At 56.5% G+C, this 114,767-nt stretch carries 104 protein-coding genes, 1 other RNA gene and 1 pseudogene (1 of these 106 running past the window's edge); 40 read left to right on the forward strand and 66 right to left on the reverse strand.

Features of this window, described 5'->3' with window-relative positions:
* Window positions 1-5: 5 nt before the first annotated feature.
* Window positions 6-755, reverse strand: coding sequence for a DUF1013 domain-containing protein (locus AC5EFR_RS11575; protein WP_493575965.1), 750 nt, complete (start codon window positions 753-755; stop codon window positions 6-8).
* A gap of 287 nt (window positions 756-1,042) precedes the next feature.
* Here AC5EFR_RS11575 and AC5EFR_RS11580 point away from each other — a divergent pair, with 287 nt between their 5' ends.
* Together AC5EFR_RS11580 and AC5EFR_RS11585 are read left to right on the forward strand one after the other, a co-directional pair.
* Window positions 1,043-1,693: a ribonuclease T2 family protein gene (locus tag AC5EFR_RS11580; RefSeq protein WP_493575966.1), complete on the forward strand. Its 651-nt coding sequence runs from the start codon at window positions 1,043-1,045 to the stop codon at window positions 1,691-1,693.
* Between the two features lie 9 nt (window positions 1,694-1,702).
* The gene (locus tag AC5EFR_RS11585) at window positions 1,703-2,008 is read left to right on the forward strand and encodes a DUF1294 domain-containing protein (protein ID WP_493575967.1); all 306 of its coding nucleotides are present in this window, start codon (window positions 1,703-1,705) and stop codon (window positions 2,006-2,008) included.
* 4 nt (window positions 2,009-2,012) lie between these two features.
* On the opposite strand, the gene AC5EFR_RS11590 is transcribed toward AC5EFR_RS11585, so the two are convergent.
* Window positions 2,013-2,696 (reverse strand): Crp/Fnr family transcriptional regulator, encoded by a 684-nt coding sequence (locus tag AC5EFR_RS11590; RefSeq protein WP_493575968.1) that lies wholly within the window; start codon window positions 2,694-2,696, stop codon window positions 2,013-2,015.
* Between the two features lie 197 nt (window positions 2,697-2,893).
* On the reverse strand, window positions 2,894-3,571 hold the full coding sequence (locus AC5EFR_RS11595) for a methyltransferase family protein (protein WP_493575969.1): 678 nt from the start codon (window positions 3,569-3,571) through the stop codon (window positions 2,894-2,896).
* 308 nt (window positions 3,572-3,879) lie between these two features.
* Between AC5EFR_RS11595 and AC5EFR_RS11600 the strand changes: the two genes are divergently transcribed.
* The gene (locus AC5EFR_RS11600; RefSeq protein ID WP_493575970.1) at window positions 3,880-4,407 is read left to right on the forward strand and encodes a TetR/AcrR family transcriptional regulator; all 528 of its coding nucleotides are present in this window, start codon (window positions 3,880-3,882) and stop codon (window positions 4,405-4,407) included.
* Here the strand turns inward: AC5EFR_RS11600 and AC5EFR_RS11605 are convergent.
* Window positions 4,395-5,063, reverse strand: a complete 669-nt coding sequence (locus AC5EFR_RS11605; RefSeq protein ID WP_493575971.1) for a sulfotransferase family 2 domain-containing protein — start codon at window positions 5,061-5,063, stop codon at window positions 4,395-4,397. The two genes, AC5EFR_RS11600 and AC5EFR_RS11605, sit on opposite strands and share 13 nt — an antisense overlap.
* 66 nt (window positions 5,064-5,129) lie before the next feature.
* On the opposite strand from AC5EFR_RS11605, the gene AC5EFR_RS11610 reads away from it, so the two are divergent.
* A complete protein-coding gene (locus tag AC5EFR_RS11610) occupies window positions 5,130-6,752 on the forward strand; it encodes an AMP-binding protein (protein ID WP_493575972.1) in 1,623 nt (540 codons plus the stop codon).
* A gap of 125 nt (window positions 6,753-6,877) precedes the next feature.
* Here AC5EFR_RS11610 and AC5EFR_RS11615 read toward each other — a convergent pair whose 3' ends face one another.
* The 5 genes from AC5EFR_RS11615 to AC5EFR_RS11635 all read right to left on the reverse strand — a co-directional run bounded on the left by AC5EFR_RS11615 (window position 6,878) and on the right by AC5EFR_RS11635 (window position 12,576).
* Entirely contained in the window at window positions 6,878-7,693 is an 816-nt protein-coding gene (locus tag AC5EFR_RS11615) for a hypothetical protein (RefSeq protein WP_493575973.1), read from the reverse strand.
* A gap of 581 nt (window positions 7,694-8,274) precedes the next feature.
* Entirely contained in the window at window positions 8,275-8,535 is a 261-nt protein-coding gene (locus AC5EFR_RS11620) for a hypothetical protein (RefSeq protein WP_493575974.1), read from the reverse strand.
* Window positions 8,536-8,571: 36 nt separating this feature from the next.
* The gene (locus AC5EFR_RS11625; RefSeq protein ID WP_493575975.1) at window positions 8,572-9,066 is read right to left on the reverse strand and encodes a hypothetical protein; all 495 of its coding nucleotides are present in this window, start codon (window positions 9,064-9,066) and stop codon (window positions 8,572-8,574) included.
* 241 nt (window positions 9,067-9,307) lie between these two features.
* On the reverse strand, window positions 9,308-11,440 hold the full coding sequence (locus AC5EFR_RS11630; RefSeq protein ID WP_493575976.1) for a hypothetical protein: 2,133 nt from the start codon (window positions 11,438-11,440) through the stop codon (window positions 9,308-9,310).
* Complete coding sequence (locus AC5EFR_RS11635; protein ID WP_493575977.1) at window positions 11,437-12,576, reverse strand: phosphatase PAP2 family protein; 1,140 nt, start codon at window positions 12,574-12,576, stop codon at window positions 11,437-11,439. The genes AC5EFR_RS11630 and AC5EFR_RS11635 overlap by 4 nt, the downstream gene beginning before the upstream one ends.
* A 231-nt stretch (window positions 12,577-12,807) precedes the next feature.
* Here AC5EFR_RS11635 and AC5EFR_RS11640 point away from each other — a divergent pair, with 231 nt between their 5' ends.
* The 3 genes from AC5EFR_RS11640 (at window position 12,808) to AC5EFR_RS11650 (ending at window position 18,857) form a co-directional block, all read left to right on the forward strand.
* Window positions 12,808-14,406 (forward strand): AfsR/SARP family transcriptional regulator, encoded by a 1,599-nt coding sequence (locus tag AC5EFR_RS11640; RefSeq protein ID WP_493575978.1) that lies wholly within the window; start codon window positions 12,808-12,810, stop codon window positions 14,404-14,406.
* Window positions 14,407-14,557: 151 nt separating this feature from the next.
* Complete coding sequence (locus AC5EFR_RS11645) at window positions 14,558-15,802, forward strand: efflux RND transporter periplasmic adaptor subunit (RefSeq protein WP_493575979.1); 1,245 nt, start codon at window positions 14,558-14,560, stop codon at window positions 15,800-15,802.
* A gap of 4 nt (window positions 15,803-15,806) precedes the next feature.
* Window positions 15,807-18,857, forward strand: coding sequence for an efflux RND transporter permease subunit (locus tag AC5EFR_RS11650; RefSeq protein WP_493575980.1), 3,051 nt, complete (start codon window positions 15,807-15,809; stop codon window positions 18,855-18,857).
* A gap of 61 nt (window positions 18,858-18,918) precedes the next feature.
* Here AC5EFR_RS11650 and gltS read toward each other — a convergent pair whose 3' ends face one another.
* Together gltS and katG are read right to left on the reverse strand one after the other, a co-directional pair.
* On the reverse strand, window positions 18,919-20,130 hold the full coding sequence (gltS, locus tag AC5EFR_RS11655) for a sodium/glutamate symporter (RefSeq protein WP_493575981.1): 1,212 nt from the start codon (window positions 20,128-20,130) through the stop codon (window positions 18,919-18,921).
* Window positions 20,131-20,248: 118 nt separating this feature from the next.
* Window positions 20,249-22,426, reverse strand: a complete 2,178-nt coding sequence (katG, locus tag AC5EFR_RS11660) for a catalase/peroxidase HPI (protein ID WP_493575982.1) — start codon at window positions 22,424-22,426, stop codon at window positions 20,249-20,251.
* Between the two features lie 106 nt (window positions 22,427-22,532).
* Between katG and AC5EFR_RS11665 the strand changes: the two genes are divergently transcribed.
* From AC5EFR_RS11665 to AC5EFR_RS11680, 4 genes are all read left to right on the forward strand, one after another.
* Entirely contained in the window at window positions 22,533-23,423 is an 891-nt protein-coding gene (locus AC5EFR_RS11665) for a hydrogen peroxide-inducible genes activator (RefSeq protein ID WP_493575983.1), read from the forward strand.
* Window positions 23,424-23,500: 77 nt separating this feature from the next.
* On the forward strand, window positions 23,501-24,418 hold the full coding sequence (gene pcaQ / locus AC5EFR_RS11670) for a pca operon transcription factor PcaQ (protein ID WP_493575984.1): 918 nt from the start codon (window positions 23,501-23,503) through the stop codon (window positions 24,416-24,418).
* A 164-nt stretch (window positions 24,419-24,582) separates the two neighbouring features.
* Window positions 24,583-24,927, forward strand: a complete 345-nt coding sequence (locus AC5EFR_RS11675) for a hypothetical protein (RefSeq protein WP_493575985.1) — start codon at window positions 24,583-24,585, stop codon at window positions 24,925-24,927.
* Window positions 24,928-25,004: 77 nt separating this feature from the next.
* Window positions 25,005-25,706: a DUF1045 domain-containing protein gene (locus AC5EFR_RS11680; RefSeq protein ID WP_493575986.1), complete on the forward strand. Its 702-nt coding sequence runs from the start codon at window positions 25,005-25,007 to the stop codon at window positions 25,704-25,706.
* Here the strand turns inward: AC5EFR_RS11680 and AC5EFR_RS11685 are convergent.
* The 12 genes from AC5EFR_RS11685 to AC5EFR_RS11740 form a co-directional block, all read right to left on the reverse strand.
* The gene (locus tag AC5EFR_RS11685) at window positions 25,698-26,234 is read right to left on the reverse strand and encodes a hypothetical protein (RefSeq protein WP_493575987.1); all 537 of its coding nucleotides are present in this window, start codon (window positions 26,232-26,234) and stop codon (window positions 25,698-25,700) included. The two genes, AC5EFR_RS11680 and AC5EFR_RS11685, sit on opposite strands and share 9 nt — an antisense overlap.
* A 199-nt stretch (window positions 26,235-26,433) precedes the next feature.
* Window positions 26,434-27,504, reverse strand: coding sequence for a DUF1513 domain-containing protein (locus AC5EFR_RS11690; protein ID WP_493575988.1), 1,071 nt, complete (start codon window positions 27,502-27,504; stop codon window positions 26,434-26,436).
* A 1-nt stretch (window position 27,505) separates the two neighbouring features.
* The gene (locus AC5EFR_RS11695) at window positions 27,506-28,534 is read right to left on the reverse strand and encodes an imelysin family protein (protein WP_493575989.1); all 1,029 of its coding nucleotides are present in this window, start codon (window positions 28,532-28,534) and stop codon (window positions 27,506-27,508) included.
* Complete coding sequence (locus tag AC5EFR_RS11700; RefSeq protein ID WP_493576076.1) at window positions 28,534-30,084, reverse strand: di-heme oxidoreductase family protein; 1,551 nt, start codon at window positions 30,082-30,084, stop codon at window positions 28,534-28,536. Before AC5EFR_RS11700 ends, AC5EFR_RS11695 begins: the two co-directional genes overlap by 1 nt.
* 78 nt (window positions 30,085-30,162) lie before the next feature.
* A complete protein-coding gene (locus AC5EFR_RS11705) occupies window positions 30,163-31,425 on the reverse strand; it encodes an imelysin family protein (RefSeq protein WP_493575990.1) in 1,263 nt (420 codons plus the stop codon).
* Between the two features lie 227 nt (window positions 31,426-31,652).
* Window positions 31,653-32,798 (reverse strand): iron-containing alcohol dehydrogenase, encoded by a 1,146-nt coding sequence (locus tag AC5EFR_RS11710; protein ID WP_493575991.1) that lies wholly within the window; start codon window positions 32,796-32,798, stop codon window positions 31,653-31,655.
* On the reverse strand, window positions 32,795-34,177 hold the full coding sequence (locus AC5EFR_RS11715; protein ID WP_493575992.1) for an aldehyde dehydrogenase family protein: 1,383 nt from the start codon (window positions 34,175-34,177) through the stop codon (window positions 32,795-32,797). Before AC5EFR_RS11715 ends, AC5EFR_RS11710 begins: the two co-directional genes overlap by 4 nt.
* A gap of 95 nt (window positions 34,178-34,272) precedes the next feature.
* Window positions 34,273-35,634, reverse strand: coding sequence for a glutamine synthetase family protein (locus AC5EFR_RS11720; RefSeq protein ID WP_493575993.1), 1,362 nt, complete (start codon window positions 35,632-35,634; stop codon window positions 34,273-34,275).
* A gap of 60 nt (window positions 35,635-35,694) precedes the next feature.
* Entirely contained in the window at window positions 35,695-36,729 is a 1,035-nt protein-coding gene (locus tag AC5EFR_RS11725; RefSeq protein WP_299924476.1) for a TRAP transporter substrate-binding protein, read from the reverse strand.
* A 65-nt stretch (window positions 36,730-36,794) separates the two neighbouring features.
* Entirely contained in the window at window positions 36,795-38,120 is a 1,326-nt protein-coding gene (locus AC5EFR_RS11730; RefSeq protein ID WP_493575994.1) for a TRAP transporter large permease, read from the reverse strand.
* On the reverse strand, window positions 38,110-38,628 hold the full coding sequence (locus AC5EFR_RS11735) for a TRAP transporter small permease subunit (RefSeq protein ID WP_493575995.1): 519 nt from the start codon (window positions 38,626-38,628) through the stop codon (window positions 38,110-38,112). Before AC5EFR_RS11735 ends, AC5EFR_RS11730 begins: the two co-directional genes overlap by 11 nt.
* A complete protein-coding gene (locus tag AC5EFR_RS11740) occupies window positions 38,625-39,392 on the reverse strand; it encodes an N-formylglutamate amidohydrolase (protein ID WP_493575996.1) in 768 nt (255 codons plus the stop codon). The genes AC5EFR_RS11735 and AC5EFR_RS11740 overlap by 4 nt, the downstream gene beginning before the upstream one ends.
* A gap of 73 nt (window positions 39,393-39,465) precedes the next feature.
* On the opposite strand from AC5EFR_RS11740, the gene AC5EFR_RS11745 reads away from it, so the two are divergent.
* Window positions 39,466-40,347 carry a MurR/RpiR family transcriptional regulator gene (locus tag AC5EFR_RS11745; RefSeq protein ID WP_493575997.1) on the forward strand — a complete coding sequence of 294 codons (882 nt, stop codon included), beginning with the start codon at window positions 39,466-39,468 and terminating at the stop codon, window positions 40,345-40,347.
* Window positions 40,348-40,371: 24 nt separating this feature from the next.
* Window positions 40,372-41,004, forward strand: a complete 633-nt coding sequence (locus AC5EFR_RS11750; protein WP_493575998.1) for a transglycosylase domain-containing protein — start codon at window positions 40,372-40,374, stop codon at window positions 41,002-41,004.
* An 8-nt stretch (window positions 41,005-41,012) separates the two neighbouring features.
* Here AC5EFR_RS11750 and AC5EFR_RS11755 read toward each other — a convergent pair whose 3' ends face one another.
* The 19 genes from AC5EFR_RS11755 to thiD all read right to left on the reverse strand — a co-directional run bounded on the left by AC5EFR_RS11755 (window position 41,013) and on the right by thiD (window position 59,352).
* Window positions 41,013-41,249: an Lrp/AsnC ligand binding domain-containing protein gene (locus AC5EFR_RS11755; RefSeq protein WP_299924458.1), complete on the reverse strand. Its 237-nt coding sequence runs from the start codon at window positions 41,247-41,249 to the stop codon at window positions 41,013-41,015.
* Window positions 41,250-41,259: 10 nt separating this feature from the next.
* Window positions 41,260-42,456, reverse strand: a complete 1,197-nt coding sequence (gene kynU / locus AC5EFR_RS11760) for a kynureninase (protein WP_493575999.1) — start codon at window positions 42,454-42,456, stop codon at window positions 41,260-41,262.
* 45 nt (window positions 42,457-42,501) lie between these two features.
* The gene (gene lepB / locus AC5EFR_RS11765) at window positions 42,502-43,164 is read right to left on the reverse strand and encodes a signal peptidase I (RefSeq protein ID WP_493576000.1); all 663 of its coding nucleotides are present in this window, start codon (window positions 43,162-43,164) and stop codon (window positions 42,502-42,504) included.
* A gap of 4 nt (window positions 43,165-43,168) precedes the next feature.
* A complete protein-coding gene (locus AC5EFR_RS11770; protein WP_299937462.1) occupies window positions 43,169-43,570 on the reverse strand; it encodes a RidA family protein in 402 nt (133 codons plus the stop codon).
* Window positions 43,567-43,974 carry an acyl-CoA thioesterase gene (locus tag AC5EFR_RS11775; RefSeq protein ID WP_493576001.1) on the reverse strand — a complete coding sequence of 136 codons (408 nt, stop codon included), beginning with the start codon at window positions 43,972-43,974 and terminating at the stop codon, window positions 43,567-43,569. Before AC5EFR_RS11775 ends, AC5EFR_RS11770 begins: the two co-directional genes overlap by 4 nt.
* 2 nt (window positions 43,975-43,976) lie before the next feature.
* The gene (locus tag AC5EFR_RS11780; protein ID WP_493576002.1) at window positions 43,977-44,666 is read right to left on the reverse strand and encodes an ABC transporter ATP-binding protein; all 690 of its coding nucleotides are present in this window, start codon (window positions 44,664-44,666) and stop codon (window positions 43,977-43,979) included.
* Complete coding sequence (locus tag AC5EFR_RS11785; protein WP_493576003.1) at window positions 44,663-45,412, reverse strand: ABC transporter ATP-binding protein; 750 nt, start codon at window positions 45,410-45,412, stop codon at window positions 44,663-44,665. The genes AC5EFR_RS11780 and AC5EFR_RS11785 overlap by 4 nt, the downstream gene beginning before the upstream one ends.
* On the reverse strand, window positions 45,405-46,388 hold the full coding sequence (locus AC5EFR_RS11790; protein ID WP_493576077.1) for a branched-chain amino acid ABC transporter permease: 984 nt from the start codon (window positions 46,386-46,388) through the stop codon (window positions 45,405-45,407). Before AC5EFR_RS11790 ends, AC5EFR_RS11785 begins: the two co-directional genes overlap by 8 nt.
* A gap of 8 nt (window positions 46,389-46,396) precedes the next feature.
* Window positions 46,397-47,317, reverse strand: coding sequence for a branched-chain amino acid ABC transporter permease (locus AC5EFR_RS11795; protein ID WP_493576004.1), 921 nt, complete (start codon window positions 47,315-47,317; stop codon window positions 46,397-46,399).
* Between the two features lie 54 nt (window positions 47,318-47,371).
* The gene (locus AC5EFR_RS11800; RefSeq protein ID WP_493576005.1) at window positions 47,372-48,508 is read right to left on the reverse strand and encodes an ABC transporter substrate-binding protein; all 1,137 of its coding nucleotides are present in this window, start codon (window positions 48,506-48,508) and stop codon (window positions 47,372-47,374) included.
* A 145-nt stretch (window positions 48,509-48,653) separates the two neighbouring features.
* The gene (locus AC5EFR_RS11805) at window positions 48,654-50,270 is read right to left on the reverse strand and encodes an AMP-binding protein (RefSeq protein WP_493576006.1); all 1,617 of its coding nucleotides are present in this window, start codon (window positions 50,268-50,270) and stop codon (window positions 48,654-48,656) included.
* Window positions 50,271-50,278: 8 nt separating this feature from the next.
* Window positions 50,279-51,109: a tryptophan 2,3-dioxygenase gene (gene kynA / locus AC5EFR_RS11810; RefSeq protein ID WP_493576007.1), complete on the reverse strand. Its 831-nt coding sequence runs from the start codon at window positions 51,107-51,109 to the stop codon at window positions 50,279-50,281.
* Entirely contained in the window at window positions 51,106-52,263 is a 1,158-nt protein-coding gene (locus AC5EFR_RS11815; RefSeq protein WP_493576008.1) for an acyl-CoA dehydrogenase family protein, read from the reverse strand. The genes kynA and AC5EFR_RS11815 overlap by 4 nt, the downstream gene beginning before the upstream one ends.
* Window positions 52,263-53,063, reverse strand: a complete 801-nt coding sequence (locus tag AC5EFR_RS11820) for an enoyl-CoA hydratase family protein (protein WP_493576009.1) — start codon at window positions 53,061-53,063, stop codon at window positions 52,263-52,265. The genes AC5EFR_RS11815 and AC5EFR_RS11820 overlap by 1 nt, the downstream gene beginning before the upstream one ends.
* On the reverse strand, window positions 53,063-53,539 hold the full coding sequence (locus AC5EFR_RS11825) for a MarR family winged helix-turn-helix transcriptional regulator (RefSeq protein ID WP_493576010.1): 477 nt from the start codon (window positions 53,537-53,539) through the stop codon (window positions 53,063-53,065). The genes AC5EFR_RS11820 and AC5EFR_RS11825 overlap by 1 nt, the downstream gene beginning before the upstream one ends.
* A complete protein-coding gene (locus AC5EFR_RS11830; protein WP_493576011.1) occupies window positions 53,536-54,294 on the reverse strand; it encodes an SDR family NAD(P)-dependent oxidoreductase in 759 nt (252 codons plus the stop codon). The genes AC5EFR_RS11825 and AC5EFR_RS11830 overlap by 4 nt, the downstream gene beginning before the upstream one ends.
* A complete protein-coding gene (locus AC5EFR_RS11835; RefSeq protein WP_493576012.1) occupies window positions 54,291-56,585 on the reverse strand; it encodes a bifunctional salicylyl-CoA 5-hydroxylase/oxidoreductase in 2,295 nt (764 codons plus the stop codon). Before AC5EFR_RS11835 ends, AC5EFR_RS11830 begins: the two co-directional genes overlap by 4 nt.
* Window positions 56,586-57,153: 568 nt before the next feature.
* Complete coding sequence (locus tag AC5EFR_RS11840) at window positions 57,154-58,485, reverse strand: MFS transporter (protein WP_493576013.1); 1,332 nt, start codon at window positions 58,483-58,485, stop codon at window positions 57,154-57,156.
* A gap of 72 nt (window positions 58,486-58,557) precedes the next feature.
* Window positions 58,558-59,352, reverse strand: coding sequence for a bifunctional hydroxymethylpyrimidine kinase/phosphomethylpyrimidine kinase (gene thiD / locus AC5EFR_RS11845; protein WP_493576014.1), 795 nt, complete (start codon window positions 59,350-59,352; stop codon window positions 58,558-58,560).
* Between the two features lie 127 nt (window positions 59,353-59,479).
* Here thiD and AC5EFR_RS11850 point away from each other — a divergent pair, with 127 nt between their 5' ends.
* Entirely contained in the window at window positions 59,480-60,511 is a 1,032-nt protein-coding gene (locus tag AC5EFR_RS11850; protein ID WP_493576015.1) for a hypothetical protein, read from the forward strand.
* A gap of 52 nt (window positions 60,512-60,563) precedes the next feature.
* On the opposite strand, the gene AC5EFR_RS11855 is transcribed toward AC5EFR_RS11850, so the two are convergent.
* The 6 genes from AC5EFR_RS11855 to AC5EFR_RS11880 form a co-directional block, all read right to left on the reverse strand.
* On the reverse strand, window positions 60,564-61,862 hold the full coding sequence (locus tag AC5EFR_RS11855; protein ID WP_493576016.1) for an SPOR domain-containing protein: 1,299 nt from the start codon (window positions 61,860-61,862) through the stop codon (window positions 60,564-60,566).
* 67 nt (window positions 61,863-61,929) lie between these two features.
* Window positions 61,930-62,562, reverse strand: a complete 633-nt coding sequence (gene upp, locus AC5EFR_RS11860) for a uracil phosphoribosyltransferase (RefSeq protein WP_299924399.1) — start codon at window positions 62,560-62,562, stop codon at window positions 61,930-61,932.
* On the reverse strand, window positions 62,559-63,566 hold the full coding sequence (locus AC5EFR_RS11865; protein WP_493576017.1) for an adenosine deaminase: 1,008 nt from the start codon (window positions 63,564-63,566) through the stop codon (window positions 62,559-62,561). The genes upp and AC5EFR_RS11865 overlap by 4 nt, the downstream gene beginning before the upstream one ends.
* Window positions 63,563-64,765: a phosphopentomutase gene (locus tag AC5EFR_RS11870; protein ID WP_493576018.1), complete on the reverse strand. Its 1,203-nt coding sequence runs from the start codon at window positions 64,763-64,765 to the stop codon at window positions 63,563-63,565. The genes AC5EFR_RS11865 and AC5EFR_RS11870 overlap by 4 nt, the downstream gene beginning before the upstream one ends.
* Window positions 64,762-66,054 carry a thymidine phosphorylase gene (locus AC5EFR_RS11875; RefSeq protein WP_493576019.1) on the reverse strand — a complete coding sequence of 431 codons (1,293 nt, stop codon included), beginning with the start codon at window positions 66,052-66,054 and terminating at the stop codon, window positions 64,762-64,764. Before AC5EFR_RS11875 ends, AC5EFR_RS11870 begins: the two co-directional genes overlap by 4 nt.
* On the reverse strand, window positions 66,054-66,473 hold the full coding sequence (locus tag AC5EFR_RS11880) for a cytidine deaminase (protein WP_299937519.1): 420 nt from the start codon (window positions 66,471-66,473) through the stop codon (window positions 66,054-66,056). Before AC5EFR_RS11880 ends, AC5EFR_RS11875 begins: the two co-directional genes overlap by 1 nt.
* A 189-nt stretch (window positions 66,474-66,662) precedes the next feature.
* Between AC5EFR_RS11880 and AC5EFR_RS11885 the strand changes: the two genes are divergently transcribed.
* On the forward strand, window positions 66,663-68,942 hold the full coding sequence (locus tag AC5EFR_RS11885) for an NADP-dependent malic enzyme (RefSeq protein WP_493576020.1): 2,280 nt from the start codon (window positions 66,663-66,665) through the stop codon (window positions 68,940-68,942).
* On the opposite strand, the gene AC5EFR_RS11890 is transcribed toward AC5EFR_RS11885, so the two are convergent.
* Window positions 68,939-69,877 (reverse strand): hypothetical protein, encoded by a 939-nt coding sequence (locus AC5EFR_RS11890; protein WP_493576021.1) that lies wholly within the window; start codon window positions 69,875-69,877, stop codon window positions 68,939-68,941. The two genes, AC5EFR_RS11885 and AC5EFR_RS11890, sit on opposite strands and share 4 nt — an antisense overlap.
* 308 nt (window positions 69,878-70,185) lie before the next feature.
* On the opposite strand from AC5EFR_RS11890, the gene prpE reads away from it, so the two are divergent.
* From prpE to AC5EFR_RS11925, 7 genes are all read left to right on the forward strand, one after another.
* Window positions 70,186-72,078, forward strand: a complete 1,893-nt coding sequence (gene prpE, locus AC5EFR_RS11895) for a propionate-CoA ligase PrpE (protein ID WP_493576078.1) — start codon at window positions 70,186-70,188, stop codon at window positions 72,076-72,078.
* A gap of 883 nt (window positions 72,079-72,961) precedes the next feature.
* A complete protein-coding gene (locus AC5EFR_RS11900; protein WP_493576022.1) occupies window positions 72,962-73,780 on the forward strand; it encodes an amino acid ABC transporter permease in 819 nt (272 codons plus the stop codon).
* On the forward strand, window positions 73,780-74,508 hold the full coding sequence (locus AC5EFR_RS11905; RefSeq protein ID WP_493576023.1) for an amino acid ABC transporter ATP-binding protein: 729 nt from the start codon (window positions 73,780-73,782) through the stop codon (window positions 74,506-74,508). The genes AC5EFR_RS11900 and AC5EFR_RS11905 overlap by 1 nt, the downstream gene beginning before the upstream one ends.
* A 28-nt stretch (window positions 74,509-74,536) precedes the next feature.
* On the forward strand, window positions 74,537-74,941 hold the full coding sequence (locus AC5EFR_RS11910) for a rhodanese-like domain-containing protein (RefSeq protein WP_493576024.1): 405 nt from the start codon (window positions 74,537-74,539) through the stop codon (window positions 74,939-74,941).
* Window positions 74,942-75,094: 153 nt separating this feature from the next.
* A complete protein-coding gene (locus AC5EFR_RS11915; protein WP_493576025.1) occupies window positions 75,095-77,323 on the forward strand; it encodes a trypsin-like peptidase domain-containing protein in 2,229 nt (742 codons plus the stop codon).
* Window positions 77,324-77,369: 46 nt separating this feature from the next.
* On the forward strand, window positions 77,370-79,793 hold the full coding sequence (locus AC5EFR_RS11920; protein WP_493576026.1) for a DUF4384 domain-containing protein: 2,424 nt from the start codon (window positions 77,370-77,372) through the stop codon (window positions 79,791-79,793).
* 14 nt (window positions 79,794-79,807) lie between these two features.
* Window positions 79,808-80,617: an OmpA family protein gene (locus tag AC5EFR_RS11925; protein ID WP_493576027.1), complete on the forward strand. Its 810-nt coding sequence runs from the start codon at window positions 79,808-79,810 to the stop codon at window positions 80,615-80,617.
* 86 nt (window positions 80,618-80,703) lie between these two features.
* On the opposite strand, the gene AC5EFR_RS11930 is transcribed toward AC5EFR_RS11925, so the two are convergent.
* Together AC5EFR_RS11930 and nudC are read right to left on the reverse strand one after the other, a co-directional pair.
* Window positions 80,704-81,165, reverse strand: a complete 462-nt coding sequence (locus AC5EFR_RS11930; protein WP_493576028.1) for an SRPBCC family protein — start codon at window positions 81,163-81,165, stop codon at window positions 80,704-80,706.
* A 66-nt stretch (window positions 81,166-81,231) separates the two neighbouring features.
* Window positions 81,232-82,200 carry an NAD(+) diphosphatase gene (gene nudC / locus AC5EFR_RS11935; protein ID WP_493576079.1) on the reverse strand — a complete coding sequence of 323 codons (969 nt, stop codon included), beginning with the start codon at window positions 82,198-82,200 and terminating at the stop codon, window positions 81,232-81,234.
* Window positions 82,201-82,394: 194 nt separating this feature from the next.
* Here nudC and AC5EFR_RS11940 point away from each other — a divergent pair, with 194 nt between their 5' ends.
* The 3 genes from AC5EFR_RS11940 (at window position 82,395) to AC5EFR_RS11950 (ending at window position 85,523) form a co-directional block, all read left to right on the forward strand.
* Entirely contained in the window at window positions 82,395-84,368 is a 1,974-nt protein-coding gene (locus tag AC5EFR_RS11940) for a bifunctional 2',3'-cyclic-nucleotide 2'-phosphodiesterase/3'-nucleotidase (protein ID WP_493576029.1), read from the forward strand.
* Window positions 84,369-84,549: 181 nt separating this feature from the next.
* Complete coding sequence (locus AC5EFR_RS11945; RefSeq protein ID WP_493576030.1) at window positions 84,550-84,888, forward strand: hypothetical protein; 339 nt, start codon at window positions 84,550-84,552, stop codon at window positions 84,886-84,888.
* Entirely contained in the window at window positions 84,885-85,523 is a 639-nt protein-coding gene (locus AC5EFR_RS11950) for an HAD family hydrolase (RefSeq protein WP_493576031.1), read from the forward strand. The genes AC5EFR_RS11945 and AC5EFR_RS11950 overlap by 4 nt, the downstream gene beginning before the upstream one ends.
* 6 nt (window positions 85,524-85,529) lie before the next feature.
* Here the strand turns inward: AC5EFR_RS11950 and AC5EFR_RS11955 are convergent, their stop codons facing one another.
* Both AC5EFR_RS11955 and AC5EFR_RS11960 read right to left on the reverse strand, forming a co-directional pair.
* The gene (locus tag AC5EFR_RS11955) at window positions 85,530-86,663 is read right to left on the reverse strand and encodes an ATP-binding protein (RefSeq protein ID WP_493576032.1); all 1,134 of its coding nucleotides are present in this window, start codon (window positions 86,661-86,663) and stop codon (window positions 85,530-85,532) included.
* A gap of 111 nt (window positions 86,664-86,774) precedes the next feature.
* The gene (locus tag AC5EFR_RS11960) at window positions 86,775-87,881 is read right to left on the reverse strand and encodes a THUMP domain-containing class I SAM-dependent RNA methyltransferase (protein ID WP_493576033.1); all 1,107 of its coding nucleotides are present in this window, start codon (window positions 87,879-87,881) and stop codon (window positions 86,775-86,777) included.
* Between the two features lie 114 nt (window positions 87,882-87,995).
* On the opposite strand from AC5EFR_RS11960, the gene ffs reads away from it, so the two are divergent.
* Window positions 87,996-88,095, forward strand: an RNA gene (gene ffs / locus AC5EFR_RS11965) — signal recognition particle sRNA small type.
* 63 nt (window positions 88,096-88,158) lie between these two features.
* Here the strand turns inward: ffs and AC5EFR_RS11970 are convergent.
* From AC5EFR_RS11970 to AC5EFR_RS11980, 3 genes are all read right to left on the reverse strand, one after another.
* Window positions 88,159-88,725 carry a protein-tyrosine phosphatase family protein gene (locus AC5EFR_RS11970; RefSeq protein WP_493576034.1) on the reverse strand — a complete coding sequence of 189 codons (567 nt, stop codon included), beginning with the start codon at window positions 88,723-88,725 and terminating at the stop codon, window positions 88,159-88,161.
* Complete coding sequence (gene ypfJ, locus AC5EFR_RS11975; RefSeq protein ID WP_493576035.1) at window positions 88,691-89,536, reverse strand: KPN_02809 family neutral zinc metallopeptidase; 846 nt, start codon at window positions 89,534-89,536, stop codon at window positions 88,691-88,693. The genes AC5EFR_RS11970 and ypfJ overlap by 35 nt, the downstream gene beginning before the upstream one ends.
* 107 nt (window positions 89,537-89,643) lie before the next feature.
* Window positions 89,644-91,185: an ankyrin repeat domain-containing protein gene (locus tag AC5EFR_RS11980; RefSeq protein ID WP_493576036.1), complete on the reverse strand. Its 1,542-nt coding sequence runs from the start codon at window positions 91,183-91,185 to the stop codon at window positions 89,644-89,646.
* Between the two features lie 260 nt (window positions 91,186-91,445).
* On the opposite strand from AC5EFR_RS11980, the gene AC5EFR_RS11985 reads away from it, so the two are divergent.
* The 4 genes from AC5EFR_RS11985 to recR all read left to right on the forward strand — a co-directional run bounded on the left by AC5EFR_RS11985 (window position 91,446) and on the right by recR (window position 95,360).
* Window positions 91,446-93,203, forward strand: coding sequence for a DNA polymerase III subunit gamma/tau (locus tag AC5EFR_RS11985; RefSeq protein ID WP_493576037.1), 1,758 nt, complete (start codon window positions 91,446-91,448; stop codon window positions 93,201-93,203).
* Between the two features lie 155 nt (window positions 93,204-93,358).
* A complete protein-coding gene (locus AC5EFR_RS11990; protein WP_299920826.1) occupies window positions 93,359-93,703 on the forward strand; it encodes a YbaB/EbfC family nucleoid-associated protein in 345 nt (114 codons plus the stop codon).
* Window positions 93,703-94,767 carry a TraB/GumN family protein gene (locus tag AC5EFR_RS11995; RefSeq protein WP_493576038.1) on the forward strand — a complete coding sequence of 355 codons (1,065 nt, stop codon included), beginning with the start codon at window positions 93,703-93,705 and terminating at the stop codon, window positions 94,765-94,767. The genes AC5EFR_RS11990 and AC5EFR_RS11995 overlap by 1 nt, the downstream gene beginning before the upstream one ends.
* Entirely contained in the window at window positions 94,764-95,360 is a 597-nt protein-coding gene (gene recR / locus AC5EFR_RS12000) for a recombination mediator RecR (RefSeq protein ID WP_493576039.1), read from the forward strand. The genes AC5EFR_RS11995 and recR overlap by 4 nt, the downstream gene beginning before the upstream one ends.
* A gap of 94 nt (window positions 95,361-95,454) precedes the next feature.
* On the opposite strand, the gene AC5EFR_RS12005 is transcribed toward recR, so the two are convergent.
* The 3 genes from AC5EFR_RS12005 to AC5EFR_RS12015 all read right to left on the reverse strand — a co-directional run bounded on the left by AC5EFR_RS12005 (window position 95,455) and on the right by AC5EFR_RS12015 (window position 97,912).
* Entirely contained in the window at window positions 95,455-96,264 is an 810-nt protein-coding gene (locus tag AC5EFR_RS12005; RefSeq protein ID WP_493576040.1) for an N-acyl homoserine lactonase family protein, read from the reverse strand.
* Complete coding sequence (locus AC5EFR_RS12010; protein ID WP_493576041.1) at window positions 96,261-96,542, reverse strand: putative quinol monooxygenase; 282 nt, start codon at window positions 96,540-96,542, stop codon at window positions 96,261-96,263. The genes AC5EFR_RS12005 and AC5EFR_RS12010 overlap by 4 nt, the downstream gene beginning before the upstream one ends.
* A 1,151-nt stretch (window positions 96,543-97,693) precedes the next feature.
* Window positions 97,694-97,912 (reverse strand): hypothetical protein, encoded by a 219-nt coding sequence (locus tag AC5EFR_RS12015; RefSeq protein WP_493576042.1) that lies wholly within the window; start codon window positions 97,910-97,912, stop codon window positions 97,694-97,696.
* Window positions 97,913-98,130: 218 nt separating this feature from the next.
* On the opposite strand from AC5EFR_RS12015, the gene AC5EFR_RS12020 reads away from it, so the two are divergent.
* From AC5EFR_RS12020 to AC5EFR_RS12035, 4 genes are all read left to right on the forward strand, one after another.
* Entirely contained in the window at window positions 98,131-99,222 is a 1,092-nt protein-coding gene (locus AC5EFR_RS12020; RefSeq protein ID WP_493576043.1) for an isocitrate/isopropylmalate dehydrogenase family protein, read from the forward strand.
* The gene (locus AC5EFR_RS12025; protein WP_493576044.1) at window positions 99,219-100,244 is read left to right on the forward strand and encodes a Gfo/Idh/MocA family protein; all 1,026 of its coding nucleotides are present in this window, start codon (window positions 99,219-99,221) and stop codon (window positions 100,242-100,244) included. Before AC5EFR_RS12020 ends, AC5EFR_RS12025 begins: the two co-directional genes overlap by 4 nt.
* A gap of 9 nt (window positions 100,245-100,253) precedes the next feature.
* Window positions 100,254-100,931, forward strand: coding sequence for a GntR family transcriptional regulator (locus AC5EFR_RS12030; protein ID WP_493576045.1), 678 nt, complete (start codon window positions 100,254-100,256; stop codon window positions 100,929-100,931).
* 191 nt (window positions 100,932-101,122) lie between these two features.
* The gene (locus AC5EFR_RS12035) at window positions 101,123-101,878 is read left to right on the forward strand and encodes a hypothetical protein (RefSeq protein WP_493576046.1); all 756 of its coding nucleotides are present in this window, start codon (window positions 101,123-101,125) and stop codon (window positions 101,876-101,878) included.
* Here the strand turns inward: AC5EFR_RS12035 and AC5EFR_RS12040 are convergent.
* From AC5EFR_RS12040 to AC5EFR_RS12060, 5 genes are read right to left on the reverse strand one after another with little or no spacing between them, the layout of a single operon-like run.
* Window positions 101,863-103,416 carry a polyamine aminopropyltransferase gene (locus AC5EFR_RS12040; protein ID WP_493576047.1) on the reverse strand — a complete coding sequence of 518 codons (1,554 nt, stop codon included), beginning with the start codon at window positions 103,414-103,416 and terminating at the stop codon, window positions 101,863-101,865. The two genes, AC5EFR_RS12035 and AC5EFR_RS12040, sit on opposite strands and share 16 nt — an antisense overlap.
* Window positions 103,413-103,637: a DUF350 domain-containing protein gene (locus AC5EFR_RS12045; RefSeq protein ID WP_299920855.1), complete on the reverse strand. Its 225-nt coding sequence runs from the start codon at window positions 103,635-103,637 to the stop codon at window positions 103,413-103,415. Before AC5EFR_RS12045 ends, AC5EFR_RS12040 begins: the two co-directional genes overlap by 4 nt.
* Window positions 103,638-103,647: 10 nt before the next feature.
* The gene (locus tag AC5EFR_RS12050) at window positions 103,648-103,821 is read right to left on the reverse strand and encodes a hypothetical protein (RefSeq protein ID WP_493576048.1); all 174 of its coding nucleotides are present in this window, start codon (window positions 103,819-103,821) and stop codon (window positions 103,648-103,650) included.
* 9 nt (window positions 103,822-103,830) lie between these two features.
* Entirely contained in the window at window positions 103,831-105,120 is a 1,290-nt protein-coding gene (locus tag AC5EFR_RS12055; RefSeq protein WP_493576049.1) for a DUF4178 domain-containing protein, read from the reverse strand.
* A complete protein-coding gene (locus tag AC5EFR_RS12060; RefSeq protein WP_493576050.1) occupies window positions 105,117-105,668 on the reverse strand; it encodes a DUF4178 domain-containing protein in 552 nt (183 codons plus the stop codon). Before AC5EFR_RS12060 ends, AC5EFR_RS12055 begins: the two co-directional genes overlap by 4 nt.
* Window positions 105,669-105,971: 303 nt before the next feature.
* Between AC5EFR_RS12060 and AC5EFR_RS12065 the strand changes: the two genes are divergently transcribed.
* The 4 genes and pseudogenes from AC5EFR_RS12065 to AC5EFR_RS12080 all read left to right on the forward strand — a co-directional run.
* Complete coding sequence (locus AC5EFR_RS12065; protein WP_493576051.1) at window positions 105,972-107,363, forward strand: bifunctional enoyl-CoA hydratase/phosphate acetyltransferase; 1,392 nt, start codon at window positions 105,972-105,974, stop codon at window positions 107,361-107,363.
* Window positions 107,360-108,529 (forward strand): acetate/propionate family kinase, encoded by a 1,170-nt coding sequence (locus AC5EFR_RS12070; protein ID WP_493576052.1) that lies wholly within the window; start codon window positions 107,360-107,362, stop codon window positions 108,527-108,529. The genes AC5EFR_RS12065 and AC5EFR_RS12070 overlap by 4 nt, the downstream gene beginning before the upstream one ends.
* A 119-nt stretch (window positions 108,530-108,648) precedes the next feature.
* The gene (locus tag AC5EFR_RS12075) at window positions 108,649-109,431 is read left to right on the forward strand and encodes a substrate-binding periplasmic protein (protein WP_493576053.1); all 783 of its coding nucleotides are present in this window, start codon (window positions 108,649-108,651) and stop codon (window positions 109,429-109,431) included.
* A 793-nt stretch (window positions 109,432-110,224) separates the two neighbouring features.
* Window positions 110,225-111,367 (forward strand): annotated as a pseudogene (locus AC5EFR_RS12080) (methyl-accepting chemotaxis protein); the annotation flags it as partial.
* Window positions 111,368-111,395: 28 nt separating this feature from the next.
* On the opposite strand, the gene AC5EFR_RS12085 reads toward AC5EFR_RS12080, so the two are convergent.
* Window positions 111,396-112,208: a fatty acid desaturase gene (locus AC5EFR_RS12085; RefSeq protein ID WP_493576054.1), complete on the reverse strand. Its 813-nt coding sequence runs from the start codon at window positions 112,206-112,208 to the stop codon at window positions 111,396-111,398.
* Window positions 112,209-112,427: 219 nt separating this feature from the next.
* Between AC5EFR_RS12085 and AC5EFR_RS12090 the strand changes: the two genes are divergently transcribed.
* The gene (locus tag AC5EFR_RS12090) at window positions 112,428-113,291 is read left to right on the forward strand and encodes a helix-turn-helix domain-containing protein (RefSeq protein WP_493576055.1); all 864 of its coding nucleotides are present in this window, start codon (window positions 112,428-112,430) and stop codon (window positions 113,289-113,291) included.
* Between the two features lie 63 nt (window positions 113,292-113,354).
* Here the strand turns inward: AC5EFR_RS12090 and AC5EFR_RS12095 are convergent, their stop codons facing one another.
* On the reverse strand, window positions 113,355-114,404 hold the full coding sequence (locus AC5EFR_RS12095) for an aldo/keto reductase (protein ID WP_493576056.1): 1,050 nt from the start codon (window positions 114,402-114,404) through the stop codon (window positions 113,355-113,357).
* A gap of 116 nt (window positions 114,405-114,520) precedes the next feature.
* On the opposite strand from AC5EFR_RS12095, the gene AC5EFR_RS12100 reads away from it, so the two are divergent.
* Window positions 114,521-114,767: the beginning of an ImuA family protein gene (locus tag AC5EFR_RS12100; RefSeq protein WP_493576057.1), read on the forward strand. It continues 380 nt past the right edge of the window; only the first 247 of its 627 coding nucleotides appear in the window; its start codon is at window positions 114,521-114,523; its stop codon lies off the right edge, out of view.

Genomic DNA, 114,767 nt, shown 5'->3' on the forward strand with positions numbered 1-114,767 from the left:
CGGTCTTAGTCCTTTTCGTCTTCCTCAGCGTCATCATCCCCACCAGGGAGGTTAAAGAAGCTGTCAGCGTCCGAATAATCGGCATCGCTTTTCTCTTCTTCATCACGAGTGTCAGAGAGACTAAAGCTTTCCAGCCCTTCCATCGACGACGGCAGACGGGGTTCTGTTTCCATCTCAAGGCTTTGCTCGGTTGAAACCAGTTTGCGGCGCTCATCGTCGCTCATCACTGTGCCCGTGGCCTTAGCAGCCTTGGCAACGGCGGCGTCCAGTTCGGTCTGTCGGCAAAGCCCAAGCGCAACCGGGTCAATCGGCTGCATGTTCTGGATGTTCCAGTGGGTGCGTTCGCGGATCGATTGGATCGTCGGTTTGGTTGTACCAACCAGTTTCGAAATCTGACCGTCGCTTAGCTCGGGGTGGAATTTCACCAACCAAAGGATCGCATTCGGACGGTCCTGACGCTTGGACAGCGGTGTGTAACGCGGGCCACGGCGCTTTTCTTCGTCATGAGCGGCCGGGTTAAACTTGATCTTCATTTTATAAAGCGGGTCTTTTTCCGCCTTGTCGATTTGCGCCTGCTCAATTTGGTTGTTGGCGATCGGATCGAACCCTTTGACGCCAACTGCGACATCGCCATCTGCGATGCCCTGAATTTCAAGCTCGTGGAAGCCGGTGAAATCCGCAACCTGCTTAAAGGTCAGCGTGGTGTTATCCACCAACCAAACCGCAGTCGCCTTGGGGTGCAGCAGCTTTGCCATATTATAAACTCCTTGCGAAATTTGGTCCCGAAATAGCTATTTGCCCCGCCCGAGGCTTGGGCCTTGGGCGGCCCCGGAGGCCGGGGCGGGTTACCGTTGTAGGGAAACTTGCAGCGTATATAGTGCGCGATCCGCCTATATGGAAGCGAAAATGCGTTAACTTGCCAGTGTGGGGACGATCCCGGCTTAGCTTTCCCCCCAACAGAGCATGGACCTGCGCTTCTGCCTGCTCTACCACAAGGTAGAACATCAACCGCCTCAGACGCATAGGGCCGTGGAGTAACGTTATGAAAAATCTAAAAACCTGCCTTGTGTTGGCAGCTCTCGGGGTCTCTCTGGCCTCCGGGGCCTTGGCCAAGGGCGATAAATCGGGCGAATTTGATTACTATGTTTTGGCTCTGAGCTGGTCCCCCAATTGGTGCGAAATCGAAGGCGATTCCAAGCGCTCGGAACAATGTGAAACCCGTCACGATTACGGTTGGGTTCTCCATGGTTTGTGGCCACAATTCCATCGCGGCTGGCCAAGCTTTTGCCCAACGGTCGAACGCCCGCCATCGCGGGGCATGACATCTGAAATGGTTGATATCATGGGCACATCTGGCCTCGCGTGGCATCAATGGAAAAAACACGGCACCTGTTCCGGCCTATCGGCCCGCGCCTATTACGATCTTTCACGCGACGCCTATGAAAGCGTGACGCGCCCCCAAATCTTTCGCAAACTTGACAAAAGCGTCAAACTGCCCGCCTCGGTTGTTGAAGAAGCCTTCTTGAAAGCCAATCCTGATTGGAGCGCCGACAACCTGACCATCACCTGCCGCGATGGTTTCATCTCAGAAGCACGTCTTTGCCTGTCCAAGGATCTACAACCGGTGCCCTGTGGACGCGATGTGATCAAAGATTGCAAACTCAAAGACGCCCTCTTCGAACCAGTGCGCTAAAAGATCGGTATGAGCACCACCGCACTGGCCTTGTGGTTCGCAACCAACGTCGCGGCGTTTGCATGTTTCTATTTTGACAAACGCCGCGCCGTCTCGGGCGGTTGGCGCATTCCGGAAAAAACGCTACTGGGCCTCGCTCTTTTGGGGGGGAGTCTCGGGGCGAAACTTGCCCAACACCGGTTTCGGCATAAAACGCGCAAGCAACCTTTTGCCGCCATCTTGAACCTAATTGTGGTGATCCAAGTGTGTCTTGTTGTTGCTTGGACCCAGCCAAGCCTACGCGACCACATCAAGCAAGCGCTGACCGGCCTTTAGGTCGTCACGCAGCAATGTCTTCAGACAGGGCGCGCAGGGCCGAGATATCCTCGATCCGAACGTTGCGATATTCGCTTGAAACGCCCACCTGCTTGAGACGGCCAAAAGCGCGTGACAAGCTTTCCGGCTTCATTCCTAACTTGCCCGCCAGAATGGTTTTCTCAAAGGGAAGTTCAAGTTCAACAAGCCCCGTCTCTTGAGTTTGAAGCCGCATCAAAAACTTTGTAAGTCGTTGAGTTCCTGTCTGAACTTTCAACTGCTCAATTTGCTCCATCATGCCATTCATATGATGGGAGGAGGCATCCAGAACCGCATCTTGAATCGCCGCCTTTGCGTTCGAACAGCTACAGATCGCTGTCAGATCCAAGTGGAGAACAGTGCATGCGCTCACAGCTTCGGCAGAGGTCTGAGAGATACCATTCTGCAAGGCTGCGACCTCATCAAAGCTTTCCCCGGCTTCCAAAGTTGCCAATAGAGCTTCGTCACCCGAGGGCGAGTTCCGGTATAGTTTGATCCAGCCGTCCAGCACCAATTTCAACGTCACGGCCTGCTCTCCCTGAAGACAAACTGTAGCACCGCGGTCATAGCTGCGCGGTTGCGCCTTGGCCAAAAGGCACTTGCGGACATGCGCCGGCAAGCGGCCAAACAACGGCCCTTTTGCCAAGACCTTAGTCATCTGCGGTGTCATTAATATGCCTCCCTTAGGTCTCTTATCCCTACGTCAGGCAGGCCGTCGTACAAGTTGACATGGATCAACGTTTTCGAAAAGAATCGAAAACAGCCTCACCGCTAACAGCGCATAAAACCCTCAAAATCGCACAATTTTGGCCTTCCCATATGTCTCCAAACCTCTCCCTGTCTAGCCTGCAAATCCTAGGTTGATTGCTAGTACAGGTAGGGAATGAACTTGGCCGTTTTGTCGGAATACGCTTTGAATTCCGCGCCATAGCGCTCCAAAAGATAGGCGTCCAGCGCGGGAATATGATAGAAAACGAAGCCCACTGTCATCAACACCGGGACCACAAACGCCACAACAGAATGGGTCAACAAGGCCCAGCCCGAAAACATCACCGTGTCGCCAAAATAGTTGATGTGCATCGAGTGTGAAAACAATCCCAAGGTGTACGCCCGCCCTTTGGATGCCGGAATTTTCTTCCACGTCCAACGTTGGAGTTCGGACCAGGTGTTGAGCCAAGACCCGAGGAGAATCAAAACAACGGCAAGACCGTCGACCGCTCCAAAGGGGATGGAAAACCCACTCACCGCCCCGCCGCCCAAGAGGGTGAAGCCAATTTCGAAGACAGCCATAAAGGCGGATAGACCCAAAACTTCGGACCATGCAACATTCCGTTTTAGCAATATAAACAATGTGATCAGGTGCCGGGCGAAATACAACGCTGCCACCAAGACCAAGATCTGAGCGCGTTTGGGGTCACTCAACGCGACGCCGCCAAATGCGATCCAAGCGCAAACCGCGACAATGGTTCCGTGCAAGAGGGCAAAGCTGAGCTTCGGGCCAATTGACAACGCGTGGTCACGCGACACACCACCGGATTGTGACATTTCAATTCTCCTTATACGAGTATTACAACCAACACCCACAGGGTGATCAGGCTCAAAATCAATGCCCTGGCCCCAATGGGCACAGCGCGGTTTAAAGGTTCGAAATAGGCGGGCGAAAACTGCCCCTCCGCCGCCTGTGCAACTGTCGTCAACCGGGCGCCGATCTTGATCACCCCCACCAATCGGTGGCCAGACTTACAGCCAAACAAAAATGCCACCTTTTTAGTCCACTCGGTCGAAAACAATTGCCGTATGGACTTTCCCGTATGACTCTGTCAATTCCTTTTTTGGACCACTTGGACGAAATAATGCCGAAAATCATTGATCACGATGCCTACAAACAAGAATTGGCAGGCCGTGCCGCCGTTCTTTTTGCTGAACAGGGCTATTCAGGGCTTGGGATGCGCAAGATTGCCGAGGCGCTTGGCCTGTCGAAAAGCGCGCTTTATCACTATTTTCCGTCTAAAAAGGAGCTGTTCCTTGCTTGCACGGCTGTCGCAACGGCCCCGCAGGAAACACCTGCGCCAACCGGGGCTCCATGCGATCAGTTGATGGCCATAGCAACGGATATGCGCACGGGGTTTGCCAGTGAAATGGCGCTTGTTTTCGACTTTATCCGTGGCATGTCCCCAGCTGACGTCGCCAAAGATCCAGCAATGAAACAGGCCATGTCAAACTACCAAACCACAATCCAAAACATCACCGGCGCCGAGGTCGCGGATGAAATCCTAGCGCTTTTGATTGGCGCGCTCATGCTTGATCTGTTTAGTGGCGGCTCATGGTCAGAGGAAGCCATACGCGCCCGTTTTGATCGGGTTTTGGCTCAGAATTCATAGCCAAACCGCGCGATGTCTTCGGCACATAGCCGCCCCAAAAGGTCGCGCAGTTCGCTATCGTAATACCGTCGGTAGTCGCCGCGTTCCGAGCGATTTTCATGCGGCATGTCCGGGCAAAACCCCAAATGCTCGACAAGTGGCTCGATATCCTGATCGAGATGTTCAAGCCGCAAAAACGCCCCCCGCTCAACCCCATCCACCGTGCGCATATAGCGCCCGTAAGGCCAAGCGATCAGCGTCGACTTCGTCAATCTATGATGCAGAAAATCACGAAATTCCAATTGCTTAGCAATCTGAACTGCTGGGTGATCAAAACCTTGCCCCCGAAGCCAATGATAATAGCTCACCACCCGATCCCACGGATTACGCACCAGCGTGAAACAGAACATCGCGCTAATCGTGTCCACATCAAACGCCCCGTCGATATCGCTTAGGTTCGAGTGTTTCCAAATCCGCCCTTTGGCGTTTAGCGCGTCGGCCCGTGCCCGGCGTTTGCGGGCCTTGGGCGTGTCGCCAATCAAAACGTCGTCGCGATGCGCCCGCGCCTCAAGCGCCAACGCCATCGAGGTCCCCCCGGTTTTGGGGATATGAACAAAGATAAACCGACGGCCGGGCGAAATAATCATACCGTAGTGTAACGTCCTACCGCGCGACACGGAATCCCCTTTTCACGCGTTGCCTGCCTGCGCATAGTGCCGCTACGAAACAGAGGGAGGATCATCATGGGCTGGATGCGTGACGAAACCGGGCTAGAGAAAAATGCCGCAAACTATGTGCCGCTAACGCCGCTTTCCTTTTTGAAGCGCGCCGCCACGATTTGGCCCGATCACCTTGCCGTCGTTTACGGCCCGCATCGCAAGACCTATGCCGACTACATCACCCGCGTCACCCGCCTGGCGTCGGGATTGGCGAAACTTGGCGTTAAACCCGGCGATGTGGTTGCCACGGTCCTTCCCAATATCCCGGCCCAGGCCGAGGCGCATTTTGGTGTACCCGCCTGTGGCGCGGTTTTGAATGCGATCAACACGCGGCTTGATGTCGACACAATCACCTACATCCTTGATCACGGCGAGGCGAAAGTGGTGCTGTGTGATCCGCAATTTTTGCCGGTTGTCGCCGAAGCGATCGAGCAAATGGCCACAACCCCGCCACAGATTATCGAGGTTGCCGACGACATCGCCGGGGTGCATGCCCATGGTCATTACATGGAATACGAAGAGCTGTTGGCCTCTGGTGATCCTGATTTTGACTGGATCATGCCCGAGGATGAATGGGAAAGCCTCGCGCTTAACTACACCTCCGGCACCACCGGGCGGCCCAAGGGTGTGGTGTACCACCATCGCGGGGCCTATCTAAACGCCATGGGTCAGGTGCTAAGCTGGCGCATGACCTTGCACCCGATTTACCTGACAATTGTACCGCTGTTTCACTGTAACGGCTGGTGTCACACATGGATGATGCCCGCCTTGGGCGGTACGGTTGTGTGCTGTCGCGACATCACCGCCAAGGCGATCTTTGACGCCATCGCCGACGAAGGGGTGACCCATTTTGGCGGCGCGCCGATTGTCTTGAACATGCTGGTCAATGAACCAGAGGCCCAACGCCCCGTCGATCACGTTGTCGAGGTCTTTACCGCCGGAGCCCCCCCTGCTCCGGCCACGCTCGCCAAGATCGAGCCGATGGGGTTCAATGTCACACAGGTTTATGGATTGACCGAAGTCTATGGCCCGGCGACCGAATGCACCTGGAATGCCCGTTGGGATGATCTTGAGGGCGATGAACGCGCCGCGATCAAGGCTCGACAGGGCGTTGCCATGCCCTTTATCGAAGAGGTTCGGGTCACCGACGAGGCGATGGATGATATTGACCGCGATGGTCTGGCCAAGGGCGAAATTATGTTTCGCGGCAATGGGGTTATGAAAGGGTATCTCAAAAACCAGCGTGCCACGGATGAGGCATTTTCCGGCGGCTACTTCCATTCTGGCGACATCGCGGTTCACCACCCCGATAGCTATGTGCAAATCGCCGACCGCGCCAAAGACATCATCATTTCAGGGGGTGAGAACATCTCTTCGGTCGAGGTTGAGGCCTGTTTGATGAACCACGAGGCGGTTTTGCTCTGTGCGGTTGTTGCCAAGCCGGACGAAAAATGGGGCGAGGTGCCTTGCGCCTTTATTGAACTGAAAGATGGTCACGACTGTTCACAAGCAGAGATCATCAGCTTTGCCAAAGAGCGGCTTGCCGGCTTCAAAACGCCCAAAGCGGTGATTTTCCAGGAGCTACCCAAAACATCTACGGGCAAGATCCAAAAGTTCGAGCTTCGCAGTTTTGCGAAAACTCTATAAAAAAAACGCCGGGTAGAGGTAGAACCTCACCCGGCGTCGCGTCATATAAATAATGCCTAACATGGCGTCTCACACAACACACTCACACATAGTGAACATGTTGATTTTTTGAGATTCTTGCAAGTTCATTTTCCTTCATCTTTGATGAATTGACGATTGCGAAAAACCAGATCCTGTTTCTTCAAACCTCCTAGTTTGACGCGTGCGGACTTCCAAATATCGGCATTGGCACGAACCGAAATGCCAAATAGCGCGGCGCCATCTTTTACGCGGCCACCCTCTGCCAAAAGGCGCACCAATAGTTTCTCCCGTTCATTGAGGTCTGATCGCTCCCAATCTGGAACAGATTTTGCAAGATTTTGTTTTTTCAATATAAAAATTATTCGATAACCATTTTTCTCGCCGGAAGAATGTTCTAATTGAACTTCTTTGGCGACAAAAGGCTGCCAATTGTGAACCTCGTCGGACAATGGCAAACACGCTACTGCTGCCAGCTTTTTTGGCAAACAGGGGGTCCATTGCCTTGGAAGCTCCAAGAGGTCGCCGGGTGTCGCGCGCACGACACCAAGATCTGATAGGTTTGACGCCGCTTCATTAAGCGAAGAAACGACATAGTTCAGGTCAACAACGATACATGGGTCCGCCATATGTTCAACAATTGAGGGGATCGGCCAATTGTCTGAACGAGCGACAAAAACCTCCCGGCCTGCCGTCCACACTTTGCTCACATCTGGCAAAACCTCTGACAGGCGTTCAATAACCTGCGCACTTTCGCGGGCTTGTTGCGCATCCAAGTATAGGTTGAGCGCGGTCCAACCTGTGTCATCCTGATCGACCACCGCCACAACGCTATCAACAAGACCTTGAGGTTCAAGCCACGACCAAAATGACGTCTCTTGTAGTTTTTTCTGTGGTAAAAACCGGCTCAACGCATAGGGCATGTAGGGAAAATTTTGCGCTTCGATTTGGTTCCACGGGTCACTTGACGCGAATTGGGTCAAAAATGTTTCAACCTCTTGGGGCGAAAAACCGTGAATAAGCGGGCTTTGCCACTCGTTTTGGATCTGAGTGGGGATGATAATTTCCGCCCCCTTGAGGGCGCGTCTTGAAATCAAGGCTTTGGACGCACCGCAATAGTCACACAAAGATCGCAAAGCGGTGTCCCAGCCCGTCGGGTCCAAAACTGTGCGCGACAGTGCTGTCACCAAGTCCGCAGCCACGCCATCTTTCATATAGTCTGCCTTAAAATATTGTCTTGTTAAGAAATAGTGGCAACTAACACGCGCGGAGTAAAGGATGCAGAGAGTTATAGCATCCTCAATGACGTCCTCGTTGGTTAGAAAGTGCACGCCCGTCTCTGACTGAAAAACTTGGACAAAGAAGACAGACGGGCGTGCATTGGGGTGCACTCTAAACTCGCGGAAACAAAATCGCACTCAGCCGCTTTAATTTGCCCAACACCAATACCGGGCTCACCCCAATTCCACTTGAACGGACCGCGATCCAGTCCGCCAATTCCACATTAGTTATTGGCGAAACTGTTCATCGCAATCGCGTCTTCATCAGGATCACATCCCGCGCAATCGCGTTCAAAACCGGACATAGATACGTCGTTTCTCCGCTCGAAATTATCGAATGAGACACACAAATCCATCTGATCTGTGGCCCAACTCGGGTCGGGTGTCGTTGGCGGAGAGCTTTTGGCCTCATCACCGCGAATAACGCGCAGTACAGGCTTGTTCAGCAAACCCTTTGCACCGACAACTTTGAGCTTGTCGCTCATGTTTCCCACTCCTTCACTTTCAGTGCGCCCTGTCAATCAGCGCCCATGTTGCTGACTCAACCGCTGCGCCGTGTGGGCGCAAACAGGCAAGCCATCACAAACCGGTTGATACCCATAACGTTCCGAATACGAATGCCGCCGGACAGTTCCATCTGCCTTGTTGGATTCGATAATCCGGTATCCACACACCAATTCATTGGTGACCCTGTAGGTGTTACCCCGTTCTAGCCACCCGCCGTAAAACGCGGCCCCCGAGGGGTCGCGCATGATGATCTCCACAAAGCCGGATTGCTGCATCTCAAACATGATATCCATAACCGAGGCGTCTTGCAAAGACGGGTCCCCGGCGCGCAACCACTGCGATGACAATTTCGCGCCGATCAAGCTACTGACCGGGTAGGCAAATTCCGACATAACGACGCCGAGAACCAAGGAAACCTCTTCGTCTTTCTCAAAGTCCCGAATATCCGCACCGTATTGCGCGTAGAGTCTAAGAAAGCTGAAGCATTCCGGCATGATCCAATCCCCCATGATCCACTTCCCGGTTTCGCTCGGTCTGTTACTCAGTGTCGTTCGGTGTCGTCGCTCGGGGTCGTTCGCGGCCAGTCGCGGCGTGGTTGTATCATAACAGGCGGGGGGCATCGGATGGTCAATCCTGGGTCAATTTCCGGTCAAATTTCGGTAGAAATTGAAAATTTTTCGCTGCTAACCTTGATCTTGGGCCGTCGGTCAAACGGCCCAAGACACCGAGTCCCGTCCAATTCTATCGGGGCTATCGCAACGCTTCTCTTAAAATGCCATTGCGAACCCGACCGGCACCGACGCGTGCCGGGTCGAGCCCTGTGCCCTTTGACGCCAAACCCAACGCATAGCTTCGCAAATCCAGGCTCGGCGTTGTCCCACATGCTCCGGCCAGCCCGTCTAATATCGCATCCGCCAATTTGCGCGACAGGTTGGCGGTGGCGGCGCTGGTTCCGTTGGCAAGACGCACGGCCCCCGATCCCGTCCCTGCTGCCAACATTGAGCGGCGCGTATCCGACAACTCAACCTCCATCGCAACCAATGGCCCGGTCGGGTCCGAACCAACGGCAGCCGTTCCGGCCCCGGCGGACGAATAGGTCGCCAAGGCCTGAGAGGTTGGGCCGCGCACCGCCGCCGCGACCAAGACCCCCGCCGCGCAGGCATTGCTGCTCATGGTATTGCGCCGCTTGATTGGATCCCCGTCAACGGCCAATGCCTCATCCAAACGCCCGTTTTCCAGACGCCGCTGATGGCTTGCGTGATCCAGATAGGCCTGCCGACCGCGGGCAGGAAACCCGGCCAAACTATCCCCGCGCTCAACCCAAAGCATCAGCCGCTCCTGATCACAAAGGGCCACCCCGTGTTTGGGTGCGAACACCAGACGCCAACGTCCCGCCGGCGCCACAAGGGCATCCGGATCGTCATCTGCCGTTGGACGAATGGCCAATGTAACCCGTGTCCGCGCCTTGCCTGACAGGCCATTTGGCAGCGCGTATTCGGGCATGTCGCGCTGCACATAAATCCTTGCGATGGCGGCGCTTGGGTCGGCCATATCCTGCAACTCACCATCCTCAGAAAGGGGCGCAGGTGGAGAGGCATAGCCAGTGGTCGATGGCGGCACAACTTCGAATTCAAACGGCAACTCAGGATGATCGCCCTCAAGCCAGAACTGAACAAAACTGGGGGCTTTGTCATCCGGCTGTAGGCACAAGAACATCTCCTGCCCTTGGGCAATTTCGCTTGGGCTCAACTCGGCGTGGCAATCGGCCTGAAACGCGTTTCCGGCGGAAACGGTGATCGCTGCGAATTCGCTGCGCTCCAGCCTGAGTTGAAAATCCGCATCCAAAAGCCCCTGCCCGTCATGGCGGCCGCTGTGGTCGCCAAAACTATAGGTCAGCAAAACCTCATGTGGCACCTCTGCATAGATCTGACGCGCCGCGTACCAAATCCAATTCATCGCCGATTTCACATAGATTTCATGCATGAAGCCATTCGTCTGCGCGACCAATTGCGGCGGCAGCTCGACTGCGAGAAGACGGTGACGCGGTGCCTTGGGATCATCCATATCGCGCCCCGCGGCGATATCCAGCATCATGCCACCGTGACAATAGGATTGCGCCAGAGGCCTGTTGCCCGCTGTCCATGACGCCCCCGCAGGATTGGCAATTTCGGAATACACCGCAGCATCGCTGTCCAAGTCTTTGCCAATTCGGCCCAGAAACCCGTCGATCTCGGAACCTGACATCTGCCGTCCAATCACCACGTCATTTGCCGATGTGCCGGTTCCGCCGCGCCCCTGCAACCAAACCGCGTCCAACCGACTAAGGGTTGGCCCTTGACGAAACCGGGCATGGGCGAAGGGGATGGCATGGTCGATGATCGCTGTCACCACCAATGGCCCGCCCTCCGAATGGGGCCCCTCGGACTTTGCGCCCCCCCCCAAGAGGCGGGGGTGCAAGCCGGTCGTGGTTGTACTTTGACCGCCCGCAACCCCCTTGGCTTTGTCACCCAATGCGCTTCCCACAATCGCTGTCGCATCGCGCACATCTAGATAGGCTTGCAAGGCCGCTGGCAAATCAAAGCTGGGGCAATCGGCTTTTTCAAAAACAATGAGCTCATTTGGACCGGTGTCATACCCGTCCGCTCCGGCGTTTTGATCCACATAGAGCCAATGCGCCAAGTCGTGATCAGAAACCTGATACTGTGATTGGCCGTCAAAGAAGCCCTGCAAGTCGGTCAGCGATTTCGCCCCACTGAGGCCCGGATTGGTGTAGATAATGCGCGGGCGCCAGCCATCTCCTGCGCCCTTCGCTTGTGTTTGCGCCAACCAATCCCCCATCGGATCGGCCTGCGTTGATGGCAGGGATGTCCAGGTTAGGGTCATACCCCGGCCCCCGCCTGTGCTGGTGCCTCAACGGCCCATTCCTCGGCCGCTTTGTTCCACAACCACGCCAAAGACGGACAGCAAGGGACATTAAACGCCGCTCCCGGATGCACATAGGCCCCGTCTTGACCGGTATCTTGCGCTCCGGCTTGTGTATTGAACGTGGCCAGGCTGAAATCAGGCGTATCCCCCCCAGTTTCCGGGTCCCACGGGCTTTCGAACCGCAACCCCCGCATCGTCGCAGCGCCGGTGGAGCGCCCGACCATATAGTGGCCCAATGCGGTCCCAAGGCTGGCTCCGGCAAAGGTATCAATCGGGTAATGCACCCCGGCCACGGTCCGGTTTACACCAACACGGGCGGCCTGCATCTGCATTTGACCGCGACGGGACACACGCCCGCTTAGCCCTTGGGCGGCATCCATATGGTCAACGATCCCCGCCAGCACTTCGGACATAGCAAACGCCTCGGTCGCATGGCCGCTGGGAAAGGCACTATGGGCAGGCGTGGTGATCATCGGCTGCATTTGCGACGAAAGCTCAAACGGACGGCGGACATTCATCACCGCCTTAAAGCGTTTTTCAATTTCGATCACCGCGCCAACCGCTACAAACAAGAACTCGATGGTCCATTTGTGCCGCTGGGGATGAAGAGAAATCGTCTGGCCGATGACCGACATGATTTCCCCAACCTGCGCATAGATTTCGGACGCCCGATCTAGGCGTAAATCGGCATAGGCGGCAATAAAATCGAGTTGCTTGTGAAACTCGCCCATATGCGGGCGTTTTACACCTGCAATTAAACCACCAGTTGCACGATCAGACACAGAAAGCTCTTCTGCCCCCAATTCAAATTTGATTTCAGAAAATAATTCGGACTGAATTGCGGAAATACGCACTCCTGTTTCCATAAAGGCCAAATGGTCCAGGGAATTGAATGGCAAATGATCTGGAACGATTGCAGGAGGCTCGTAGTGCCCGACAATTCCGTCGCGTGCCCCAATCAATGACCCAGAAGCCGCGGCCGAAACCGCCTCTGTTGTCAAGGACTTACCTCCCCCACCGGAACTTGCCATCGAGGCCATGCTCGCCATAGAAGCCATAGATGCCATGCTGGCCATCGACGCCATACTTGCCATTGTGTATGAATTCGTTCCCATTGATCAAATCTCCCTTTTTCCCAAGCATGACCAACCCCGATTTATTGTTTTAGGGTGATCCGTTTAAAAGGATCGGGCCGGAGTAGGGTTTGGGTCAAGCTGTGACGAGATTACCCCTGCGGTTTTGACCGATTTTTGACGGGCGCTAGGCAGAGTTGCTTTCCTTTGCTAGGGTCAATATTGAAACGATTAAATGGTTTGAAACGCCCCATGCGCACCCCGCAGGCACCTTTGGCAAAAGCGCAATTGTTCGGCTCCTTTGAGGTCCGGGCGATGGACGGGCGTGATCTTACCCCGCGCAAAAGCGCCAAGGCACAAGGTTTGCTGGGACTGCTGTTGTTGGCCCCGAATATGTCGCGCTCCAAAGAGTATCTGATCGACAAATTATGGAGCGATCGGCAGCCTGTGCAGGGTGGGCGTAGCCTCAAAAACGAAATCTACACGATCCGGCGCCACTTCGGCGATCTGCGCGAGTTGATACAAACAGAGCATAACACCGTCAGCCTCAAACCCGGAGCGTTTTTGCGCGATATTGATGCTCCTGATTTTCGCCCACCACAGGGCGCGACGCTGTTGGAAAGCAGTTCCATCCGCGACCCGGAATTTGTCGACTGGCTCGAAACGGAACGACGCGCGAGTGAAAAGCTAAACGAGCGTAAACCGGCCCCTATTCTTGTCATTGACGCGCCACGCGACGCCGCCCAATTTCACAATGACGCCGTCACAAGCGCCTTTGGCCAAACGCTTGCCGATTGGTGTGCCATCCGGATTGTCACCGCAGATGACGATGACCCGGACTTCAACATCGACCAAGAAACCTCCTCTGGGTTCTGGCTCCGCAGTTCGTCCGCAAATGGCGCGTCGCAGGTGGCCACAAACCTGCGCATGTCGCGCAGCTCTGACAAACGCCTTTTGTGGAACCGAAGCGAATTGCTTCCTGTGGATCCCACCGATTTGTTACAAACGCCCCAGATGCACCGCTTGGTCAATACCAGCGTCGATCGCACCGTGTTCAACCCAAGCGCCCCTGATCGCAACTCCTCGGAATTGCGTTACTTGGAACGTGGCACCTTGGGGGCGATCCGACTAATTTTTCGGAACCAAAACAAAGACCTGGAACTTGCGCGCCACCAATTGGCCGTCAACCACGAGGCGCAACCAAGCGGGGTTTTCCTAGCATGGTCGGCGTATATCCTTGCGTTTTTCAAAGGCGAGCGCATGGTGGCCCAAGAGGCATTGCGCGATGAAGCAGAGGATTTAGCCCGCCGCGCCTTAGAGCTTGATCCCTATAACTCCATGGTTCTGGCACTGACCTCTTACATTCACACCTATCTGTTGGATGATCCGGCCTATGGGTTGGACCTCTCGGCGCGGGCGATTGAGGCCAATCGCTCCAATCCACTGGCATGGAGCTTCCGCTCGGCGGCTCTTTATACGCTTGGGCAATTGCCCGAAGCGATGACCGCCGCCAATTTCGCCCGGAGCATTTCCGGCGACGGCCCCTATCGTTATGCCGTCGAAACTTTCTATTGCATCGCTGCCGCCAAATCCCATCGGATTGACGACGCCATCCGCGCCGGTGAGGCGTCTTTCCGGCTCAAACCTGATTTCCGCGCTCCGCTTCGCTATTTAACCCTGCTCTATGCCTACAAGGGGGAGACCAAGAAGCTTGACCGTTTGGTCACCCACATGCGCAAGGATGAACCGGACTATTCGCTTACCAAACTGATCCACAACAACAATTACCCCTCTGAAATTCTTCGCAGCACCCGTGTTGCCAATGAATTGATTGCCGCTGACGGAAATTGAGTTAACGTTCAAATCTGCGGCCTCTGCAGATCGCGATGCTGACCGTTGGTAGCTGCTAATATGCGTCTAAGCGGACCGTGTTTTATAGGTTTTTACATCGACTGAGAATCATGCCACCCTGACGTGGCATTCAACGGATAGGGTAAACGTGATGAAAACGCTGGTATTATCGGCAGTTTTGGCTGGGATCTTAGGAATGGGAACGACTCCGGTCATAGCTCAGGACACAGCCCGGCCAGCAAAGGTCTTTACCGTCGCGCAAACCGAAGCGGCACTTCGTCGGCAATATTCCGGCGTTGTTTTCCCATCCCAAGAGGTTGCGTTGTCGTTTCGCGTTTCTGGCCGGGTGATTGAATTGCCGGTTCGCGGCGCAACCCAGGTTAGCAAGGGCGACATGATTGCCAAGCTTGATCCGCGGGATTTCGAAGCAAATATTGCCCAATTGGAGAGCCAAGTCGATCAGGCTCGCGCGCAACTGGACGCCCTGCGCACAGGTGCACGAGACGAAGAAATTGCCGCCCTCGAGGCCGCTGTTTCGGCTGCACAGGCTCAAGTAGATCAAGCGCGCGACCAGGCCGAGCGAACCCGGCAGTTGGCTGAAAAGGGCATTGCCGCCAAAGCGAAACTGGATCAGGACGAAGCCACCTTACGGGTCGCCGAAGCCGACCTGCGCGCTCAGCAAGAGCAACTGTTGATTGGTCAATCTGGTGGCCGCGCTGAGGACATTGATGCCGCCGAAGCCGCCTTGCGCGGTCTCGAATCTCAGTTGTCGACTGCGACAAGCAATCTTGACGATGCAACGCTTACCGCGCCTTTTGATGGAATTATTGCACGGCGTGAAATTGATAACTTTTCCAATGTGCAGGCCGGTCAAAACGTGGTTTTGCTTCAGGCCCTTTCGGTCATCAATCTTGCCTTTGATGTTCCAGGAGCCGATGTCATCGCATATTCCAAACACGGTGACCCGGTGTTGAAAGTCACCTTTGACAACCTGCCCGGTCCGGTTCTTGATGCTGATCTTGTTGAGTTTTCAACCCAGGCGGATGCCGCCACCCAAACCTACCGCGCCCGCGTCGCTGTTGAGGTGCCCAAAGATTTGCTTATTCTTCCCGGCATGGTCGGTCAGATTGACGTTGTCCTTCAAGGCGACGACAGCCTGATCATCAAGGCTCCCGTCACCTCTGTTGCCGCGATGCCCGATGGTTCGGCCTTTGTTTGGGTGATGGACCCGGATGCCAAAACCGTTTCCAAACGAGACGTCACCCTAGGTCGGGCGAGCGGTGACATGGTTGAAATCAGCTCTGGTCTTGACGAAGGTGAGATCATCGTCACCGCAGGTTTGAACAAATTGCAGGACGGGATGAGTATCCGCCCCATCACAAAGACTGGGGGCTAAGAATATGGATCTCGCACGTTTTGCGATTGAAAAACGCCTGATTTCGGCGATTTGTACGCTGTTGATTTTGCTGGCGGGCTATTTTGCCTATTCCAATCTACCGCGCTTTGAAGACCCCGAATTTATCATTCGTCAGGCGCAAATCATCACGCCTTATCCCGGTGCCAGCGCCGAAGAAGTCACCGATGAAGTCACCGAAATCATCGAGGATGCTTTGCAACAATTGCAGGGCGTCAAAGAGGTCCGCTCGGTCTCCTCTCCCGGTCTTAGCAATGTCACCGTTGAATTTACCATTCAGTCCATCCCCGATTACGCGGCGCTTTATCAACGCTTTGCCCAAATGCGGGCCAAAATTGATGACGTTCAGGGCCAATTGCCGCCCAATGCGCTTGAAACGCAGGTCTATGACGATTTCGGCGATGTTTATGCGCTCTATTTTGCCGTTCTCGGCGAAGGGTACACAATGCCCGACCTGCAAGCCTATGCCGAGGAATTGCAGCGCGAGTTGGTCACAGTCAAAGGCGTGTCCAAGGTTGTCCTGAACGGCGTTCAGGATGAAGTGATTTATGTTGAATTCGCCCCGGCGCGCCTTGTCGAATTGGGACTGTCTCCCAATGCCATTGGACAAGTGCTTGAGGGACAAAACCTTGTTGCCCCTGCCGGGTCGATCAAGGCCGGGTCTCGTCGCATCACCATCCGCCCCGAAACCGCAATTGATTCCGTAGATGCAATTGGCAATCTGGTCATCACAAATGCGCAAACCGGCTCGTCGTTCCGCCTCAAAGATATCGCCAGCGTTTCGCGCGGGCTAGTTGATCCGGCGAAATCTTTGCTGTTTCGCGACGGTCGCCCGGCGGTTGGGATCGGTATTTCAAACACCATCGGCGGCAATGTTGTCAACATGGGTGAGGCGGTCAAAGCCCGCATGGATGCCCTGATAAAAAACCGCCCCATCGGCATTGAAGTCCTTGCGATTTCCGATCAATCGGACACCGTCAAAGCGTCGGTCAATGACTTTGTCATGAACGTTGTTGTGGCGCTTGTCATTGTTGTTGGCACCCTGCTTTTGTTCATGGGGCTGCGCTCGGGCATCTTGATGGGCGGCATTTTGTTGGTCACCGTCGCCGGAACCTTGTTTGGCATGTACCTGTATGGCTTGGATATGCAGCGCATTTCGCTTGGCGCGCTGATCATTGCGCTTGGGATGTTGGTCGACAATGCCATTGTGGTGGTCGAAGGAACGCTGGTCCGCGTGCAGCGCGGTGAAAACGCCCGCGACGCCTCAATTGCGGTGGTCAATCAAACCAAATGGCCGCTTTTGGGCGGGACGGTTGTCGGCTTTCTCGCCTTTTCACCCGTCGGATTTTCACCGGACAATACCGGTGAATATGCCGGTAGCCTGTTTTGGACCATTTCCATCGCCTTGTTGTTTTCCTGGCTGATTGCAATCTGGCTGACTCCCTATTTCTGCACTTTGCTTTTGAAACCTTCCGAGGCTGCTGTAGAAGAAAAAGAAAACGCGGTCCTGCGTTGGTATCGCGGTGTATTGGCCAAGGCGATCAAGGTTCGCTACGTCACAATTGCCATCGTCGTGGCCATGTTTGCGTCGGCCTTGGCAAGCTTTAGCCTCGTGCCTCCCGGCTTCTTTCCCTCTTCGACACGGGCACAGTTTGTGATCGACTACACCCTCCCGGAAGGCAGCGACATTTCGCAAACCCAAAGCGACTTGTTAGAAATTGAAGCTCATGTTCAAGGGCTTGAAGGGGTGACAAGCACCAACCTGATGGTTGGCAGTGGCCACACGCGCTTTATGCTGATCTATGAAAGCGCCGACAGCAATCCCGGCTATGGGCAGATCCTTGTTGATGTCGAAGACTTCAAACAAATCGACCCGTTACGCGGCCCTTTGCAGGATTGGATCGACACGGCGTATCCCGATGCCAATGCCAAGGTATGGCGCTTTGTGCTTGGCCCCGGCGGCGGGTCCAAGATCGAAACCCGGTTCTTTGGTCCCGAAGCCGCGGTTTTGCGCGATCTGGCAGCCCAAGCCAAGGTTATCTTTACGGATGCTGGTGCTGTGGCCATCAAGGATGACTGGCGTGAACAGGTTCAGGTCATTCGCCCCGTCATCAACACCGAAAACGCCCGCCGCCTCAGTCTGACCCAAGGGGAAATCTCCAGCGCGATCTATTCACATTTCAACGGTACCAACATTGGCGTCTACCGCGAAAGCGACAAGCTGGTGAACATAACCATGCGCCCGTTTGAAGCCGACCGGAACGACATCTCGATGCTAAACGAGGTGCAGATTTATAGCCAAGCCATCGGCGGCTATATCCCGATCACTCAGGTTGTCGATGATTTTGAACTGGTCTTTGAGGCCGGAAATCTGCGCAAGATTGACCGTCAATTGGCAATCACCGCACAGGCCGACAATGCGCCGGATGTTCTCTCGGGGGATTTGTTTGAACAGGTACGCGGCCCGGTCGAGGCTATCCCCCTTCCCCCCGGCTATTCGATGGTTTGGAAAGGCGAGTTTGGCAACAGCACCGAAGCCAACGCCGGCCTCGCGTCGACCATGCCCTTGGGGTTTGGCGCGATGATCCTTGTGGTTCTGTTCCTGTTCAACGCCATCCGCCAGCCGTTGATCATCTGGCTCACGGTGCCTTTGGCGCTCATCGGGGTTATCTGGGGCCTTGCCGCAACGCAAACGCCACTCGAATTCATGGCCATCTTGGGCATCCTGTCTCTGACCGGAATGTTAATCAAAAATGCCATTGTTCTGATTGACGAAACCGACAGTCAAATCGCCGATGGCAAGGCGCGCAAACAAGCGATCATCGACGCCTCGGTTAGCCGCGTGCGACCCGTGTCGCTTGGGGTTTTGACAACGGTGTTGGGGGTTGTCCCGCTGATCTGGGATCCGTTTTTTCAATCCCTTGCGGTTGTGATCATCTTCGGTCTTAGCTTTGCGACCATCCTCACCCTGATCGTGGTGCCGACGCTTTATGCGGTGTTCTTCAAGGTCCGCAACGATGAGGTCGCGACCGGTTAACCCACCCCATCGACCGAAACAAAACGCCCCGTTGTCCAACCGGATTGCGGGGCGTTTTGCGCTATAGGCTAACAAAATACTGGATCATAAAGGCATTGGCCAAATCGACGAAAAACGCCGAGACCAACGGCAAAATGATAAAGGCCAACGGAGCCGCGCCGTAGCGTTTGGTGACCGATGACATATTGGCGATAGCGGTTGGTGTCGCGCCAAGCGCAAAACCGGCGAACCCGGCGCTAAGCACCGCCGCTTGGTAAGTGCGACCGATGGATACGAAGACCACCAACAGGATAAAAACGACGGTCATTGCCACTTGCATCGCCAAAACCCCCGCCACTGGCCCCCCCAGCTCGGCCAAAGTCCAAAGCTGCATGCTCATCAACGACATGGCAAGGAACACCGACAGGCAGAAATCAGACACCACCGCCAAGGCGCGGCTGCCTGCTGGCCAAGTGAGGTTGGGCATCAGATAGGGGATGGTGTTCGACATGAGTATCCCGACCAAAAGGCAGGGCACAAAAAGCGGCAATTGCACGCCCGCCTCTTGGATGAAGATATGGGCAATAAACCCAAAAAAGATAGCCACATGCACCCCAAGCATGGCGCGCATCAATCCGATATGGGTGACCTCTTCGAGGGTATCGTCATCCTCTTCGTCGAATTCCAAACCAACAATCGGGTCCGCATCATCGCGACCATGTAGATCGTTTTTGTCGATCAACCGTTTGGCAATGGGTCCACCGATCAGTGCCGCCAGAACAAGACCCAGCGTCGCGGCGGCGATTCCCATCTCTTCGGCGGCTTCAAACCCAGTCATGGTTTCGATCTGTGGGCCCCAAGCGATGGCGGTGCCATGTCCGCCAATCAACGAGGCCGAGCCAAGCAAAACCGACACGGGGCGCGGTAAATCAAACAGGGTCACGCCGATCAAGCCGACCAGATTTTGCAAGACCATAAACCCAATGGTCAACCCCAACAGCAAAACCAACAACCGCCCGCCACGCAACAGATCGGCAAAGCGTGCATTCAATCCAATGGTGGCGAAAAACGCCACCAACAGATAATCACGCACCGCCAGATCAAAGACCAATTCCCGCCCGGCAAAGGCGTAGATCGCCCAGCTGCCAAGCGCCACGGCGATGCCACCCGACACCGGTTCCGGGATGTTGAAATCGCGTAAGAAAGCAACGCTTCGGGTTAGGAACGCCCCAAGGAAAAACACCACAATCCCAATGGTAACGGCGACAAACGCCGGAACTTCGATCACACCCATTTTGGTCTCCTACGCAGGTTGCACATAGAGTGCCACGCTTGGGATCGGGCCGCCACCCAAACGTAAAACCGGCGCCTAGGGTCAAGCGCCGGTTTTCAGTTTCTTGTTGCCTTTTGGCTTAGCTTAGATCGAAACGATCCGCGTCCATAACCTTGGTCCAAGCCGCGACAAAATCGGTAACAAATTTGCCTTGATTATCCGCCTGAGCATAAACCTCGGACAATGCCCGCAGTTGCGAATTTGAGCCAAACACAAGGTCAACCCGTGTCGCCGTCCAACGCAAGTCGCCCGCTGTGGATTTGCCTTCATAGACGCCTTCACCAGCATCGGACCAATTGGTGCCCATATCCAGAAGGTTGACGAAGAAGTCAGTGCTCAAGGCACCAACCCGATCGGTCAGGACACCATGGGCGCTATTGCCATGATTGGCCCCCAGAACCCGCAGCCCACCGACCAAAACCGTCATTTCCGGCGCTGTCAGGGTCAAGAGCTGCGCCTTGTCGATCAACAGTTCTTCGGGGGAAATGCTATAGGCTTGGCGTTGGTAGTTGCGGAACCCATCCGCCGCCGGTTCCAACATGGCCACGCTGTCCACATCGGTTTGCTCTTGGCTGGCATCACCGCGCCCAAGCGTCACCGGAACACGCACATCATGCCCTGCCGCATTGGCGGCCTGTTCGACACCTGCCGCGCCGCCAATCACAATCAGATCTGCCAAGGAAACCGGCTTGCCAAATCCGGCCTGCACGCTTTCCAAAACGTCCAAAACCCGTGCAAGTTCTTCTGGCTCATTGGCCTCCCAGCGGTTCATCGGCTCAAGACGAACACGCGCGCCATTGGCCCCGCCGCGCATATCCGACCCACGATAAGTCGAAGCCGAGGCCCACGCGGTTTTGACCAAATCAGCCACCGACAAACCCGCCTCAAGAACCGCCGCCTTAAGTGCCGCAACATCCGCATCGCTCAGATCCGTCTGCGACGCAGGTACCGGATCTTGCCAGATCAGCTCCTCGCTCGGGGCCTCTTTGCCAAGGTAACGCGCACGCGGCCCCATATCACGATGGGTCAATTTGAACCACGCGCGGGCAAAGGCATCGGCGAATTCTTCGGGATTCTCATGGAAACGGCGTGAAATCGGGCCATAGATCGGGTCCATACGCATCGCCATGTCGGCGGTGGTCATCATGGTTTTGACCTTCTGGCTGGCATCATGCGCCGCCGGGGCCATGTGTTCCTCTGGAACGCCAACCGGCTCCCAAATCCACGCGCCAGCCGGGCTTTTGGTTAGGTTCCAATCATAGCCAAACAGCAAGTCAAAGTAGCCGTTATCCCATTGGGTTGGGTTCGCCGTCCACGCGCCTTCGATGCCGCTGGTGGTGGTATCACCCCCCTTGCCGCTGCCATGCGCATTGCGCCAGCCAAGGCCCATTTCCTCAATCCCCGCGGCCTCTGGCTCGGGCCCGACCAAAGCCGGATCACCGGCCCCATGCGCCTTGCCAAAGGTATGGCCACCGGCCACAAGCGCCACGGTTTCTTCGTCATTCATCGCCATGCGCGCAAATGTCTCGCGAATATCACGACCTGACGCCAAGATGTCAGGCTGACCGTCCGGCCCTTCTGGGTTCACATAGATGAGGCCCATTTGCACCGCCGCCAATGGGTTTTCGAGATCACGCTCGCCGGAATACCGGCTGTTAGGGTTGTCATCACCGGCCAGCCATTCGGTCTCAGCGCCCCAATAGACATCTTCTTCGGGTTCCCACACATCGGCGCGACCGCCTGCAAAGCCAAAGGTCGTGCCCCCCATGCTTTCGATCGCGCAGTTGCCCGCCAAAATCATCAAATCCGCCCAGGAAATCGCATTGCCGTATTTCTGTTTGATCGGCCAAAGCAGACGGCGCGCCTTGTCCAGATTGCCGTTGTCAGGCCATGAATTCAGCGGCGCAAACCGCTGTTGCCCGGTTCCGGCCCCACCGCGCCCATCGGCGGTGCGATAGGTGCCGGCACTGTGCCACGCCATGCGGATAAACAAGCCGCCGTAGTGGCCGTAATCGGCTGGCCACCAGTCCTGACTATCGGTCATCAACGCCACAAGATCGGCCTTGAGAGCATCGAGATCAAGCGCCTTAAACGCCTCGGCATAGTCAAAATCCGCATCCATCGGATCGGATTTGTTGGTATTCTGGTTCAGGATGCGCAGGTTAAGCTGATTGGGCCACCAATCCTTGTTTGAGCGCATGCTGGCATTGGTTGCACCATGGGCAACCGGGCATTTTCCGACGCTGTTTCCGTCCATTTGATCTCTCCTTGGCAGGTGTATTCCTGTGGCTATGAAAGGAGCCTAGATCGGAAGTTCAATAAAAAGAAATTGCAATTTCACATCGAGTCGATAACTAAAAGCTATGAGTCACATCACCTTGAAACAACTCCGCTATTTTCAGGCCCTCGCCCATCACGGCCATTTTGGTCAGGCGGCGGATGCTTGCGCCATTTCTCAGCCCGCGCTCTCGGTGCAAATCAAAGAGCTAGAGCATCGCCTTGGCGGCCCGCTGTTCGAACGGGAACCGCGCCGGGTGCATTTGACCCATTTGGGGGCCGAATTGTTGGATCGTGCGCGCGACATCCTCAAATCGGTGGATGATCTTGAAAACCTCGCCCGCGCTGCCCAAACCCAATTGCAAGGGCGCTTGCGGATTGGGATCATCCCGACAATCGCGCCCTATTTGCTTCCGTCCATCCTAACCGATCTGACTGCGGCCTACCCACAGGCCGATATTCATATCCGCGAAACAATGACCCCAACCCTGATCCAAGAGCTTTCGGATGGGGTGATTGACACCGCCATTCTTGCCTTGCCGATCTCAGAACCATGGCTATCCGAACATCCGCTTTTCGAGGAAAACTTTGTTCTGGTGCGCCCGATGGCCGAGGCCGGAAACCCTGTGCCTGACCCGTCTGATTTGCAAAAAATGCGGTTGTTGCTGCTCGAAGAGGGTCATTGTTTTCGCGATCAGGCCCTGTCTTTTTGCCATATTCCCGCCACCGCCCGCGCCAAAACGCTTGATGGGACCACGCTATCGACCTTGGTGCGGATGGTGGATGCCGGGTTTGGGGTGACGTTGATCCCGCAAATGGCCATTGCCTCGGAAACCCAATCGGCCAAGGTTTCGGTCGCCCATTTTCAAGACCCACAGCCGAGCCGCACCATCGGGATGATCTGGCGTAAAAATAGCCCGCTTACCTCCCATTTCGAAACCATGGCCGCTCTGATCCAAACCGCCACGCGCCCCTAACGGCCCTTGCAATAGCGACCCATCTCGGCAAGAAAACTGATAGGTTTACCCAAACTCTTGCCGAAACAGGTATCCAAATGGACCGTCGCATCAAGATCAGGCATATCCAAAGCTTTGTCGAAATTGCCCGTGAGGGAAGTTTGAGACGCGCCGCGGAAAAGCTGTTCCTCACCCAGCCGGCCATTTCCAAAACCCTCAAAGAGCTTGAGGACATCTTGGACACCCCCTTGATGCTGCGCAATCGCTCTGGCATTTCGCTCACCCAACAGGGCGAGGTGTTCTTGCATTTCGCCCAAATGTCCTTGGCCAGTCTGCAACAAGGGCTTCAGGGCATCGAACAGATCGGCAAAGACGCCACCCAACAGATCCGCGTCGGCAGCCTTCCTAGTGTCGCCGCCTCGCTCATGCCCTCGGTCGTCGAAGAGTTTAGCAAACTTGCCCCCCGCGCGACCCTTTCGATGGTGGACGGGCCGCATCACTATTTGGTCGACCGCCTGCGCCTTGGTGACCTTGACCTTGTCATCGGTCGTTTGGGGGCCCCTGACACCATGCAAGGCATAAGCTTTACCCAGCTTTACACCGAACATGTCGAATTTGTTGTGCGCGCTGGCCACCCCTTGGCCAAGGCCCCCGATCTACAGCGTCTTGGCGATTGGCAGGTGCTTTTCCCGCCCGTCGGGTCGGCGATCCGCCCTTTGGTGGAACGGTTTCTGATTGCCCATGGTGTTGGCGATTTTCCCGACCGGATCGAAACCGTCTCCGGGGCCTTTGGCCGGGTGTATACCCGCAATACCGACGCAGTTTGGATCATTTCCAGCGGCGTTGTTGCCCGTGAAATGGCCGATGGCCTTCTCGTGAAACTGCCCTTTGACACAAGCCTAACCCAAGGGCCGGTTGGGCTCATGGCCCGTCCCGAGGCAACCGACACACCGGTCGCACAATTGTTCCGTCTCGCCATGCGCAACGTATTGGAAAACCAACACATCAGCCCCTAGTCGGGACATTTCCGACGGGGGGCAAAAGCACTTGAAACCGTTTGGGGACTTTGGCTTTGCCCCAAGACTCAAAGGAGACACCCATGCCGGTCTGCGACCTCCCCCTTCCGCGTCGATGCGCCCCAAGTCGATGCGCCCTAAGTCTCGCCTTAGGGCTCCTCCTGATGATAAGCGCCTCCTTGGCAACGGCTCAAACCCCGCCGACATTGTCGGCTGAGAACGGTCACATTACCCTGTCAGGGTCCGAACTGTTGACCAATAGCTGTTGGCGCACCTCTGGCCTGCACGCCGGGGCTCCGGCTGGGCAAGTTGTCCCAGAGAACGCTCAGGCGGTGCATCTGGCCCTAACCAACACGGGCGGCAATATCTGCGCAATGGTGGTGACGCAGGCCCCCTATTCGCTCACCCTGAGCCAAGACGAAAGCCGCCCGTTTGTGATTTTCTATCGCAGTGTCATTGGCCCAAAGGACAGCGTCACAAGCACCATCCTGACACTCCCAGAGGGCTAACTATCCCTTGGTTGCTTGGCATTTTTCTGTCACATGGCTCTGCCATAACCGGCGGAGACGCCAAAGGGGACACAGCTATGTCTGAATACACACGTTTTGCAGTCTACTATGTGCCGCCATTGGGGCCACTGGCTGACTTCGGCGCGCGCTGGCTTGGTTGGGATATAGACACCGGCACTTCCGTCGCTCACTTCGACATCCCCAACCTTGACGACCTCACTCAAACACCGCGCAAATACGGGTTTCATGGCACTTTGAAACCACCCTTTCGCCTTGCTGATGGCCTGTGTTTGGATGATCTCAAGGAGGCCGTCGCGGATTTGGCCGCCTCTCAACCCGCCGTCCAGATTGACGGGCTTCGTCCCGCAAGACTTGGGCGGTTCTGGGCTTTGGTCCCCGTTGGTGACACCGCAGACCTCGCCCATCTCGCCGCACGCTTTGTTCAGGACTTGGATAGGTTTCGCGCCCCGTCAACACCGGCCGAGCTTGAGCGTCGCCGAAAAGCCAGTCTCACGCCAGAACAAGACGCCCATTTGCAAAAATGGGGCTATCCCTATGTGCTCGACCAGTTCAAATTTCATCTGACCTTGACTGGGAAATTGTCAAAACCCCAATCCCGCTTGGCCGAGGAGGCCCTGAACAGCAGCTTGCCGACCTTGCCCAAACCCTATCCGATCACCCAGATCGCCTTGGTCGCAGAGCGCAGCGATGGTCAGTTTGAAACCCTGCATCGCTACGATCTAACCGGCCAAAACAACGGCGCAAAAGGCTCAGTTTAACCGCCAAGTCATCGACTTTTTGGCACCACCCGGTTTGGAACTCTCCGCGCTCAACTGCGCCGACGTGTCTGGCTGCACCGCCAACAAACGCGCCAGCTGCCCCAAACTCTCCAACAGCGCGCCGGTGTCATTGCCTTCACAGAGCAGCAAAGCATTGGCGTGGCTCACACTTCTGCGCCCTTCACGACAGGCGGTCAAACTGCCCATCAAAAGCCGCTCATCATCACAGAGGTAACGCGAACAATTGGCGCAATCGGGATTGGTAAAGTGAAACCCAGATTGACGGGCACTGCGCAGCGCGTCAACGACCGCAACAATGCCGTGGAAAACTTCGCCCGCGTTGCGATGGGCAAAACTGGCCCGCACCACACTCAAGCCCTGCGTCCATCCCTGACTTGCCGGATTGGCAAAGGTCCGAAACACCAAACGCATCGCCTTGAGAACATCCCTGTCATCCGCGTCCAGACCTGCGTCACTGACCCGGATATAGGCTTGGCCCCGCCCATTGGGGGATCTTCCAATACTCATTTGTCGTTCGTCCTAAATGTGAACATGCCCGTCCCTTCGTTTTCGGAAAGGCGGCGTGGCCCCGCATTTTGCGCGATGCTCGCTTGCCACACAGGCCTTTCCGAAAGCTCGTTGTTTCGAAGTGGCTGGTGCATGGCACTGGCTCTGTCAGATGCATTTCTGACAAAAACAATTGGGCATTGCAAGTTTGATTTTTGGTTTAGCTGGAAATCGCTACCAGATGGTTGTCAAAGGCAAGATCATCGCTCTGGCCTATGCGCGTTTCATCGCGAAAAAGCCCGCCCTGCCCCGTCGTTGTCACAAGGTAACCGGCACGCGACGCGACGCCGCAAACATCGGGTCGGAGAACCCGTGCAACCGGTTCCAAACTATCCGCATCCAACTCAACCACCATACCACCGCGCGGCGATGTCACGGCAATATCTGTGCCATCTCGGGCAAAACGGACGCTTCCGACATAGGCGTGCATGTCGCGCCATGTCTCGTTTTCCGGCGCAATAACAAGACCCTGACCTGTCCCATACGTTCCGACAAGCGGTGGGGTTGTGTGCATATCGCTTTGCCATTGCATCCCAAATGCGACCCGCCCGTCGGCGCGGACATCCAAATGACGGATGGAATTGCGGCGCAAGGCGACCGGCGGCTCAGCCACATCCAAAATCGTCCCATCCAGCCCAATCAGGCTTAGATTTGGGCGCATTGTCGGAATGTTTAGCTTGGTCCGGCCACTATCGGGGTGGGTGTCGATGCCGCCATTGGCGACAATCAAAGCCTGTCCATCCGGCATAAGCGAAAGCTCATGCGGGCCAACCCCGCCCGAGTCAAATTCGCCAATACGGCGATAGCTGCGCACCGCATCCCAAACGCCAATCACACCGCGTCCGGCCTCAAAATCGTTTTCCGATGTGAACAACACCGACCCATCGGCGCTAAATGCCCCATGTCCGTAAAAATGCCGCCCCTCAGGGGCCTGCATTTGGGCGCTGATCGCTCCGCTTCGGCAATCAATCACCAGCGCATAGGTGCCGGGACGCCGCGCAAATCCAACGGCTTCGGGCCGGGTAGGATGCGCCGCGGCGGCGTGCCCTCGGCTTGGCAAAGGCAAGCGAAACAGCTCGCCCAAGTGATCGGACAGCCCGACCAAAACAAAATCACCCGACGAGGTTTTTGCGGCGGTCACAAACCCCGGCGAGCCGACATCGGCCCAGCTTGGGGCCGGTAACACACTGGCCGAGACCAGACCGGCCAAAAATCCGCGCCGGCTGGTCATATCAATCCCCGTCGAGCGCGTTAAACCCGGTCCCCACCCCAAGGGCAGGCCCAAGTTCGGCCAACATCAAATCCCGAGTTTCCGCGATTTGGATTTGCAAGATTTCAACGCGCAAGCGCCCTTGAATGTCGCTCACACTCGCAAAAACCGGGTCGTTCAGCGCGTCGATCAAAACTTGCACCTGATCATAGGCGGCCCCGATCCGTGTGCGCAGCGCCGGGTTCACCTGCGCCAAGATCATCGCCAACTCCTGCGTGCCCTCAACCGACATCTCGACCTGTCGCAAGGACCGCTCCGAGCGCCGCAGTTCGGACCGTTTCGGGCGTGGACGATCAAAGGTTCCCAAAGGGCGGCCAAGCCGCGTGTCGATGGTGAACTGCAACCCCGTTGTTGCCGCTTTGAACAACTCCTGAACGGATTCGGCCGGGGTATGATACACCCGCCCCGCGCCCGGATTGGTAAGCTCATCCCCGAAATCTTCCTGCCAATCCGCCGCGATAGCTTGGGCATTGGCGGCGATATCCGTGGCAACGGCAGCAATCACCGCGCACCGTCGCGCGTCCGTTCCGGCATCCATAACCGTTTGGTCAAAAAGCAAAAACTCCATGGCATAAAGTCCGCGACCGGCGATTGACACCTCGCGAAATGCCGCTTCGCTCAAATCGGCATCCGATTGCAACAGCCCGGTCAACACCTTGGGGGTTTTGCCACGCCCATCGGGCCAAAACGCCAGCGCAAAGGCCCGGTCATCGTGTTCGGTAGGTCCAAATCGCAGATGGCTGATCGCGGTCCAATCATCCATGGCCTGATGAAATCCGGCCTCTAACCCCGCCTGCGCAGTGGTGCAATCATCCTGTGCCGTCTCGGCCAACGCGGTGGCGGATTGGGCAAAGGCTTGGGTTCTCGGCAGGATATGTTCGCTCACCGATTGCGCGATCAAAGGCGTCACCACCTCTGGCCCCGGCCCATCGGCCCACACCGGGTGCGCCCCCAGAACAGCAGTCAAAACAAAAGGAAGGATGCGGTTCATCACAGGCTCTCCAGAAAAGCGATTAGCGCGGCGCGGTCCGGGCTAGGCATCTCGGCAAAAGCGTCGCGCGCGGCCTGACCTTCTCCGCCATGCCACAAGACAGCCTCTAACAGGCTCCGCGCCCGCCCGTCATGTAGAAAATAGCTATGTCCACTGACTTGTTTGGTCAACCCGATCCCCCAAAGCGGCGGCGTGCGCCATTCGCGCCCATTGGCCACCGCTTCGGGTCGGTTATCCGCCAAACCGTCGCCCATGTCGTGCAAAAGCATATCCGTATAGGGCCAGATAAGCTGAAAACTCTGCTCGGGGCGATCCTCAAGGCGATGGGTGACAAATTTCGGGTGGTGACAGACCGGGCACCCCGCCGCGTAAAACATCTCTTTGCCGCGCAACACCTCTGGGTCATTCACATTCCGCCGCGCCGGAACGGCGAGGTTGCGACTGTAAAACGTGACCAAATCCATGCCGGTCTGATCAACTTCAAACCCGTCCCTTTCCGCATCCTCGCCATGCGGGGCATTGCGGCACTCAGATTGTGCGACGGTGCAGTCGCCGCTTTCGGCCGGAAACAGCGGTGTGGAAATTCCGATATCACCCGAAAACGCCGCCGCCGATTGTTCGTGAACCGTGGGCATCCCGGCCTTGAGGCCAAATCGCCCCAACATCGGTTGATCAAACTCGCGCGACCACACCACATTGGGCCGCCCCGAAATCCCGTCGCCATCCGCGTCACCGGGATCGGCTAGGTCAAGAATATCCGCCGCCGGAATCGCCTCTAACAAGCCTAGCCCAATCATCTGTGGGGCCACGCGCGGGCTAAACATCGCCTCCTCACCAAAGGCACCATATCCCGGATCGGCCGCAACATAGGTTGGCTTGCGCAGGGTCACCGTGTCATCGGCCAGAAAGGCCACGATCTCTTCATAATGGATCTCAAGACGGTATTCCGCCATCAACCCGCCCACGGTCGCATCCTGCAATTGTCCGCCGTAGTTCGGATGCGGCTGCGTGGCGTGATAGCCTTCAATCGCGGGTGCCTCGCCCCCGGGAACCGACACACGCAAAAACATCGAAATCGCGTTGTCATCATTGTCTTCGGGTGGATGACCGCGCCCATCTTTGACATGGCACCTCTGGCACGCGCGCGCATTGTAAAACGGCCCCAACCCATCGGAGGCCTTGGTCGAGGACGGCGAGGAAACCCAGATTTTTTCAAACAAAGCATCGCCCAAACGGAAATCCATCTGGCGATCAAATGCCATATTGGCCGAAGGTTGCGAAAACGCATCGCGATTGCGCCTAACCCGCGCCGTCGCCTTACCTGCGCTGCGCTCTTCAAACCTCTCGGCCTGACTGAAATCAGAGGCAAGTGCCGTCACCGCTGCTATGCGTTTGGCCTCGCTCTCACTGCGCGCAACCACCGCCAAATGTGGGTCACGCGCCAAAACACCCCCATCACCAGCAGGCTCTCCAGCCACTTGAGCGCTTGTCGCAAAAACAAAAAGACCCGCAGCAAGGGTGCGCGGGAAAACATCGGGGATACCTGTCATCGACTTCATTCCAATATCCATTTTGGCGCTGTGCTAAATGGGAGTTGCCGGGGGTCCCCCCCCCGGCACCGGTGTTATTTATTCAAAAACAGCATCCGGATCATCAAGGCTGTCCGAGCCTTCAAAGGCGATGTTGTCAAGGCCAAGAACGGTCACGGCCCGTTCGATGGATTTGGTTTGATCAACCAGACCGTTGACACCGCCCATGATCAAGGCTTCGCCCTTTTCATTGCCCGCTTCGAGCATCTGGTCATAGGCAAACCCGCCATCGGCGGCGGCCTTGAGATCGCCAAGCGCGGCCATGGTGACCGCAAGCTTGCCGGTCAATTCCTTGTCCAGATCGGCATCCGCCGCGGCCACCAAAGACGACAAAGATGCGCCCGAAATCTTGGTGCCATCTACCCGCGTGTAGCTACCGAGATAGACGTTTTGGATGCCTTGACCATCGTAGAAATGGCTGTTGTGGGTGTTGTCGGAAAAACAATCATGCTCTTCTTCTGGATCATTAAGCATCAGGCCAAGGCGCATGCGCTCACCGGCTTGCTCACCATAGGAAAGCGACCCCATGCCCGTCAGGATGGTCACAATCCCGCGGCCTTCATCGGCCAAAACCTCGCCGCGCGCCGCGCCACCCTCGGCCCATTGAGCAACCATCCATTCCAAATCGGACACCAACAAATCGGTTGCGGCCTGCAAATACTGACCACGACGGTCACAATGGCCACCGGTGCAATCGTCACCCGATGCATAATCCGTTGCCGGACGTGCGCCCGCCCCGGCCCCGTGACCGTTCAGGTCCTGACCCCAAAGCAGGAATTCGATGGCGTGGTAGCCGGTCGCCACATTGGCCTCAACGCCATCAGCTTCGTGCAATGTCTCGGCCAACAATTCAGGCGTGATGGTCGAGGCATCAACCTCGGTGCCCGCGATGCTAAACGTTGGGTTTGCGATGATGTTCAGAACCGCCAACTCGTTGTCATCGGTCGGGCCACCATAGGAGGCATCGACATAGTCAATCAAACCCTCGTCGAGCGGCCACGCGTTTACCTTGCCTTCCCAATCGTCGACGATGGCATTGCCGAAACGATAAACTTCGGTCTGCTGATAAGGCGCGCGCGATGCCAACCAAGCCTCTTTGGCGGCGGCCAGATTTGCGTCTGTTGGCTCGGCGATCAGGGTCGCAACAGCCGCCTGAAGCGCCTGCGCGGTGCTGAGGCTATCGGCATATTTGGCTTCGGCGATATTGGCATAGTTGACCAAAACATCGGCCTTGGTGTCTGCAATCGCTGCGGTGCCCAAAAGGCCCGCCAAAACAGTGGTTGCGATACGCGCGTTGTTCATAAGATGTCCGTCCCTGGAAAATCTGAGAATGTCTGATCTGCATCAGCCAAACCCCCGATTTTCGGTGGCTTGACCTGTTGAGCGGCAACCTGAGTGATTTAGTCAAATATGTCAACCCGAGTATTTTAATCGGAATTAAAACACCCTTCTATTGATGAAAATCCGGTTAACAAAAAAGGGGCGTGCAACACCGCTGCACGCCCCCGATTCGGTTTTGTATCAATATGTTAGATGCAAGCTTCAAACAGCGCTTTTAGGTTGACAGCTGTCAACTCTACCGGGTTGCCACCACAGGACGGATCCTCTAGCGCCATGGCCACAAGGTCGTCCATCCGCTCGGATGTGACGCCCATATCCGATAGCTTGCGAGGAATCTCAAAGCTGTCGTTGAACTCCTGCACAAAGGCGCGGAATCCGTCGTAACCACCATCAAGTCCAAGGTAGCCGGCGGCCCGATCAAATCGGTCGCGAATGACCGGTTCATTCAGGTCTAGGACCGCTGGCATACAGACCGCATTGGTGGTGCCGTGGTGGGTGTTGAACACCGCGCCAATCGGGTGGCTCATGGCATGAATCGCACCAAGCCCCTTTTGGAACGCCGTCGCGCCCATCGCCGCCGCGCTCATCATATTGGCGCGCGCGTCAATGTCGGTTCCATCCGCATAGGCCCGCGGAAGGTTGTCGATCACCAGACGCATCCCCTCAAGGGCAATGCCCTGGCTCATCGGGTGATAATGCGGGCTGGAAAACGCCTCAACGCAATGGGCAAAGGCATCTAGCCCGGTGCCCGCCGTGATGAATTTCGGCATGCCAACGGTCAGTTCCGGGTCACAAATCACCACACTGGGGAGCACTTTTGGATGGAAAATGATCTTTTTCACATGGGTCTGCGAATTGGTGATGACGCTGGCGCGCCCGACTTCTGATCCGGTGCCCGCCGTCGTTGGCACGGCCACAATCGGGGCAATCGCATCGGCGTCGGCGCGGGTCCACCAATCGCCCACATCTTCGAAATCCCAGATCGGACGGGTTTGCCCGGCCATAAAGGCAACCATTTTGCCAAGATCCAAACCCGAGCCACCACCAAAGGCAATCACACCGTCATGGCCACCGGCTTTATAGGCGGCAACACCTGCATCCAGATTGATCTCACTCGGGTTGGGATCCACTTCGGAAAACAGCCCGCGCCCAAGGCCCGCCGCCTCCATAATGTCGAGCGTGGCGGCGGTGATCGGCAACCCAGCCAATCCTTTGTCGGTCACCAAAAGCGGCTTTTTCATTCCGGCGGCGGCACAGGCTTCGGGCAGTTCCTTGATCCGACCCGGACCAAATTTCATCGCGGTCGGATAGGACCAGTTTCCAACAAGGCTCATGATGTCACCTTTTTCAGATGGTAAGATTTCGGACGTGTGAGGTTGTGGAACCCAATTTGAGACAAGCCACCGCCCCGCCCGGTGTTTTTGCAGCCGGTCCAGCACAGGCCCGGATCAAGGTAATCGGCGCGGTTCATAAACACGGTGCCGGTTTCGATCTGATCGCCAATGTGCGCCGCCCGGTCGATATCCTGTGTCCACAGGCTTGCGGTTAGGCCAAACTCGCTGTCATTCATCAGCGCAATGGCCTCTTCATCCGACGACACTTTCATAATCCCGACAACCGGGCCAAAGCTCTCGTCGCGCATCACCCGCATGTCGTGGGTGACATTGGTGAGGATTTGCGGCGTCAGATAGGCACCACCATCATCTTCGGCAAAGCTTTCGATATGCGGCGTCGCGCCATCGGCCACGGCCTCAGAAATTTGCATCCGGACCTCGGCAGCAAACCGTTCATTGGCCATCGGCCCAATCGTTGTCGCGCCGTCCAAAGGATTGCCAAGCTTGTAGCCCGTCACAATCGCCACGGCCTTGTCGACAAAGGCGTCGAAAAGGCTCTCATGGACGTAAATCCGTTCGATCCCACAACAGCATTGCCCGGAATTGAACATCGCCCCGTCAATCAACGTATCGACCGCCGCATCAAGATCGGCGTCTTCCATGACGTAACCCGGATCCTTGCCGCCAAGCTCGGTTCCGACACCGGTAAAGGTGCCCGCTGCGGCGCGTTCCATCGCCTGACCACCGCCCACCGATCCGGTGAAATTGACAAAATCAAAGGCATTTCCTGCGATCAAATCCGAGGTCACATCGTGGCCCAAAAACAGATTGGCAAACACATCCTTGGGCACCCCCGCCGAATGGAACGCCGCCGCCATGCGTTCGCCCACCAAAAGCGTCTGGGTGGCGTGTTTCAACGCCACCACGTTGCCCGCGATCAACGCCGGGGCAACCGTGTTAATCGCTGTCATATATGGGTAATTCCACGGCGCAACGACGAAAACCACCCCATGCGGCACCCGCTTGATGTAGCGTTTAAACGTCTCATCCTCACCAACGGAAATATCCGCCAAAGACTCCGCCGCGATGTCGGCCATATGGCTGGCGCGCTCATTAAAACCGCCAAATTCACCGCCATATCGCACCGGGCGCCCCATCATATGGGCAAGCTCTGGCACGATCTCATCATTCATCGCCCCGACGGCCGCAACACCCGCCATGACAAGCTCAACCCGCTCGGCCAAGGGCCGTGCCGCCCAAGCGGCCTGCGCTGCGCGCAACCGTGCGACCTCGGCCTGCGCCGCTTGCAAAGACAACACATCGCGTTCCGCAAAAACCGACCCGTCAATCGGCGAAATGCACTTCAACGTCTGGCCCATCGCCAAACCTCCATCCTGCTAAACCAGACCTCTGGTTTCTTCTTTCAAAAAATGTCCCGGAGAGCGCGAGAGGCTGGCCTCTCGCTCCCCAACCGTTAAACGCGCTCAAACCCGCGGGCAATTTCCCAATCGGTCACAACACGATCAAACTCTTCGATCTCGACCTCGGCGGCGCGGGCGTAATGTGTCACCACATCCTCACCAAAGGCCGCGCTGAGCATGTCTGAGTTCAACAGGGCTTCGCGCGCTTGGCGCAGGTTGACCGGGATCATACCCGTATCCCCGGAATAGGCATCGCCGACCGTTGGCGCGTCCAATTCCAGCCCCTCTTCGATCCCGGCAATCCCCGCCGCCAAGAGCGCCGCCATGGCGAGATAAGGGTTAATATCCGACCCACCAATCCGGCATTCCATCCGCACGGCCTTGGTGCAATCCCCACACAAACGGAAGCCCGCCGTGCGATTATCGACCGACCAAATGATCCGCGTCGGCGCGAACGTTCCCTTCATGAAGCGTTTATAGCTGTTGATATAGGGGGCAAGGAAGTATGTGTAATCGCTGGCATATTTCAACATGCCCGCCACATAGTTCTTCATCAAGGCGCTCATCCCCAGCTTGTCACTTGGGTCATAAAAGGCATTCTGCCCGTCTTTCCAAAGCGACTGATGCACATGAGACGACGAGCCAACCTTGTCATGGCTCCACTTGGGGAGGAAACTTGCGGCGTGCCCCTGTTGCCAGGCGATCTCTTTGATCGCGTGTTTGGCAATGGTGTGATACTCGGCCGTGTCCATCGCAGCGGCGTATTTGATGTTCAACTCTTCCTGACCGGCCTCGGCTTCCCCTTTGGAATTCTCGATCGGAATACCGGCGTTCCACAGATGGTTGCGCACCGGGCGCATGACGTGTTCTTCCTTGGTGGTCTGAAAGATGTGGTAATCTTCGTTGTAGCCGGAAATCGGTTCAAGATCACGGAAACCGGATTTGCGGATTTCGTCCAAGCTCTTCTCAAACAAAAAGAATTCCAGCTCAGTCGCCATCATCGGCGTCAGGCCCATATGTTCGAGCCGCTGAACCTGTTTCTTCAAAATGGCGCGCGGCGAATGGGGGACGTCTTCGTGCGTGTGGTGGTCAAGCACATCACAGATCACCATGACCGTCCCATCAAGCCACGGCACCGGGCGCAGCGTGGCAAGGTCGGGTTTCATGACATAATCGCCATAGCCGCTTTCCCAGCTGGTCGAGGCAAAGCCTTCGGGCGTCGCCATCTCAAGATCAGTGGCGAGCAGATAGTTGCAGCAATGGGTTTCTTCATAAGCTCCGGCAACAAAATGCCCGGCATGGAACCGCTTGCCCATCAGGCGGCCCTGCATGTCGACAAGACACACAAGAACGGTATCAACCGACCCGTCCGCAACCTGTTGCTTCAACGTCTCGAAGCTCAAAACCTGACTCATATCCGTGATCCCAATCCTTGATGTGCTGCGCCCCAAAGGCTTGAGGCGCAGCAGAGTTATTTAGCCGTAGCGGTAAGGCCGTCCAGCCTTTTGCATGTCAGCGTTATACTTTTTGATGATCTCGACAACCTTGGCCTTGGTTGGGCTTTCGGCGGCGATTTCGTCCCAGAATTCCATGGCCGCGCTTTCAACGGTGGCCCATTCTTCGTCTGGAATTGTGGTCAGCTCCATCTTGGTGCCATCAACACGCAAGGAGGCTTCGCCGCCCCAATACCACCACTGGCGATAGTAATGCGATTGATCACAGCAGACCCGGAACAGGGTCTGAAGGTCTTCTGGCAGCTCGTTCCAGCGGTCTTGGTTGGCAAAGAACGATCCGGCCCATGCGCCCGAAATGTTGTTGGTGAGGAAGTAGTTGGTCACATCGGCCCAACCAACGGTGTAGTCTTCGGTGATGCCCGACCAGGCAATGCCGTCAAGCTCGCCGGTTTGAACTGCGACTTCGATGTCTTCCCACGGCAAGGTCACAGGAACCACACCGAATTGGGTTAGGAAACGACCCGCCGTTGGGAAGGTGAAGATGCGCTTGCCCTTCAGATCAGCGAGCGAGTTGATTGGATCTTTGGTGGCGAAATGGCACGGATCCCAGGCACCCGCTGAGATATGTTTGACGCCAACTTTGGAATACTCTTCATCCCAGATTTCGTTCAGGCCGTATTGGTTGAACAGCACCGGCACATCGAGAGAATAGCGCGACGCGAACGGGAAATAGCCCCCGAAAACAGTGACATCGGTGGGCGAGGCCATCGAGTCATCATCTGATTGTACCGCATCAATGGTGCCGCGCTGCATAGCGCGGAACAGCTCACCGGTTGGGACAAGCTGATCAGCAAAGAACAGCTCGATCTGCATACGGTCGCCAGCGATCTTGTTGAACATATCAATGGCGGGTTTCACCACATGTTCGGCCAACGCCGGGCCAGCATAGGTTTGCATACGCCATTTGATCGTGCTTTGCGCCAGCGCGGGTGTGGCCAGCGGCGCAGCGGCCAAACCGGCCCCTGCGGTGGTGATAAACTTACGTCTTGTCGTCATGGTCGTTCCTCCTAGTGGGGTTTGTGAACGCCCGTTTGCCGGGTCTTTTTAGTGACTTTTCGGTGTTAGTTTCCGTAAACATATTGCGGCAGCCAAAGCGCGATCTGTGGAAAGACCATGACCAGCGTCAGCGCAAAGGTCATCACCAGCACGAAAGGCAGGATCGAGCCATAGATATCACGCAGGGTGATTTCCGGCGGGGCCATGGCGCGCATCAAAAACAGGTTATAGCCAAAGGGCGGCGTCATATAGGCAATTTGCGTGGTGATCGTATAAAGCACGCCGTACCAGATCAGATCAAAGCCAAGCGCTTTGACCAGTGGCACGTATAGAGGCGCAACGATGACCAGCATGGCCGTGTCATCAAGAAACGTGCCCATGATGATAAAGCTCAGCTGCATCAAAACCAGCACCATCCACGGGTCAAGGTCGAGCTGTTCGGTGAACAGGTCCTTGATCGCGTTGACCGCGCCCAGCCCATCAAACACCGCGCCAAAGGCCAGCGCCGCAAGGATGATCCACATGAACATGCAGGAAATGCCAAGGGTCATTTTCACAGAGGTTTCAAAGACTTCCCGCGTCATCCGCCCCTTGAGCACCGCCGCCAAAAACGCTGTGATCGCGCCAATGGCGGAACTTTCGACAAGCGATGTCCAGCCATTCACAAAGGGCACCATCATCGTCGCAAAGATCATCACCGGCAACAGACCGGCGCGCAAAAGCGCCAGTTTTTCGGCCCGCGGCATGGCGCGTTCTTCGGCGCTCAGCGCCGGGCCAAGCGATGGGTTCAGGCGACAGCGCACCACGATATAGAGAATGAACAAGGCCGCCATCATCAGGCCCGGAACCACCCCGGCAAGCCAGAGCTGCCCCACCGGTTGGCGGGCAATCATCGCGTAGAGAACCAGAACGACAGAGGGCGGCACAAGGATACCGAGGCTTGATCCGGCCTGAACCACCCCCGTGACCATTTTCTTGTCATAGTTACGCTTGAGCAGTTCCGGCAAGGCAATCGTCGCCCCAATCGCCATGCCCGCCACCGACAGGCCGTTCATCGCGGAAATCATCACCATCAACCCAATGGTGCCAATCGCAAGCCCGCCGGGCAAACCGCCCATCCAGACATGGAACATCTTATAAAGATCATCAGCAATCTTGGATTCCGACAGGACATATCCCATGAAAATGAACATCGGCAGGGTCAAAAGCGGATACCATTTCATCAGCTTCATCGCGCTTGAAAACGCAATATCATAGCCGCCGCGATCACCCCAAAGCACCAGCGCTGCAATCACCGCGACAAAGCCAATCGCGCCAAAGACACGCTGACCGGTCAGAAGCATCGCCATCATTGTAGCGAACATGAAGATCGCGATCATTTCATATGACATGCGGAATTTCCTCTCCGCGCAGGCGCAGAATATCTTTGGCAAGTTCAGAAAGGGCCTGAAGAAGCATGAGCACTATACCGGTGCACATGATCACTTTGATCGGCCAGAGATAGGGGCGCCATGCGGTTGGGCTCCGCTCGCCACCGTATTGGAAACTATACATGGTGCTGTCGATCCCCCCCCAAAGCAGAACGCAAAGGTAGAAGAGCAGGAACATCACTGTAACGATATCTACAGCGGCCTTGCGCCTATTTGACCAGCCGCCATAAAGCAGGTCCATCCGCACGTTTGATCCCATCTGGATCGAATAGGGACCACCCAATATATAGTAGGCGACCATGGCAAATTGCGCCATTTCCAACGTCCAGAGCGACGGGTTGAAGAAGGTTTTGGAGATCGAAGACCACAGCAGAATCGCCATCATCACGAAGATGCCATACATGGCCACCCGACCAACCCGGTAATTGATCCGGTCAACCACACGAATAAATCTGTGCAGCACGCTCATGACGTCAGCTCCTTTTTGGCGGCGATCAGGGTTGCGGCCAAGTGATCGCCCATGGCTTGGGCCTTGGCGGGCGTGTCGATCAGATCATTGCGCACCTCAATCATCACATTGAGCAAACCGCGCGCTTCGCCATGTTTTTGCAAACTGTAGGTCACGCCGTCAGTGGCGGAATAGGGTTCATCCAGCGCGGCTTTCATCCGGCCGCGCTCTTGTTCTTGGGCCAGACAAGCACGGGCCATTCGGTCATCACTATGGCTTAGGAAGCCTAGCTCCGTCACGCGAGGTAAATCATTGTAAACAGGGGTGAAACTATGAATCGTCACAAGGATGACGTCGCCCCCGGAGGCATCCAGAACACGGCTAACCGCATCATGAAACGGTGTGTGGATTTGGTCAAACCGCGACTGGCGGCACGCCTCGCTTAGGTCCTTGTTGCCCGGCACATCGTAGATTTCGCTCCGGACGGGAATGCAATCGGGGGCCTCAAGTGGGCGGTTGCAATCATAGACCAGCCGCGAAATTTCGCCCGCAACCAACGGTGAATTCAATCGCATGCTCAGGCGCTTGGCCATGTCCAAAGCGCCGATGTCCCACGCGGCATGAGACAGTTTTGCCGCCGCACTTAGGCCAAGACCATCTGCGTGGGGTGGAATAAAACTTGAGGCATGTTCGCAAACGAGCACAAAGCCGCCCTGCCCCGGTTCTGCGTAAACCGCGGCGGCAGGCCAGCCCCAAGTATCTATATGTTGTTCAATTCGCGCCATCGTGTAATGATCACTACAGCAGCCCCCCTGCTGTCAAGACAATTATGTAGCATTCTCTACACGCGGCGAGCCTATGAATAAAAATCCGTCAAAATCCGAGGACCAGCGGCTGGTGTTGGACAGAATCCGAGACAAGCAATCAGAACTCACGGCGGCCGAGCGCCGATTAACCGCCGTCTTGATGGATGATTCTTTGGTGGCGGGGATGCAATCAATCACCAAATTGGCCGAAGCCGCCGAAGTGTCGACCCCCACAGTGATCCGATTGGCGCGCAAGTTGGGGTTCGAAGGGTTCCCAGATTTTCAGGCCGCGATCCGCGAAGAAATCGCCGCGCGGATGAAAGAACCTCTGGCCAAGCTCGACGCGCCTTCGACCACAGACAACAAGGACCACATCGTTAGCCGGTTCGCCATGGCGGTGTCGCATAACATCAACGCCACAATTGACCGGCTAGACCCGGCAGAGTTTGACCTTGTGGCGCGGCTTTTGGCCGATCCAAGCCGGACGCTTTATGTGCTTGGCGGGCGGATCACCCGATCCAATGCCCATTACTTTTTCAACCATCTGCAAATCATCCGCCCCGGCGTGAGCTTGCTCGACAGCTCGCCTTCGGTTTGGCCGCAATCCTTGTTGGATATGGACGAGCGCGCCACCTTGATCGTGTTCGATATCCGGCGCTATGAAAAAGAGTTGGAACGGCTTGCCAGTCTGGTGGTTGGACAAGGCGCGAATATCATTTTGTTCACCGATCAATGGGGCAGCCCCATTGAAAAATACGCCAAACACACGTTCCGAACGCTTGTCGAAGTGCCCTCAAGCTGGGACAGCACGCTGGCGATCAATTTCCTGATCGAGGCCTTGGTGGCGGAAATTCAGACCCTGCATTCAAGCACCGACAGGATTGCCGCGCTCGAAGAGATGATTGGCGAAAGTCGGATTTTCAGAAGCAACTGAGGCCGGATTCTCGTGCTAAAACGGGTGGCTATATCAACCCTGATTGTCTTGATCTTAGTTGTTCTCTTTGTGTTTATCGCCTTTCGGGCGTTTGTCCCCACAAGCTTGACTTCGGAGTTGCGACGTCGCTTCGACAGCGCGGTAATCCACCTACCTGAATTGCCGGAACACGTGCCTCTCGCCTTTGGCACTGCCATTGATCCGGATTTCTATGAAACCCCTCGCTTGACCTCGCCGATCACCAAATATTTGGTCACATTGTACGCAAGGCAAGAAGCGCCGGGTCGCCGCATGTCCCCGACCGGACAAATCGCCCTTGGCTTGGCTTTTGCAGCCGAGTTTTCACACGATGAACTAATGCTCTGGCTTGTTTCAAAAGCTTACCTAGGCTTGGGCTGCTTTGGTGTCGCGAACGCCTCCCAAGCCTATTTCGCGACACCGATACAAGACATTGACCTGTCTCGCATCGCGCTTTTAGCCGCCTTAACCAAAGCCACCACACATGTAAGCCTAGTACATTCACCAGATTTAGTTTTGGCAGAGCGGAACGCTATTCTAAAGGGCATGGAAACCATGGGGGCCATGGGCCCGGACGTCATAGTCCAGGCCATCTCTATGCCATTGCAGGTTCAATCCCCCCTGCCCAAATGCGATTGATCTGACGCTTAGAACGCCTTGAACGTCAGGGTGGTAAAGGTGCGTTCAATGCCATCAATATCCATCAATTTGGCATTGATGTATTTGCCGACATCCTCGTCTTCGGGAACATAAAGCTTCATCAGAAGTTCGTATTGGCCGCTTGTCGAATAGAGTTCCGAATGAAATTCGCGCAGGGCGATTTCATCGGCGACCTTGTAGGTGGTGCCGGGGCGGCATTGGATTTGAACAAAGAGGCAGGTCATGGTCCATCCTTCAGGTTACGCGCGACACGGTGTGGTATTTCGGGTCGCGCCAAATGTCGTTGTTGATCACATCTTCGATGATTTCTGCGGCAGCGACCACGTCTTTTTCATCCAAGTAGAGCGGGGTAAAGCCGAAACGCATGATATTGGGCGCACGGAAGTCGCCGATCACACCACGTTCGATGAGGGCCTGCATCGCCGGATAGCCGTTTTCAAAGGCAAAGGACACCTGTGAGCCACGTTGATGCGGGTCGCGGGGGCTTGCCAGGGTGAGTGTGGGGCAGCGTGCTTCAACTTCGCGGACAAAGGTCTCGGACAGGGCGATCGAGGCGGCGCGCAGGTCCTCCATGGCCACCCCGTCCCAGGCTTTGAGCGCCTCTTGCAGCACCGCCAGTTGCAGGATCGGCGGGGTGCCGACACGCATTCGTTCGGTGGACATAGCCGGGCGGTAATCAAGCTCCATCGCGAAAGGCGCATCGTGACCAAGCCATCCCGACAGCGCCGGTTTGATGGTATCGACGATGTCAGGCCGGACGTAAATGAAGGCCGGGGCACCGGGACCGCCATTGAGGTATTTATAGCTACAGCCGACCGCAAATTCGGCGTTTGATGCGGTGAGATCAACCGGAACAGCCCCGGCGGAATGGGCCAAATCCCAGATCATCACCGCGCCCATGGCATGGGCCTTTTCGGTAATGGCGCGCATGTCGTGCATACGACCAGAGCGATAATCAACCTGTGTCAGCATCACCACAGCGATGTCTTCGGTGATGGCGTCGATGACATTTTCGGGGGCCGGAGTACGCAATTCGTACCCTTTGTCGATGGTCCCAATAAGGCCCTGCGCCATATAAAGGTCGCTTGGAAAATTGCCGTTGTCAGAGAGGATAGCCCGGCGATCAGGGCGCATTTTCAGAGCTGCTGCAAGGGCTTGGTAAACTTTGATCGACAGGGTATCGCCAGTCGCAACAGAACCAGACGGTGCCCCAAGCAGATCGGCGATGCGATCGCCAACACCCTGCGGCAGCGCCATCCACCCGGCGGTGTTCCATGCTTTGATAAGCTGATTGCCCCATTCGTTTTCAATCACTTGCGTGGCGCGGGCCGCGGCCCCTTTCGGCAAAACGCCCAGAGAGTTGCCATCGAGATAGATGACCCCTTCGGGAATATCGAAAAGCTCTTTGCGAGGGAGAGAAGCACGGGCCATCAAAAGGTATCCTTTTTGGGTTTTATGTCGGCTTGCACCGACAGCTTAATTCTTGTCATCCAGGGTATCGAAAACCGCGAGGATATTGCCAACAGGAATGCCCCCCGGCCCCCCCTTGGCGACGCTGAAACGGCTATCCAATGCGTTGTCCCGATTGTCACCAAGCACGAAAACATGGCCGTCTGGCACGGTGAACACCTCGGTATTGTCTTGCTGATGCAAACCCAAATCCAAAGTTTGGTAGCGGTAGCCGTTCATCTCTTCTTGCCAGATATCAATATCGCAGCTGTCGCCTAGGGTGGCCGGAGCACCACAACGAGGCAGATGCCCCTGATCCCCTTCAGGTTCCATTTTCTGCACATATGGCAGATCAAGCTTTTTCGCGGAAATAGCGCCCCCGTCGATCACCAAACGGCCATCAACCATTTGTACGGTTTGCCCAGCCAGAGCGGCGATCCGAAACACGAATTCCACATGTCTTTTAGGATGTTGAAAGGCGACAATACGGCCTGGAACAATGTCTTCCATCGTTAGGTCCGTCCGCGCGATATAACAAACCTCGGGTTCCATGGTCGGCTTCATTGATCCCGCGACAAGGTAAAAACTGCGATAATCTCCTGATAGACACTTTAGACAAACACAAAGCGGCGCCGCCTGTGCCACGGTCCCCAACAGGCTGATCGCAAAAACAAAACTCAATACACGCATTGGTTCACCCTTTGGAAATATGCGCCGTGGCTTCGATTTCGAGCAGGGCCTCGTCTTCGATCAAATCGGCCACGACCAGCATCGACATGGCGGGGAAATTGCGGCCCAAGATTTTGCGATAGGCCTGTCCGACCTCGGCTTGATGAGCGAGATAGGTTTTCTTGGATTTGACGAACCACGTCAGGCGGGTGATATCAGCGGCGCTACCGCCAGCGGCCTCTACCACCGCCAGAATATTGCGGAGGGTTTGCTCCATCTGGCCAATGAAATCATGGGCCTCAAACACCTGCTCGGCGGTCCAGCCAATCTGGCCGCCAACATAAAGCACGCCATCGGCGCTTAGCACGCCATTGGCATAGCCTTTGGCAGGGGCCCAGCCGTCTGGGTGAATGATCTGATTGCTCATGTGCTCTCTCCGGTAAAGGCGTCGAGTTTGGATTTCACCGCTTTGGGCCATGGCTGGGACGCGCCATGGGCATCGGTGTAAACAAGGGTGGATGTGGCGGCAAAACGCGTCTCATCACCGCAATTGGCGGTGATAGTCAGGGTAAAGCTTTTGGTGCCCGAACGCACGCCAACTAGGGTTAAAACAAGCGCATCGCCATGGCGGCTTGGGGCCAGAAACCGGGTCTGAATTTCCGCCGTGGGCACCCCGGCGCTCTGCAACAGAATTTCAAACGGATAGTCTAGAACCTGATCAAAAAACGCCTCGACACAGTCGTTGATCATCTCGAAATAGCGCGGATAAAAGACGATTCCCGCCGGGTCGCAATGTTTGAACAGCACCTTTTGAGGATAGTCAAACCCCATGGCTACACCCCCAAAAACTGATTGGTGACGTCGTCGTTCAGGGCCGCCATCGCGCCCGACCAGACATCTTCGCCACGTTGCAAAATCACGGCCTTATCAGCAACTTGTCCTAACTCACGCAGGGATTTATCGACCACCAGAATGGCCATGCCGGTGTCGCGTTTCAACTTGGCCACAGCCGCCCAGATTTCTTGGCGCACCAAGGGGGCCAGCCCTTCCGTGGCCTCGTCCAAAATCAACAGGCGCGGGTTGGTCATCAACGCGCGACCAATTGCCAACATTTGCTGTTCACCGCCCGACAAGGACGCGGCGGATTGATCGCGGCGCTCAGACAGGCGTGGGAATAAGTCGGCCACGCGCGCCTCGTCCCAATGGCCCGGACGGGCGGCGGCAATGAGGTTTTCGGTGACCGATAGGCTGGCAAAACACCGGCGCCCTTCGGGAACCAGACCAACGCCAAGCCGGGCCACCTTGTGCGACGGAATTCGCGCCAGATCTTGGCCGGACAAGCGTACCTGACCCGACGTGACCGGCAAAAGTTTGCAGATGGTTTTGACGGTGGTGGATTTGCCCATGCCGTTGCGCCCCATCAGCGCGAGAACTTCGCCATGGTCCAAAGACAGCGACACGCCAAACAAGGCCTGTGTTGCGCCGTATGACGCGGTGATGTTGTCGACAGTCAAAAGGGTCATTCTTCGTCCCCCAAATAGGCGGCACGCACATCCGGATTGGCGCGAATGTCGGCCACCGTGCCCGTCGCGATCACCGCGCCGTAGACCAGAACGGAAATCCGATCGGCCAATGCAAAAACCGCGTCCATGTCATGTTCCACCAAGAGGATTGGGGCCTCGGATCGCAGGCCATCCAAGAAGGTGGTCAGGCGTTTGGACCCTTCGGTGCCAAGCCCGGCCATGGGTTCATCCATGACAAAGGCCTTGGGTTTCAGGGTCAATGCCACGGCGACCTCGAGTTGACGACGTTGACCGTGTGACAATTCGGCGGTGCGGGTTGTGGCGTGATCTTGCAGGCCAACGCGGGTGAGCGCCTCTTCGGCCACCGCACGCAAGTCGGGGTTTTTCAACGCGGGTTTCCAGAAGCGAAAGGGCGATCCCCCCGCCCCCAGCGCGCCCAGAACGACGTTTTGCAACACCGTGTCTTCCATGGCGAGGGCCGAGATTTGGAACGTCCGGCCAAGGCCGCGTTTCGCCCGAGCCGCGGTGTTGAGACCGGTGACATCTTGGCCCTGCAAAAGCACCCTGCCCGCATCCGGCTTCAAGCCACCGGCGATTTGTTTGATCAAGGTCGATTTGCCCGCGCCATTGGGGCCGATCAAGGCGTGGATTTCCCCGGCGCGCAAATCGAGGCTCACGTTTTTGCTGGCCTGTAGGGCCCCGAAGCTTTTGGAAACATTGCGGGTTTCAAGGAGGACTTCAGTCATGTGCGTTCTCCTTTCCCGCCAGTGTGCCAATGACACCGCCGCGCGCAAACAGCACAATCAACAGCAACAAAATGCCAAGATAGATGTGCCAATAGTCGGACAGACCGCCAAGCAAATGTTCCAACGCAATAAAGATCACCGCGCCAACCACCGGCCCAAAAAGCCGCGCCACACCGCCGATGATGATGAACACCATGATCTCACCGCTGGTTTGCCAGCTGAACATCGTCGGGCTGACAAAACGGTTGAGATCAGCAAAGAGCGCGCCCGCCAAGCCGGTGATCATCCCCGACAGGGTAAAGGCCACAAGGCGCAGTTTGTAGGGCGAAATGCCAACGGTTTCGACCCGTTCGGCGGTTTGACGTGCCGCGTTCAGGGCAAGACCAAAGGGCGATTTGGCCAGACGCGCGCAAAGGATCAGCACGATGGTCAGGACGGTGAAACAGATGCCGTAGAACTGGATCGGATCAAGCGTGTTGAGGCCGGGAAACCCATTGCGCACATAGATCGACAGGCCATCTTCGCCGCCATAGGCCGGCCAGCTAATCGCGAAGAAGAACAGCATTTGGCCAAAGGCCAGCGTGATCATGATGAAATAGACCCCAGAGGTGCGCAAAGACAGCGCGCCAATCGCCAAAGCCGCAAGGCCCGAGGAGATGATGGCGGTCAACCAGATCACCGGCATCGACTTGGTGCCTTCGATCACAAATGGGGTTTCAAGGATTGGGCTATAGCTTTGGGCGTGGCTGGCCAGAATGCCCATGGCATAGCCGCCAAGGCCGAAAAACGCCGCGTGGCCAAGGCTTACCAACCCGCCAAGACCCAAGGCAAGGTTGAGGCCAACACCGGCCAGTGCGAGGATGACCGCCTTGGTCGCCAGAGTGATCATAAAGGGTTCATCGGCGATCCACGCCCAAAGCGGGAAGAGGATCAAGCCGGCCATCATGGCAAGATTAAACAGGGTTTCGCGTGTCATCTGGGGCATCAGGCACGCGCTCCGAAAAGACCGGTTGGGCGCCAGATCAGCACCACCGCCATGAGGATGTAAATCGCCATAGAGGCCAGCGAAGAGCCGATGGATGTGGCCGCCGAGGCCTCCAAAAACTGTTTGAACAAGGCGGGAAGCAACACGCCGCCCAAGGTGTCGGTCAGGCCAACAAGAATGGCAGCGATCAACGCGCCTTTGATTGAACCGATGCCGCCAATCACGATCACCACAAAGGCGAGGATCAAAACCGGTTCGCCCATGCCGACCTGAACCGATTGGATCGCACCAACGAGCGCCCCCGCAAGTCCGGCCAGCGCTGCGCCTAGCGCAAAGACGATGGTGTAGAGTTTAGAAATATCAACGCCGAGCGCCGCGATCATCTCGCGGTCATTTTCACCGGCGCGAATTTGAATGCCCAGCCGCGTGCGGTTGATCAGCCAGAAAAGCGCCGCCGCAATCGACAGGCCAATGGCGATCAGGGTCAGGCGATAGAGCGGATATTCGATACCGCCGGGAAGGGTTACAGGACCGGCAAGGTAGGGCGGTATGTTAAGAAACAGCGGGAAGGAGCCAAAGATCCAGCGCGTGCCTTCGGAAAAGATCAGGATCAGGGCAAAGGTGGCCAAAACTTGATCGAGATGATCACGATCATAAAGCCGTCGGATCACCACAACCTCGACCAAGGCCCCCACCGCCGCCGCCGCAGAGAGCGCCGCAATCAGAGCCAATAGGAACGACCCGGTCGCCCCGGCCACCGCCGCCGCCGCAAAGGCCCCGATCATAAAGAGCGAGCCATGGGCGAGATTGATCAGGCCCATGACGCCGAAAACCAGCGTCAGACCAGCCGCCATGACAAAGAGCATGACGCCAAGTTGCAGGCCGTTCAGGACCTGTTCGGCGAGAAGTATCATAGACATGCGAGGAGATCCGTTCGAGTGGTCCGGGCACCCATGCGCCCGGACCGGGTTGATTTAGAATTTGCAGTCAGCCGCGTAAACATCCGCATGATCCGACAGCGCCGTTCCGATGATCTTGTTGGTAAAGACGTCCCCCTCTTTGATCACTTCGCGCACATAGATGTCTTGGACCGGGTGGTTGTTGGAACCGAATTTGAAGTCCCCGCGGGTGCTATCAAAATCCGCCGCCTGAAGTGCGGAGCGGAAGGCATCGGCATCCGAAACATCGGCCACATCCATGGCGCTCATCAACAGGTTGGCGGTGTCAAACCCTTGGCTCGCATAAAGCGAAGGCAAGCGACCATAGGCCTCTTGGAAGGTTTTGACGAACTGCGCGTTGGTGGCGTTGTCGATGTCTTTGTTCCACTGCGAGGTGTTCACCACACCCAGCGCGGCATCACCAACCGCCTGCAAAATCCCCTGATCAAAGGAGAAAGCCGGACCAACAACAGGGATGTCCAAACCGCTATCGGCATATTGCTTGAGGAAGGAAATTCCCATGCCGCCGGGCAGGAAGAAATAGACGCTATCGGCACCAGAGGCACGGATTTGCGCAATTTCCGAGGCGTAGTCGGTCTGACCGAGCTTGGTGAACAATTCACCGGCCAACTCGCCTTCGTACATGCGTTTGTAACCGGTCAACGCGTCCTGACCCGCCGGGTAGTTCGGTGCGAGGATGAAGGAATTTTTGAGACCGGCGGTATTGGCATAGGCCCCGCCTGCTTCGTGCAGGTTGTCGTTTTGCCATGCGACGTTGAAGTAGTTGGGGTTACAGCCCTTGCCCGCCAATACCGACGGACCGGCATTGGGCGAGAGGTAGAATTTACCCTGCGCGACTGCGGCGGGAACCACGGCCATGGCAAGGTTCGACCAAATGATCCCGGTCAGCACGTCGACCTTTTCCGATTGGATCATCTTGTCGGCCAATTGCACGGCGATATCGGGTTTGCGCTGATCATCTTCGATCACCACTTCGATGTCTTTGCGATCGGCTTGCGACACGGCAAGCATAAAGCCATCGCGCACATCAATACCAAGGCCCGCACCGCCCCCAGACAGGGTCGTTATCATGCCAACTTTGAGACCTTCGGCCGCCACCGGGGCGGTCAGGGCCGCCATGCAACTGGCCAATGCAAGTGCTTTCAATTTCATCTGTCTTTACTCCTTGTTGGTCCGCGTGTGTCGCTCTGACGGCGGCTAGGGCGGGTTTCTTTTCGGGCCGTGAGACCGCTAACAGGGCTGCATTGATCTATGCAAAACCGACAGGGTCAACAGTCTTTTATCATTTGGTTGATTTCTAGTGCTCGCGCGCGCCCCCCGGTTTGAGTTGGAAACGTTGAATTTTCCCGGTCTGGGTTTTGGGAAGGGCGTCACAAAACACCACCGAACGCGGGTATTTATAGGGGGCGATGGTGGCTTTGACGTGGTCTTGCAAATCCTTTGCGCTGCTGGGTGTGGCCAACACCACATGCGCCTCAACCACCATGCCGCGCGCCTCGTCTGGGGCACCGATCACCGCGCATTCCTTGACCGCCGGATGCGAGAGCAAGGCCGCCTCGACCTCGGGCCCGGCAATATTGTAGCCCGCAGACACGATCATATCGTCGTTGCGCGCCGCGAAATGCAGATAGCCATCTTTGTCCATCTGGAAGGCATCGCCAGTGATGTTCCAGCCATCCTGCACATATCCCTGCTGACGCTCATCCGCCAAATAGCGACACCCGGTCGGGCCGCGCACCGCAAGCCTGCCAACCTCACCAGCGGCGAGCGTTTCGCCCTTTGGCCCGACGATTTTCACCTCATAGCCGCGCACCGGTTTTCCGGTACAGGCCGGGCGATGATCGTCAAATCGGTTGGAGATAAAGATGTGCAAAAGTTCGGTCGCGCCAATGCCGTCAAGCATCGGTTTGCCGGTTTTATCCATCCAGTCCTGATAGACGGGCGCAGGCAAGGTTTCCCCCGCCGAAACCGCCGCCCGCAGCGATGATAAATCGGCCCCCTGCTCCATCGCGGCCAACATGGCGCGATAGGCGGTGGGCGCGGTAAAGCACACCGTCGCCTTGTATTTCTGAATAATTTCAATCATCTGCGGCGGGGCTGCGTTTTCCAGCAAGGTCGCCGTCGCCCCAAAACGCAGTGGGAACAACGCCAGTCCGCCAAGTCCAAAGGTGAACGCCAAAGGCGGCGAGCCGACAAAAACATCATCAGGGGTGACGCCAAGAACCTCTCGTGCATAGCCATCGGCGATGATCAGAAGGTCGCGATGAAAATGCATCGTCGCCTTGGGCGACCCGGTTGTTCCCGAAGTAAACCCAAGCAGCGCAACGTCATCGCGCCCTGTTTCTACCGCATCAAATTGCACCGGTTTTTCAAGCGCCAGGCGGTCCAGCTCGGCGTCGTGGTTCGAGGTGCCATCAAACCCAGTGACAGACGTGAGGAAGTGCGACGTCTGCGCACAGGTTTCCAGCTCATCCAAGAGGCGCGTATCACAAAGTGCATGGCTGATCTCGGCCTTGTCGATGATCGCAGTCAATTCCGTCGCGCGCAGCATTGGCATGGTGTTGACCACAACCGCGCCCACCTTGGTCGCCGCCAGCCAACAGGCCACCATGGCCGGGTTGTTGGCAGAGCGGATCAACACTCGATTGCCCGGTTTCACCCCAAGATCATCGACCAGAACATGGGCCAACCGATTGGTCCAATCGCTCAGCTCTTTGTAGGTGCGCCGCCGACCATTGCCGATAAGCGCCGTATGATCCCCAAAGCCACGCCCCACCATGGCATCGGTCAGTTCGGCCCCGACATTCAACCGGTCAGGATAGTCAAACCCGTCGAGTAGAAAGTCAGGCTGATCCTCGAGCGCCGGAAGGTTATCGCGGCAAAACGTGTCGATATGAGCGGATGGTCCCAGCATGAATTCCCCTAGAGTTCCGTGCGAACGTGCCAAAGCTCTGGAAAGAGTTCGACCGACAGCATCATTTTGAGATAGTCGACACCGCCGGTGCCCCCGGTGCCGCGTTTAAAGCCAATCACCCGCTCAACCGTGGTCACATGGTTGAAACGCCAGCGGCGGAAATAATCCTCAAGATCGACAAGTTTTTCGCCCATTTCATAGAGCGTCCAATGGGTTGCGGGATCTGCATACACCTTGGCCCACATGGCTCGGATCTCTGGAATGGCCTCATGCGGCGCTTGCGCCGGGGTTGCGATTGCGTTGGTGGGCACGTCATGCCCCTGCGCCGCCGCATAGGACAAAACGGTTTGATACAGCGTCGGCTCGGCCAACTCTGTCTCTAGCCGGGTGGTGCCCTTTGGATCATGGGCGTGTGGTTTCAACATCGCCAAATTGCGGTTGCCCAACGCGTATTCGATCAAACGGTATTGTAAGGACTGAAACCCCGAGCTCATCCCCAGATCATCGCGAAAACTTGTGTAGTCGCTCGGCGTCATGGTGCGCAGAACGTCCCATGCGTTGTTGAGCTGCTCCATGATCCGCGACACGCGGGCCAGCTTTTTAAACGCATCCGGGAGCTGATCCGATGCGATATCGGCCCGCGCTGCACCAAGCTCATGCAGCATCAGTTTCATCCACAGCTCAGAGGTTTGATGCTGGACGATAAACAGCATTTCGTCATGGGCCTCGGACAAAGGATGCTGGGCCGAAATGACTTGATCTATATGAAGGTAATCGCCGTAGGACATCTTTTGCGAAAAATCGGTCTTGGCCCCGTGCTGTTCTGGATCAGTTGTCATGTCTGGCCTCCGAGTTCGGCTAGGGTCTGGCGGGCGATGATGATCCGTTGGACATCGGAGGCACCTTCATAGATGCGCAACGCCCGGATTTCGCGATAAAGCCGTTCGACCGTTTCGCCGGATCGCACCCCATCGCCGCCATGCAATTGCACCGCCTTGTCGATGATCTTTTGGGCATGATCCGTGGCAAAAAGCTTGGCCATAGCCGCTTCGCGGGTGATACGCGGCGCACCGCTATCCTTGGTCCATGCGGCGCGATAGATGAGCAAAGCCGCCGCGTCGATATCCAGTGCCATATCGGCGATATGCCCCTGAACCATCTGCAAATCCGCCAAGGGGGCCCCTTGGATTTGACGCGACTGAACGCGCTTGACAGCCTCATCAAGCGCACGCCGAGCAAAGCCAAGCGCCGCGGCGCCAACCGTAGCGCGAAACACGTCGAGCACCGACATGGCGATCTTGAACCCCTGCCCCGAGGCCCCGATGAGGGCGCTGACCGGGATGCGGCAATCGCGAAACTCCAGCGTCGCCAAAGGGTGCGGAGCGATGGTGCCGAGCCGTTCTGTAACGCGCAATCCGGGCGTGTCAGCCGGGACAACAAATGCCGACAGCCCCTTGGCCCCCGGTGCGTCGCCGGTGCGGGCAAACACCGTATAAACATCGGCGATGCCGCCGTTGGAAATCCAAGTCTTTTCGCCGTTCAAAACGTAACTATCGCCGTCCAGCGTTGCGGTCATTGTCGAATTGGCGACGTCCGACCCCGATTGCGGTTCTGTCAACGCAAAGGCCGAAATCGCGGTGCCGGAGCGGGTGAGCGGGAGCCACGCGGCCTTTTGTTCGTCGCTGCCAAAAAGCGAAATCGCCCCGGTGCCAAGCCCCTGCATTGCAAAGGCAAAATCCGCCAAACCGTCATGTCGGGCCAATGTTTCGCGAGATAGGCACAGGCTGCGCACATCCAAATTTCCAGCAGGCGACGCGGTGTGATCCAACCACCCAGCCGCCCCGAGACTTGCAACCAAATCGCGACAGGTTTGATCGGTGTCCGCATGATCAACATCGGTGATCTTGGCTTTGGCCCAAGTCTCCAGACCCTCGGCCAAGTCGCGGTGCCGATCCTCAAAAAACGGCCAAGACAGAAAGCTTTGATCCGCCATCAGTTGCCCTCAAACATAGGTTTTTCTTTGCCGACAAAGGCGCGATAGGCGCGCTCAAAATCCGCCGTTTGCATACAAATCGCTTGGGCTTGGGCTTCGGCCTCAATCGCCTGTTCGATAGACATCGACCATTCCTGCGCCAGCATGGTCTTGGTCATCATGTGACCAAAATTCGGACCCGCCGCGATGCGGGTTGCCAAGGTTTCCGCGGCCTCCTCAAGGGCATTCGCCGCGACAACAGAGTTGTAAAACCCCCATGCCGCGCCTTCCTCGGCGCTCATCGAGCGCCCGGTATAAAGCAAGTCGGCGGCGCGGCCCTGACCGATGATCCGAGGCAAGATCGCACAGGCCCCCATGTCACAGCCCGCCAACCCAACGCGGGTGAACAAAAACGCGCATTTCGCGTCCGGTGTGGCGATACGCAGGTCGGATGCCATGGCGATAATCGCGCCGGCCCCAACACAGACCCCGTCAATCGCGGCAATCACCGGTTTGGTGCAATTGACGATGGCCTTGACCAAATCGCCGGTCATCCGGGTAAAGGCCAAAAGCTCTTTCATCGACATTCTGGTCAGCGGGCCGATAATGTCATGCACATCCCCGCCTGAGCTGAAATTGCCGCCGTTTGACCCAAACACCACCGCGTTGACGTCATCGGCATAGGCCAAATCGCGGAACCAATCGCGCAGCTCGGCGTAGCTTTCGAAGGTGAGCGGGTTTTTGCGATCCGGTCGGTCAAGCGCGATAAAGGCGATCCCATCGCGGATGTCACAGCGAAAATGCGTTACATCTGTGCGCATCAATCCTCTCCTTCGGTTAGGGTGGTCACAAGGTTGTCTAGACGGGTGGCCAAGACGGCGGCCTCGTCCTGATCAAAACTGCTCAACATCTCATCGACCCATGTTTCGTGGGCGGCGGCTTGGCGGGCAAATTCAGCCCGGCCTTGGTCGGTCAGGCACACTTTTGACGCCCGGCGATCTCCGGGCACAGCCACGCGCACCACATGCCCCTCTTCGGTCAAACGATCAACAATGCCGGTGACATTGCCGTTTGAAACCCGCAACACACCGGAAAGCGCGCTCATCTTGAGACCCTCGTCATAACGCGACAGGGCCGCCATCACGTCAAAGCGCGGCAGGGTCGCACCAAATTCCTGGCGTAGGTTTTCGCGCAACTCCGCCTCGACCAGACGGCTGGCTTTGAGCAACCGCAGCCACAGCCGCAGGCGGTCTTTGGAGGCGGGTTCTGGCACTTGGGTATTGGGTTTCTGGCTCATATTTCCCCTCCGGTCAGGCTCAGAGCATGACCATTAACCGAGCGCGCCGCGTTTGAGCACAGCCAGAGCACCGCCCCCGCGACCTCATCAACCTCGATAAAACGTTTTTGCGGATTGCCGCGTTTGAGCGATTTCGCCGCATCTTCGGCGCTCATCCCGGTCTTCTCGCTGATGTTGGTGATCGACCGGTCCAACATGGGCGTATCCACAAAACCGGGGCAGACGGCATTCACGGTGATGCCGCTGCTCGCCAATTCATGGGCCAAGGCGCGGGTCAGTCCCACGACCCCGTGTTTGGCAGCGCAATACCCCGCCACATAAGGATAGCCTTTGAGCCCGGCCGAGGACGCGATGGCAATCATCTGCCCTTCGCCCATTTGCTCCATGTCCGACAAAGCCGCCTGAAAGCAGTTGAAGACACCGGTTAGGTTCACATCCAACATGGATTGAAAGGCCTCAGCGCTGGTTTTGGCAAAGGGTACGCTCACCGCCGCCCCGGCATTGGCAATCACCGCCGATATCGGGCCGTTTAGCCCGCGCGCCTGTTGGTAGGCCGCTTTGACGGCGCTGGCATCGGTGACATCGCAGGTCGCATAGCCGATGAATTTGTGTTGTTTGGCCACCTCGCGCAACGGTGCCTCGCGACGGCCCAAAATGGTGACCTTGGCCCCCTCATGGGCCAGCGTTTCGGCGATGGCCGCGCCAACCCCGGTGCCGCCGCCGGTCACAACGATGTGTTTGTCGGCAACGCTCATACCCGGCCCGCCGTTTCCGCGTCTTTGTCGGCCAACCGCCAGGCCTGATCCCGCCCGGCCTCATAGGGTTTGGGCCAGATTTCCTGACGATCCCCCAGCGCCGTGGCGGCATTCAGGGTCCAATAAGGATCGGCCAAATGCGGCCGCGCCAAACAGACAAGATCGGCGCGCCCCGCCATCAGGATCGAATTGACATGATCGGGCTCATAGATATTGCCAACCGCCATGGTTTTAAGCCCGGCTTCGTTGCGAATTCGGTCACTAAACGGGGTCTGGAACATACGGCCATAGATAGGCTTGGCCTCGGGCGAGGTTTGCCCGGCTGAAACGTCGATAATATCTGCCCCCGCGGCGCTAAACATCTTGGCGATCTCAACCGCCTCTTGCGCGGTAACACCCGCCTCGCCCATCCAATCATTGGCCGAAATTCGCACCGACATCGGTCTGTCGGCGGGCCAAGCGGCGCGCATGGCCGCAAAGACCTCAAGCGGATAACGCATCCGGTTTTCAAGCGAGCCGCCATAGTCATCGCCGCGCAAATTGGACAGGGGCGAGATAAAGGACGAGATCAAATAGCCATGGGCGGCATGCAGCTCGATCATGTCAAACCCGGCGCGCGCGGCCATATCGGTGGCCTTCACAAACTGATCACACACGGTAATCATATCGGCCCGGGTCATGTCGCGCGGCGTGGCGTTGCCCTCTGTCCAAGGAAGGGCCGAGGCGCTGATCAGCTCCCAATTGCCGGTTTCAAGGGGCTGATCCATGCCCTCCCATCCCACTCGGGTTGAGCCTTTGCGCCCGGCATGGCCAATCTGACAACAGGTCTTGGCGTCGGTCTCGGCGTGCACAAAATCGTTGATCCGTGCCCATGCCGTTTCATGCTCAGGCGCATATAATCCGGGGCAGCCCGGTGTAATCCGGCCATCCGCCGAGACACAGGTCATTTCGGTATAGATGAGCCCCGCGCCGCCCTTGGCGCGTTCCCCATAGTGGATCAGATGCCAATCGGTCGGACAGCCATCAACCGCCTTGTATTGCGCCATCGGAGACACAACCACACGGTTTTCCAAGGGCATATCGCGCAACTGAAACGGCGCAAACATTGGCGCGCGCGGCGTCTCTCTGCTCGTTCCTCCAGCCTGAACCTGAAACCAATCTTCGGCCTCGGCCAACCATTTCGGATCACGCTCACGTAGGTTTTCATGGCTGATCCGCTGGCTGCGGGTCAAAAGCGAATAGTTGAGTTGAACCGGATCAAGGTCGAGGTAACGCTCCACGTCCTCGAACCATTCTACCGAATTGCGCGCCGCCGATTGCAGGCGCAACACTTCGATGCGCCGCTGATCTTGGTATTTGGCGAAAGCGGCCCCGAGCGTTGGCTCGTCCGCAATGTATTGAGCCAAAGCAATGGCGCTTTCCAAGGCCAGCTTGGTGCCCGAGCCAATCGAAAAATGCGCCGTCGCCGAGGCATCGCCGAGCAAAACGATGTTATCCGCGCTCCAGTTTTCGCAAAGAACCCGAGGGAATTGCAGCCATGCCGAGCCGCGAATGTGATTGGCGTTGGTCATCAAGGCGTGACCATCCAAATGATCGGCAAAAATCTCTTGGCAAATCTCGATGGTCTGCTGCTGGCTTTTGTCACCAAACCCATAGGCATCAAAGGTGTCTTGGGTGCATTCGACGATAAACGTCGCCGTGTCATCGTCAAATTGATAGGCATGCGCCCAAACCCAGCCCTTGTCCGTCTCTTCAAAGATAAAGGTAAAGGCATCATCAAATTTTTGATGGGTGCCAAGCCAGACAAATTGGCATTTGCGGGTATCAATTTCGGGTTTGAAACGATCGGCAAGCTCGGTGCGGGTCTTGGAATTCAACCCATCACTGGCCACGACAACGTCAAAGTCTTTGGCATATTCGGTGGCGGGACGCGCCTCGGATTCAAAGCGCAGATCAACACCAAGCGCGCGCGCCCGATCTTGCAAAACCAAGAGCAATTGTTTGCGCCCGATGCCGCAAAACCCATGCCCGGTGGACAGCATCTTTTGCCCCTTGTGATGAACAGCAATGTCATCCCAATAAGCAAAATGTTCCCGTATGGCGGCGGCGCTTGCCGCGTCGTTCTGGGCAAGATTGTCCAAAGTTTCATCGGAGAGAACCACACCCCAACCAAAGGTATCATCAGGGCGATTGCGCTCAAAAACCACAACCTCTGCATCGGGCTGACGCAGTTTAATCGAGATTGCAAAATACAATCCGGCCGGACCACCACCAAGACACGCGTACCGCATTTTATCCCCCAAACGATCTTTGATGGGAAAACCGTAACAGGGAAATTATCTATTTCAAGCAAAAATATTTTAAACCTAAACTTTATATATTTTAACTTTCGATCTTTGCTTAACAATGCCCTGCAAGCGGAGTCAAAAATGGGAATACCTTCACTATTATTTTAATAATTTCTGATACTTACAAAAAGACTTAAGCGAACTATCGACCCACATTCAATGCCAGCCTGAAATCTTAGCCCAGAGGAGATGCCTATAAATTGAGCATCTCGCCGGCAAGGCAGAGCAACGATAAAAATCTCGCCTACGTCGATTCCGGTCTTTATTATCTGGTGCCCCTCATCGTCGCTCAGGGGGCATTGGCACAGGGGGTCACAGGCGTCAGGGAAATTCGCCAAACAGGGTTGGCCAAATGCACAGCCAACTGCAACACCAACTCTTACCCATCAGAGGCTATTTTGCGCCAATCGACCGGCAGGCGCATCCAAATTCCATGCATGGAATTTGCAAAATCCTTCCAAGGATTTTGTCGGCGCTCGCACTCGCCCAATAGGACCTGTTCACCGGCCGATCACGACCTTGGCCAACTTGGGTGCGCATCATCAATGACAAAGACGTGTCGATGACGATAGGCCCGATGATGATTTAACCCATCTGTTTGGTCAACAACCCCGTCCGAATGCGGAGGCGTCGCTCTGTCGTGTTCATGCTCCACAACCTGCGGATCAGCGGCAGGCCATAAAAGAACCGCGCCCAACACACCTAAAACCGCCAGCCCCGACATCACAGCAAAACTCAATGGAAGACCCATCAAACCGCCCAACACGCCGGCCATTGGATAAGCCAGCAACCAAGCCGAATGAGACAGAGCAAACTGCGCCGCGAACACCGCTGGACGATCTTCGCTATGACAAGATCGTGTCAACAAAAGCCCTGTTGGCGTCTGAATGAGAGATGCCCCGGCTCCGATCACAAACCAAAGGATCAAGCCAACCCACATCTCATTGCTAAGCGCCGCCACCCCAAGCCCAAAAGACAGTATCACTCCACCAACCAACATCACCGGGCGCGGCGATGTTTCCCCCAACAGCTTGGGCAAGACCAACGCCACCACCATCGAACCGCACCCGCTTGCGGCAAAGAAAACGGCCACCAAACCATCGCCCTGCCCCAACACGTCTTTGACCAAGACAACCGTGTTGACGATCACCATCGCCGTCGCGGCCGCAACGGCGACATACAGCGCCAGCACCCCGCGCAATCGTGGCGTCGCCAGATAAATCCACAAACCACGGGTTAGGCGTTTTGAAAAAGCGGCCGTTGGCACATGCTTGCGGCGTGGCAACTGAACGCTCATCACCAACCCAGCAGAAAGAAGGAAACCAATCGCGGTGCCTACAAAGAGGCTATTGAAGGTGAGAACCGTCAAGGCGGCCCCCGCGATGAGCGGACCAAGCAAGGCTTCGAGATCATAGGTCAGCCGCGAATAAGACAGGGCTTGGGTGTAATCACCCTCATCCGTCAAAATGTCGGGAATGGTGGCCTGAAACGTTGGGGTGAAACCGGCGGAAAAGGCCTGAAACCCAAAGACCAAGGCGTAGATGTGCCAAATCTCGGTGACAAAGGGCAAAGCCAACACAAGACAGGCGCGCGCCAGATCAAGCCCAATCAGAAACCCTTTGCGCGGCAGCCGTTCCGCCAAGGTCGTGGCGATGGGCGCCACGCCGACATAGGCCACCATTTTGATGGCCAGTGCGATGCCAAGAACGGCCCCCGCCTGCCCGCCTGCCATTTCAAAAGCCAATAACCCAAGCGCAATCGTCGTCAGGCCAGACCCCAGTACCGAGAAAATCTGGGCCAGCAAAAGACGGCGATAGGTGGGGTTGCGCATTGCTCCGGTCATGGGCCAAGCCTACGCTGCATCCACCAACAATCAAGCCGCCTGCCTTGGCGGGTCCTTGGTCCAAGACGTGTGTTAACGCCGCAGGGCAAAGAAGTGATCGGTTGGACCGACGCCTTGCCCCACCTCCAATCCGCCACTGCCCAGAATAGCGTTTCGGGTATAGGTCTTGGCATTTGCCACCGCCGCACACAGATCCCCCAAAACCGCAATCTGTGTGGCCAAGGCCGATGATAGCGTGCAGCCGGTGCCATGGGTTCCGGGCATGTCCATGCGCTCGGCCTCAAACCAATGCGGCCCGGTCTCATCGACCAAAACATCCGGGCATTGCGGGCCCGGAAGGTGCCCGCCCTTTAACAGGATCGCCGGCCCAAATGCGTGCAACTGCTCTGCTTGATCAAGCATCTCACCGCGATCCCGCGCCTCATCACAACCCAAGAGCACGGCCGCTTCCGGCAAATTGGGTGTCAACACAGTCGACAGCGGCACAATATAATGGAGAAATCCCTCTAGGGCCTGTTGGCCGGTCAGGGTTTTGCCACTTGTCGAGGATAAGACCGGATCGACAACAACCTGCACCCCACGCCCCGCGAGGCATCCGGCCACCGCCTCACAGATAGCTTCGGTGCCAAGCATTCCGATCTTGACCGCATCAACGCGAATGTCTGTCAAAATCGCGTCAACCTGAGCCGCCACAAGGCCAGGATCGGCCAAAACGACATCGCTCACGCCTTGGGTGTTTTGAACCGTCAAAGCCGTGATCGCCGCCATGCCATAGCCGCCATTGGCCGCAATCGCCTTGAGATCGGCCTGAACCCCGGCCCCGCCCGACGGGTCCGACCCGGCGATGGATAGAATATTTGGGATCATCTCACTACCCTGCGCTTACGTCTTCCTTGCGCATAGCCAAGCATCTTCCCCCTGTCCAGATTAGCCAAGATTGCCCAAGCCCGCGACGCATGATAGGCTATGCACAAACAGAGGCAGAGCAGCCCACATGACAGCACTTAAGGAATTTGAACGGCTCGAGGCAACCGGGCTGTGGCGCCCGAACCAAGCCGAACAACGACGCGAGGTTGTTGTGTCGCTTGGTGATGCGACGCTGACGATCACCGACGTCCCGGGCCGGGTGTTGGCCCATTGGTCTATCGCGGCGGTGGTGCGTTCGAACGGCACCGCCCTTCCGGCGATTTTTCACCCCGATGGCGACCCCGACGAGACGCTGGAATTGGCCGAAGACGAGGCCGAGATGATCAACGGTATTGATCGTCTTTTGAGGGCCATCGAAAAGCGCCGTCCTAACCCCGGCAAACTTCGCCTGATCCTAAGTGTGGCCGTGATTGTTGGAACCACGGCCGCCGCTGTGATGTGGGCCCCCGGCGCTTTGAAAGACTATGCCGTCAAAGTCGTGCCCCCGGTCAAACGCGCCGAAATAGGCGTTGATCTTTTGAAACATATGTCGCGGGTCACGGGACAGCCCTGTATGACAACAGACGCCCGCCCAGCCTTGCAAAAGCTGGCAATGCGCATCCTTGGCCCCGGACGGGGCGATACGGTTATTGTCGTCCCCGATGGGGTGAGCGAAGCCACCCATCTACCCGGTGGCATTGTTGTGCTCAACAAGTCGGTGATCGAAGATTTTGAAGACCCGGACGTGCCCGCAGGCTTCATTTTGGTTGAAGATACCCTTGCCAAAAACCATGATCCTCTGGCCCGTGTTCTGGATCACGCCGGGTTGGTGGCGAGCGTGCGATTGGTCACAACCGGGCAGCTTCCGGGCGAGGCGTTGTCGGCCTATGCGGAACATCTTTTGACCCATCCCAAACCCAAGTTGGATGACACCACGCTAATCGACGCTTTTGGCGCGGCCAAGCTGCACAGCACGCCCTATGCCTTTGCCAAGGACATCACCGGTGAAAGCACGCTTGCACTGATTGAGGCGGATCCGATGGCCGTCGCTCAACCAAGCGAAGATGTGCTCAGCGACGGCGATTGGCTGCGTCTACAAGGGATTTGTGGCACCCCATAAAAAAGGCCCGCATGACGCATCACACGGGCCGTTTTTACAAAGTGGTTCGAGGTTAGCGCGTATAGGCCCGCGCATAGCCGGCGGATTTCACCGCGCCCAAGGCCGCGTGCAACTCCGAAGACGACGCATATGGCCCAACCATGACCCGGCGCAAAGATTGTCCGTTGCGGGTGTAGGTTCCGAATTTCACCGGCAGACCAGCGCGGTTCAAACGACCGGCCGCCGCTTGGGCTTTGGCCGGGGTGGTGAACACGCCGATTTCAACATAGCGGGCGCCGGTCGCAACCGGGCGTGGCGACGATTTGGTGGAAATGATGGGACCGCCTTGGGTCGTGACAATCGGTTTAGAATCCGTGGCGCGATAGGCAATCACCGGAGCCTTGATCGTATGATTGGGATCGGTCACAGCCAGTTGGCGTGGCGTGGTGTTGGTCCAAATCTGTTGGGTACGCCGATGCCCGTCAACAGTTTGATAGGCCCGATAGGGATTGAGGCGATCATCGTCCCATGCGGGGCGGTATCCTGCGGGGATTTGAACCTGTGTCACATCACGCTGTTCGTATACATGACGGGGGACAATGCGGGTATTGCCGCGCAATTCGCTGCCCTGCCATCCGCGGTTATGGTAGACTTTCTTGCCCGGTCCGGGCGCTTCGCCACGGCGGATAACCGTCACATGCGGCGATTTTTGCGGGCCACAGCGCATTGCAATGGTCACACCGTCTACGCGCTTGCTCGAGTGTCCGTTCTGGCAGGCATTGTAGCTTGGCACCACAACACGGCGCGCCTTGGATTTGGGTGCAACCGCCGCGGTGGGAACCTGACGCACAACGCGACGTGGGGTCGCGACGGGTTTAGAGGCCGGGACACGCACCACTTGGGGTTTGGGTGCCACCCGCTGCGGGGCCGCTGCGACGCGGGGCTTGGGTGTTGGTTTGATCACAACCGGCGCGGGGGCGGGTTTGGACGCCACGCGCGGCGCGGGTTTCGGCTTAGGGGTTGGTTTGGGCTTGGGTGCAGCTATCGCAACCGGTTTCGGCGCAGGCTTAGCAGCCGGTTTCGGCGCGGGTTTCGCCGCCGGTGCAGCAGCCGTCGTGGTGCCAAAACTTGGTTTCTGGCCGCAAATCTGTTTGCGATTGCGCGACACGCGCGGCACCCAGTTCACAGCCCCATCAAACCCGGCGCGCACGTAAACGCAGCCCCGATTATCGACGAACTGTTTGCCGGAAAACGACGACGGCGGAAAGTTCGCCGGGACGTTGTTGATCTTGGATTGAGCCATGGCCGGATCAGAAGCAAATCCGAATCCCGCTGCCAAAACTGCAAAAATAGTTAAAGATTTCAAAGTCATGTCTGCCCCCACAGATGTAGAGGGCAGAATGCCAAATCAAAAACGCTCTGTAAAGCGTTGAAATCGTTTATTTCGTTCCAAACATACGGTCACCCGCATCGCCCAGACCGGGGACGATGTACCCGAGTTCATTGAGTTTTTCGTCCAAAGAGGCCGTGACGATTGGCACATCGGGGTGCGCCTCTTTCATGCGCGCCACACCTTCGGGTGCCGCCAAGAGGCACAAAAACCGAATATCTTTGGCACCCGATTCTTTAACCAAATCGATCGCAGCCGCCGAAGAATTGCCCGTCGCCAGCATCGGATCAACGACAATGGCGGTGCGCTCTTCCATGCGTTTTGGCAGCTTGTTGTAGTACTGGACCGGCTGCAAAGTTTCCTCGTCGCGGTACAAGCCAACAAAGCCGACGCGCGCCGCCGGGATCAGCTCAAGGATACCATCCATAAGGCCGTTACCGGCACGCAAGATCGACACCAGCGCCAATTTCTTGCCCTCAATCACCGGCTGTTGCGTCGGCCCCATCGGCGTTTCGATATCCTTGAGGGTCACGGGCAGTTCACGCGTCACCTCATAGGCCAACAATAGGCTAATTTCGCGCAGCAGCTGGCGAAAAGACGCGGTCGAGGTATCCTTTTCACGCATCAACGTCAGCTTGTGTTGCACCAGCGGGTGATCAACGATGGTCAGATGTTGGCTCATGACGTCTCCAATGCTTTGCGAATCTTCGCCTTTGTATCTGCGTTGCAGAAGGCCGCGTCCACGGCATTCTTGTCTATTTGGTCAAAGATTTCCTCGTCCCAGCCAAAGACCCCCACCAGATCGGCATATTCTTTGCGCATTGTCGTGTGAAAGAACGGCGGATCATCGGTGGACACGGTCACTTTGACCCCCCGTTCCCGTAGCTTTTCGATCGGGTGCTGATCAAGCGCATCATAAACGCCAAGGAACACGTTTGATCCCGGACAGACCTCAAGCGTGATGTCGCGTTCAATCAACATATCGACAACGGCCAAATCTTCGCTGGCGCGCACGCCATGACCGATGCGTTCAACGCCAAGATCCTCGACCGCCTCGCGGACCTCTTGCGGGCCGCGCCATTCACCGGCATGAGAGGTGAGGTGCAACCCCGCCTCGCGGGCCATGTCGAAACTATAGGCAAAATCCTTTTGCTGGCCTTGGTTTTCGTCACCGCCCATGCCCAGACCAACAATGAAATCCCCCGCCGTTTCGGCGGCGCAAAGGGCGGCGGGCTTGGCTTTGTCCGGGCCGAAATGGCGGATTGGCGTGGCGATCCCGCATAGGGTGATGCCAAGATCGCGCTCGGCCTCAGCCGCCGCATCTTGAATGGCATGAAGGTATTCTTTCCACGCCTCAACATCGCTATTGCCGCAGAAATCCGGGCTGATGAAGCTTTCGATATAGATCACATCGCTTGCGGCGGCCTCTTCGAGGACCGCGCGGGTTAGCCGGGCAAACTCCTCGGGGCCGGTCAAGACCGATGTCGCCGCCTCATAGACCGACAGGAAATGCACGAAATCACGGTAATCATACGACCCGTCTTCGCGAAAAATCTTGGACAGATCGACGTTCTTTTCCTGCGCCAAACCGCGAATGAACGCCGGCGGGGCCACACCCTCAAGATGTGTGTGCAGCTCGATCTTGGGGCGCTTGATGATGGCGTCTAAGCGCTCTTCACTGATCATAGAAAACTCCTGCCCGGCCCCTGTGCCGGGATGTTAAGATGGGCGGCGATACTTGCGGCAACATCGGCAAAAGCGATCTGTCCGATCTCTCCTGCACCTTTGCCCGCCACCAAAACCGGAACCCGCTCACGGGTGTGATCCGTCCCGGACCAGCTTGGGTCGTTGCCGTGATCTGCGGTGATCACCAGCATGTCACCGTCCCGCAGACGCGCCAAAAGCTTGCCCAGCTCCACGTCAAACCATTCCAGATGCCGCGCATAGCCGGAGATGTCGCGGCGATGGCCATATTCGGAATCAAATTCGACGAAATTGGCGAAGGTCAAACTCCCGTCCTCCCCCGTTTCAACCCAATCCGAAAGATGTTCCATCAGCGTGGCATCGGGGCCTTTGCGGACCTCATCAATGCCGGTCATTGAAAAGATGTCGCCAATCTTTCCAACCGCATAGACGGCGCGTCCGGCGTCTTGCGCCCAGTTGGTCAAAACCGAATTTGGCGGGGTGATTGCGAAATCCTTGCGGTTGGATGTGCGGGTGAAATTGCCCGGTTCGCCCACAAAGGGGCGCGCAATCACGCGGCCAACTTTCATCTCATGCAGGACCGGCGCAAGGCCCTTGCAGAGGTCATAAAGCCGATCGAGACCAAAATGCTCTTCGTGGGCGGCAATCTGAAACACGCTATCGGCCGACGTATAGCAAATTGGAAAACCCGTCTCGATATGCTCGGTGCCAAATTGCTCAATCATCACCGTGCCCGAGCCATGGCAATTGGCCAAAATCCCGGTCGTCCCGGCAAGCTCAGCGGCTTTGGCGGAAATCTCGGCGGGAAAGGCCGGGTGCGTATCCGGGAAATAGCGCCAATCCCACGGCACCGGCAGACCGGCGAGCTCCCAATGGCCCGACGGTGTGTCCTTGCCTTTGGACACCTCGGTCGCGGCGGCAAACCGCCCCGTCAATTCCGGGCTTGGGGCCGCCATTCCGCTGGCCAATGTCAACGCGTGAAAAAGCCCGAGCGACGCCAGATTTGGGACGTTTAACGCGCCGCTGCGCCCCTCTTCGGCCCGCCCCTCGGCACAGGCCTGCATGATATGGCCCAATGTATTGGCACCGGTATCGGGCAGATCACCGTTGAAATAGGCATCCGCATCGGGCGCTCCGCCAACGCCGACGGAATCCATCACCACCAAAAAGGCCCGCATCACGCCACCCTTTCGATCATAAGCGGCACCGGTTTCGGGGCCTTGTTTCCAAACGTCATCGCATCCTGTACCGCCCGCGCCGCCGCGTCGGCCTGTTCTTCGCGGGCCGCGTGAACCACGGCAATCGGTTGCCCCTTGGCCAGCTTGTCGCCCAAGCGCACCACATCCGTAAGACCAACGGCCGGGTTGATAATATCAGTCTCGACCCGGCGTCCGCCGCCAAGATCCACCACCGCAAGGCCAAGTGCTTCGCCGTCAATCGCCGTGACAACGCCAGCTTGCGGGGCCACAACTTCGCGGATCACTGGGGCTTCGGGCAAAAAGCGCCGCCAGTCGTCCACAAAGCTTAGTGGGCCGCCAAGGGCATAGACCATCTTGCCGAACCGCTCCGCCGCCTCACCCGAGGAGATCGAGGCGCGCAGTTTGGCTTCGCCATCGACAATCCCGGCGGTTTTCAACAGCTCAACCCCAAGGTCTACACTCAGCTCAAGTAAGGGCCCCGCCAGCTTGCCGGTCAACACCTGCATACACAGATCAACCTCAAGCGCATTGCCGAGCGAGGGCACCAAAGGTTGGCTCATATCGGTGATCAAGGCGCTGGTCGGGCATCCGGCGGCATTGGCCGTCGACACCAAAGACCGTGCAAGCGCGCGCGCCTCATCGGCGGTTTTCATAAAGGCACCGGAGCCGACCTTTACATCCAACACCAGCGATTGCAGCCCCGCCGCCAGCTTTTTGGACAGGATCGAGGCCGTGATCAGATCAAGGCTTTCGACCGTGCCGGTGACATCGCGGATCGCATAAAGCCGCTTGTCCGCCGGGGCGATATCCGCCGAGGCGCTGACGATGGCACAGCCTGCGTCCTTTACGATCTCACGAAACCGCGTCTCATCCGGGGTCACCGAATAGCCGGGGATCGCCTCGAGCTTATCAAGCGTGCCGCCGGTATGGCCCAATCCCCGCCCGGAAATCATCGGGTTGTAAACGCCACAGGCCGCCAGCATCGGGGCAAGCACAAGGCTCACACAATCGCCAACCCCGCCAGTGGAATGCTTGTCGACAACGGGGGCATCGAGATCCCAATCCAACACATGGCCGCTGTCGCGCATCGCCAGCGTTAGGGCGACGCGCCCGGTTTCGGACAGCCCCCGAAGACACACGCCCATCGCAAAGGCCCCGGCCTGGGCCGCACTTACCCGGCCATCGGCCAACCCATGGGCAAACCACGACAATTCGGCTGGGCTTGGGTCTTCACCTTTGCGCAGGGCCGCGTTGATTGCACGAGCATCCATCAGGCATCGCCTCCGGTCTCGGTCTCCATGTGATCACGACCAAAGGCCCCCGGCAGCAAATCGCCGACCTTTGTGATTAGCTCCGCCCCATCAATCGTGGCCAGCGTCACCTGCGCCCCGGATTTGGCAAATTCCGCCAATTTCTGACGGCAGCCCCCGCAAGGCGGCACCGGATGCGGGCTATCGGCAATCACATAGGCTTCGGCAATTTCGGTCTCGCCATCAGCAACCATAGCGGCAATTGCACCGGCTTCGGCACATGTCCCTTCGGGATAAGCAACGTTTTCTACATTACACCCGGTATACGTCTTCCCCGACGGGGTGCGCAGCGCCGCGCCAACTTTGAAATGGGAATAAGGGGCATAGGCATTCTCGCGCACGGCGCGGGCCAAATCAGACAACGACTCAGGTCGGGACATCAAACTCTCCGGTAATCAAGGCGGCAGTTTGCGAAGCGGGTCACCAGAATGCAAGACCCCGTTATTGTCTCTGGCCCCAGCGTCAATTCAGTTTTCAATTTTTGCGGGAAACTGCTAAGCCACACCGGACCACCGCCCCAGAACGGAATTTGGTTTAACGCTAAACCATATTGGAAATCAGGACTTACCATGACCGACTCAGCCAAGGAAACATTGCGCCAGGCGGCGCTGTTTTACCACGAGAACCCGCAACCGGGTAAATTGGAGATCCGCGCGACCAAGCCGCTGGCCAATGGCCGCGACCTAAGCCGCGCTTATTCACCGGGCGTGGCCGAGGCTTGTCTTGAGATCAAAGAAAACCCGGAAAACGCCGCCCGCTACACAACGCGTGGCAATCTGGTTGCGGTTGTGTCCAACGGAACGGCGGTCTTAGGCCTTGGAAACATTGGCGCTTTGGCCTCCAAACCGGTCATGGAAGGCAAGGCGGTCCTGTTCAAGAAGTTCGCCGATATTGATTGTTTTGACATCGAGGTTGACCAACCCGACCCCGAAAAGCTTGCCGAAATTGTCTGTGCGTTGGAACCGACCTTTGGCGCGATCAACCTCGAAGACATCAAAGCGCCCGATTGTTTTATCGTTGAACGAATTTGTCGCGAGCGGATGAACATCCCGGTTTTTCATGACGATCAACACGGCACCGCGATTGTTGTCGGCGCTGCTGCGACCAATGCTTTGCATGTGGCGGGCAAAAAATTCGAAGACATCAAGATTGTTTCGACTGGCGGTGGTGCCGCTGGGATTGCCTGTCTCAACATGCTGTTGAAACTTGGCGTCAAACGCGAAAACGTCTGGCTTTGCGACATCCATGGCCTCGTTTACGAGGGCCGCGACATCGACATGAATCCACAAAAGGCCGCCTTTGCCCAAGCGTCAGATTTGCGCAGCTTGGACGAGGTGATCGATGGGGCCGATATGTTCCTTGGCCTCTCTGGACCGGGGGTGCTTAGCCCCGACAACGTGTCGAAAATGACCAAACGCCCGATCATCTTTGCCCTTGCCAATCCAACACCGGAAATCATGCCTGACCTCGCGCGTACCGTCGCGCCCGACGCCATCATCGCAACGGGCCGAAGCGATTTTCCAAATCAGGTCAACAACGTACTCTGCTTCCCCTTCATCTTCCGAGGGGCGTTGGACGTTGGCGCAACCGAAATCAACGACGCGATGCAAGTCGCTTGTGTCGAAGGGATCGCCGCCCTTGCCCGCGCCACCACAAGCGCCGAAGCCGCCGCCGCTTATCGCGGAGAACAGCTCACATTTGGCGAAGATTATTTGATCCCCAAACCGTTTGACCCACGTCTGTCCGGCGTTGTTTCGACTGCTGTCGCCAAGGCCGCGATGGAAACCGACGTCGCCAAACGCCCGGTCACCGACCTTGAGGCCTACAAGCAAAAGCTTGACGCAAGCGTGTACAAATCCGCCCTGCTCATGCGGCCAGTTTTCCAAGCCGCCGCCACCGCGTCGCGCCGCATCGTTTTTGCCGAAGGCGAAGACGAACGTGTTTTGCGATCCGCCCAAGCGATCTTGGAAGAAACCACCGAAACACCGGTGTTGATTGGCCGCCCGGATGTGATCAACGCACGCTGCGAAAAGCTTGGCCTCGAAATTCGCCCCGAGCGGGATTTCAATATCGTGAACCCCGAAAATGACCCGCGCTATCGCGACTATTGGGAGGCCTATCACCAACTCATGTGTCGCCGCGGTGTCACCCCCGAAACCGCCCGCGCCATCATGCGCACCAACTCGACCGCCATTGGCGCGATCATGGTCCACCGAGGCGAGGCGGATAGTTTGATTTGCGGGACCTTTGGGGAATTCCGCTGGCATTTGAACTATGTAAATCAAGTGCTTGGCAGCGAAACCATGCGCCCGCACGGGGCTTTGTCGATGATGATCCTTGAGGATGGGCCACTGTTCATTGCCGACACCCATGTGCGCTCCCTGCCCTCGCCCGAGGAACTTGCCGAAAGCGCAATTGGCGCGGCGCGGCATGTGAAACGCTTTGGTCTTGAGCCCAAAATCGCCTTTTGCTCGCAATCGCAATTTGGCAACCAGGCAGAAGGTTCGGGCAAGCGCCTACGCGAGGCGATGGCCATTCTCGACAAGAAACAACATGACTTCTGCTACGAGGGTGAGATGAATGTCGACGCCGCCCTAGACGAGAATTACCGCGAGATCGTCTTGCCCGGAAACCGCATGAAAGGCAGCGCCAATGTGTTGATCTTTGCCCATGCCGATGCGGCCTCTGGCGTGCGTAACATCTTGAAAATGAAGGCCGACGGGCTTGAGGTTGGGCCTATCTTGATGGGCATGGGCAACCGCGCCCATATCGTCACGCCTTCGATCACGGCGCGGGGCTTGCTCAACATGGCCGCCATCGCCGGCACCCCGGTTAAGGCCTATAGCTAAGCAAGGTTGGGCGGGTGTTCCCCGCCCACCTCATATTCAAGCGGCACCAGATCGTTGTTCTCAACCGTAAAGCTTTTGCGGCATCCGGCCGCTCCGATTTTGCCACAGGCGGAGCCGTGCAAGTTCAAGGTGATCACCGGTTTCACCGTGACCTGATAGCCATACATATGGCCACCGCCGATGCGTACAAACCCGCCCCCCTGTTGTTGGCGATAGAACTCCATCGGGCACCCCGCACTGCCACAAAATAGCGACGCCGCCTTGTCACAGGTGATCTGAGCGTAATCAATCACCTCATCCACCAGCCCATCATGATCAAAATCCTCTTTGATTACGGCCCCGTCTTCCACCGTCACCGCCCCACCAAGGGTCTGACAATCTTTCTCTACCCTTGCCTTTGCCAAAGCCAACGGCTCCTGAACCGGCGGAGGGGGTGGCAAGGAACACTGCCGCGCCGCGCTATCCAGCGCCTTGGACGAGCCTCGCAACGACATTGCCGTCCTATTCACAACCTCGCCACTTGTGCCATCCATCAAAACCAGCTCGGCCCGCGTTCCTGATTTCAAGGCTGCAATAAGCGCTCCATGGGCTGCAAGGTCATAGGGCGCGTGGTAATCCTCGTAATCCGTTTGCCCCGTATGGGAAAACGTCATGTGACCGGCGTCCTTTCCATCAACCAAAACACGGGCCTGAATGGATTTTGGCAACACCCCACCGTGGAAAAAGACACGATGCGCCAGCGGCTTTTGGTTTTGACAGCCGACCATGTAGCAAAAATAATTGGCCTGCTCCTTGTCATCGACGGGGCAAACAACCGCGCCTTTGAACCCGGTGTTGGCGTTGTCAAACGCCTCCCATCTCCCCTGCGCTGCCGCTGAGTTGCTGATAAATAAAACCGTCAACAGCGCAATAACCGACGCTTGTGCCAAACGCATTTTCACCCCCTCAAGACAACCAACGTTCAACCTAAAGATGCCGGGTTTTGCCGTATCTGGCAACGGATTTGAGATTCGCATCTGAGACAGTGACAAATTCGCAGTTTGGGTTTGCAATTTTGCATTTCCATCGGAAATTTGCAGTCAAAGGGCTAAAACACAGGGGCTTTGCAAAAATTTGCAAGGAACATTTTGAAAAACCACATATTCCTCTGCGGTAATCTGTCCACATCATGGCCAAGACACTTGCCCGGATCAAGGCGCGCCGCTTATGCCTTTGCCAGAGGATGGAATTAGTGGAGGACACCATGGGCTATCAAGAGGTTTACGACAGCTGGAAATCCGATCCCGAGGGGTTCTGGATGGACGCCGCCAACGCAATCGACTGGGACAAGAAACCCAGCAAAGCGCTCAGCGATCTCGGCGGAGACATGTATGAATGGTTCGCCGATGGCATGGTTAACACCTGTTATAACGCCGTGGACCGTCATGTCGAAAATGGCCGGGGCGAGCAAACCGCGATCATCTATGACAGCCCAATCACCCACACAAAACGCGAAATCACCTATGTTGAGCTGCGCAACCGCGTTGCCAATCTTGCCGGTGCTCTGCGCGCCAAAGGTGTCGAAAAAGGCGACCGCGTTATCATCTATATGCCGATGATCCCCGAGGCGCTTGAGGCTATGTTGGCCTGTGCGCGTTTGGGTGCGATCCATTCGGTTGTGTTTGGGGGCTTTGCCGCCAACGAATTGGCGGTGCGTATTGACGATGCCAAACCCAAAGCCATCATCGCCGCCTCTTGCGGGTTGGAGCCGGGACGCGTGGTTCACTACAAGCCGCTCTTGGATGGCGCGATTGACCTTGCCGATCACAAGCCCGACTTCACCGTCATTTTCCAACGTGAACAAGAGGTTGCCGAGCTAAAAGAAGGTCGCGACTTTAACTGGCACGGTTTTCAATACGGTGTTGAGCCAGCCGAATGTGTTCCGGTCGAAGGCAACCATCCGGCCTATATCCTCTATACCTCTGGCACCACTGGCGCGCCCAAAGGCGTAATCCGCCACACCGGCGGTCAGCTTGTGGCGCTGAACTGGACGATGAAAAACATCTATAATGTCGACCCTGGCGATGTGTTCTGGGCCGCGTCGGATGTGGGTTGGGTCGTTGGCCACAGCTATATTTGCTACGGTCCGCTGATCCACGGCAACACCACCATCGTGTTTGAGGGCAAGCCCGTCGGCACCCCCGATCCCGGCACCTTCTGGCGGGTGATCGAAGAGCACAAGGTCAAAACCTTCTTCACCGCGCCGACCGCCTTCCGCGCTGTGAAACGCGAAGATCCGACCGGTGAATACGTTAAGAAATACGACCTAAGCTGTCTTGATCAGGTGTTCTTGGCCGGTGAGCGCGCCGACCCCGACACCATCGTTTGGGCGCAGGATCAGCTGAAAAAGCCGATCATCGACCATTGGTGGCAAACCGAGCTTGGCTATCCCGGCGTGTGTAACCCGGTTGGCATCGAACTTTTGCCGGTCAAGCTTGGCTCGCCTTCTGTGCCGCTCCCTGGGTATGACATGAAAATCCTCGATGAAGCGGGCAACGAATTGCCGCCCGGCGAATTGGGGGCCATTGTCACGCCGCTGCCCCTGCCGCCCGGCACCTTCCCGACCCTATGGAATGCCGAAGATCGTTTTAAGAAAAGCTATCTGACCAATTTCCCCGGTTACTATGAAACCGGTGATGCGGGCATGATCGACGAAGACGGCTACCTCTATATCATGGCGCGCACCGATGACGTGATCAACGTCGCCGGTCACCGCCTGTCGACGGGTGGCATGGAAGAAGTGCTTGCTGATCACCCCGATGTTGCCGAATGCGCCGTGATTGGTGTGTCCGATAGCCTCAAGGGGCAGATGCCCATGGGCTTTCTCTGCCTGAACGCCGGTACGACCAAGCCCGACGACGAGATCGTCAAAGAGGTGGTCAAGCTGGTGCGTGAAAAAATCGGCCCGGTTGCGGCGTTCAAACTGTGCTGCGTTGTTGATCGCTTGCCCAAAACCCGTTCGGGTAAAATCCTGCGCGGAACTATGGTGTCGATTGCTGATAGCAAAGAGTACAAAATGCCCGCCACCATCGACGACCCGGTCATTCTGGACGAAATCAAAGTGGCGCTTCAGGGGCTTGGCTACGCCAAAGGGTAAACTGCGCCCGAAAAGAACATGATTAAAGCGGGCCTGCGGGCCCGTTTTTTATGCTTTGTAGTCACCCAATGTTAACGATCAACACCAACCGACAAGCGGGGCCGATAGAGACGTGGGCTCAACAGCACTCTGCGCAGGAGACCGCCATAGGCTCGGGGGAAACCGGATGGGAGATCAAGAACTTGACCTCTTATTTGGTCTCATTGATCTTGAGGATCGTATAAGAATTGCCGCGAATATATCTGACATTCCCAGATTGTCGTGTTTTGGGATTCCGAGCAACTTGGTCGAAAACAAGAATATCGAACTTCTGCCCGCCCAAACGGTACACCCCCTCATACCGACCCGGCGCTATTTGCGACAAACCGTCTGGGGGTGACAAGGGGGCAAACCCCTGCCGAACGAGACTTTTCATAACCTCTGATTGTGCCTGTTGTGCGAAAACCCCCACGCGCTTCAAGCGACAGGTTAGCATTTTGGTATCCCAAGTCCGATCGCCTCTATTCGGTTTGGCAACATTGCGGCCGATCACAAAACTGGCCGAATAAGTTGCACGGCGACTGGAACTTCCACGGGTGAAAGGCACCCTTGTTCGAAAACGGAAACGACATCTCGCGTTTTAGAATCCGCAACAGACTTGCCATTGGGTTGATCGGTCATACACCCGCCAACGGCCAAGGCGAACAAAAGGAGGATTGGCGACGCAAGTTTGGGAAACAACGTGGAAATCGGCATGAGAAACGTCCTGCATCAAAAAACCTGACACAGACTGTGTCAGCTCAAGTGACCCGTCGCAACCGCTTATTTTTTAACGCCTCTTGCATCCCATATGCGACCCTGACACCTTGCTCCGAGGACTCCGCCGTTGACAGGACCGATGGAAATGCCCAGAGAAACGCGCCGCCAGATTTTCGAGGCTCGCCAACGAAAACGCGCCAATACCATTGCCGCGATTTCGACTGTTGCGGTTTTTGCCGCCATCATCCTTCTGATCCCGCTGGCCCCCGGTTGGGAAAACGTCAAACGCAGCTTTTTCAACGGCGCGGTGTTTGCCAAAACCTTTCCCGGCCTGCTCGAAGCCTTTGTCATGGATGTGGCGATTTTCCTGTGGTGCGCGCCTCTGATTGCGGCACTTGGCTTGGCCGTGGCCATCGCTCGCGACCTGCGCAATCCCGCCCTCTATCCGCTCCGGCTTTTCGCCATCGCCTATACCGATATTTTCCGTGGTCTGCCGGTCATTTTGGTGATCTATCTGATTGGCTTTGGCATCCCAGGCCTCGGCCTGCCGCGCCCTTGGAATTCACCTTATATCTGGGGCTCTTTGGCGCTGATCCTCGTCTATTCTGCCTATGTGGCCGAGGTGATCCGCTCGGGTATTGAATCCATCCACGACAGCCAGCGTAACGCCGCCCTGTCCCTTGGCCTATCGGGGGGCGACGCGATGCGTTTTGTCATCCTGCCCCAGGCCGTGCGCCGGGTGGTTCCGGCCAATATGAACCTGTTCATCGCCCTGCAAAAAGACGTAGCATTGCTTAGCTTTATCGGCCCGGTTGAGATTTTCCGCCAAGCCGGGGTCTACAAATCCCTGATGGCCAATTTTACCCCCTATGTCGGGGCGGCGCTGATCTTTTTGGCGCTGACCATCCCCGCGACCCGCTATGCGGATTACCTGATGAACAAACAATCCAAGGCGCGTAGCTAATGGCCGATCTTGTCCTTGAAAACGTGCAAAAAGCCTTTGGTGACAACCCGGTTATTCGCGGCATTGATTTGACCATTTCGCAGGGCGACATGGTCTGTTTGATCGGCGCGTCGGGCTCTGGCAAATCGACTTTGCTGCGCTGTATGAATCTATTGGAACCGATAGATGACGGGCGCATCTTGCTTGACGGCGATGACATTTCCGAACCGGGCAAAGACCCACAGCCGGTGCGCCAACGCATTGGCATGGTCTTTCAAAGCTACAACCTGTTTCCGCATATGACCGCGCTTGACAATGCGCTTTTGGCACCGCGCCGGATCACCCGAAAATCCAAATCCGAACTGCGCCCCGGCATCGAAGAGATGTTCGCGCGCTTCGGCCTTGACGATCGGATGCTGCATTATCCAGATCAGCTCTCGGGCGGTCAACAGCAACGTGTGGCGATCATCCGCGCCTTGGCCATGCGGCCTGAAATTATGCTGTTTGATGAAATCACCTCCGCGCTTGACCCAGAGTTGGTTGGCGAAGTGCTCGATGTATTGCGCGACCTGCGCGCCCAAGGCATGACCATGGTTTTGGCCACCCATGAAATGGGCTTTGCCCGAGAGTTGGCCGACAAAGTCTGTTTTCTGGATCAAGGGCGCATTCTCGAAGACGGGACGCCAGAGCACATCTTTGAGACGCCACAAGAAGAACGAACCAAGGCGTTTTTGTCTCGTGTCCTATAGCCCAAGCGGCCAAAAACAAGGAATTTCCATGCGCAGACTAAAAACCACCGCCGCCGACATGGTCGCCGTCGCGCGGGCGCGGATCACCGAATACGAAACGCCCGATCTGATCGCGTTGGTCGATGACCCTAACGTCGTCATTGTTGACATTCGCGATGTGCGCGAACGTCAGCGCAGCGGATATATCCCCGGTTCCTTTCATGCGCCACGCGGGATGTTAGAATTCTGGGTCGACCCGGAAAGCCCTTATTTTAAAGAGATTTTCGGACAGGATAAAACCTTTGTTCTTCATTGCGCCTCTGGCTGGCGCTCGGCGCTAAGTGCGGCGACCTTGAACGATATGGGCTTTGAGGTTGCACATCTTCGCGAAGGGTTTTCCACCTGGGAAGCACAGGGCGGGCCAGTTGAAAAAGACCACGCCAGCAAGACCTAAGCGAAGCCCAGGCCATGAATTTCTAACCCTCACACCGGCATTTTGCCACAAACAGATACCCTAGGGTCAGGTTTTCCCTCGTTGACTCATTTGCCTCGTCTGACCGATCATCAAAGCACTTGCCCCAAAAGGCTTTTTTGAGAGGATGTTCCCGTGCGCAATTTCGTCGCTGCCATTGCATTGATCGCTGGGCTTGGCCCACAGGCCCCGGCCCTTGCGCAAGACATCGTTGGGTTTGACCGCGGCGATTTCGGCAATATTGTTCTGAACCGCAAACAATCCGCCAGCGCCGGTGACATCGAATTTGAGTTGTCGGTTGGTGACTATAACAACGAAAGCATCCGCAACTATTCCCCGGCCAGTATTTTTGCCAAGATCGGCCATTCGGTGGGACGGTTGGATATTTTGACCGACAAGGGCATTTTCCCCTGCACGGCCTTTATCGTCGACAAGAAACACATTCTCACCAATTACCATTGTGTGCCCGGTATTTTGGACAATGAACGCGCCGGGGCCACTCGGATTGACGCGGTGCAATTTGTGGCCGGCTACACCCAACAAGGGGTCGAAGAAGGCACCCGGAAATTCACCGTCAGCCCAACGCCGGTCGAGGCGCATGAAGACCTTGATTATGCGCTACTTGAGGTTCTTGGTGACCCGAGCGCCGAATACGGCATGCTCAAACTCGCCGCGGCCACGCCCCATGATGGCGATCCTTATTGGGTGATTGGCCACCCGATGGGCGAGGCCCAGCGCATCAGCCGGGAAAAGTGCAAAGCCAACAACCCCGCCCTGTCCAACAACCGCTTGCTGCATACCTGCGACACCCTGCCGGGCAACTCCGGCTCGCCGGTGATTGATGCGTCATTGCAGATGGTTGTCGGACTTCATCATGCCGGGTCCAAGCGAGACAGTGTTAATTTCGCCATTCCGATGTCCGAAATCATTGAACGCTCTCAAATACTTGAGGCGGCTTTGACAACGCAAAACGATGCCACGCCGGTTGATCCAACCCCGCCTGAGGTGACGCCCCCAACGGACACGCCGCCAAAAGACGAGACACCGCCGACCCCGGATCAGGATGAGGCCGGGGCGCTTTGTGATGCGCTTTATACCGAGGCCAAAGGATACGGCGAGTGCTTTGCCTATCGTGCCTATGTCGAACAATGTCAGGGCCATAAATTCGCGCCTTTTGCCCAAAGCTTTATCAATCATCAGTGCAAAAGCGCCGAGGTCACCCCGCCCATCACCCCCGCGCCGATCGAGCCAAAGCCTATTGATCCGGTGCCGGTCACCTATCTGCGACCATGGTGCAACGCCTCGCATTTGAACCCGACAGAAGCCGCCATTTGTGGCGATGCCTATCTGGCCGGTTTGGATGAACGGCTGTCGCGCGCCTATAACACCCAATCTGGGCGCAGTACCGCGCGTCAGCAGGCGACATGGCGCACCTCAACCCGCGATGCCTGTGGCAGCAACACATCCTGTATTGGCCGCGCCGTTTTGGACCGGATCACCTATTTGGAAACCCCGGTCGTTACGCCGCCGCCCGCAAATGGGGGGGGCAGCTATAACACTGTGCGCGGAAACTACCGCCTGTCGTCAAGCAAATGCTACATCGTCACCGCGTCGCGCAGCTCGATCTCCGAAGCCGTTAGCTTTGCCAAACAATGGTTCCCCGGTCGCTCGGGTGTGCGGATTTTCCAATCCACCAACGGCTATTACGGCATCACCGTCAAGACGGTCTCCAAGTCCAGTTCTGACTGGGAAATCAATCAGTTGAAATCCCAAGGGGCCATCCCCGGTGATAGCTATTGTTCCTCGGGCCGTCGCTATGTCGCCGAAGTTCTTTGGCAAGGTGGCGGTGCCCAAGCACCGATCCAGACGCCAACCCCAAACACCCGCATCATGTATGTGGCCAACAACAAGGATGGCGGGCTAAATGTACGCCCCGGTCCCGGTACGCAATATGCCTATTTCACCGAGATTGATCCCGGCACCCGCCTTCAGGTTGTTGGCAGCTCGGGCAAATGGTCAAACGTGATTTTGCCAAGTGGTCAAGAGGGTTGGGTTTACACCCCGCTTTTGACCGCCACCCAACCCTATGTGCGTCAATGTCGGGCCACGGTACGCGGTTTGCGCCCGGTCTCGAACTATAACGCCTCTACCGGCGCGGGCTTTCTTGCCGTGCGCTCCAAACCCTCGACCAAGGGGCGCAAAGTCTCTGAGGTCTATCTGGGCGACAATGTGCGCGTGGTTGCCCAAAGCGGCAATTGGGCCCGCATCCAATGTATCTCGGGGCAGTGCCGCTCTCCCTATGCCGGACGTGCCGGTGTGCGCGGTTGGTCCTCGAAAAAGTACCTTTCCATCAGTTGTAATTAACTCGACCCATTAATCAGCCACCAGCTTCGGTAGCAGGAGAAATGATATGAAACGCAATGTTCTGTTGACGGCCAGTTACTTGGCAACGGCGGCATTATTGGCCGCCCCCGCCTGGGCCCAAGATGAAACCGGGGCTCCTGCCCTTCCTATGGATGCCACCCCGGCCGAAGAAGCCGCCTATCAGGTGTTGGATAAATACTGTGCCGGGTGCCATCAGGATGGTGCTTTGAACGACGGTTTAGCCAAATCGAAATCCGGGTTTGGGCATGTTCTGGACATGCGCCGTTTGGCCCAAGATCCGAAATTTGTGTCGCTTGGCGATCATACGAAATCCAAGCTCTATCAGGTGATTGCCGGTGGTTCGCCCCCGATGCCAGACAATTGTTGGTCCCCCGATTGCACCCCCAAGGCCGAAGAGCTTGAGGTGTTGAAACTCTGGATCGACGAGCTTGATGATAATATCGCCGAAAAGGCGTTTGTGTCGCTCGAAGATTTGCACCGCTTGGCCCATAATGATTTGCAAAAGCAGCCAACAAATCGCCGCGACCGCATCCGCTATATCTCACTCCGTCCCTTGTATAACGACAAGGATGTCAGCCCAGAGAACTACGAAGCCTACCGTCAGGCGACGATCAAATTGATCAATGCGCTAAGCTGGAACCCAGAACCCTACACTTGGGAAAAGGTTGATGAGCACGGTGTTTTAATGCGGATTTACCTACCGGAAATCGACTGGGATCATGCCAAATGGCACCGCCTCGAAACCATCTATCCTTATGGTTACACAAGCGACACCGACCCCTACCTGAACCCGCTCAAGCACATGGCCAAAACCGATGTGCCAATCATTCGCGCCGATTGGTTTGCCTCTACCGCGCCGGTCTCGCCGCTTTATTATGACCTGCTGGGCCTCCCCGATACAGTTCAGGGTTTGGAAAGCTTGCTGGGCCTGAACATGGCCAAGAACATTACCAATGAACAGGTGGTGCGCGCCGGTTTCCAGAATTCAGGCGTCAGCACCAACAACCGTTTGATTGAACGCCATGCCCTTGGCACCGGATTCTTTTGGACGTCCTATGACTTTGCCGGGTCCAAGGGACGGCAAAGCTTCTTTGAGTATCCGCTTGGCCCCAAGGAAGTTTATGGCGAAGAGCTTGCCTTTAACCATGATGGTGGCGAGTCGATCTTTACCTTACCCAACGGGTTTCACGCCTATTACCTAAACACCGCCGAAGGCACGCGTTTGGATGTCGGCCCGACCAGCATTGTGCGCGACGACGATTATTCCGACGGCACCGGCGAAGTGGTCAATGGTATCAGCTGCATGTCCTGCCACTCCAAGGGTATTCGTTATAACGACGATGCGGTGCGCGATGTCGCCCTCAACAACCTCGCCTTGTCCTCCGAGGCGCGCCAGACCATCGACGCGATCTACCCCGGTCAGGACGTTGTTCAAGATTGGTTCAAAAAGGATGAGCAGGCGTTTTTCGCCACCCTGCGCTCGGCCGGAATTGACGCTGAAACAACCGCTGGCGGGTTGGAACCGATCCGCGGGTTGTTTGTCTATCACGTCGACCATTTTGTTGATTTGCAACAGGCCGCAAATGAGCTTGGCATGACCGAAGAAATGCTGCGCAAGCGGATGCCTTTTGTCGGCCATCAGTTCGCAAGCCTGATGACCCGGCTTGAGCAATCGCCAATTGCACGGGATGAATGGACAGCGGCCTATCCGGCGTTGTTAGAGAAATTGACCGACTATCGCCCGGTTCTCAATGATCACAAGGCTCCGGCCAACCTGACGGCCTCGGTCGCCGCCGTGGTCAAAGACACACCATACGCACCACCAGCGGCGGATCATGGCTCGGTCTATGCGGCCCCACCGGCCAAGAAAGACACGCCCATCACCACCTATGCAGATGTGTCCAAACCGGATCACAAACCGCATGATCCGGTGGCCCATTCGGTGCCAAGCCAGTCACATCTGACGGTTTATACCGACAAGCCGACCTATACCGTGGGTGAGGGTCTAAAAGTGTTCATCGAACCGCGTCACGATTGCCGCCTGACCCTCATCTCGATTGATGATCGTCACCAGAGTTGTGTCTTGTACCCCTTCCCTGGGTTGGATGACATCGTGATCAAGGGTGGCTCGCAATATGTCTTCCCACCGCGTGGCACGCTGAAAACCACGCATCAGGGGCTGGAAACCATTCTGGCGATCTGTAACGGCGGGCATGACGCGATTGATCTGCACACCCGCGACACCTCCAAAGTGTCCTGTGCCGCCGATCACAAGCCGCTGAACAAAGACCAATACGAGACAGTTGTGAACGAAGTTCTGGCGCTTGATCTTGGTGACGATGGCGGCAAGGACAAACACAATGTTGCCGGTGTCGATTACCGCGGCGTTAGCGACCACAACCCCAAGATCGTGAAATCACAGATCTCGGTTGTTGTGACCGCCCATTAACAAGGAGTTCGGAGATGTTGAAATTCCTCACAACCTCCGCCCTGTGTCTTGGTTTTAGTCTGGGGCTGCCTTTGGTGGCCCCAACACCGGCACAGGCCCAAAGCGGAGAGATATTCATACCCGGTGCGGACAACGCCGTTCCGATGATGAAGCCCAAACCAACCAACCCCTTGGCGCGCTGTATGTTTGACGCCTCGGCCGCCAATTGTTCGAACGTCGGGCGAAGCGAAGACGGTGTTCAATTCGAAAGCGCCGTGGCCCCGCAATATGAAACGCTTGTTCTGGATTTGAACGATCACAAGGTGGCGATTAGTACCGAGCCGCCGGCCAAACCACCGGTCTATGATGCGCCACCCGTGAAAGACCCATACAAAGCGGCGGACCATACCGCGCCAAAAACCCATAGCCCCGATCCGGCCTATCCGGATGGTAAAGTGGCGCTACCGTCGGTCGCGATTTCGATTGAGTTTGATTATAACAGCGACCACATCCGCGCCGACCAACTTGGCAAGCTGACGCAACTGGTTCAGGCGTTACAGGACCCGGCCCTTGCGGGCACGCCTTATGCTGTGATTGGTCATACGGATGCGGTGGGATCGGCGGGGTATAACTGTGATTTGTCCCTGCGCCGCGCCGCCTCCGTGACCGAAGCGCTCGAGCTAAGCTACGTGCAATTGCCGCTATACCCGGTGGGGTTTGGAGAGCATGTGCTTAAGGACGAGTACAACCCCAAAGCGGCTGAAAACCGGCGGGTGACGTTTTTGCGCCTGCCCGATCACCCCGGCGTGGTGTTGCAAACCGCTAACGCCGTTTGCCACTATTGAAACGGATTTGGGGCCCATGACATCGCGGGCCCCACACCCAAATTCCATGCATGGAATTTGCAAAAGTTTTGCAAAACTTTTTGGCGTTACCCTTTGAGACGGTTTTCCAAATCTTTGGCCAAATGCGCCATCCGGGTTTTGAATCGCTTGTCCAGCCCACCTTTGGCCAGTTTCAGCGATTGAACCAACAAGCGCGCCGACAACGTTTTAGGGACAAATTCAGTTGTCACACCGATCCGGGTACGCGACCGCGACAGCGCTACCAAATCTACGATTGTCCGCGCCTCAAGCCCGCCTGACACACTGTCAAACACCATCTGTTCCGGCGCGCTATATTGCGCCAGTTCAATCACGGCGGTGCGTGTCTTACCGCGGAACTTGAAACCGGCTTCCCAGCTGAGCCCTTCGGCCACTTCACCCGGATCATTGGTGCGCTGCACCTCAATGCCACGGCGCAGAACTTGCCGTTCAATCCCCTCGAAATCGGTGATTTCCGCAAAAACCCGATCAAGGGGTGCTTCGATATCTTCGCGTGCCGTCAGTTCCATCAGTCCCACCTGCCCTTATCGATTGCTTGTCCAGCTTATTGACCACTGCATAGCGCAAAAAAATGGTTAATCCAATCGGTCAGCCAGCCAATTTCGCATCAGAAAATGCGCAATTGCGCCTTTTCGGCCCGGTAAAATATCACTGCGCAAGCCGGCATAAGCCTCGATCATGTCTTCGCGGGTCACCCATCGGGCATCCTCAAGCTCATTTGGGTCCAAGGTGATCTCATCGCTCGTCGCTTCGCCATGGCACCCGATCATCAAAGACGATGGAAAGGCCCAAGGTTGACTGGCGAGGTAGCGCACCGGACCAACGGTGATCCCGGCCTCTTCGAACACCTCACGGCGCACCGCCGCTTCGATGGTTTCGCCCGGCTCCAAAAAACCCGCAAGACAGGAATACATCCCATCAGGCCACCCCGGAGAGCGCCCCAAAAGCGTTTTGTTTCCGCGCGTGATCAACATGATCACCACCGGATCGGTGCGTGGGAAATGCGGTGTGCCGCAATCGGGGCAAACCCGTTGCCACCCGGCTTGAAACAGCTCGGATTTTGCGCCGCATTTGCTGCAAAATCCATGGCTTGCATGCCATGCAAAAATAGACCGCATGGTTGCCGCCAATTCGGCGTCACGCGCAGACAGGCGCACCATGATCGCGCGCAATTCGGCAAAACGTTCATCGCCACCAAAAGCGGGATGTTGTTGTTCCGATGGGTCCAAAAACTGCGCCATCGCTTCGGCGTCCAATTCGGGCGGTTCCCATCCCGAAATGTCATGGGCAAAAATCCCAGCCCCATCTTCGCGGCCCATAAAGATCGGCCCATCTTGGGTCTCGGCCAGAATGGGGTGGTCCATCGGCACCCGCACCAGATCAAGCCCCTCGGTACCCGACACCAGTGGCTTGCCACGCCAGATCAAAATACAGCGCGCCCGCGCGTCCTGCATCAATCCGGCCAAGGCCGGAATATCGCCCCGCACTTCCGCCGCTCGGTCCAACCCCGAGCCACCAAATGTGACCTCTTCGGCATGTTTCATGTCGCGCCCTTCCTCAATTGCCGCGACCTTGCCGCGCCGCGCCAGCGGATGCAATCGCCATAGCGCGACGTCATAGCAAGATGTAATCAATCCATGATTGAAATGCGCGGGGATGTGATAGCCTGTCACAGTACTGTTGAGATTCGCTGCCATGCAGCACGCAGGACCAATCATAACAACCAATAGGGTGACTCATGTCCAAACCATTGACTTCTCTATCCCGCCGTCAGTTCCTGGCAAGCACCTCGGCCGGGGCCGCAGTGATCGCATTGCACCCCTATTCGGTAGCCGCCGCAACAAATCAGGCGCATTTACGTATTTTGGAAACAACCGACATCCACGTTCATGTGCACCCCTATGATTACTACGCGGACAAGCCCCGCGACACGGTTGGCCTGTCGCGCGCTGCATCGATCATCAATGACATACGCGCCGAGGCCACCAACTCGTTGCTGGTCGACAACGGGGATTTCCTTCAGGGCAACCCAATGGGTGATTACATCGCCTATGAGCGCGGCATGAAAGAAGGGGACATGCACCCCATCATCACGGCCTTCAATACGCTCGGCTATGATGCGGCGACAATCGGCAACCACGAATTCAACTACGGTCTCGATTTCTTGATGAAGTCCACCGCCGGGGCCGAATTCCCGATTGTTCTGGCAAATATCGCCAAAGAAAAAGGCGCAACGGCGCGCGATGACACCACGTTGTTCAAGCCCTATTCGATCTTGGAACGGACCGTGACAGACGGCAACGGTGACAGCCATCCGATCAAAGTTGGCGTGATCGGCTTTACGCCTCCGCAAGTGATGAACTGGGATCGCCGTCATATGGAAGGCAACGTCGAGGCGCGCGACATCGTCGAAACCGCCAAGGCCTATATCCCTGAAATGAAAGAACAAGGGGCCGATATCATCATCGCCCTGTCGCATTCGGGCATTGGGTCTGCCGATCATAACGACGGCATGGAAAATGCCTCGGTGCCTTTGGCAGCTGTTGATGGAATCGACGCGTTGGTTACCGGGCATTCGCACTTGGTCTTCCCGTCGGCGACATATGCGGATTACGCCGCCGTTGACGCCGAAAAAGGCACCATTCACGGCAAACCCGCTGTGATGGGCGGCTTCTGGGGCTCGCATCTGGGGGTGATTGACCTGTTGCTGGAACGCGAGGGCAATGAATGGCGCGTGGTCACCACCACGTCGGAATCGCGTCCGATTTCCAAACGCAACGAAGACCGCTCTATCACGGCTTTGGTTGAGGATGATCAGGCGGTCTTGGCGGCCACAGCGAAAGATCACGAAGAAACCCTCGCTTATGTGCGCCGTGCGGTCGGCAAAACCTCGGCCCCGCTGCACAGCTATTTCGCACTGGTTGCGGATGATCCATCGGTTCAAATCGTTTCAATCGCGCAAAAATGGTATGTCGAACAGATGCTCAAGGGCACCGAACACGAAGGCCTGCCAGTTCTGTCTGCGGCGGCACCTTTCAAGGCCGGTGGTCGTGGTGGTCCTGAGTATTACACCGACGTTGCGGTTGGCGATGTGGCGATCAAGAATGTCTCCGACCTCTATCTTTACCCCAACACCGTGCGCGCGGTGCGGGTCACCGGGGCGCAAGTCAAAGGCTGGCTGGAACGCTCGGCCGGGATGTTCAACCAGATCGACGCCGGATCCAAGGACGCGCTGTTGCTGAACCCGTCCTTCCCCTCTTACAACTTCGACGTGATTGATGGGGTGACCTATCAGATCGACCTCAGCCAACCGTCGCGCTTTGGCCCCAAAGGCGAGATGATGGATGAAAACGCCTCGCGCATTGTCGATCTGCAATTCAATGGTGCGCCGGTGAGTGATGACATGGAATTCATCATTGCCACCAACAACTACCGCGCCTCGGGTGGCGGAAAGTTCCCCGGCACCATGGATACCATCGTGTTCGAAGCCCCCGACACCAACCGCGATGTGATCGTGCGCTATATCGTCGAACAGGGCACAATCGATCCCAAGGCCGACGCCAATTGGTCGTTTGCGCCGCTGGGCGACACGACGGTTCTATTCGAAACCGGCCCTAAGGCGCGGGATTATATTGATGACGTCAAAGGGGTGTCGATCGAAGATGCCGGTGATGGGGCCGATGGTTTTGCCGCCTTCCGGATCAAGCTGTAAACTAGGCTGAAAAAAAGAAACAGGCGCGACGACTTTCGCGCCTGTTTGTCGTTGTAGGTAGCTCGGCGGGACGGCGGGCGGGGCGACGTGCCCAAGGGGCACAAGCGGCGCAGCGCCGCATCCCGTGACAATCCGCAAAGGTCCGCCTATGAGTAAGGCCAGTTTTAAAACAGGATCCCTCATGTACAAGTTTCTCGCTGGCATGATTGTCATGGCCGCAATTGGCGCTTTTCTTAGCAAACCAACCCGTGACGACGCCTATCAAGAGATTGCGCATCTCACCCGCGCCACACTAGAGCAACAACAATTGCACGAGGCCCAAGGCATAGGTGCCGCCGCTTTGCTGGCCTGCCGGCTGTCTCCACAATCCTGCGTCGACTTGCTCATGTCCGGGCTCGACCTCAACTACGAAGACCGCATTCTCTATGCAAAGATTGACCTTGACGGGTTCGGTATGGAAGCCAAATGCTATGGCGCGTTTTCCAAGTTCTATTGCCCCGATGGATTGGTCAAACAGTGACCTACCAAGCCGTCATTTTCGACCTCGATGGCACATTGCTTGATACCGAGGCTCAAGCCATTGCCGCCGGGCAACGCGCTTTTGATCAGCTTGGGATTTCTGTGCCCGAGGGTTTCTTGTATCAAATGGTTGGTGTCGATTTCCACACCGGCATGGCCCGGATTGTCAAACGTTGGCCTGATATAGATACCGCTGCGCTTGACAAAATTTGGGCCAAAGAAGCGCGTGATATGGCGGATCGGGGCATCCCCCTTAAAACCGGCGCGTTGGATCTCTTGGACAAAATTGATGCGCTTGCCCTTCCCAAAGCCATCGCAACCTCGTCTTTTTCCCATTCAGCAACCCGGAAACTTGCAGCGGCAGGCCTCTCAGATCGGTTCGAGATCGTGGTATCGGTCGATTGCGTTGCAGCCCCCAAACCCGCCCCCGCTCCATATTTGCTGGCTGCGGAACGGTTGGGGGTCTCTGCGCAAAATTGCCTTGCTTTTGAGGATAGCGAAACCGGAGCGCAATCGGCTTTTGGCGCGGGCATGACCGTGGTGCTGGTGCCCGATATTGGCAAAACCAGCGGTACATACGCCCATCACGTTGCCTCTGACTTGCTGCAAGGTGCAAAGATGGCGCGGCTCTTTTAGTCGCCCCTAAGCCGCCAAAGCGTTTATAAGCCAATCCCGCATATGTTGATCCTCAAGGGCATAGCTTCCGCGTCCTGGCCGCCAAACGAGCCCCTTTTCACGCAACGCATCTAAGGCTTTTTGCACCTTTGGGGCCGTCGGAGCGTCGTCGATCTGTGTTCCGATCCGCTCTAGGGTGCGGGCAGCAAAGGGTGAAAATGACGCTCCATCTTCGATGAGCACCCGCAAAACCGAACGTTGCATTGCGTTTAAGGTCCCAAAATCATCTTCGTGTTGGCGCCAAATTCGGGCGCGCAAAGAGTCCGGCGAGGATTGCACGGTTTGCTTTAATCCCTTACTGCCGGACATGCTCAGGGCATGTTCCATTACAACATGGGTTAGCGTGCGCGGTTGATACCCCAAAAGTTCGAAGGCTGCCTCGACATCATCAACATCCAGCTGATTGCCCGGTGCCAAACGTGGATTAATAGCAGACACCAAACTTTCAATATAGTCGCGCCCCAGTCGCGGGAATTCTTGGACCTGAGTCCCATAAAACGGTGCGGTCCGTTTGAGAACCAAAGCCCCTAATTTGTCGCGATGTGATCCAGCAAAAAGTAGGTGAAATTGCGCAGCCCCCCCGGATGACCCCGTGTCGCGACTCGCCTGTTGCAGCGCAGACAGTGCTGCTTGACCTGTCGGGCTTTCCCAAGCCTCCTGAGCTTCATCAATGATCATAACAAGAGGACGCCCCGAACGCGCGATGATTTCACCGACAACCGTGCTCAACGTGCCTTTGCGTCGGGCCCCATTTTCAGGAAGGAGGCAGGTATAGGTGCCAACGCCCACTTTTGAAATCGGAAGGGTGTTTAGGCTAATACCCCGTTTGTCAGCGACGTTGACCAACTCAGAAATAAGAACATCAACGATGTTTTTACCCGGATCACACGACAGAGCATTCCAAAGGTCACAGTAGATCGTATGAAATCCGCGACGATTTAGAAGGGGCACAAGATCACGCTTCAGAAAAGTTGATTTTCCAGTATTGCGGGGCGCGGTCACAAATTGTGCAGCAGCATCAGAGCTATTCCCTAAGTCCTGAAACTTGTCTGCAATAAGGTTTGCTTGGAATTGACGTGGAAAATGGAAATCATAGCACATAGGACAACCGAAAATATGAATTTGTAAAAAAAGCCGGTGGCAACCCATACTAAAGAATAGGGTCCGACCATAGCCCACATCTTAAAGTTTAATTTTCCGTTAATCTAGACGCTAAAGTGCCTCAGTCTGATACAGTTTGACCTTCAGTCCACCAAAGGCAATTGGCGGGCCGGATTTGAACGGCAAACCGGCGGATTTCGCCAAACCTGCGTCGCTGGTTACCATTCCCACGCGCCAACCTGCAAAACGCTCTTTTAGGGTTTTTCCAAGGCTGCCGTACAATGAAAACAGCAGCTTACGATTTCCGATACGGGCCCCATATGGCGGATTGACGATCACCAAACCCGGCGGCCCATCGGGCCGTTTCAAATCGGAAACAGCGGCGCGCTGGAAATGGCACAACTCATCAACTCCAGCCCGTTTTGCATTGGCAATACTCGATCTAATCGACCCGTCGTCACGATCCGAGCCATAAAAACCGGACGTTACGTCAACTCGCGCCGGAGTTGCAGACCTCATATCGGCCCAAAGACCGGCATCAAAACTCGCCAAATCCTCAAAGGCAAAGGTACGTGAGCGACCGGGCATGAGGCCTGCGGCAATTTCCGCCGCCTCAAGAACAAACGTGCCCGACCCACACATTGGATCGACCACCGGCTCGGTCCCGGCATACCCACATTGGCGTAAAAATAGCGCCGCAAGGGTTTCGCGCATCGGGGCTTTGCCGACGGCTTCTTTGTGGCCGCGACGGTGTAACGGTTCGCCCGAGGTGTCCACACTGATGGTGACCAGATCGTCTTCGATCCGCACCATCACGCGCATCGCGGCATCGGCCGATATTTCTGCGCCAAGGGTTTCCTTAATCGCGGTTTCGACACGCTGACGGGCGGCACGATCATGATAGATTTTCGACTCTCGGCACGTCACATCAACCCGAACCGGGACGTCAGGCCGTAAAACAGCTGCCCAATCGAATTTGCGCGAACGTTTGTCGAGCTGTGCCAGATGGAAGGCCCGGAACGAACCGACACGCGCCAAAACACGCCCCGCCCCGCGCAAACACAGATTGGCGCGCCAGACCTCTGGCCAACCGCCCGTTGTGGTCACGCCTCCGGCCACCGGTTGCGGATTGGCAAAACCCGCTTCGCGTGCCTCATCAGCCAGAACAGCTTCTAGCCCCGGGGGAGCCGCCAGAAAAATTTCGAAATCTGTGGTCATGTGGCCCGTGTAGCGGGTGATCCCGCAGGGGACCAGCCAAAACAGTTCCCGCCACGGATGTCATGAATTTGAAACAGAGCATTGCGAATCCCGTTTGGCCACATTAAATGGAGCCTTGAGAGGTTGCGCGGGCGAACGCCTCGCCAACCTGGTCAGATCCGGAAGGAAGCAGCCACAACGAGTCCCGTTTGGGTCGATGCAATCTCTCACCTATTTTTCCAAAAGACCAATATGAGCGACGGGGCTGGCCCAAGATGCGGCCGGCTTTGGGTGAGTTCTAGTCTGAGTGTCGCATAAAGAGCGGCATGTTTTGCTCTGCACCTCTGGCCCAATTGATCTGATTGGCATTGCCGATCCCGGCCTCTTGGGCGGTGGCGAGACGATCCTTGGTGTCCCCCGGAGCAGCCCCGGTTTCGATCATCAAGCGCAGCGCAACCATCGCCGAACGCGCCCCGCCATCGCCGCACAAGACCACCACGCGGCCGCCACCGCGCAAAGCCCGACGCGCCCGTTCGCTTATCTGATCCCAGGTCTCGCCCTCCGCAACCTCAGGCACGTCGCCCGGTGCGATTTGAAAATGGACCCAACGTGTGCCGTGATCTTGGACATCCGCGCCCAAACCATCGGCATTGGCCGCCGTGATTTCCTCGGGCGTGGCCAGTGTGATGACCATGGCGGGCATCCAGCTTGAGAGATGTTCGAGATCACCCGCGTAATCCCCACCTGCCCCCGGCAAGCTGGACAAGGCCAAGATGCCACCGCCAACAGGCAGCGCCTGTATCACAATCGGATCGGTTTTTGGCGCAGCGTCAGAGCTGGTCGGTGCCGAAGGTGTCACAGTCACGTACCTGCCCCCCATCATATCCCCGCGCAAACCAGCGCGCCCTTTGTTCAGATGTCCCATGTGTAAAGGTGTGCGGCTGGGGCACACGCCCAGCGCGGCGCTGCAAATGATCGTCGCCAATTTTGCGCGCTGCATTCAAGGCTTCGTTCAAATCCCCGGGCTCAAGCATGCCATCCACATAGCGCGCCCAAACCCCCGAAAGGCAATCGGCCTGTAGCTCTAACCGAACGGTCAGGGCATTGGCCTGCGCCTCCGACGCTGTCTTGCGGCGTTTGTTGACCTCACCCAAAATGCCCAACTCGTTCTGCACATGGTGTGCGACCTCATGGGCAATCACATAGGCGGCGGCAAAATCGCCCTTGGCCCCAAGGTTGCGCGCCAGCGTGTCAAAGAATTCAGTATCGAGGTAAGCCTTTTCATCCGCCGGACAGTAAAACGGCCCCGTCGCACCCGAAGCCCCACCACAGGGCGACGAGGTTTGCCCGGCAAACAAGACAAGCACCGGGGCTTGGTATTCGCGACCAAGTTGATCGGGAAAAACCTGAGACCAGACGGTTTCGGTTGTGGCAAGCACCTGAGAGGTGAATTGGGCCGCGTGTTCGTCTTGCGCCGAGACCTGCCGAGGCGTGGATTGCGCGGGCGCGTCAAGCTGTTGCAGCAAACCCGACACATCAACCCCGGCGAAATAGCCAACGGCCAGAATAATCAACAATCCGACGCCGCCGATCTTGGCCCCGCCTTTTCCGCCGCCGCCCGGTTGTCGACGACGGTCTTCTATGTTCCGGCTGCCACGAACCCCGCGCAGTCTCATACTCATCTCCCCCAGGCAAACACCGAAGCGATGATACACATCACAAACGTTTGGCCTAGCGATTCGTTAACGCGGGGCTTTTGACGGGCGGGTGAACCGCGTTTTGATCAGACAAGCTGCCCCGGATGTGCCTCAGCCCAATCTTCGAGAAAGGCGCGAAGGTCTTCGCGGCCCGTCTGGGAAATTGCGGATCGTGACAGGGCCACCCCTTCGCGCACTGCCAATTCCAGACAGGTGAGATAATCCCGGCCCTCCCGATCTGGATTGTTTTCAGAGCCGTGCAAAATCGTCGACAGCAAAGTGCCCCCGTAGCCGTTGACATGGCTGAGGTCCGGTTTCATCCGCAAGAAATACCCCATAACCTCGGGCAACCCTTCCCACCCGGCGATTTGCACCGGGGTAAGACCTTCGGCATCCGGTTTGTCCCAGGGCAGGCCCAGCGCGATCAGGCGTTGGACCTGATCCAAACGTCCGGGCAGGTGCAAGATTTCGCGCACAAGGTCTGCATAGGCCTCGGGGAGCAAAGCCGGATTGATGAACTCCCCCGGACTGTCTTGACCAGTGGCGGCGCGCGCCATGAGGGTTTCTTCGCGCGACAGCGGCGTTTCGCCCCCCCGCGCCTCAATCGCTTTTATGACCGCTTGGTTGCCGTGAACCTTGGCATAGCCATAGGCGCTCGCGCCTTTGTAAATCCGCGCCGGATCGGCACCGGCTTGTAGCAACATGTCGACCATCCGTTCATCCGACCCACGCCGCGCCGCCTGATGCAGCGCCGGGACAACCCAAGGTGTTTCGCCCCCAACCTCATCGGCGTTGAAATCATCCGCTTGCGCGCCATGCTCCAAAAGCATTTCAACCGCTTTGTGATCGTGAAAATCCATGGCCCGCAAAAGCGCATTGGTGCCTTTGGGCACCGCCCCCGCCGTGAGCAACATGCGCAGACCGTCGTGATGACCAAGCTCCGTTGCATGATACAGGCTTTCGCCATCGTTGGGATCGGCCCCATGATCCAAAAACCACTGACCCAGCGCCATATTATTGGCATGGCCAATCGCGCCATAAAGCGCCGAAAGACGATGATCCGAGCCGGGTTGATGGGGGAAACTATCATTCACATCGGCACCATGGGCCACAAGCATTTCGGCGATGTCGAGCATGGCAGGTTTTAGATCAGGCCAGGCTTGAAACCATTTGGAAAATGCCAAATGCAAGATCGGACGGCGCGGCCCCATTGGGGTTGTGGCGCGTTTTGGATCGTCGGCAAGGGCGCGTCGTACGGCGTCGACATCATATAACGCCACTTGCAGGCCAAAATGACCGTCTGCCAAATCCGGCGTGTCCCGCAACAAGGCCGAGACCAGCGCGTTTTGACCATGGTAGAGCGCCAGCTTGAGACGTTGCACCTTGGTGGCGCGATCAAGACCAATGGTTTGCGCTGCGTGTTTAAGCTGTGGCCAACTTGCAAAACTGTTTTCCTGCGCGATAATATGTAGGAAGTCGGCGCGTTTCAGCCTGCTGAGATCGGCGCGCGGCCGGTGTTGTTTCACCCGTTCAACCGCGTGGGGCACCGAGGCCGCATAGTCGTGTTGCAACCGTTTGGCGGCAAAGCGCAAATCATCAAGGCGCAGCTCAGGTTTGGGGATGGTCATGTTCGAGTTCCTCCCTTCGTGCCCGCTGATCCGCTAATCGGGCAGAGAAACCGAATTTTCAGTGAAAATTCGATTGGCCAAGGGTCCGGTATTTGGTCGGACACTGGGCCAAAGCAGGTGCGCATGCTTTCCGCGGATCTGGTGGCCCCCTGCCGATGGACCTTGTCCCAAACTGCCCGCTCTGAATTGGAAAATCAAGCGGTGGACGCCCCCGCTCGCAACGCGTAGCTTGTGCGCTGACTCTTTGAGACTGGACCGACATGACCGACACGCCCGAATATCAGGTTCTTGCCCGCAAATACCGCCCCGAGACCTTTGCCGATCTTGTCGGACAAGAGGCGATGGTGCGCACGCTGCGCAATGCATTTAAGGCGGATCGCATCGCCCAAGCCTTTGTTATGACAGGCATTCGAGGCACCGGCAAAACCACTACGGCGCGGATCATTGCCAAGGGCATGAATTGTATCGGAGTGGATGGCGAGGGCGGGCCAACAACCGACCCTTGTGGGACATGCGAACATTGCGTCGCAATCATGGAAGGCCGTCATGTTGACGTGATGGAAATGGACGCCGCATCGCGCACCGGTGTAAACGACATCCGCGAAATCATTGATTCCGTGCATTATCGGGCCGCCTCGGCGCGCTATAAAATTTACATCATCGACGAAGTTCACATGCTTTCGACCAGTGCGTTTAACGCCTTGCTCAAAACGCTCGAAGAACCGCCAGCCCATGTGAAATTCATCTTTGCGACCACCGAAATTCGCAAGGTTCCGGTGACGGTTCTATCGCGGTGTCAGCGCTTTGACCTGCGCCGGATTGAGCCCGAGGATCAGATCGCCCTGCTCCGCAAGATTGCGACGGGCGAAGGAGCCGAGATCACCGATGAGGCGCTGGCCTTGATCACCCGCGCCGCCGAAGGCTCGGCACGCGATGCGACCTCGCTCCTTGATCAGGCGATTTCGCATGGGGCCGGTGAAACCACCGCCGATCAGGTGCGCGCCATGTTGGGCCTTGCCGATCGCGGCCGGGTGATGGACCTGTTTGAACGCATCATGCGCGGCGACGCTGCCGGAGCCTTGGAAGAGATGGCCAGCCAATACGCCGACGGGGCCGACCCCTTGGCGGTTTTACGAGATCTGGCCGAACTGACCCATTGGATTTCGGTGGTGAAAATCACCCCAGATGCCTCGGATGACCCGACCATCGCCCCAGATGAACGCGCCCGCGGCTTGGCCTTTGCCGACGGGCTGGGCATGCGCACGCTAAGCCGATCATGGCAAATGCTGCTGAAAGCGATCGAAGAAGTGTCTAACGCCCCATCGTCGGTGATGGCGGCGGAAATGGCGATCATTCGATTGACCCATGTTGCTGACTTGCCCTCCCCCGAAGAGCTGATCCGCAAGTTACAAGACACGCCGCAGCCGTCTGGTCCCGGCCCACAGGGCGGCGGAAGAATGATGAACCAAGGCGGCGGTCATGTTCACGCGCAAGGTGGCGTGATGCCAACCCATCCGGGGCCAAGCGGCCCGGTCGCCCATGGCAGCGGCGCGGCAACGGCGCTCGCCACCGATCAGGCTTTGGCGAAATATCCCAGCTTTGAGCATGTTCTTGAGCTGGTCCGCGTCAACCGCGACGTGAAGCTTTTGGTCGAGATCGAAGGCAACCTGCGCCTCGCCGCTTATCAACCCGGTCGCATCGAATTCGCCCCAACCGAAACCGCCGCCCCAGATTTGGCGGCCCGCTTGGGGAGTTCTTTGCAGCGCTGGACGGGCAACCGCTGGGTTGTGACGCTTGTAAATGATTGCAACGCACCGACGATTGTTGAGCGGCGCGATGCGGCGAGATTGGCGTTGCACGCCGAAGCCGAACAACATCCATTGGTTCAGGCGGTGCTAGAAGCGTTTCCCAAGGCCGAAATACTGGATGTTCGCACCGCCGAAGACATCGCCGCCGAAGCGCAGGAAGAGGCGCTACCGGAAGTCGAAGACGAATGGGATCCGTTTGAAGAAGACTAGGAGGCGGGCGGAACCAAATTCCGTGCACGGAATTTGCAAATTTCATGGATGAAATTTGGCGCAGCCCTGCCTACTTGTGTCCCAAGTCAGGCGTTGCGATAAACGCGCCGACATTCAAAGGCCCCGATCCGGTGCCAACAGACAGGAGATTTACGATGCTCAAAGGACTGGGCCAGCTTGGCGATATGGCCAAGATGATGAAATCCGCGCAGGACATGCAGGCCAAGGTCGTGCAGATGCAAGAAGACCTGACCAACACGATCGTTGTTGGTGAATCCGGGGCTGGCTTGGTCAAGGCACGCGCCACAGCCAAGGGTGAGCTGACCGGTCTGGACATCGATCCGTCGATCTTTGTGCCGTCGGAAAAAGAAGTCGCAGAAGACCTTATCCTTGCGGCGATCAAGGATGCACAGGCCAAAGCCAAGGAGCGCGAACAGGCCGAAATGCAAAAGATCACCGAAGAGCTTGGCCTTCCGGCAGATATGAAGCTGCCTTTCTGATGACGTGTTGGGGCTTGTTTCGACAACTGGCCCCCGCCTTTGTGGCGGCGTCTTTGGCGCTGCCTGCGGGTGCCCAGGACTGGGCCACGCGGGATGTTTGTGACATCCAAGAGCTAGCTGTTTTTCCAGAGGCTCTGTCACCGCTGCCTCTGGAAACGTTGGAACACCAAGCCAACGACATCCCCAATGGCATCGGGCGTTATTGGCAAATATCCGCCCCAAACGGGGCTGTGTCCCACCTTTGGGGCACCTACCATAGTTCCAATCGCTATATTCTCGACCTGCCCGATCAAGTGCTGAATCAGATCGAAACGGCACGTCTCGTGGCACTGGAAATCGACCCAACATTCCGCACGAGAGCTGACATTCATAAAACCGCGCAACAAGCAGGTCGTTACCGCCCCGCCGGAACCTCGTTTCAGTTTGCCGATTTGGGATTGCCTGATCAGATCGAGCTTTGGGTTCGTGACCGAATGGATGCAATCGGTTGGGGTGCATCCTCTGCGGATTACCTGACCTTGGGGGCTTTGGCCGAGCTGTTGCTCTGGTCACCTTGTGATGATTTCGACGGCGGGATCATTCCCGATCAGGACAGTTACATCCAAACCCGCGCCCGGATTGCAGGTGTGCCCATTTTGGGCTTGGAGCCGTCAGACAGGTTGCACCGACACCTAAACCATTCTGACCATCAAGGTTTGGCCCGCGCGATGATTGCGGTTTACGGAGCGTATTTGGCCCCGGTCGCTGACTGGAAACCAATGGCATCGCATATGGCGCTCTATCGTCAGGGCCGGATCGCGGTGTCGATGGTCGCGGATGCGGCCTTTGTTGAACAGACTTTGGGCAATGAAGGATCGGCGCTATATGCGCAGCTCAACGATTATCTTTTGATTGAACGCAACTATGGGTTTGTTGAGGCTGCCACCGACGCGCTAGAGCAAGGCGGCGCTTTCATTGGGGTTGGGGCCTATCACCTACCCGGTGCTGAAGGGGTTGTGGACCTGCTCCGCGCGCAGGGGTACAGAGTGGAGCGTGTCCCCTTGCCCGGCGAAGGTGTTGAATGACCCAATCCACCGATAAAATCGAAGAGCTGATCGCCCTTATGGCACGCCTCCCCGGGCTTGGCCCGCGATCCGCGCGCCGGGCTGTGCTCCATCTGATCCGCAAGCGTGGTATCTTGCTCTCGCCTTTGGCGGACACATTGCAAGAGGTGGCGGCCACGGCCCGCGAATGCCTGAATTGCGGCAATGTCGGCACCTCGGACATTTGTGAGATTTGCGAAGACACGCGCCGCGCCAACGGAATTTTATGCGTTGTCGAAGATGTGGCGGACCTATGGGCGATGGAGCGCGCCGGGGTGTTCAAAGGGCGCTATCACGTTTTGGGCGGCACATTGTCGGCTTTGGATGGTGTTGGCCCAGACGAATTGCGCATTCCGCAATTGATCACCCGCGTTCAGGCCGAGCAAGTCGACGAGGTTATTCTTGCGCTGAATGCCACCATTGATGGGCAGACCACCGTGCATTACATCGCCGATCAGTTGGAAGGCCGGGTCGAGATGTCATCGCTTGCGCAGGGTGTGCCAATTGGTGGCGAGCTGGACTATCTCGACGACGGCACGATCACCGCCGCCTTGAATGCGCGTAAAAAACTGTAGATTGCGCTTGCAGCGGGCGGGTTAAGGGGGCCAGCCCCCTCTGGGCCAAGGGCCCTTTCACCCTCGGGATATTTTTGGAAAGAAGAAGCTAAACTTAGAGTGCTATTGGCGATTTTGGGCCAATGTCCAAGCGGGTGATGTGGTCAGCTTTGTCTTGATGAAAGTATGTCCGCACCAATGGATCATGGCCGGGTATGATCAAGTCGGGTTTTGAGGCGAGCTTGTAAAGCGTGTTGAACCCGTCGAGCATGTTTTGCAAATCCACCACAATGGGGAAGGGTTTACGGGCCTGAAAGTTCTCATAGTAATGCGCCGCGTCCGACGCCAACACCATCCAACCGGCCTGGGTGTGAACGCGGACTGCTTGGAGACCACGGGAATGGCCACCAATGCAATGCACGCTTAGCCCCTCGGCGATTTCGGACTCTCCGTCATGAAAGGTGAGCTTACCGCGATAAAGGCGCGTGATCGCTTCGCAGACATGGCCGGCTGTGAAAGGCATGCGCAGGGTGTCGTGGCACATGCAAGGACCCGTGGCGTAGGCCATTTCCGCCGTTTGCAAGTGCAGGTGCGCATTGGGAAACAAGGCCAATCCACCCGCGTGATCATAGTGCAGATGTGTGACGATGATTTCGGTGACGTCATCCGGTTTCAAGCCAAACGGGGCCAGCGCCTCGGCCGGATTAAGACGAATGGGGCGGTCACGACTTGCGGCCTCGTCGTCGTCATATCCGGTATCAACAAGGATCACCCGATCCCCGCGCCGTAGCAACCACATGAAATAGTCCATGGCATGGGGGGCGTCGTGGTTGTCATCAAAGATGAAGCTGTCGGCGCGGGTGCGGGCATTGCGATCGGCGTATTTGATCGCATAAACCTCCCAGCAATCGGACGGCGCGGTCATCGGATCACCTCGGGGTAGCAGACAAGCGCCTTGTCAACGAGCATCGCATCAACTTGGCCCATAAAGGTTTGGAAATGCGTCGTAGCGAGGTGAGCATCAAAGGCGGCGCGGTCGTCATAGACCTCGTACAAAAACACCGTATCACCATCGCGGCAAATGTCGAATTGCTGACATCCCGCTTCGGTTTCGCGCGACAAGCGGGCATTTTCGGTCATCTTGGGAAGGAACGCCGCCATTTGGCCGGGCTTCACTTGGATCGTCACGGTCACAACATACATTGGGCGGGCTTTCTTTTGAGACAGGAAAAGAGGCGTTTGATGGCCGGGATTTGAGCGCAGATCAGCGTCACGTTCAAGGCAAGAAGGATCGCGGCACCGGGAAGCGACACAAACACGCCCAGATCTCCATCCGATCAGAACAAGGAGCGGCAGCAGGTTTCATCAAAGAGACCCCGAGGATAACGCCCCCAAAGCGGCGATCGGTTATGCCGTCCTATGCCAAAAATAGGACACAAATCTAATGCCGAACATGAGATAGAGATCGTTCATCCCGCTCGCTCCTCTTGGGTCCTGATCCCAAGGGCTCCGATGGTTTTCGACACCAGACCAATTGGCAGCAAGACGGATTGGGGAATGCGCAGGATTGTGATGTCCATCTTGGTGCTGAAGACCTCGAACCCCACACGATTAAGCCTGCCATACCTATAATCAGCACTGCCTGCGGGATGATATTGAGGCCACTTGTCGCGCTAGAATGACATTGTTGGTCTTAGATGCCCCATGAACGCGGCGGCGGGAAAGAGCCGGGAATGCCAAGCACCAATGGCAGGATCAGCGCGCCACCGAAGCAAGAAATAGCGTTGGTTTCAGAGCTATTTAGCCCCTTAAACGCGCCTTGGCCGAAATCATATTATTGGGGCATATGTTTTTGCCGATGCTGGTACCGATGACGCCAAATCAGGCGATGGTTTGATGTAGCATTTGACGGTGGACCAGTTACACGCGACCGGCATCAAGGTTGACAAGTGGCAGGTATTGGAACGTTCGCAAGCACGCGGGCTCCAAACGCCGCAGTCACGAACCGGCAGGGCAAAGTTTTGCAATGTCCCGAGAGGTTGGGACAAAAGACACATTGGTATCGACCCAGATACGCAGGAGTTTCTCGGGCGGTCGCGCTCACCAGCCGCGACACCGGTGATGCACCAATACCGCCTAAGTTACTGATCCAGATTCCTATATATCCGCTGTCCGCTCTGTGATCGCGGGCGGTCCTTATGAGACCCCAAATTGTCATGACCTGATGGTCAGAGGTTTCGATCAGCACGTCGCGGACATCCCAGTTCATCAGGGGTAAGACGGCGCACAAGACCGTCACTTCATTTGGGCACCAGAGCCACAGTGACGCGACCAATCACACGCTGCGCCCAACATTAACGCTCCCCATTTATTGACATGTAGACAAAGCTGGCCTTGAGCGTATTGAAAACTTTTGCGCCTCGGCACCGTGTTGTTTGCTCCGTCATCACAATTGCCAACGCGTTTTCCGCCACAAAGTCCGAGGCAATCGCCTTTTCAAACGTCGCAGCAAGCGGCGCTTTGGCTCTATCACCGGCAAGGTTGTGAACCACATGGCCAATGGCCTGTTTCAAAGGCTGGTATGTGTCCTGCCATCATAGATTTCAAAGGTCGAAGGTGGCGGCAACTGCGGCAAGCTGTGCTGGTTTGAACGTCACAAGTTGACCTCCTAAACGCCTTTGCGTTTGCTACTGCGCCAATTATGTATACATTAAAAAATGCACTAATAGCTTTCTGGCGCATTAAATGCCGGGGCGCGCCACTTTGGGGCATGAGACAAGGACAGGTGAATATGACGAAGACCTATGAGATAGCCGTGTTTGAAGGCGACGGAATTGGCCCGGAAATCACCGGTCCGACGGTGAAAATTCTAGATCAGATGGCGCGAAATTCGAACAGCTATAGCCTGACGTTTACCGATGCCCCCGCCGGGGCGGCCCATTACGCAAGGACAGGCGAATCCCTTCCCGAGGCGTCGATGGAGATCGCCCGGCGGTCCGACGCAATTCTGCTTTCGGCGATGGGATTGCCCGATGTGCGGTATGCAGATGGCACAGAAATTTCGCCCCAAATTGACCTGCGCAAAGCGCTGACCCTCTTTGCGGGTGTGCGCCCGGTGACGGTTCGCGCCGGTCAACGCACCCCGTTGAACATGCCCGACGGCAAGGAGATCGACTTTGTTTTGATCCGCGAAAGCACCGAGGGGCTGTTTTATACCCAAGGTCGGGGTGAGGTGACCGAGAATGAGGCGCGTGAAACCCTTTTGATCACCCGCGACATTTCGGAAAAACTGTTCAAATTTGCCTTTGACCTTGCCAAAACCCGCAAGGCCACCGGCCGTGGACCGGGCAAAGTGACCTGTGTCGACAAGGCCAATGTCTTTCGCGCCTTTGCGTTTTTCCGCGAGATGTTTGATGCCGAGGCCGCCAAACACCCCGATCTGATCTCGGATCACGCCTATGTTGATGCCACCGCGCTATGGATGGTGCAAAAACCCTGGGATTTTGACGTGATGGTCACCGAAAACATGTTCGGCGATATTTTGTCCGATCTGGGCGCGGGTTTGATGGGCGGGCTGGGCCTTGCGCCCTCCGCCGATATTGGTCTGGAAAACGCGGTGTTCCAACCCTGCCACGGCTCGGCCCCCGATATTGCCGGTCGGGGCGTTGCCAACCCCTTTGCCATGATCCTATCCGGAGCGATGATGCTGGAATGGTTGGGCATTCGCCACGATGTTGAGGCGATGCAAAACGACGGCGCGCGTCTTCGCCAAGCGGTTGACCAAGTGGTCGCCGAGGGGCACGTTTTGACCCGTGACCTTGGTGGCGCGGCCGGAACCGCCGATGCCGCATGCGCCGTTGCAGAGGTTTTGGGGGTGGCATGAGTGATCAAAGACTAAGGGTTGCCTGCGTCGGGGCCGGCTATTTCAGCCAGTTCCATTACGGCAGTTGGGCACGCATTGCCGGGGTCAATCTGGTTGGGGCCTGCGACCGTGACATCGAAGCCGCCAAGCGCACCGGCCTCCCCTCGTATAACGATTTGGCGCAGATGATCAACGAGGTCAAACCCGACCTTATCGACATCATCCTCCCCCCTGTCGCCCATGCCCTGATGATCCGGGTTGCCTTGGACAAGGGGGTTAAAACCCTGATCTGTCAAAAACCGTTTTGTCAAAACAAGGCCGAGGCCGAAGAGATGGTTGCCTTGGCAAAGGCCCATGGTGCCCAGATCATTGTGCATGAAAACTTTCGATTTCAACCCTGGTATCGCGCACTTAAAAACCAATTGGACAACAACGCTGTTGGTCAGTTGCAGCAAGTCGCCTTTCGGCTCCGCCCCGGTGATGGCCAAGGCCCACAGGCCTATTTGGACCGCCAGCCCTATTTCCAAGACATGGAGCGGTTTTTGGTCCATGAAACCGCGGTGCATTGGGTGGATACCTTCCGGTATTTGCTAGGCAATCCGACGGCGGTCTATGCCGATCTGCGCCAGATGAACCCAGTGATCGCCGGAGAAGATGCCGGATATATTCTGTTTGACCACCCGGGCGGTGTTCGCGCCTTGTTTGACGGCAATCGCCATCTTGATCACGCCGCAGACAACCATCGTCGCACCATGGGTGAGGCATTGATCGAGGGCACCGAAGGGGTGATCCACCTACGTGGAGATGGATCACTTTGGAGGCGTGGATTTCAGGAATTGCATGAAACCTGTATTCTTCCCCGCGACCATTGGGACGGGTTTGGCGGCGATTGTGTCCACCACTTGCAAAGCCATGTCATTTCAGGCCTTCTGGAGCAAACGCCACTGGAAAACCTTGCACAGGACTACCTGCGCGTGATTGACATCGAAGAGGCCATCTATGCCTCGGCAGATCAGGGGCAAAAGATCAGACTGGAGCCGTAAGGGACGCATGTGAAACAGCAGGATGTCAAACCGCAATCCAACACCCAGCGCGCCATCGAAGCGATGCGCCGGATGATCTTTGTCGGGGATCTTCCGGCAGGATCAGACCATTTGGAAAGCGAGTTGGCCGAGCAATTGGGCATGTCCCGCACCCCAATCCGCGAGGCGGCTTTGACACTCGAAGGGCAAGGTTTGCTTGAGATGCGACCGCGCAAAGGCGTTCGCATCTTGCCCGTGTCCCCCGATGATATGCGCGATATCTACGATGTTCTGACCGAATTGGAGAGTTTGGCCGCCCGTCAGGCCGCCAAGCGCCACCCCAACAAAGCCGACCTAGCCATGCTGGCACTGGCCATATCGGATATGGACGCGGCCCTTGCCGCCGGTACCTTGGAGGAGTGGGCCGATGCGGATGAGCGGTATCACAAGGAACTGGTCCGTTTGGGCGGCAACTCCCGTGTGTGTATGATCGTCAATATGCTGAGCGATCAGGTGCGCCGCGCCCGGATGATCACCCTGCATATGCGCCCCATTCCGGTGAAATCCAACGAAGATCACCGCGCGGTGTTTGACGCCATCCGCAATGGCGATGCCGCGCAAGCCCACGCCATCCACCGCGCACATCGGCAAGCGGCCAAGGATTTGATTGTCGGGCTACTGGAAAAACACAAACTAAATAGGGTTTAATGCCACTCTTCATCAGAAAACGACTTGCCGCTGTGCTCGGGTTGATCACATCAGTCGTCGCCTCCCCCTCCTCAGCTGCATGTATGGATCATCCGCAGTGGCAGGGATTGCCCCTGACTGCGGATTTTATCGACCAAGTTTCCAACTCTGAAAACGATGCCTTTCGGCGCGCAGCCCTGCAAACATTGCTTTTGTCGAAAATCGAGGCACGCAAAGCATCGGTTCTTAAACGTGCTATCCCGCAGGCGCTGTTAAAAACCAAGGACAACCGCGCCAGAATCAGAAAAACCCTCCGAGGAGGTGATCTCCGACAGCTGCCTGAACTGCTATTACGCCCGCCGGTCAACCGCAATCACGCCCGCGATATGGCCGAAATCTATTGGCTACATGGGTGCCCGGATGAGGCAATGCACATGATGCAAGCCCCAACCTTCTTTAGCGCCTTTGTGGCTGTTGGCCTCATTGCGGGGAAAGACGCACAACGCTTGCGTGATATCGCTGGCCACCCTGAGATGTGGAAGTATCAGGCACAACGTTTTCTAACATTGGCGGACCTTTTGGACGGCCTAAACTCCCCCCAAAAAACCTTGTCCAACTACCGCGATTTTCTGATCGACTATCAGAAAAAGGAAAAGAGACCAAACTCTCCATCAGACTTGGTTGCCGTCCAGTATTCTTTGGCAGTAATTATGAAAAGTCCTGATCGTCATCCGCCGCCTCGTTTGTCCTCGGGGCTTGATGACATCGCGTTCGCAAACGCCGTGCAGGCCTGGAAGAGTATAGGTACATTTTTCGCCCTGATCGGAGGATGCGAACAGACTCAACGAATGAGACGGGTAATGTTGTCGCTTCCTTCAGATAGACCCGACATTTATTGGCGCCCCGAAGTCGAAGCCGTTGACGTCTATTGTCAAATGGAGGCGGCAGCGGGTCAGCGGAACCAATAGTCCCAACCATCTAGGTAATAGGCCACCAAAGGGTGCGATTGCATCGTGTTGGCCTCGGCCTCGACCCGATCCATATCCGCACCAAACACCTGTGCAGATTGCCAAATATCCGGTGTCAGATAGCTTAGACCGCGGGGCAATTGTAGCCCCCGATCCGCAGGCAGATGCGGGCCAGAAATGACAAACCCCCATTCGCCAAAGCTTGGCACATAGCTATGATACGCGATCACACCCAAATCCTTGCCCGGTGCCTGGGGGTTACGGGTGCTTTCAAGCGTGTTGGCAATCGACCAAAAGGCCTGACGGGCAAAGAAGGGTGATCCGGCTTGTGTTACCATCAAGCCTTGAGCGCTCAGACGTTCCATCAACAAGCCGTAGAACTGGCGACTATAGAGTTTGGACAGCGCGACGTTTTTGGGATCGGGCAGGTCGACAATGATCACGTCAAAGACGCGGCTGCTTTTCTCGATGAATTGCCACGCATCTCCGTTTTGGATATCAACCCGTGGGTCGCTTAGCGATTTGTCATTCAAAAGCGACAAGTCCGGATGATCGCGGAAAATCTCGGTCACACGCGGGTCGAGATCAACCAAGGTAATCGTTTCGACGTCCTGATGCCGCAGCACCTCGCGCACCGCCATACCATCGCCGCCACCAAGGACAAGAACATTGGCGCGACGCGGTGCCAAAGCCATCACCGGATGGACCAGAGGTTCGTGATAGCGGTGTTCGTCAAGGCTATCGAATTGGATGGAATGATTGAGGAAAAGCCGCGTGCGTTCGCGGTACCGCGTCACGGTGATCTGCTGGTACGGCGTGGCCTCGGTCAAGATAACGTCATCTTCGAAAAGCTGGGACTCGGTGAACGCGACAAGACGTTCGGATTGCACCAAACCATAGAGCGCCCCGATCAAAGCCGCGGCCCAAACCACTACCATCGCCTTGGTCACGTGTTCGCGAAACAGGTAGATCGACAGGCCGGCAACCAAAAGGTTGAGAACGCCAAAGGCCAGGCTCGCCGACATCAGCCCCAAATGCGGGATCACCAAAAGAGGAAAGGCAACCGAGGCGACCAAGGCCCCAACATAATCGACGCTCAAGACGTTTTCGAAGCGGTTTTCAAAGGCACCGACAGCTTCCATCGCGCGGGCGATCAGCGGGATTTCCATGCCCGACAGGACGCCAATGGCGATTAGCATCGTGTATAGCGGGGCGGCGACGCTCCCCAAGGCGGCATAATGCAGGAATAGCGCCGGGGCCATAAAGCCCCCGACCACACCCAACAAGATTTGCGCCCAGATAAAGCCGCTAAGTGGTTGGGTCACAAAGCGAGACAGCCACGCGCCAACCCCCATCGCCGACAAGAATATGCCAATAACAAGCGAAAACTGGCGAATGGAATCGCCCAAAAGATAGCTCGACAGCGTTGCCGCGATCAGCTCGTAGATCAGCCCGGCAACGGCCACCAGAAAGGTCGCCGCCAAGAGCCAGACTTCCCGCGCCCGAGTGTTGGGCGCAGGCGATGGCGTGTCACTCATGAAACGATGACGGCCGCGATGATGATCGAGATCGAGATGAAGAGCATACCGATGACCACCGCCAATGCGATGTTCTGATCCTCTTCGATTTCCTTCATGATCGGAAAGGGTGTGATCCAATCAAGGACCTTCCATGTCACCCACATCAGGAACATGCCCAATGCGGTATAAACGATGGTTCCGACCACTTCGGCGGCTTTGACGGCAAGAAGAAATTCCATGATGTCCCCGTTATTTGACGCGGTTATTGCTATAATAGTACCCGCCCCCGCCACTGCCCACGCGAACAGAGTTGGAGGTGTCGAGGTCAGCGCTGGTGCCGCCAACCCCCTGAGAGCCAAGATAGGCTGTGCCAGCGACCAACAAGGTCGAAACCGACAAAAAGACGATGCGAAACAGGTTCATGTTCTCACCTTAATCATTCCAATCACCGCCAGCCCAGCGCTTGGACTGATGTCGCCAGCGTCGGACAAAGGTCCACGCGCTGATACCTGCGAAAGCCAAGCTCAACAAGAACAACAACTTGCCGCTGGTTTGCCCCTCGCGAATGCGCAGGTCGAGCCGGGAAATGGCGTTTTTGGGTTGGGCCAGTGTGCCTGACCAAATACCGCTTTCGGCTTCGCCCAGGTTCAATTGATAAGTGCCGGCTGTTTTGGCCAAAAACCGCAGGTTGGCCTTGCCCGATCCTTCGGTCCACGACCCCTCACTGTCTTGGCCGTGATACCGCTCCATCGTGCGCCCGGCCCCGAACAAGATGTTGCCTTCGGGGTCTTGCACCGTCAGGCCAATGCTCGCCCAGCTATTGGACACATCCGCCGCAAGGGCGATCTCGGCCAGTTTGTTAGATTGGCTGATCTCAAAGGGGATTTCTACTGGCAACCCCGCCACAGGAAGGCCGACCTCAGTCAGGACCGACTCGCCACTGCTCAGCCCAAAGACAAAGCCCAAAACCATGCAAGCAACGGCAAATCCGGCGGCGGAATTGCGTAGGAAGGTGAAATTCGGGCCACCCTTGAACGGCATCAACGGGTGAATCTTATTGGTCAGTTTTGGCGGTTCAATGCCAAAGCTTTTCGCCACCTCTTTGCGGGGCAAATAGACCGAGCGATAGGTTTCGCGTTCGGTTTGGGTTTGCGAAAACCCAAGCATCGCATCCTCTGAGAGAGTGCTGACAGTGGTCGACTTGTCGCCAATCTTCACTTCCCATGTGAATTCACCCTCCGCAAAGGTGACCTCACTGGTTGTGGTTTCGTAATACTTGAACGTCTGGCCTTTGATGCGCAAAATCGGTGGTGTTTCGGCCTTTTCGACCTGATGTTCAGACACCCAACCGGGGCCGCGATAGCGCCGTGAAAAGACAAAATGCCCGTTCTCAATCGTCAGATAGGCATAGCCATGTGTGGGCGAAAACAGCTGATGGTCGATCCATGTCCATTCCTGCCCGCCATAACGTTCCTTGTGCTCAAGCGTGCCGATCACCGTGTAATCGACATCCCAAATCTTGCCCGTCATCCCGAGCATAAAGGGCGTGTCGGGGCGTTTGAGATCACTAAAGGTACGCAGAGCCTTGTAGCTATCAAGCGCGTCCAACTCGGTGCCGCAATAGGGACAGATATGCACAGTAACACGACCGCCGCCTAGCACATCCAAACCGGCCCCACAGGCGGTGCAATTGATAGTCTTTAGATCATCGCTGCGTGTCATGTGCCGCTCACCACTTTGATGTCAAAGGGGTCAAACCATTCACCCAAGAACCAGCTTTCGCCGCCGTCCCAAAACTCACCAGAAAGCAAATCGCCGCCCTGGTTCGAAGCATTGATAAAGGAGTGCGTGTCGCCCACCTCGATGGGTTCGCCAAAGCTCCCTCGGATGGCGACGCATTCGGCGCTTTCGATCTCTTTGATCCGGTAGGTGCGACGCTCATACATGACCTTTTGGCCAAGCTTGGCCGGCCCGGTCATCCGCGGTTGTCCTTTGCTCGGCAAAGGTTCCTGAACCACGACATCACCCTCGTCGACCGAAACCCAAAACGGATCGCCGCGACCATCGACACCCCAGAATTCATCCCAGAACCCGCGCCCATAGGAATACCGCGCATGGCCATAAATGTCGACGTGGTACTGGCCAAGGATCACCTTGTCGCCAATGCCAAACAACAACGGCGCGTCATGCATCTCACCGCCCTGCCCGGCCGTGAGTGCCTTGTCATCCGCTAAAAACAGCGAGGTCCCACACGAGGTGCAGGTGGTCATTTTAACAATAGCCAAGGCCCGTTGGACCTGGTTCCCGCAATTGGGGCAATTAAAATCGGTCATGCCCGCAGGTTGCCCATGCCCGCGCGAAATTCAAGTAAGGATTTCATGGCCGTGCCATTCCCGCCCAAATTCGCAGCACATGTGCCCGTCATGCAAAGGATGCAAGGCGGCAATGCCGTTCAAATTCACAATACAGTAACGTTAGCGGTTACATTTAGCGCAAACCGGCGTAAATCTCTGCGCAAAGTGGGGGGAAACTGGGAGGTTGAACCTGCAGAAGGACCCGAACAGGTGAAGCACATGTTGATTGAAAACAAAACCTTTGATGAGCTGAATATCGGGGATCAGGCCGAGTTGCGGCGTCTTTGTACACAAGATGACATGATCGTCTTTGCCAATGTGTCGGGCAACCACAACCCCATGCATATGTATGATGCCGATGGCGACGCCGATGGCCATCCCGAGGCGATTATGCCGGGCATGTTTGTTGGCGCGCTCATTTCCGCGGTCTTGGGCAATGTTCTGCCCGGCGCTGGCACGCTGTATCGGTCGCAAAACTTTCAGTTTCACAACCGGGCCCATGCGGGCGATGAATTGCTAAGCCGCGTGGTTGTAACCGACAAGAATGAAAAAGAGTGCACCGTCACCATGTCGACCGAAGTGCGGCGGGTGCGCGACGATGCCTTGGTTTTGGACGGCTGGGCCGAGGTCATGGCCCCGCGTCGCAAGGTCACTTACAACAGCCACGACCTTCCCGGGTTGGTCGTACAACGTCACCGTCATTTCGAAAAACTGCTGAAACGGGCCGAACCTTTGGCCGCGCTTGAAACCGCCGTTGTTTGCCCTGAGGATGTCAATTCCTTGGGTGGGGCCTTGTTGGCGCGCGAGCACACGATAATCGAGCCGATCCTGCTTGGGGACGCAGATAAGATTGCAGCAACCGCCAAAGAGCTTGGGCAGTCGTTGGACGGTGTCGAAATCATCGACATCAAAGACCACCGCGGCGCGGCGCGGCGTGCGGTTGAACTTGTCCATGAAGGGCGCGCAAATGCTTTGATGAAGGGGCATTTGCACACCGACATGTTGCTGCGCCCACTGTTGGACAAGGTCACCGGGCTTCGGATGGGGCGCCGCTTTACCCATATTTTTGTGATGGATGTGCCCGGTTTGGCGCATCCGCTTTTGGTAAGTGACGCCGCGATCAACATCGCGCCGGACCTGAAAACAAAGGTCGACATCACCCAAAACGCCATTGATCTGGCGCTCAGCCTTGGCATCAAAGAACCCAAAGTTGGGGTTCTCTCGGCAGTGGAAACCGTGAACCCAGACCTACCATCCTCCATCGACGCGGCTTTGCTGTCGAAAATGGCTGATCGCGGCCAGATCACCGGTGGCCTGGTAGAAGGGCCGCTCGCTATGGATAATGCGATCGACATCGCCGCCGCCCGCACCAAAGGCATCGTGTCACCGGTCGCGGGGCGCGCCGACATTTTGGTGGTTCCCAATCTCGATGCCGGCAATATGCTCGCCAAACAATTGGCCTACCTTAGCCACGCCGAAAGCGCCGGGGTGGTTTTGGGCGCACGGGTGCCGGTTATCCTAAACTCTCGCGCCGATGATGACATGGCACGTTTGGCCTCCTGTGCCGTTGCCGCTCTTCATCACAATCGTCTCAGCGGAGGCGTGAAATGAGCCATGTTCTGACGCTGAATGCTGGGTCTTCGACGTTGAAATTCGGCCTGTTCGAAGCGGGCGAAACCCCAAAGCCGCTAATCACCGGATTGATCGACCATATTGGCGGCGCGGCAACGGCCAAGCTTAAGGATGCGCAGGGGAATACGGTTTCTTTTTCCGATCTTCCGGCCAAGAATTCCGCCAATCATGACGGCGCACTTCAGGCCTCTTTGACGAAAATCTCCAATCGCTTTCCGAATGCGAAAATAGACGCTGTTGGCCATCGTGTGGTGCATGGCGGGCTGAACTTTTCTGACCCTGTCGAGCTCACCCCCGAGGTGATTTCCGAGCTTTCAACTTTGATGCCCTTTGCCCCCTTGCATCAACCACACAATTTGGCCGGTGTGCGCTCGGCTTTGGCGGCGTTTCCAGATGCCAAGCAAGTTGCCTGTTTTGACACCGCCTTTCACCGCCAGCACCCGTTTGTGAACGATACGTTTGCCCTGCCTCGTAGCTATTATGACAAAGGCGTGCGTCGCTATGGCTTCCACGGGCTTAGCTACGATTACATCTCGGGCAAGCTCGCCGAAATTGCGCCAACTCTGCATGCCGGGCGAGTTGTCGTGGCCCATCTGGGCAATGGCGCGTCGATGTGCGCGATGGAACACGGCCGCTCGGTGGCATCGTCCATGGGGTTTTCCTCGCTCGATGGTTTACCGATGGGCACTCGCTCGGGTCAATTAGACCCAGGTGTGCTTTTGTACCTGATGAACCAGGAGGGGCTAAGCGCCACCGAAATTTCAGACCTTTTGTACAAAAAGTCCGGCTTGCTCGGCCTTTCGGGCCTAAGCCACGACATGCGCGAACTGCTGGCCTCGGATGACATCCATGCCCGCGAAGCCGTCGATTATTTCTGTTTCCGAATTCGTCGCGAATTGGGCGGTTTGGCCGCCGCGCTTGAAGGGTTGGATGCCATTGTCTTTACCGGTGGTATTGGTGAAAACGCCGCCAAAATCCGGCGACGTGTCTGTGCCGGGATGCATTGGATTGGGGTCGAGTTGGATGAGGGGCGCAATGATGCCAATGAAACCATCATCAGTTCTAGCTTTAGTCGCGTACATGTTATGGTCTTGCCAACAAACGAAGAATTGGTAATCGCAAGGGCAGCGACGGCAACTCTTTGACCCGAAAAGGAAAAGACATAGGAACAAGGCGACCTAGTTCAATTGTAGCTTTAACCTCCTCTTAAAACCCAAATCAATACGGTCCCGGCAAAGTGATCATCTTTGCCAGAGGCCCGAAAATGACGAACCTATCAACTGTATTCCTCCTGTCCGCTATTGCCGCCACCGGTGGTGCCAATGTTGCAAGCGCGGCCAATCTGACGATCATGGCCGGTGAACTCCCGCCGATGATCATGGCCGACGGCACCGGGCGCGAAGTTGAGATCATCACAGAAGTTATGTCCCGCTGCGGCCATGAGGTGACGTTTAAGGTCCAACCCTTTACCCGCCATTGGAAAAGCTATGAAGCCGGTACCGGCGACGCGGTGACAACTGTCCCTCAGGGCATGCCATTGCCCGGCGGACAATCCCAAACCTACATCCAATACCAGAACGGCGTTTCCAACCTTGAAGACTCTGGTGCAAGCTTTACCGACTTGGGGAGCCTTTCAGATCACACTGTGATTGCGTTCATGGGGGCCTCCGACATTTTGCCAGGCCTCAAAGCGGCGACCGAAAGCTTTAAAAGCTATAAAGAAGCCGCTGATCAAATCGTACAAAGCCGGATGATTTTTGCACAGCGCGTCGATGCGGTGATTGGTGACGGCATGATTTTCGCCGAGTTCAATCGCCAGTTGCGGGATGACGTCGCGGATTTACCTTTTGACCCAATGCAAAACGTTCGGTTTCAGGCGACATTTGACCCCTCCAACTACACCATGAACTTCCGCGATGCCTCACTTGCCGCTGATTTTGATCGCTGTTTCAGTGCCGCAGAGGCAGACGGAACAATCGCGCAAATCAACAAAACATGGGTGGAAAAATACCGCGACACGCTCGGGTCGCAGTATTTGGGGTACTAACCAAATTCTAGAAAACGTCAGTAAGAAATCGCTCGCGTCCACAATTGGATGCGAGCGTTTGCGTCTCGGGCGGCCGTCTTTTGGGTCTGGTCCCGAGAGTTCGTTCAGATTGTTTGGATATTTCGGGTTGCTCGGCCTGGAACGAAATAAATCCAAAAGGAAATCCAGATAGAACAAGCGGGATTTCCTTTGAGCCCGCCGGAGACATTACATGAAATGGTTCGCAAACTGGCCTATCCGCCGCAAACTCTTGGTTCCAGGATTGTCGTCACTATTGGTTCTTGTACTTGTGATCACTCTCTTTTGGGCCATGCGCTATTCGCAAGCACTGAATGACGCCTTTGCCCAGGAAATTCATTTGATTGAAACCTATGTTTCTCCACCGCTGGCCTCAGCTGCTTGGAACTTTGATGACGAGCTGGCCCATAACACACTACTGTCTTTTTCCGACTACAAAGGGTTCGTATTTGCGACGCTGATGACAGATGGTTCCGCAATGGCCGAACACACCTTGGCCGAAGCGATTGACCCCACATGGTCAGAGTCGGGTGCAGCCCTCATCGAAAGCGAGGGTTTGCGCGCCCGCCTCGGTAACCTTGAGATTATCCGCACCCCTCTTGTCATGGATGGAAACACTGTGGGCGATCTGGTCTGGGGCGTGGACGTCTCCGTTATCAAAGAGTCGATCCTTAACGCCAATAAAACCGCGGCGCTGATTGGGGTTATTTCGTATCTTGCGTTTGCTTGTGTTCTGTTTCTGATTTCCACCTCCGTTGCCATGCCAATGACGCGGGTTGTGCGGCGACTAGAAGAGCTTCAACAAGGCAATACCGATGTGGAAATTCCTGAAGTCGAAAGACGTGACGAGATCGGTTCCATTGGAAAGGCGCTCGCCAACCTTCGTGATGGCACCATCGAAAATGAACGGCTCGCCGCCGAACGGGCCGACCGGCAAAAAAAGCAGATGGAAATTGTCGAACAACTAAGTGAAAACCTATCTTCTCTCGCTCAAGGCGATTTAACCGCACATATTTCAATGGAGTTCCCGTCCCAATACGAACAGCTCAAAATTGATTTCAACGCCACGTCCAAACAACTGCGCGAAACAGTTTCGGCCGTTGTTGACTCGGCACGCGATATTCACTCCCGCGCCGCTGAAATCACCGGGGCTTCAGACGATCTTGCGCGGCGCACCGAAACCCAAGCCGCAACTTTGGAACAAACCGCTGCTGCGTTGGACCAACTCACAGTTGGCTTAAAAAAAACGGCAGACGGCGCAACAACGGTCTCGAATTCTATGCAGGAAACCAAAGAAGCTGCAGAACAAGGTGGCCAAGTGGTTGACCGCACGGTGTCCGCCATGGGCGAAATCGAAAACTCGTCCGATCATATCTCTCAAATCATTGGGGTCATTGACGATATAGCATTCCAAACCAATCTTCTTGCTTTGAACGCCGGGGTTGAAGCCGCGAGGGCTGGAAAGGCTGGCGTCGGGTTCTCAGTCGTTGCATCAGAAGTGCAAAACCTGGCACAACGCTCGGCTGAAGCCGCCACAGAAATCAAAACCTTGATCGACGCCTCAACTGATCACGTTAACAATGGAGTCACCCTTGTTGGGGAAACCGGCTCGGCCCTCAATCACATTGTAACGCGTATCAATGCCGTGTTCACTTTGAACGCAGATATTTCCGAAGGCACTCAGAGCCAATCCTTGGGCATCAGCGAAGTCAACACCGCGATGGTTGGCCTAGATCAAGTGACCCAGCAAAACGCGGCCATGGTCGAAGAAGCCACAGCAGCCAGCCATGCCATGACCGAAAGCGCGACCTACCTGTTGAACCTCGTCTCCCAATTCAGAACCACCTCATCCGGCGTGGAAAGCGACGGCGGCGATTGGGACCAAGAAACCGTGGAAGAACACCGCCAAGCGTCATGAATTCCAAGCATTTTCACTTCTGTCAAGTCTATCGCTTTGGCCAAAGTGGATGTGGCACCGGGTCCTTGGGCCTAAACAAGTACTGACGAAAGATTGCCGCGTAGGATGGGTAAACATATCCGCGGTTCCAGCCAAGGTAGCGTTCTTTGTTCTGCCAATACAATTTTGGTAAACGATACCAAGGCACACGGGCATGCATGTGATGAACAATGTGCAGATTATTGTTCAAAAAAATCAAAGCCAGCGGCCCTTTGTCTTCGATGACAACTGTCCGCCCCGCCGCACAAAGATGGGCGCGGTGCTCTAGAAAGGTTCTGATTTTCAATATCGACAGCGAGGCATAAACGGTACATGCCCAAGCCCAAACCGGCATGCTGCTCACGTAGATAATCCACCATACAACAACAGACAATGCTGGGACATGAACCGCCCACCCCAACATCACAAGTCTATTCCCTGCTTTTGCGGCCTTCCATTCAGACTGCACAAAGGTCCACGTGCCTAGTGTCGGCCCCAAAACCAAACGCCCAGCAAGCGTGTTATTGAGGCGAAACAGCCACTTTTTCCATGTCGAAAGAGCGGCCCAAACACTCGGATCCAAATAATTGCTTTCTGGATCATCGTAAGGGTCCGTTAACATCGAATCCCGATGATGCGCCAAGTGCAATTCCTTGAACCGCATGTAGGGCACGGCAACAGTCAAGGCCGGAAACACCAAAACGGCATTCCAAAAAGCCGACTTCGTCGGGTGGCCATGCAAGGCCTCATGCGTCAAAGACGAATGCAAAGCCCCCGACACACAGGTCGACACCATCGCCAATGGCAGCCAAATCTCTGCCACCCACGTCGTGCTAACGCTCCAAGCTAGATAGCAAATCAACAGCAAAAAAAACGTTGGCCACTCTATCGTCCGCCGAAAGCGAAATCGCGACGTCCAAGAGCATGAGGAATGGCAGTCTAAACGTTTTGTTGTCATGCTCAATTCGTTAACAGCCAGAGCTGCGGCGTCCCATTCGGTGTTTGGTTAACAATTTTCATTCGATGTGATAATTGTCACCTCATGAGACAAATTAGCGACAAGCGTCATCGCGCGGCCCTTTTCCGAACCCGCCTCCAAGAGGCGATACAATCGGCCAACAGCAATCAAACGCGTCTCTCCGCCAAAATTGGCGTCGACCGGTCCACCATCTCACAATTGCTCAAGGACCAAGGGGCCCGCCTGCCCAATGCCCATCTGGTTGGCGGTTGTGCCGAAGCGCTCGGGGTGTCGACCGACTGGCTTCTTGGCTTGTCCGACAAACCTGAAAATGCAGAAGATCTGGTTGCGACCTCCCTCAGCATGACCCAAGCCAAGAGGGCCTTGGTCGATGACACCATTTTTCGATGGTACCAAGAGGCCGATGGCTACAAGATTCGCTACGTTCCGGCGATGTTGCCCGACATGCTCAAAACCCGCGATGTGCTGAGCTGGGAATATGAACAACATCTTGGGCGGAGTTCCGATCAAGCCATTGCCGCCTCAGAGGAACGCCTGAATTGGATGCGACAATCCCAATCGGACTATGAGATCTGCATCGCGATCCACGAGGTTGAAAGTTTCGCTTCGGGAACAGGGTATTACGCCGGTCTTACCCCTGGTGCCCGCCGCGCTCAAATCGACCATTGGATTACACTTTGCGAAACTCTTTACCCGCGCCTTCGACTTTATCTATTCTGCGCGCGGCAATTATACTCCGCCCCCATCACGATCTTCGGTCCGCTCTTAGCCGCGCTCTATATGGGAAGTAACTATCTGGTATTTCGCGACACCAATCGCGTTTCTGCCATAACAGATCACTTTGACGATTTACTCTGCAAGGCCGATGTGACAACGCGCGACCTTCCGGCTTTCCTCTCCAACCTCCGGAAGCGGATCACCGATTAGGCCCCCTTGAGGGGCGGGGTGGGTGGGCGGGAGCCGCTCAAGGGGGCCTTTCCCGCCCGCTCATCAATAGGGCATCGGATGTTGTTTGTGCGTCGCGTCCAAAGCTGCCAGCAATTCTGGGGTCAATTCGACATCAACTGCGCCCAAGGCATGCTCCAACTGCGCCAATGTTGTGGCCCCAAAAATCGACGAGGCCACAAAAGGTCGACGGGCTGACCAGGCAAATGCCATATGTATCGGGTCCAAACCGAACTTACGGGCCACGCCCAAATACGCGTCAACCGCATCAAAAATTCGCTCAGACTTGCGCCCGCCCAAATCACCATTGATCGACATGCGCGACCCATCTGGCACAGCACCACCCTGGTATTTGCCGCTCAACAACCCCGCCCCCAAAGGTGAAAACGGCAACAACCCGACATCTTCAAACATCATCACTTCGGCCAAATCCGTATCCGCCATCCGACAAACCAACGAATATTCGTTCTGAATCGACGCCACGCGCGGCCCGCCGACCCGATCCGCCGCCGCCAGCCATTGCGCCGTGCCCCAGGCGCTTTCATTAGACAGACCAAAAGCGCGAATGGTGCCGCGGTCAACTTCACGCTGCAACGCCCCAAGACAGTCTTCCATCTGCCCAATCACCTCATCGCGGCTCATCCCGCCTTTGAGCGGGTCATAGCTCCAGTTTTGGCGGAACATGTAGCTGCCCCGGTTAGGCCAATGAAATTGGTAGAGATCAATATAATCAGTTTTGAGCCGCTTCAAAGACCCTTCAATCGTCTCCGGAATGGTCTGCCCGCTGATCATTGCGCCGTTGCGCACATGCTCAACGCCGGTCCCGGAATGTTTGGTGGCCAGCACCCAGTCATTCCGCTTGCCAGTTTTTTCAAACCAGTTTCCAACAATTTCCTCAGTCCCGCCAAGGGTTTCGGCGCTGATTGGATTGACGGGATAAATCTCGGCCGTATCCATGAAATTGATCCCAGCGGCAAGCGCACGGTCAATTTGAGCATGTGCGTCGTCTTGTTCCGTCTGCGTGCCAAAGGTCATGGTCCCAAGGCAAAACTCTGACACATCGATGCCAGTACGGCCCAGTTTATTCATCTTCATTGCAACATCTCCTTCGCGCGGGTTGCGCGAAAGATAGCGGTATCAGTGCAATTGCCAAGAGCCCTTTCCAGAAATTTAACCTTGAGAACATTTAGCGAACACTGTATTTTACGGCCATGACCGCTGCTGCCCTGCTTGCCCGTAAAACCCATCGCCCACCGCCGGGCCTCCCCCTGTTTGAGGATGCCAGCCTGCCGCTGACCCGCGTGCACGAGATTTGTGGGCGGGCGCGGCGCACCCTGGCCGTGCGTATCGCCGCCAAGCTTCTGGCCGAACTCAAAAACCCGGCCAACACCGCGCCGATCTTTTGGATCACCCCCAAGTGGGAGCGTAACCGCCTCAATACCGACGGGCTTGTCCCCT

This window comes from Pelagimonas sp., from assembly GCF_058892305.1.

Bases quoted from the DNA above. Each gene is read 5' to 3' on its own strand.
- AC5EFR_RS11575 (WP_493575965.1), bottom strand. From the start codon at position 755: ATGGCAAAGCTGCTGCACCCCAAGGCGACTGCGGTTTGGTTGGTGGAT.
- AC5EFR_RS11580 (WP_493575966.1), top strand. From the start codon at position 1,043: ATGAAAAATCTAAAAACCTGCCTTGTGTTGGCAGCTCTCGGGGTCTCT.
- AC5EFR_RS11585 (WP_493575967.1), top strand. From the start codon at position 1,703: ATGAGCACCACCGCACTGGCCTTGTGGTTCGCAACCAACGTCGCGGCG.
- AC5EFR_RS11590 (WP_493575968.1), bottom strand. From the start codon at position 2,696: ATGACACCGCAGATGACTAAGGTCTTGGCAAAAGGGCCGTTGTTTGGC.
- AC5EFR_RS11595 (WP_493575969.1), bottom strand. From the start codon at position 3,571: ATGTCACAATCCGGTGGTGTGTCGCGTGACCACGCGTTGTCAATTGGC.
- AC5EFR_RS11600 (WP_493575970.1), top strand. From the start codon at position 3,880: ATGCCGAAAATCATTGATCACGATGCCTACAAACAAGAATTGGCAGGC.
- AC5EFR_RS11610 (WP_493575972.1), top strand. From the start codon at position 5,130: ATGGGCTGGATGCGTGACGAAACCGGGCTAGAGAAAAATGCCGCAAAC.
- AC5EFR_RS11615 (WP_493575973.1), bottom strand. From the start codon at position 7,693: ATGCCCTATGCGTTGAGCCGGTTTTTACCACAGAAAAAACTACAAGAG.
- AC5EFR_RS11620 (WP_493575974.1), bottom strand. From the start codon at position 8,535: ATGAGCGACAAGCTCAAAGTTGTCGGTGCAAAGGGTTTGCTGAACAAG.
- AC5EFR_RS11625 (WP_493575975.1), bottom strand. From the start codon at position 9,066: ATGGGGGATTGGATCATGCCGGAATGCTTCAGCTTTCTTAGACTCTAC.
- AC5EFR_RS11630 (WP_493575976.1), bottom strand. From the start codon at position 11,440: ATGACCCTAACCTGGACATCCCTGCCATCAACGCAGGCCGATCCGATG.
- AC5EFR_RS11635 (WP_493575977.1), bottom strand. From the start codon at position 12,576: ATGGCAAGTATGGCGTCGATGGCCAGCATGGCATCTATGGCTTCTATG.
- AC5EFR_RS11640 (WP_493575978.1), top strand. From the start codon at position 12,808: ATGCGCACCCCGCAGGCACCTTTGGCAAAAGCGCAATTGTTCGGCTCC.
- AC5EFR_RS11645 (WP_493575979.1), top strand. From the start codon at position 14,558: ATGAAAACGCTGGTATTATCGGCAGTTTTGGCTGGGATCTTAGGAATG.
- AC5EFR_RS11650 (WP_493575980.1), top strand. From the start codon at position 15,807: ATGGATCTCGCACGTTTTGCGATTGAAAAACGCCTGATTTCGGCGATT.
- gltS (WP_493575981.1), bottom strand. From the start codon at position 20,130: ATGGGTGTGATCGAAGTTCCGGCGTTTGTCGCCGTTACCATTGGGATT.
- katG (WP_493575982.1), bottom strand. From the start codon at position 22,426: ATGGACGGAAACAGCGTCGGAAAATGCCCGGTTGCCCATGGTGCAACC.
- AC5EFR_RS11665 (WP_493575983.1), top strand. From the start codon at position 22,533: ATGAGTCACATCACCTTGAAACAACTCCGCTATTTTCAGGCCCTCGCC.
- pcaQ (WP_493575984.1), top strand. From the start codon at position 23,501: ATGGACCGTCGCATCAAGATCAGGCATATCCAAAGCTTTGTCGAAATT.
- AC5EFR_RS11675 (WP_493575985.1), top strand. From the start codon at position 24,583: ATGATAAGCGCCTCCTTGGCAACGGCTCAAACCCCGCCGACATTGTCG.
- AC5EFR_RS11680 (WP_493575986.1), top strand. From the start codon at position 25,005: ATGTCTGAATACACACGTTTTGCAGTCTACTATGTGCCGCCATTGGGG.
- AC5EFR_RS11685 (WP_493575987.1), bottom strand. From the start codon at position 26,234: ATGAGTATTGGAAGATCCCCCAATGGGCGGGGCCAAGCCTATATCCGG.
- AC5EFR_RS11690 (WP_493575988.1), bottom strand. From the start codon at position 27,504: ATGACCAGCCGGCGCGGATTTTTGGCCGGTCTGGTCTCGGCCAGTGTG.
- AC5EFR_RS11695 (WP_493575989.1), bottom strand. From the start codon at position 28,534: ATGAACCGCATCCTTCCTTTTGTTTTGACTGCTGTTCTGGGGGCGCAC.
- AC5EFR_RS11700 (WP_493576076.1), bottom strand. From the start codon at position 30,084: ATGACAGGTATCCCCGATGTTTTCCCGCGCACCCTTGCTGCGGGTCTT.
- AC5EFR_RS11705 (WP_493575990.1), bottom strand. From the start codon at position 31,425: ATGAACAACGCGCGTATCGCAACCACTGTTTTGGCGGGCCTTTTGGGC.
- AC5EFR_RS11710 (WP_493575991.1), bottom strand. From the start codon at position 32,798: ATGAGCCTTGTTGGAAACTGGTCCTATCCGACCGCGATGAAATTTGGT.
- AC5EFR_RS11715 (WP_493575992.1), bottom strand. From the start codon at position 34,177: ATGGGCCAGACGTTGAAGTGCATTTCGCCGATTGACGGGTCGGTTTTT.
- AC5EFR_RS11720 (WP_493575993.1), bottom strand. From the start codon at position 35,634: ATGAGTCAGGTTTTGAGCTTCGAGACGTTGAAGCAACAGGTTGCGGAC.
- AC5EFR_RS11725 (WP_299924476.1), bottom strand. From the start codon at position 36,729: ATGACGACAAGACGTAAGTTTATCACCACCGCAGGGGCCGGTTTGGCC.
- AC5EFR_RS11730 (WP_493575994.1), bottom strand. From the start codon at position 38,120: ATGTCATATGAAATGATCGCGATCTTCATGTTCGCTACAATGATGGCG.
- AC5EFR_RS11735 (WP_493575995.1), bottom strand. From the start codon at position 38,628: ATGAGCGTGCTGCACAGATTTATTCGTGTGGTTGACCGGATCAATTAC.
- AC5EFR_RS11740 (WP_493575996.1), bottom strand. From the start codon at position 39,392: ATGGCGCGAATTGAACAACATATAGATACTTGGGGCTGGCCTGCCGCC.
- AC5EFR_RS11745 (WP_493575997.1), top strand. From the start codon at position 39,466: ATGAATAAAAATCCGTCAAAATCCGAGGACCAGCGGCTGGTGTTGGAC.
- AC5EFR_RS11755 (WP_299924458.1), bottom strand. From the start codon at position 41,249: ATGACCTGCCTCTTTGTTCAAATCCAATGCCGCCCCGGCACCACCTAC.
- kynU (WP_493575999.1), bottom strand. From the start codon at position 42,456: ATGGCCCGTGCTTCTCTCCCTCGCAAAGAGCTTTTCGATATTCCCGAA.
- lepB (WP_493576000.1), bottom strand. From the start codon at position 43,164: ATGCGTGTATTGAGTTTTGTTTTTGCGATCAGCCTGTTGGGGACCGTG.
- AC5EFR_RS11770 (WP_299937462.1), bottom strand. From the start codon at position 43,570: ATGAGCAATCAGATCATTCACCCAGACGGCTGGGCCCCTGCCAAAGGC.
- AC5EFR_RS11775 (WP_493576001.1), bottom strand. From the start codon at position 43,974: ATGGGGTTTGACTATCCTCAAAAGGTGCTGTTCAAACATTGCGACCCG.
- AC5EFR_RS11780 (WP_493576002.1), bottom strand. From the start codon at position 44,666: ATGACCCTTTTGACTGTCGACAACATCACCGCGTCATACGGCGCAACA.
- AC5EFR_RS11785 (WP_493576003.1), bottom strand. From the start codon at position 45,412: ATGACTGAAGTCCTCCTTGAAACCCGCAATGTTTCCAAAAGCTTCGGG.
- AC5EFR_RS11790 (WP_493576077.1), bottom strand. From the start codon at position 46,388: ATGACACGCGAAACCCTGTTTAATCTTGCCATGATGGCCGGCTTGATC.
- AC5EFR_RS11795 (WP_493576004.1), bottom strand. From the start codon at position 47,317: ATGTCTATGATACTTCTCGCCGAACAGGTCCTGAACGGCCTGCAACTT.
- AC5EFR_RS11800 (WP_493576005.1), bottom strand. From the start codon at position 48,508: ATGAAATTGAAAGCACTTGCATTGGCCAGTTGCATGGCGGCCCTGACC.
- AC5EFR_RS11805 (WP_493576006.1), bottom strand. From the start codon at position 50,270: ATGCTGGGACCATCCGCTCATATCGACACGTTTTGCCGCGATAACCTT.
- kynA (WP_493576007.1), bottom strand. From the start codon at position 51,109: ATGACAACTGATCCAGAACAGCACGGGGCCAAGACCGATTTTTCGCAA.
- AC5EFR_RS11815 (WP_493576008.1), bottom strand. From the start codon at position 52,263: ATGGCGGATCAAAGCTTTCTGTCTTGGCCGTTTTTTGAGGATCGGCAC.
- AC5EFR_RS11820 (WP_493576009.1), bottom strand. From the start codon at position 53,063: ATGCGCACAGATGTAACGCATTTTCGCTGTGACATCCGCGATGGGATC.
- AC5EFR_RS11825 (WP_493576010.1), bottom strand. From the start codon at position 53,539: ATGAGCCAGAAACCCAATACCCAAGTGCCAGAACCCGCCTCCAAAGAC.
- AC5EFR_RS11830 (WP_493576011.1), bottom strand. From the start codon at position 54,294: ATGAGCGTTGCCGACAAACACATCGTTGTGACCGGCGGCGGCACCGGG.
- AC5EFR_RS11835 (WP_493576012.1), bottom strand. From the start codon at position 56,585: ATGCGGTACGCGTGTCTTGGTGGTGGTCCGGCCGGATTGTATTTTGCA.
- AC5EFR_RS11840 (WP_493576013.1), bottom strand. From the start codon at position 58,485: ATGACCGGAGCAATGCGCAACCCCACCTATCGCCGTCTTTTGCTGGCC.
- thiD (WP_493576014.1), bottom strand. From the start codon at position 59,352: ATGATCCCAAATATTCTATCCATCGCCGGGTCGGACCCGTCGGGCGGG.
- AC5EFR_RS11850 (WP_493576015.1), top strand. From the start codon at position 59,480: ATGACAGCACTTAAGGAATTTGAACGGCTCGAGGCAACCGGGCTGTGG.
- AC5EFR_RS11855 (WP_493576016.1), bottom strand. From the start codon at position 61,862: ATGACTTTGAAATCTTTAACTATTTTTGCAGTTTTGGCAGCGGGATTC.
- upp (WP_299924399.1), bottom strand. From the start codon at position 62,562: ATGAGCCAACATCTGACCATCGTTGATCACCCGCTGGTGCAACACAAG.
- AC5EFR_RS11865 (WP_493576017.1), bottom strand. From the start codon at position 63,566: ATGATCAGTGAAGAGCGCTTAGACGCCATCATCAAGCGCCCCAAGATC.
- AC5EFR_RS11875 (WP_493576019.1), bottom strand. From the start codon at position 66,054: ATGGATGCTCGTGCAATCAACGCGGCCCTGCGCAAAGGTGAAGACCCA.
- AC5EFR_RS11880 (WP_299937519.1), bottom strand. From the start codon at position 66,473: ATGTCCCGACCTGAGTCGTTGTCTGATTTGGCCCGCGCCGTGCGCGAG.
- AC5EFR_RS11885 (WP_493576020.1), top strand. From the start codon at position 66,663: ATGACCGACTCAGCCAAGGAAACATTGCGCCAGGCGGCGCTGTTTTAC.
- AC5EFR_RS11890 (WP_493576021.1), bottom strand. From the start codon at position 69,877: ATGCGTTTGGCACAAGCGTCGGTTATTGCGCTGTTGACGGTTTTATTT.
- prpE (WP_493576078.1), top strand. From the start codon at position 70,186: ATGGGCTATCAAGAGGTTTACGACAGCTGGAAATCCGATCCCGAGGGG.
- AC5EFR_RS11900 (WP_493576022.1), top strand. From the start codon at position 72,962: ATGCCCAGAGAAACGCGCCGCCAGATTTTCGAGGCTCGCCAACGAAAA.
- AC5EFR_RS11905 (WP_493576023.1), top strand. From the start codon at position 73,780: ATGGCCGATCTTGTCCTTGAAAACGTGCAAAAAGCCTTTGGTGACAAC.
- AC5EFR_RS11910 (WP_493576024.1), top strand. From the start codon at position 74,537: ATGCGCAGACTAAAAACCACCGCCGCCGACATGGTCGCCGTCGCGCGG.
- AC5EFR_RS11920 (WP_493576026.1), top strand. From the start codon at position 77,370: ATGAAACGCAATGTTCTGTTGACGGCCAGTTACTTGGCAACGGCGGCA.
- AC5EFR_RS11925 (WP_493576027.1), top strand. From the start codon at position 79,808: ATGTTGAAATTCCTCACAACCTCCGCCCTGTGTCTTGGTTTTAGTCTG.
- AC5EFR_RS11930 (WP_493576028.1), bottom strand. From the start codon at position 81,165: ATGGAACTGACGGCACGCGAAGATATCGAAGCACCCCTTGATCGGGTT.
- nudC (WP_493576079.1), bottom strand. From the start codon at position 82,200: ATGAAACATGCCGAAGAGGTCACATTTGGTGGCTCGGGGTTGGACCGA.
- AC5EFR_RS11940 (WP_493576029.1), top strand. From the start codon at position 82,395: ATGTCCAAACCATTGACTTCTCTATCCCGCCGTCAGTTCCTGGCAAGC.
- AC5EFR_RS11945 (WP_493576030.1), top strand. From the start codon at position 84,550: ATGTACAAGTTTCTCGCTGGCATGATTGTCATGGCCGCAATTGGCGCT.
- AC5EFR_RS11955 (WP_493576032.1), bottom strand. From the start codon at position 86,663: ATGTGCTATGATTTCCATTTTCCACGTCAATTCCAAGCAAACCTTATT.
- AC5EFR_RS11960 (WP_493576033.1), bottom strand. From the start codon at position 87,881: ATGACCACAGATTTCGAAATTTTTCTGGCGGCTCCCCCGGGGCTAGAA.
- ypfJ (WP_493576035.1), bottom strand. From the start codon at position 89,536: ATGAGACTGCGCGGGGTTCGTGGCAGCCGGAACATAGAAGACCGTCGT.
- AC5EFR_RS11980 (WP_493576036.1), bottom strand. From the start codon at position 91,185: ATGACCATCCCCAAACCTGAGCTGCGCCTTGATGATTTGCGCTTTGCC.
- AC5EFR_RS11985 (WP_493576037.1), top strand. From the start codon at position 91,446: ATGACCGACACGCCCGAATATCAGGTTCTTGCCCGCAAATACCGCCCC.
- AC5EFR_RS11990 (WP_299920826.1), top strand. From the start codon at position 93,359: ATGCTCAAAGGACTGGGCCAGCTTGGCGATATGGCCAAGATGATGAAA.
- AC5EFR_RS11995 (WP_493576038.1), top strand. From the start codon at position 93,703: ATGACGTGTTGGGGCTTGTTTCGACAACTGGCCCCCGCCTTTGTGGCG.
- recR (WP_493576039.1), top strand. From the start codon at position 94,764: ATGACCCAATCCACCGATAAAATCGAAGAGCTGATCGCCCTTATGGCA.
- AC5EFR_RS12005 (WP_493576040.1), bottom strand. From the start codon at position 96,264: ATGACCGCGCCGTCCGATTGCTGGGAGGTTTATGCGATCAAATACGCC.
- AC5EFR_RS12010 (WP_493576041.1), bottom strand. From the start codon at position 96,542: ATGTATGTTGTGACCGTGACGATCCAAGTGAAGCCCGGCCAAATGGCG.
- AC5EFR_RS12020 (WP_493576043.1), top strand. From the start codon at position 98,131: ATGACGAAGACCTATGAGATAGCCGTGTTTGAAGGCGACGGAATTGGC.
- AC5EFR_RS12025 (WP_493576044.1), top strand. From the start codon at position 99,219: ATGAGTGATCAAAGACTAAGGGTTGCCTGCGTCGGGGCCGGCTATTTC.
- AC5EFR_RS12040 (WP_493576047.1), bottom strand. From the start codon at position 103,416: ATGAGTGACACGCCATCGCCTGCGCCCAACACTCGGGCGCGGGAAGTC.
- AC5EFR_RS12045 (WP_299920855.1), bottom strand. From the start codon at position 103,637: ATGGAATTTCTTCTTGCCGTCAAAGCCGCCGAAGTGGTCGGAACCATC.
- AC5EFR_RS12050 (WP_493576048.1), bottom strand. From the start codon at position 103,821: ATGAACCTGTTTCGCATCGTCTTTTTGTCGGTTTCGACCTTGTTGGTC.
- AC5EFR_RS12055 (WP_493576049.1), bottom strand. From the start codon at position 105,120: ATGACACGCAGCGATGATCTAAAGACTATCAATTGCACCGCCTGTGGG.
- AC5EFR_RS12060 (WP_493576050.1), bottom strand. From the start codon at position 105,668: ATGACCACCTGCACCTCGTGTGGGACCTCGCTGTTTTTAGCGGATGAC.
- AC5EFR_RS12065 (WP_493576051.1), top strand. From the start codon at position 105,972: ATGTTGATTGAAAACAAAACCTTTGATGAGCTGAATATCGGGGATCAG.
- AC5EFR_RS12070 (WP_493576052.1), top strand. From the start codon at position 107,360: ATGAGCCATGTTCTGACGCTGAATGCTGGGTCTTCGACGTTGAAATTC.
- AC5EFR_RS12075 (WP_493576053.1), top strand. From the start codon at position 108,649: ATGACGAACCTATCAACTGTATTCCTCCTGTCCGCTATTGCCGCCACC.
- AC5EFR_RS12090 (WP_493576055.1), top strand. From the start codon at position 112,428: ATGAGACAAATTAGCGACAAGCGTCATCGCGCGGCCCTTTTCCGAACC.
- AC5EFR_RS12095 (WP_493576056.1), bottom strand. From the start codon at position 114,404: ATGAAGATGAATAAACTGGGCCGTACTGGCATCGATGTGTCAGAGTTT.